Raw genomic sequence first — 113,055 nt, forward strand, 5'->3', positions numbered from 1 at the left:
CATCATCCGGGACGAAAAACCATGGCAAAACGCTTGACGAACAAGACAGTCGCTCTCCCCCACGGGGAGAAGGTGGATCGCCGCGCAAGCGGCGAGACGGATGAGGGGGCGCCGGGACGGGTGGGGGTCGAGTCCGGGGCGGGAGACAGGAACCTTTTTGGCCGCGCCCCGTTGCTACCGTGAGAGCGCGCCCCTATGTTGCGGGCGTGACGGGATGGCTATCATCCCGCAACCAATCATGAAAATGAGGAGAGACCCTATGACCCTCGAACTTCCCGCCCTTCCTTACGATTATGACGCGCTTGCGCCGTACATGTCGCGCGAGACGCTCGAATTCCACCACGACAAGCACCACCAGGCCTATGTCACCAAGGGCAACGAGCTGCTCGAGGGCAGCCCGCTCAAGGGCAAGTCGCTCGAAGAGATCTGCAAGGCGGCCTATGACGAGAAGAATGCCGGCCTGATCAACAATGTCGGCCAGCACTACAACCACCTGCATTTCTGGCAGTGGATGAAGAAGGGCGGCGGCGGCTCGAAGATGCCGGGCGCGCTCGAAAAGGCGATCAATTCCGATCTCGGCGGCTTCGACAAGTTCAAGGCCGATTTCGTGGCCGCTGGCGTCGGCCAATTCGGCTCCGGCTGGGCCTGGCTCGCCGTCAAGAACGGCAAGCTCGAAATCATGAAGACCCCGAACGGCGAAAACCCGCTGATGCACGGCGCGTCGCCGGTGCTCGGCTGCGACGTCTGGGAGCACAGCTACTACATCGATTACCGCAACGCGCGGCCGAAATATCTCGAAGCCTTCGTCGACAACCTGATCAACTGGGATCACGTCGCCGAAATGTACGAAAAGGCCGTCTGAGGACGCCTTGCGGCGACCCCGAGGGGCCGCCGACCGGTTCGAACCCGGCGCCCCGCCTGGCGCCGGGTTTTTTATGCCTGCAGCATGATCACGCCGCGATCACCAAAACTTGACTTGCGCGCGTGAGGCCCCATGTAAACCATGGCAAAAACCTGATGTGACCATACCTGCCCGCCCCAAAACACCGACGCCAAACCGACCCCGAGCAACGACCAACAGGAGAGACCACATGATCATCCGCACCCTGATTGCCGCTACCCTGATCGGTGCCGCAGGCCTTGCGCCCGCGCTCGCCGCCGATGAACCGCAGGTGGTCCGCCAGGACCTGATGAAGAAGAACGGCAAGGATCTCGGCGTCCTGGTGAAGATGGTCAAGGGCGAAGCCCCGTTCGACGCCGCCCAGGCCCAGGCCGCGCTCACCGAAATCCACGGCGTGGCAAGCGAATTCGGCGCCTATTTCCCGGAAGGCTCGGAGACCGGTTTCGACACCGAGGCGGCGCCCGCGATCTGGAGCGACCGCGCCGGCTTCGACAAGGCCGTGGCCCAGTTCGAGGCCGACGCCAAGACCGCGATGGACGCGGCCCCTGCCGATCTCGACGCGCTCAAGGCCGTGTTCGGGCCGCTGACGAAAAACTGCGGCGCCTGCCACGAAACCTACCGCCTGAAAAACAGCTGATGCCTGACGGATCGTGTCCGACATGCAAGGGCGGCCGGCCATGAGCCGGCTCGCCATCGGGCTTGGCGTGGCGGCGGTCGCCGCCGCGGCGACCGCCTTCGTGCTGACCATGCCCAAGCCGGTGCAATCGGCGCGGCTTGAGACCATCTCCGGGCTCGAGGGCGATCCGGTCGCGGGCGAAGCGGTGTTCTGGGCGGGCGGCTGCGCCTCCTGCCACGCCGCGCCGGGCGCGGAGGGCGACGCGCTCAAGGTGCTGTCGGGCGGCGTGCGGCTCAAAAGCGATTTCGGCACCTTCATCGGCCCCAACATCTCGCCCGATCCGGAGCACGGCATCGGCGGCTGGTCGGTCGCCGACTTCGCCAATGCGATGCTGGCCGGCGTGTCGCCCGATGGCGGCCATTATTACCCGGCCTTTCCCTATGGCTCCTACGCGCGCATGAGCGACAAGGACATCGCCGACCTGTTCGCCTTCCTCAAGACCCTGCCGGCAAGCGCCACCGCCTCCCTGCCCCACGAACTCGGCTTCCCGTTCAACATCCGCCGCACGCTCGGCGGCTGGAAGCTGCTGTTCTTCTCGGACCAGCCGCGGGTGGCGCTGGCCTCCGACGACCCCGCGCTCGTGCGGGGACAGTATCTGGTCGAAGGCCCCGGACACTGCGGCGAGTGCCACACGCCGCGCAATGCGCTGGGCGGCTTCAAGACCGATGCCTGGCTCGCAGGCGCCAAGAACCCCGAGGGCGAAGGCGTGATCCCCAATCTCACCCCGGGCGGCAAGTCCATCGGCAGCTGGAGCGCCGCTGACATCGCCTATTACCTCGAAAGCGGCTTCACGCCGGATTTCGACAGCGTCGGCGGCTCGATGGTGGATGTGCAGAAGAACATGGCGCATCTGCCGGGCAGCGACCGCGAAGCGATCGCGGCCTATCTCAAGGCCTTGCCCGACCGCCCCGACGGCTGGAAATAGACAGAAGCGCCGCCCCTCGAGAAGGGGCGGCGCCTGGCTCCCGCGTGGCGGGAGTTAGCTGGTCAGACGGGTCTTCTGCTTGGAAGCTTCCCTGCCGATGTCGGTGAACGCATCGAGCAGATCCTCGGCGCTCTGGGCATCGTAGAACTTGTCGCTTCCCGAGGCACAGGCCAGAAGCAGTTGCTTGCCGCGCGGCGGCGCCTGGAAGGCCACGGTATAGACTGTGACGTTGGCAGCCTTGGCCTGCGCGCAGTATTTCAGTGTCTGCTTATCGGCCTCGTCCGCCAGCCATTCATTGTAAGAGCCGCGCCCGAAATCGTTTTGCCCATCGGTCATGAAGACAATGTACTTCTTCGGTTCCTTCGAGCCATTCTTCGAGAAATGGGCATTGACCTCGGTCGAACTCGAGATCTGCTCGGTGGCCCATTTCATCGCGGGCTCCGAGTTTGTGCCGCCGTCGGCGACGAGGGCGTTGGTGAAACTGGTGACCTTCGACTTGTTCCAGTTCGCCGCCAGCTTGTCGCCGCTGCCAGTTTGGGAGTTGTAGGCGACCGCCCCCATGCGGGCATATTCGTCGGTGGGATCGGCCTCCTTGATATGATCGACCAGGTCGGTCACGGCCTGCTTGAGAACGTCCATCTTCGGAACATCAACGGTGACGTTCTGCGTGTAGCAGCGGTAGCCGCTCCAGCTCCAGTAGCAGTTGGTCTGCTGCTCGGTTCTGGTGCTGCCGGAGGCTTCCTTCATCGACCCCGAATGGTCGAGCACCAGCATCATCGACAGCGGCGAGCGGTCGGTGCCGTCGGACCCCGATTCGGAGGTCGCGGCTATGGTGACGTCGATCGATCTCCTGCCGGTGAACTGGCTCAGGCCCGAGGTCGTCTGCGACCCGGTTACATCGACTTCCACCTTCCAGAGCGTCGTGGCTCCGGTGCCGGTCTTGCTCAGCTTGACCGAGGGTGTGGCCGAGAAACCGTCATACTGCGACGCGTCACCGGAGATCTGGGCGTTGAAGAAATTGATGGCGTAGGCCTCCGCCTCGCCTTCCGTGATCTCGCCTTCGGCGAGCTGGCTTGCGGTGGCGAGCGCCGCGCTGTCGGCAGCATTCTGGAGACTGGTTTTCATCGAAAGGGCATTGGTTGTGTCGAGAACAAGGCTCCCGGCGACAAAGATGACGGGCAGCAGGAGGCTCGCCATCATGGCGAAATTCCCGTCCCGGCTGCGGATCATGTCCGCAAACTTGAACGTGGTAGGCACAGTGTGCATCTCAGGACCTCATATCCAGTGGCTTCACTCCCTCCACCGGTACATGGCCATCCTTAAGATATCGCTGAGAACGATTGGGAGATTTTTAAGAGTTTGCCGCTGCCGCCGACACCCCGCCAACAAGCCATTGAATAAAAAGAATTATCTCCAGCGCCCGCGGCAAGGCGCCGGATGCCTGAATTCCGCCGCAATGGTAAATGCCGGCTAAACCTTGCCCACCACCTTGAGCGCGAAGGCGTATTCGAAGGCGATTTCCTCGAGCCGCTGGAAGCGCCCCGAGGCACCCGCATGGCCCGCCGCCATGTTGATCTTGAACAGCACAGGGGCGTCGTTCGTCGACTTCTCGCGGAGCCGCGCGACCCATTTGGCGGGTTCCCAATAGGTCACGCGCGGATCGGTGAGCCCCGCCACGGCCAGGATCGGCGGATAGGCTTGCGCGGTCACATTGTCATAGGGCGAATAGCCCGCGATCGTCAGGTAATCCTCGTGCGAGGCGACCGGATTGCCCCATTCGGGCCATTCGGGCGGGGTCAGCGGCAGGGTGTCGTCGAGCATGGTGTTGAGCACGTCGACGAAGGGCACGGCGGCGATGATGCCGCCGAAGGCCTCGGGCGCCATGTTGGCGACCGCGCCCATCAGCATGCCGCCGGCGGAACCGCCTTGCGCGACGATGCGGTCATGCGAGGTGAAGTTCTCGCGGTCGAGATGGCGTGCGGCAGCGATGAAATCGGTGAATGTGTTGGTCTTGGCGCCGCGCTTGCCGGCCTCGTACCAGGCAAAGCCCTTTTCCTTGCCGCCGCGAATATGGGCGATGGCGTAGACGAAGCCGCGATCGACCAGCGACAGGCAATTGGTGTTGAAGCCCGCAGGAATGGCGATGCCGTAGGAGCCATAGCCGTAAAGCAGGCAGGGCGCCGAGCCGTCGAGCGGCGTGGACTTGCGGTAAAGCAGCGTCACCGGCACCTGTTCGCCGTCTTCGGCCGGCGCCATCACCCGGCGGGTCACATAGTCCTCCGGCGCATGGCCCGAGGGCACCTCGTCGCGCTTGAGCAAACGGCGTTCGCGCGTCGACATGGTGTAGTCGTAAAGCTCCGATGGCGTGGTCATCGAGGAATAGCTGAACCGCACCGTGTCGGTCGCATATTCCATCGAGCCCTGGAAGCCGAGCGAATAGGCCTCCTCGTCAAAGGCGATGGCGTGCTCCTCGCCGCTCGTGCGGTCGCGCACGACGATGCGCGGCAGGCCGTTCTCGCGCTCCATCCAGACGAGGTGGTTCTGATAGGCGCTGACCGTGAGGATCAGCCGGCCGGGCTTGTGCGGCACCACCTCGGTCCAGTTGTCCGGCTCCGGCGCGCCGACCGGCGCCTGCATGATCTTGAAGTCCTTGGCGCCGCCGGCATTGGTGAGAATGAAGAAGACGTCGCCGCCCTCGCTCAGCGAATATTCCACCCCGGTCTGGCGCGCGGCCACCAGCCGCGGCGCCGCCGTCGGGTCGTTGGCCGGCATCACCCAGCATTCGGAGGTTTCGTGATCGTTGACGCCGATCAGGATGAAATCATTGAGGCTGGTGTCGGACACGCCCATGAAGAAGCCGGAATCGGTCTCCTCGCGGATCAGCAGGTCCTCGCTCTGGGCGGTGCCGAGGCGGTGGTAGAAGATCTTGTCGGGGCGGTGGTTGTCGTTGACCGAGGTGTAGAAGAACCCCTTGCAATCGGCAGCCCAGGCGCCGCCGCCGCCGCTGTTCTCGATCACGTCGGGCAGGTCCTCGCCGGTGGCGAGATCGCGCACCCGCAGCGTGAAGAATTCCGAGCCCTTGTCGTCATAGCCCCAGAGCATCAGCGCGTGGTCGGGCGAATGGCCTGCGCCGGCGAGCCGGAAATAGGCCTTGCCTTCCGCCTCGTGATCGCCGTCGAGCAGCAACTGCTCCGGCCCGCCCGCGCGCGGCAGGCGGAAATGTTTCGGCTGCTCGCCGCCGGTCACGTAGCGCAGGCCGTAGAGCCAGGGGCCGTCGGGCGCGGGCACGGAACTGTCGTCTTCCTTGATGCGGCCGCGCATTTCCGCAAACAGCACCTTCTGCAGCGCCTCGGTGTCGGCCATCGCCGCCTGCTGATAGGCGTTCTCGGCTTCGAGATGCGCGCGGATCTCAGGCTCGAGAATCGAGGGGTCCTTGAACATCGCCTGCCAGTTGGCGTCACGCATCCAGGCATAGTCGTCGGTGCGGCTGATGCCGTGGCGGGTGTCGGTCAGCGGATGCTTCTTGGCGACCGGGGCGGCAGGCAGGTTTTGGAATGCGGACAAGGAAGGCTCCATGATGGGACGCGGGGGGATCGGGGCGCGGATACCTGACATAGGCCCCAAGGCGGAGCCGATCAAGGCGAGCGGCAGTCTCCCGCCGCAAATGACCCCGCGCCGCGCGGCCTATCGCGCCCCGGTCAGCCGAGTTCGCCCACGGGCCGGATCTGGCCGACTTCGATGCCGTTCCAGTTCTTCATGGTCTTCGTGGACCAGTCGGCAAGCCGTGACGAGAGTTCTTCGTCCGCTTCGAACAGCTTGGCGAAGACCGCGCCGATCATGGCTTCGGCGCCGCGGGTGGAGCCGTCCTCGCATTTGAGCGCGATGCCGAGGCCCTTTTCCGGAACGGTGGCGCAGAACACGCCTTCCGCACCGGTCTTGGCGAAGATCCGGCCCGGCGCCATGCTCATCAGCGCGGTGCAGGCGCGGCCGGTGCCGGCCACATAATAGGGCTCGGCCATGCAGGCGCTCATCAGCCGGGTGGCGGCCCTGGCGCGGTCCGGCCCGAGCCCGGTGCCCGTCGCCATGCGGGCAAAGCCATGGGCGATCCTGTCGAGCGGCGCGGCATAGGTCGGGATCGAGCAGCCGTCGGTGCCGCAATTGTCGTGGCCGAGGCTCGTGCCGGTGAGATCCGCCATCACGTCGCGCACGCTTTGCTGGACGAAATGATCATAGCCGACATAGCCGTGGTGATCGACGCCGGCATGGCAGGCCAGGCACAGGAAGCCCGCATGCTTGCCGGAACAGTTGTTGCCGAGCTGGTTGGGCTTGTCGCCGGCGCGGGCCTGGGCGATCAGCACATCCTGCTGCGAGCTCCAGTGGCAACCGCACTCGAAATCGGCCTCGCCGAGACCGGCGCGCGCAACGATGTCGCCGGCCAGCCGCATGTGCTCGGGCTCGCCGGAATGGGACGAACAGGCAAGCGCCAGCTCCTTCTCGCCGAAGCCGTAGCGGTCGGCGGCCCCCGTCTCGACCAGCGGCAGCGCCTGCATCGATTTCACCGCCGAGCGCGGAAACACCGGGGTTTCGACATCTCCGAGGCTCATGACCTTGCCGCCGTCGCCATCGACCACGGCAACGATGCCGCGATGGCGGCTTTCGACCATGGAACCGCGGGTGACTTCAACGAGAACGGGATTCGACATCGGGGCGCTTTCCGGCAGGGCTCGACACGAGGGAGCAAACTGAGAGGGTGGACACGGCGGTCCGGTCAGGGCCTGAGTGATTGCAGAAGCGGCCGCGAAGGGCAAGAGCCGTGGATAAAAGCGGCGAAGCTCATCCCCTGCCGCGGGCGATCGGTCTCCGCCTGCGCCAAGCCCGGCGCTTGTGACGCGGCCTCAAGTTTCAACCTTCACCGCATTGAAAGGGCAGAACAATCCGGCACCCAGCGGAAGAGCGGACGCGGGCTCCGGCGGGCCGTGTGGCGCAGGTACACGGGACTCCCAAGGCCGGACAGGCGGTCCTTTGCGTCCCCACCCGTCGGTGCGGGCCTAGACTGGTGCCGACCGCCCCTGCCCGCCTTTCCCACCCTGGAGACCGCCATGACCCGCAATTCGCTGTTTGCCTCGCTGCTGTCCCTGCTTTTCAGCCGGCCCGCGCGCCCGGCCCCCGTCATCGCGCCGCCGGAAACCGCTGCGCCGCGGACCGCGCCCGCTGCCCTTCCCGCGATCGCCTGGGGCGCGATGGTGCCGGAGCCGTTCCGGCGCAAGACCCTCGCCATCGCCCAGAGGCTGGAGATGAACCCGGACCACCTGATGGCGATCATGGCCTTCGAGACCGGCCGCAGCTTCGATCCGGCGACGACGAACCGCGCGGGCTCCGGCGCCACCGGCCTGATCCAGTTCATGCCCGCGACGGCGCGCGCGCTCGGCACCAGCACCGCGGAGCTTGCGGGCATGAGCGCGCTTGAACAGCTCGACTATGTCGAGGCCTATCTTGCGCCCTATCGCGGCCGGATCGGCGACCTGGCGAGCGCCTATATGGCGGTGCTCTACCCCCGCGCGGTCGATGCGCCGCCGGACCATGTGCTGTTCCGCAAGGGCTCGCGCGCCTACAAGCTCAATCGCGGCCTCGACCGGAGGGCCACCGGGCAGATCACCAAGGCCGATGCCACCGCGCGCGTCGCGGCGATGCTTGAGGAGGGGCTTGCGCCGGGGCGCGTGGCCTAGTCCCGTCCGCGGCGCACCCGGGTTGCGCATGCTGCGGCCGACGCGCCCTGCGGAGCACCCATAGCGCCGCGCATTTTTTACCTTGTGGACAAAACCGGGTCCCTTTGCCATTGTTCCGGTCCACCCGACGCTCGCTTTGCCCGCGCCCCTTCCCTGCAGACCACCCGGGTTTTTCCATGCTGCGCACCATCCTGATCACGCTGTTGGGGCCGATGCTCTGGGGCAGCACCTATGCGGTGTTCACCGAGATGCTGCCGGTCGAGCATCCGTTCTTCGTCGGCGCAATCCGGGCGCTGGCGGGCGGGCTGGTGCTCCTGGCGATCAATCCGCGCATTCCGCGAATGGCGACAATGGGGCGCTATGCGGTGCTCGGCACGCTCAACATGGCGCTGTTCTTCGCGCTGCTGTTCGTCGCCGCCGCGCGCATGCCCGGTGGGCTCGCGGCCACGCTCGGCGCGGTGCAGCCGCTGGTCGTCATCGCGCTCTCCTCGGTGCTGATCCGGCGCCTGCCACATCCGGTGCAGGTCGGCGCAGGGGTCGCGGGCGTAGCCGGCGTGGCGCTGCTGGTATTGTCCCCCTCAGAACACGCGCCGGACCTGATCGGCGTGCTGGCGGCAATCGGCGGCACCTGCTCGATGGCGGTCGGCACCGTGCTGATCGACCGCTGGGGGCGCGACGGCAAGCCGCTCGAAATGGCGACCTGGCAGTTGATCCTGGGCGGGCTGATCCTGCTGCCGGTGGCCTGGGCCAAGGAAGGCCTGCCGCCGCTGCCGGACGCGCAGGCGCTCGCCGGCTATGGCTGGCTGATCCTGCTCGGCACCGCTTTTGCCTATTACGTCTGGAACCGCGGCATCAGCCGGCTCGGACCGGGAGCTGCCTATCTGGCGCTTGCGAGCCCGGTGGTGGCGACGCTGATCGGCACCATCTGGATGGGCGAGATCTTCAGCTTCTGGCAGTGGATCGGCATCGCGCTGGTGCTCGGCGCCATCGCCACCGGCGTGAGCGTCAAGCGGCGCGCTCCGGTGGACCCGGTGCCGGTTGCAGCAAACTGACGGGCCGGATCAGGCGCCGAGCGCAAACCGCTTGCGATAGGCCGAGGCGGTGAGCCCGGTGATCTCCTGGAAGGTCTTGGCAAAGGCGGACAGATCGGAATAGCCGACGGCTTCCGCGATGCCCGCCACCGGCAGGCGGGAATTTTCGATCAGGCCCCGCGCCTTCTCGATGCGCAGATTGCGGACATAGGCATTGGGCGTGAGGCCGGTGGCTCCGGCGAAGCGGCGCGCCAGCGTGCGCTCCGACATGCCGGCGCGGTCGGCCATCGCCGCGACCCTCCAGTCACCTTCGGGCGCCTGTTCCATCTGCAGCTGCAACTGGCGGATCCGGTCGTCGCCGTGGCCGAGCACCGGGCGGAACGAGCGGTAGTTGCGCTGCTCGCGGCCGACCGGATCGATCAGCAGATGGCGCATCGTCAGCGAGGCAACCTCACTGCCGAGCGTCCGGGCGACGAGATGCAGGCCGAGATCGATCCAGGCCATGATGCCGCCGGCAGTGACGATGTCGTGGTCGTCGATCAGGATGCGCTCGGTGGCGAGCCGGACCTTCGGGAAAGCCTCGCGAAACTCGTCCTCGAGCAGCCACTGGGTGGTGGCCGGGCGGCCATCGAGCAGCCCCGCATGGCCGAGCCAGAAGGCGCCGGCGCAGACCGAGGCGATCACCGCACCTTCCGCATGGCGCCGGCGCAGCGCGGCGCGAAGGGCGGTGTCGGCCGCGCCGCGTGCACCCGACAGGTTGGGCGGCAGAATGAGAATGTCATGACCGGCCAGATCGAGCGTTTCCGGATCTTCCGCCGGGACAATAGCCTGGACGAGCGTGCGCCCGGCGCCGTTCTCGCTGGCATGGCGGGCCGCGACATCGAAGACATCGGCGAGGCCGTAGAGCGCGGCCTTCTGCGCACCCCGATACGCGACAAGGCCGATGCGGACGGATTTTGGCAGATCTGACATGATCAATGTCATATCCGCCAGTCGCATTCTTGCCAACACCCGGGCATTCTGCCACTCACCACACCACACTTTACCCGGAGACTTTCCATGCCCAAGACAGCGCTGATCCTGATCGACATCCAGAACGACTATTTCGAGGGCGGGCTGTGGACCCTGCCGGAAATGGACCGGGCGGCCGCGAACGCCGCGCGGCTGCTATCAGCCGCCCGGCAGGCGGGCAAACTCGTCATCCATATCCGTCACGAAATGGCGAGCGAGGCGGCGCCCTTCTTCCGGCCCGGCAGCGCCGGCGCGCAGATCCATGCCTCGGTCGCCCCCGGAAACGACGAGCGCGTGATCACCAAGGCCCGGCCCAACAGTTTCCACAACACGCCGCTTCTCGACGTGCTGCGGGAAACCGGGGTCGAGGCGGTGACGCTGTGCGGGGCGATGAGCCAGATGTGCGTCGACGCCACCGCACGGGCGGCAGCCGATTTCGGCTTTGCGGTGACCGTGGTGGGGGACGCCTGCGCCGCGCGGGCCGCGAGCTTCGGCGGCGTCGAGGTGGACGCCAGCGCCGTCCACGCCGCCTTCATGGCACCGCTCGCCATGAGCTACGGCAAGGTGGTGACGACCGCCGAACATCTGGCGGCGTAGGCCGCGCGGGCAGAGCCGGTTCAAAGCTTTCCGGCCCGTGCCCGCCTCCCTACCTCCCGGCGACGATCCCTGAGGAGGCAAACCCGCCGTCGACGGCGAGCACCTGGCCGTTGATGAAGCTGGCGGCGGGAGAAAGCAGGAACAGGATCGCGCTCGCCACTTCCCCGGTGCGGCCGAGGCGGCCGAGCGGGGTGTGCGCGGCCCACAGGCTGCGGTCGATCGCCGGCGCGAGGCCGGAGCCGTAGCGGGTGTCGATGGCGCCGGGCGCCACCACGTTGACGCGCACGCCCGAAGCGCCCCATTCGTTGGCGAGCACCTGGCTCATCATGATCACGCCCGCGCGCGAGGCGCCGCCGGCGACATGGCCGGCATTGGCGCGCTGGCCCGAGACCGAGGCGAGATTGACGATCGCCAGCGTGTCGCCCATCACGTCGAGGCAGGCGCGGCAGGTGATGAAGCTGCCGGTCAGGTTGACGTCGAGGATCTGGCGGAAGATCTCGGCGCTGGTCTTTTCCGCCGGCAGTTCGCGGTCGAGACAGGCACAGTTGACGAGCCCGGTCACCGGCCCGAAGGCATCGACCGCCTGGCTCAGGCAGTCGGCCACCTCCTCCTCGTCGGTGACGTCGCAATCGAGGGCGAGCACGTCCTCGCCCTCGAAACGCTCCCCGGCGCGGTCGACGGTTTCGCCGCCCGCATCGAGAATGGTGACGGCCGCGCCCTCGTCGAGGAGCATCAGCACGGTCGCCTCGCCGATCCCCGATGCACCGCCGGTGACCACGACGTGGCCGGCGATGCCGTGGGAGGCGAGGACCGCGCTCACCGGATCCGCTCGAGGATCGAGACGTAGTTGGCGACCGCGGCGCCGCCCATGTTGAAGATGCCGCCGAGCTTGGCGTCCTTGACCTGGATGCCGCCGGCTTCGCCCGCGAGCTGCATGGACGAGAGCACATGCATCGACACGCCGGTGGCGCCGATCGGGTGGCCCTTGGCCTTGAGCCCGCCCGAGGGATTGACCGGCAGGCGGCCGTCCATCGCGGTCTCGCCGCTCATGGCCAGCGCCCCGCCCTGCCCGGGCTTGGCAAGCCCCATCGCCTCGTATTCGATCAGTTCGGCGATGGTGAAGCAGTCATGGGTCTCGACGAAGGAGAGGTCGTCGAGCGAGGTCTTCGAATTGGCGAAGGCGCGCTTCCAGCCCTCGGCGCAGCCCTCGAAGGCGAGGATGTCGCGCTTGGACATCGGCAGGAAGTCCTGCACGTGCTCGGCGGCGCGGAACAGGATCGCGCGGGGGGCCTGCATGGCACCTTCCACGTCCGAAAGCACGATCGCCGCAGCGCCGTCGGAGACGAGCGAGCAGTCGGTGCGTTTCAGCGGGCCTGCCACGTAAGGGTTCTTGTCGCTCTCGGCGCGGCAGAAGTCGAAGCCCAGATCCTTGCGCATCTGCGCCCAGGGGTTTTCCACGCCGTTCTTGTGGTTCTTGGCGGCGATTGCGGCGAGGCCGTCGGACTGGTCGCCGTATTTCTGGAAATAGCCGTCGGCGATCTTGCCAAACACACCGGCAAAGCCCGCGGGCGTGTCGCCGTCCTCAGGCAGGTAGGAGGCCTTGAGCAGGTTGGCGCCGACCTGCGGCCCGGGCGTCGTGGTCATCTGCTCGACGCCGACCACCAGCACGCGTTTGGCGGCACCGGCGCGGATCGCCTTGATGCCCTGGTGCACGGCGGCGGAACCCGTGGCGCAGGCGTTCTCGACGCGGGTCGCGGGCTTGAAACGGAAGGCGTCATCGGCCTGCAGCACGAGGCTTGCGGTGAAATCCTGCGCCGAGAAGCCGGCGTTGAAATGACCCAGATAGATCTCGTCGATGTCGCCAGCCTCGAGCCCCGCATGGGCGACCGCCTCGCGGGCGACGCGGGTGACGAGGCTTTCGACCGTTTCCTCCGCATGTTTGCCGAAAGGCGTGTGCGCCCAGCCGATGATGCATGCCGTCATTTTCATTCCTCCTGAAATTTGTGCAGCGCATCATGCCGAAATCAGGTGCATTGTAAAGGGTTGAACCATTTTGCGCGACGGCAGGATGGCGCAAGGCGCGCCGGCCAGCAAGCCCCCGCCTCCGACGGGCGTGCCGCAACTGCACCCGGGACACGTGCAGGCGGCCTCGCGTTGGGGCTTGCTTCCGGCGCACCGCCTGCCCGGCCTCCGGCGGACGACGGTCAGGCCGTGCGCTTCCGGTCCTCGTCCAGGGTGCGCGCCACGGCGGGCGAGGCCTGGCAGCGGTCGAACCAGTCGCGGATTTCCGGGATCTCGGGCATGAAGGACGGCATCCAGGCAAAGGGCGAGGCGCAGAGGATGTCGGCGGCGGTGAAGCGCTCGCCCAGAAGCCACGGCCCCTGGCGGAGCGGTCCTGCAAGCGCCGCCATCGCCTCGTCATAGCCACGGAAGGTGGCGCTGAGAGCCGGATGCTCGAGCTTGGCGTAGGAGTGGATCAGCACCGGCTCGAGCACGTCGCCATACCAGAACAGCCAGGACAGGTAGCGGCCGCGCAAGGCATCGCCGACCGGCACGCCCAGACCCCGGTCCGGAAACAGGTCCGTGAGGTACAGCAGGATCGCGCCGGTCTCGCGGATCTCCACGCCATCATGCACCAGCAGCGGCACCTTGCCTTCGGGATGCGGATTGGCCGCGTCGCGGCCGCCCGAGCCGTCGGCGCGCTGGATGCTGACCTGACGGATCTCGACAGCGTCGAGCAGGTTCATTTCGTCAAGCAGGCGCACCACGCGCGTGGAACGGCTCATGGGGGAATGATAGAGGGTCAGCATGAAAATCTCCTTGGGGTCGGGGGCGTGCATCCACGCGGCCCGGGTTCGGACCGTGTGATGCACTCGGGGGAGACTAGACTTGCATGCTGTCAGATTATGGCAGCATAGAGCCTGCGCCTGTCGACCATTCGGAACGGAATCGCCTCGCGAAGCGGACATGCATCGCGGGATACGCCTGAAAACCGGCTCCAAAAGTTGCTTCAGATCGGCTGCTGCATTCCGGCCGGCGCGATCTTCATCTGCTCCGTGACAGAAGGTGCCCTGGTCACGACCACGCCCTCGGGGCAGGTAAAGCGGAATTCATACTGTGTATGGACAAGCTCATAGCCGTTCCCGATCGTGCAATCCTGACGACCGGTCAGGTCCAGGTAGCGACGGGCGGCCGCTTCATGCCGCTGCTCGGGCGTCTTCACGTCGGCGACACCCAGGGTTGCCCCCTGGATAAACCCCTGCCCCATTGCCGCACCGATGCTCGAGGTCGTCATGACGCGGTCGCCCGCAGGATGCTCAAACAGCCTGTAGGTATCGTCAGCCATCTTCACATGCGCCAGCGAGCGGGCGTCATATTTGAGGACCTCCTGCACTCCCCCGGGCCGGCCGCCACAGGAACTCAAGGCCAGCGCCACGGCCGGGAACATGACTGCGACAGGTTTCATGATCGCCCCCTCACCCATTGCGCGAATATTAGCAGGATACACGCAGTCGTCAAAGGACATGCGCGCGGGGATTGCGCCGGGAAGCAGCAGCTCCCGGGCAGCCGTCGAGCGGCCTGCAGGCACCCCAATCACGGAAACGTGATCGCGCCGCGGCATGATCGTGACTGGCGTCGTCGCTCAAAGCCGTTAGGTAAGAGGCATGTGTTTGCGTCGCCTGATCCCGCTTGTGCTCGTTGTCGTCGCGCTCGTGTGTGCGGGCGCGCATGGGGGAGGTGTGGTCTCCGCCCGCGCCCCGTCGGCGCCGGCCACCGTGTCGCAGTTGCTTGCCGGCAGCCAGACCGTGCGCAGTGCCCGGCATTGCCAGCGCGGACTTGCCGGCGCGCCGCTCTGCGTGGTGGACAAGACCGTTCTCTCGGCCGACGCCGCCATTTCGCTTGGGCGACAGGCCCCCGATCCGCGCGTCGAACAGGCAGCGCGGCTTGCGAGCCTGGCCCAAACGCGCATCTTCCGCCCGCCGCGCCTGTCCTGACCGGATTGAGCCCGCGCGCCTCCGGCGCAGACCGACATCTTCGACTTGACAGGACACCACCCATGATTACCCGACGCCTCTTTCTCGGCGCGGCAGCATCCGCTGCCCTTTCCGGCTGCAGCACCACCGGCTCTTCAGGCCGCGCGGACGCACCGGACACCACCCCGCCCGCAACGATGCCGGCCTTCTACGGCCCGGTTCCCGACGAGCCCTTCCGATTCCCGCCGTGCCCAAGGGCGTGGTGCCGGAACGGTTCTGGCGCCAGCGGGTCGACAACCCGTATCCGGAATACAAGCCCGGGACGATCGTCATCGACACCGGCACCTTCTACCTGCACCTGATCGAGGACGGTGGCACCGCCATGCGCTATGGCGTGGGCGTGGGCCAGCAGGGCTTTTCCTGGGCCGGCTCCGCGGTGGTTCAGTACAAGCGCAAATGGCCGACCTGGAAGGCGCCCGACGACATGGTCAAGCGCAAGCCGGAACTCGAGCCCTATTCGGTCGCCAATGGCGGCATGGCGCCGGGGCTGATGAACCCGCTCGGCGCGCGCGCGCTCTATCTTTTCGACAATGGCGAGGACACGCTCTACCGGATCCACGGCAACCCCGAGGCCCATTCGATCGGCAAGGCGGTCTCGTCGGGCTGCATCCGGCTCCTCAACCAGGACATCATCGACCTCTACGAGCGCGTGCCGAACCGCGCCCGGGTGATCGTCAAGCAGTCGACCCCGCTGGTGGCGCGACTCGGCGGCTGAGGCACTCCCCTTGCCCCTGCGCGGGAGCCGGGTTTCCGGCTCCTGCACGCGCGCCCTCGGCCGTGTGAACGAACAGGCTCATGTTGAAGTGACAATTCGGCCGATTGGCCGCCGAAGGCAGGGAACAAGCGCAGTCCCTGGCGCCATGCAATCACCGTGGCAGCGGGATTGGCGCTGCCCGCAACTCGCACCAGGTGGCGATGTCGGCCGGATCAAAACCCTCGCATGCGTTCTCGTTTCCGATATGGAAATATTCCCACGTCGTTTCGGAAAGCGAGTAGTATCGATCTGGGTCGCTGCCTCGGAGCCAGAAGCTTCCCGATCCTGCATTTTCAACGTCGACCTGAAAATTCCAAATGCTGCTTTCCTCTGGAATGAAGTAGCTGCCGCGACCTTCGAGCAAGCGCCACGCGTTTTGCGGAAGCCTGGTCGTCAGCGTCAGAACAATCATCATCCCAAGGACGACCAAAAAAACACGTTTCACGTTGGACCATTTCCGCGCCTGGACGATTTTCAGAACACCCTTAGTTTTTCCGGCCGGATTTGATCAAGATGAAGGCCGCGGCGATTGCGACACTGGAGCGGATTTTTCTGGCAAATCTCTCGCAACGCAGCGCGAAGCGTTTGAACTTCTCCATCCTGCGTTCGATGCGTGCGCGGCCCCGGCAGGGCGCTTTGAAGAAGTACCTGCGAATGCCGCGCCGGAAACGGCGGATCGGAACCGGCCTCAACCGGATCATCAGAATGCAGAGCATAAACCCCTGTTTTTGCTCCGTTTGTCCGTTTACCAAACGTTAATCCCTTCGGCAGGATGCCGCGGCGGTCACGGGCGATGGCGCGTCTGCAAGGGGGCACTCCCGCGCACCGATCAACCCCCGCGCTGCGGGCACCGGCGCGCCCAGGGCGACAGATCCCGCCACGGCGGACGGCCGCATCCGCCACGCCTGCCGCTGCCCTTCACCGACGACACGCCTCACGACACCGGTCACAGGCGCGGCTCAGATTTTCATTGATTGAGCAGTCAATCAAAAATACACTTCAAATCGTTTCGCATGCGCGAAACACCCGTTCCTTGCCAAGGGGAGTGACCGCGATGCCGAAAATCGGAATGGAGCCGATCCGCCGCAAGGCGCTGACAGACGCGGCCATCGAGGCCATCGGTGCGCGCGGGAGCATGGCCGTGACCATGTCGGACATCGCCGGGCGGGCAGGCGTTTCGCCGGCGCTGGCGCATCACTATTTCGGCTCCAAGGAACAACTGATCGCCGAATCCGTGCGGGCGCTGCTGCGCGAACTCAAGGAGGACGCCGACCGGGCGCTCAAGGCGGCGGCGAGCGACCGGGCGCGGGTGTCGGCGATCATCGCCGTCAGCTTTTCCGACAAGCAGTTTTCCGACGAGGTGGTGGCCGCCTGGCTCGCCTTCTATGTCGATGCGCAGCGCAACCCGGAGATCGGCCGGCTGCTCGCGGTCTATGCCCGGCGGCTGCATTCGAACCTGATGAGCGGGCTCAGGCCGCTCGCCGGCGACCGCGATGCCGAACGCATCGCCGAGGGCGCCGCGGCGATGATCGACGGGCTCTATATCCGCAAGGGGCTCGGCGCCGGCCCTGCCCGCCATGACGCGGTGGCGCTGGTCGAAGACCATGTCGAGACCCAGCTGTCCGAGCTTCGCAGGAGAACCATATGAGCACAGGCGCAGGCGCCCGCCCCAATATCCTGATCCTGATGGTCGACCAGCTCAACGGCACCCTGTTTCCCGACGGGCCGGCGGAGTTCCTGCATGCGCCAAACCTGAAGAAGCTCGCTGCCCGCTCGGTGCGGTTTGCGACCAATTACACTGCTTCCCCGCTCTGCGCGCCGGGCCGGGCCTCGTTCATGTCGGGGCAGTTGCCGCGGCGCACGCGGGTCTATGACAATGCCGCGGAATTCGCCTCCGACATTCCCACCTATGCGCATCACTTGCGGCGCGCGGGCTATTACACCTGCCTGTCGGGCAAGATGCATTTCGTCGGCCCCGACCAGATGCACGGTTTCGAGGAACGGCTGACCACCGACATCTACCCCGCCGATTTCGGCTGGACGCCGGATTACCGCAAGCCGGGCGAGCGGATCGACTGGTGGTACCACAATCTCGGCTCCGTCACCGGCGCGGGCGTGGCCGAGATCTCCAACCAGATGGAATATGACGACGAGGTGGCGTTTTTCGCGACCCAGAAGCTGCACCAGCTGTCGCGCACGTCCGACGATCCCGACGCGCGGCCCTGGGCGCTGACCGTGTCCTTCACCCATCCGCACGACCCCTACGTGGCGCGCAAGCAATACTGGGATCTCTACGAGGGCGTACCAGAACTCGACCCGCGGGTGGCGCCGATCCCCTATGAGGAGATGGACCGGCATTCGCAGCGGCTCTACAAGGCCAATGATTCCGAGCGCTTCGAGATCACGGCGGAAAATGTCCGGCGCTCGCGGCAGGCCTATTTCGCCAATATCTCCTATCTCGACGACAAGATCGGCGGCATCCTTGCGACGCTCGAAGCCACCCGGATGGCGGAGAACACCATCGTGGTGTTTTGTTCCGACCACGGCGACATGCTGGGCGAGCGCGGCATGTGGTTCAAGATGAGCTTCTTCGACGGCTCGTCGCGGGTGCCGCTGATGATTGCGGCGCCCGGCACCGCCCCCCGGCGCGTGACCGATCCCACCTCCAATCTCGACATCGCACCGACGCTGGCCGAGCTTGCCGGCGTGTCGCTCGCCGAGGTCGCGCCCTGGACCGACGGCGAGAGCCTGCTGCCCGCGATGCACGGCGAAAGCCGCACCACGCCGGTCCTGATGGAATATGCCGCCGAGGGCTCGCAGGCGCCGCTGGTGGCGATCCGCGACGGCCGCTACAAGTTCAGCCATTGCGAACTCGACCCGCCGCTGCTGTTCGATCTCGAAGCCGATCCGGACGAACTCGTCAATCTGGCCGAAGACCCGGCGCAATCGGAACGCGTCGCCCACTACATGGCCCGCGTGCGCGAAAAATGGGACATGGCGCGCTACGACGCCGAAGTGCGCGAGAGCCAGGCGCGGCGCTGGGTGGTCTACGAGGCGCTCCGCAACGGCAACTACTATCCGTGGGACTTCCAGCCGCTGCAGAAGGCCTCCGAGCGCTACATGCGCAACCACATGGATCTCAACGTGCTTGAGGAATCACAACGCTTCCCGCGAGGAGAATAGGATGCTGACTGTCTGGGGGCGCGCGACGTCGTCCAACGTGCAAGCCGTGATGTGGACCATCGGCGAACTGGGGCTCGCCCATGTGCGCCACGATCTCGGCCATGTCCATGGCGGGCTCGACACGCCGGAATACAAGGCCATGAACCCGAACGGGCTGGTGCCCACGGTGCGCGACGGCGACGGCGCACCGATGTGGGAGAGTGCGGCGATCGTGCGCTATCTCGCCGCCAAATACGGCGACGAGACGTTCTGGCCGCGCGATCCGGATGCGCGGGTCAGGCTCGACATGTGGGCGGAATGGATCAAGACCACCTTCGGCCCGCATTTCGGCGGCCAGGTGTTCTGGCCGCTGATCGGCCGGCCGCTGGCCGGCGGGCCTGAGGCGCTGGCCGAGGCCATCGAGGCGCTGAAGCCGCTCGCGCGGATGCTCGATGCGCGGATCGGGGCCGGCCCCTATCTCGCCGGCGAACACCTGAGCTTTGCCGACATGATCGTCGGCGTTCAGCTCTACCGCTACTACACGCTCGATTTCGACCGCGCCAGGACGCCCGCGCTCGATGCTTATTACGCGCGCCTCTGCGCGCGGCCCGCCTATCGCGAGCACGCGATGGTTTCCTATGACAGCCTGAGGATCGCCCCATGATGGCCCAGCCCACCGCCTCCCATTTCATCGCCGGCGCTTACGCCGAGGACACCGCGGGCGACGCGATCGAGAGCGTCAACCCGGCCACCGGCGAGGTGATCGCCCGGCTGCATGCGGCGACGCCCGCGATCATCGACCAGGCGGTGGCGGCGGCGAAGGCCGCGCAGCCGGCCTGGGCTGCGATGAAGGGCGTGGAGCGCGGCCGGATCCTGCTCCGGACCGCCCAGGTCCTCAGGGAGCGCAACGCGGAGTTGAGCCGGCTCGAGACGCTCGACACCGGCAAGGCGATCCAGGAAACGCTGGTGGCGGACGCGGCGTCGGCCGCCGACGCGCTCGAATATTTCGGCGGGCTCGCGGGCGCGATCACCGGCGAGCACATCGATCTCGGCGGCGATTTCGTCTACACCCGGCGCGAGCCTCTGGGCGTCTGCGCGGGCATCGGCGCCTGGAACTACCCGATCCAGATCGCCGCGTGGAAATCGGCGCCGGCGCTCGCCTGCGGCAATGCCTTCCTCTTCAAGCCGTCGGAACTGACGCCGCTCACCGCGCTCAAGCTCGCCGAGGCCTTTGCCGAAGCCGGCCTGCCCGCGGGCCTGTTCAATGTGGTGCAGGGCTACGGTGCGGTGGGGGCTGCGCTTGCGACCCATCCCGGCATCGCCAAGGTCTCGCTCACCGGCTCGGTGCCGACCGGCGCCAAGGTGCTGGCGGGTGCCGCACAGGACATCAAGGCGGTGACCATGGAGCTCGGCGGCAAGTCGCCGATCCTGGTGTTCGACGACGCCGATCTCGAAAGCGCTATCGGCGGCGCCATGCTCGGCAATTTCTATTCGACCGGCCAGATCTGCTCGAACGGCACCCGCGTGTTCGTGCAGCGCGGGCTCCATGACCGCTTCCTCGACCGCCTCAAGGCGCGCACCGAGGCGATCCGGTTGGGCGACCCGCTCGACCCCGACACGCATCTGGGGCCGATGGTATCGATGGCCCAGCGCGACAAGGTGCTCGGCTATATCGAGGCGGGCAAACGCGAGGGTGCACGGCTGGTGACCGGCGGCGGCGTGACGGAGCTGCAGGGCTTCGAAAACGGCGCCTGGATCCAGCCCACGGTGTTCGCCGACGTGACCGACGACATGACGATCGCGCGCGAGGAAATCTTCGGGCCGGTGATGAGCGTGCTCGCCTTCGACGACGAGGAGGAAGCGGTGGCGCGTGCCAACGCCACGCCGTTCGGTCTGGCGGCCGGCGTGTTCACCGCGGATCTCGCGCGCGCGCACCGGGTGATCGCGCGGCTGGAGGCTGGCACCACCTGGATCAACGCCTACAACCTCACCCCGGTCGAGGCCCCGTTCGGCGGCGTCAAGCAGTCGGGCATCGGCCGCGAGAACGGCCATGCCGCGATCGAGCACTACACCCATCTCAAGAGCGTCTACGTGGCCACCGGCCCGGTCGACAGCCCGTATTGAGGAGAGGTCAGGCGCTTGGCCCGGTCAGAGCACCAGATCGTCGAGATCGACACGGAGCGCGGCGGCGATGCGCTTGAGCACATCGACCGAGCCGGTCTTCTTGCCGTTTTCGATGTCCGACAGATGCGGCTGGGAAATGCCGGCGACCTCGGCCAGCTCGCTTCCGGTCAGGCCGCGATACTTGCGGTAGGTGCGGATGCGGCTGTCCGTTTCCATCAGTTCTTCGACGAGTTCGGAAGGCCAGGTTTCCTCTCCGGCCCTGACGCGCGCCATGATTGCCTGGGCTTCGAGAGAGTCGATCAGATCCTCGTAAACGTCTTCGGGAACGAGCACATAGGTCTCGCCGTCAATGATCATTTTCCGTGTTTCGCCCATCAAGACTTACTCCGTGTAGATCCCGCCGCGCGGTCCCGCCGCGATCACCAGAATGACCAGGCCCTGGTCATCGAGGATGACGCGGCCCTGACCGACACGGATGCGATAGAGGCCGGAGCCGGACAGCTTCCTGATATCGACCTCTTCTCCCCGCGCGAAGGCATCCAGTTTCGCGAAAATCGCCGCGCGCCGCTTCGGTTGCATCCGGGCCAGGCTCTTTTCCGCCGCCTTGGAATAGAAGATCCGCTTCATCGGCGAAATATAGCTCTTGGCTATATTTCGGTCAATCGCGCCACGACAGAGCAACCCCTCCACCAGAGACGAGCAGCATCATGACCATGCAAGCAGATTTCGTAATCGTCGGGGCCGGATCGGCCGGATCGGCCATGGCCGCGCGGCTGAGCGAGGACGGCAAGCATTCGGTGATCGTCATCGAGCATGGCGGCTCGGATTTCGGCCCCTTCATCCAGATGCCGGCGGCACTCTCCTATCCGATGAACATGGGGATCTACGACTGGGGCTACACCACCGAGCCGGAGCCGCATCTCGGCAACCGGCGGCTCGCGGCACCGCGCGGCAAGGTGATCGGCGGTTCGTCCTCGATCAACGGCATGGTGTTCGTGCGCGGCCATGCGGAGGACTTCAACCACTGGGCCGAGCAAGGGGCGACGGGCTGGTCCTTCGCCGACGTGCTGCCCTATTTCAAGCGGATGGAAACCTCGCACCAGAACGGCGGCGTGGGCGGCGAAGCGGGCTGGCGCGGCACCGACGGCCCACTGCATGTGCAGCGCGGGACGCTCAAAAATCCGCTGTTCCGCGCCTTCATCGAAGCTGGCCGTCAGGCGGGCTACGGGGTGACGGAGGATTACAACGGATCGCGCCAGGAAGGCTTCGGCCAGATGGAGCAGACCATTCACAACGGCCAGCGCTGGTCCACGGCGGAAGCCTATCTCAAGCCCGCGCTCAAGCGGCAAAACGTGAGTCTTGTCAGGGGCCTGGCACGGCGGGTTGTGATCGAGAATCACCGCGCGACCGGGGTCGAGATCGAAGCTCACGGAGCGATTCAAGTCGTTCAGGCTCGACGTGAAGTGATCGTCGCCGCCTCCGCCTTCAACTCGCCGAAACTGCTGATGCTGTCGGGCATCGGCCCGGGCGCGCATCTGGCCGAGCACGGCATCGCGGTCATCGCCGACCGGCCCGGCGTCGGCTCCAACCTGCAGGACCATCTCGAGGTCTACATCCAGCAGGAATGCATCCAGCCGATCACGCTCTACTCCAAGCTCAACCTCGTCTCCAAGGCGCTGATCGGGGCGCAGTGGCTGTTCCTGAGGCAGGGGCTCGGCACATCGAACCAGTTCGAGGCCTGCGCCTTCGTGCGCTCGGCGGCGGGCGTGCCCTACCCCGACATCCAGTTCCATTTCCTGCCGGGAGCGATCCGCTATGACGGCAAGGCGGCCGCCCCCATGCACGGCTTCCAGGCCCATGTCGGGCCGATGCGCTCGCCCTCGCGCGGCGCGGTGCGGCTGCGGTCGGGCGACGCGAAGGCTGCGCCGGTAATCCGCTTCAACTACATGAACTGCGAGGAAGACTGGCGCGATTTCCGCCGCGCGGTGCGGATCACCCGCGAGGTGTTTTCACAACCCGCCTTCGATCCCTATCGCGGCCAGGAAATCCAGCCCGGCGCGCATGTGCAGAGCGACGAGGAGATCGACGGTTTCATCCGCGAGCATGCCGAGAGCGCCTACCACCCCTGCGGCACCTGCCGCATGGGCCGCGCCGACGATCCCAACGCCGTGGTCGATCCCGAGACAAGGGTGATCGGCGTCGAAGGCTTGCGTGTTGCCGACAGCTCGATCTTCCCGCGGGTCACCAATGGCAACCTCAACGGGCCGTCGATCATGACCGGGGAGAAGGCCGCCGACCACATTCTCGGTCGCACGCCGCTGGCGCCGAGCAATCTCGAACCGTGGCTCAATCCGCACTGGCGCGAGACCGACCGGCTCGCCGCACCCGACTCGCCGCCGCAGGCTGCCGCCTCCTGACACGCGCACACCCCCGCCGTCGTCGAACCACCGCGACCGTACGTCGGTCAGGTTCCGGCCGGCGCAAACGCCCGAGCGATCCGCGCCGGATCGTCAGGTGCCCTGCATACCGCAATTCCCTCTTTGGTTGTATTTTTATTAACAACTCGTTTAGAGGGAAATTAACAAATGATTTCAATTCGCTAGTCTGAAGGCTCGCCTCCGGCAGGCGGCACAGATATCGCCGGAAACCGCTTCGCGCTGTTTTTATTAAGTTTTCCTGATTGACTTCGCGGGAATTCGAATGTTCTAATGCCCTTGTTGAAAGCAACAGAGGCAGATATCAGATCTGCACTTGCCCCTGGTGGCACCCATAAAAAGCATCGACAGGATAGACATCGTCTTTCCATCTGAAGCGCGCGATTCTGTTTTCATTTCGCGCACGCAAGACATGTTTCCGTACTGAATCGCCGCGTCTCAAGGCTGACAATACTTCCGCTTCGCGCTTTTGCGTCCACGGCCCGTTCACACAGGCCCGGGGCAAGGGAACGGCTGTGTCGTCACGCCTTCCAGTCCCGAACCTGGGGACGGCGCAGCGCGCAGGCCGGGGGCGAAGCATGGCCACAATTGCCACCTTGGGTTGCTTTTGACGGTGACTTTAACGTTCAACTGGTGAGGATACATCATGCGCAAGGTACTGATTTCAGATTCCCCGAAGCCCAAAGGCAAACTGGACGCCCACGAGCAGATCCATCCGCTCGCGCTTTCGAGCGAGCATCCGCTGGTCACGGCGAACACCGCCGATGTCAACGACAAGTCCTGGAACCATCTCTATGGCGCCATGATCGACGGGCTCAACATCTCGCCCAGCAATTTCCAGCTCATCTACCCCTTCACAACCTGGGATTGGCCGGTCGTGCCCACCGGCTACACCAGCGCCGCGCAGTGGGATTTCTGCTCGACGGTGCCGCAGTTCAGCGCAACCGGGCAGTACACCTCGGCCGGCACCGCCTTCAACGACAGCTACGGGCAGATGCTCAATGTCGTCAGCGCCGCCACCAGCGACCCCAAGCTCAAGGCCGACATCGAGCAGGCGCGCAACATGCTCCAGCTCGCCGCCAACAATTACGACACGATCTACAAGCAGTCGGTGGCGGCCTACCAGACCGAGACCGGCGGCACCAACACACCGCCCTATACGGAATGGCTCGGCACCTTCGGCGGCCGCTCCTGGGCCTCGCAGCTTGATTCCGCCTACAAGAACGTGCAGGCGCAACAGGATGTCTACAACCAGCTGCTCTCCGAGGTGACCACGCCGGGCCTCAAGGATGCGCAGGACCGCCTCAACAACAAGGACTACTACACCAAGCTGCAGGATCCCTCGTTGTCGGCGTTTCCGGCGGTGCCGGGCTATTCGATCTCGATGGACGCCACCACCTGGCTCAACAAGGTCAAGGCCGGCACCGGCGGCAGCTCGGGCTCGATCAGCTTCGCCAACTCGCAGGCCGAATACGACTACAAGAAGACCTGGGCCGGCGGCAGCGCCTCGATCGGCTACGCCTTCTGGAGCGTCAATGTCGGCGGTTCCTGGGAGCGGATCGACGAGTTTTCCTCCGACTCGGAACTGAAGGTGACGGTCAGCTTCAAGGCCTGGGACCAGATCTCCATCAACGCCTCGCGCTGGTACAACGGCGCCTTCGTGACCGGCATCAAGGACGGCCCCTTCATCCGCGGCTACTCGCCCTATGGCGACAGCTCCAGCAACGCGGTGTGGGGCGCGGACGGCATCATGTCGGTCCAGAAGGTGGGGATGCTGGTGTGCTACAAGCCCTCGTTCTCGATCACGGTCAGCCAGTCCTCGTTCAAGTCGTTCTCCGAAAAATGGAGCGTCTCGGGCGGCTTGCGGATCGGTCCGTTCAACTTCTCCGGCGGCGGCGGCTCGTCCTCGTCGGGCTGGAAGGCGGACGCCGCGTCGAAGACCTTCACCGGTGAATCGACCGCCGAAACGGCCCTGATCATGGGCACCAACATCAATCTCATCAATCCGAAGTAACGGCCGGGTCCGGCCGCAGGAGACCGGGGCCGCGCGCCCCGGTCGGTCGCGGATGCCTCCCCCGGCGGCATCCGCGCCTGCCCGGCCGATCCCGCACCGACCGGTCAATCACCGAAAGGGACCTCCCCCATGCCTCGCATCCGATGGAAAGCCCAACTGACAGCCCAGGATCTCGCACCGCTCGTCACCATCGCCAGCGCCTCGATCGTCACCATCCAGACCGCGATCCGGACGCAGCAAGCCTTCGTGCAATACGATGCCGGCGGCGCCCAGCGGGCCATCACCACCGTCAACTGGCCCCCGAACGGGCCCCAGCGCTATGCCACCACGATGCAGCGCCATTCCGAGATGGTGGCGCTGGCGGGCAGCACCGCCGCGGCGCCCCCGCCGCCGATCTGGTCCGTCAATGCCGGCGGCACCGTCGTCGCCAACAACGGCAACCAGATCACCGGCGCCAACTATGTCACCGACCTGCCGCATTGCGGCTATTGCACGGTGATGCTCTGGGCCGTGGGACTGCCGCTCGGCGCCCCCACCAAGGGCCGCTACAATTACGCCGTCAATCTCGAATATTCCCTGCCGGCGGACGTCTCCAACAATGTCCAGTTGCTGGCGCGGATGTTCAACGGCAATGCCGGCGGCAACGCGGCGCTGATCCGGCTCAAGAGCATGATCAACCCGTTCCTGCAGAACGCCTCGGGGGAATGGGTGCTACAGATCGGCCAGGTGTTCGTCAGCGACACGGCGGTCACCGGCGCAGCCCCGCCCGCCACCCTGACGCTCGACTGGACCGAGGCCAGCGGCCATCAGGTCGATGTCAATGTGCAGCATTTCGGCCGGAACACGCTGCTGGTCACGCTGTGGAAGATCATCTTCAAGGGGATTTACGACAACGTGAACTGAGGCAGGCCCCGCGAGGGAAGCCACCGCGAAGTCGCGCCGGCCAGGCCCGCTCAGCCGCGCCGGCGCGCTTTCGGAAGATCCGGATGGCGGCCCCAGCAGACGAAGCGCCCGCAGCCGAAATCGGCGTTGTCGACGCCATATTCGAGCGGCACGCCGTCGAGGTCGAGGGTCACGCCGCCCGCAGCGCGCAACACCGCGTCGCCGGCGGCGATGTCCCATTGGTGCAGGCAGACCAGGCGCGGATAGACATCGGCCTTGCCCTCGGCCACCAGGCAGAATTTCAGCGAAGAGCCGATATGGGTGGTCTTGTGCGGCGGCAGCAGGTCGAGCCAGGCCTCGGTTTCGGGTTCGCGGTGGCTGAGGCTGACCAGCGCCACCGGCGTCTTCGGCAGCGCACGGGTGCGGATTTCGCGCCGGTCGCGGATCTCGCCCAGTTCGTCGACGGCGCCCGAATGCGCCTTGAGGCCGGCGCCGCTCCAGATGCGTCCGAGCGCGGGGGCATAGACCACACCCGCGACCGGCTTGAGGTCGCGGATCAGCGCCACGTTGACGGTGAACTCGTTGCGCCCGGCAATGAAATCGCCGGTGCCGTCGAGCGCGTCGACCAGGAAATAGGAGGCCTCGGTGCAGGTCGGGCACTTGCCGTCCTCTGCCATCTCCTCGGCCACCACCGGCACCCCGGGGAACTGTTCGGTGAGGCGGGCAAGGATGATCGCTTCCGCAGCCTTGTCGGCCTGGGTCACGGGGGTCATGTCCGACTTGAAGGAAACGGAGGCACCGGCTGCGCGGGCGGCCATGATCGCCTGCCCCGCCGCGATCGCCGCGCGCTCGAAAGTGTCGATCAGATCCGGGAGGGGGCGGTGATCAGGATCGGCAGGGGCTGATAAACCCATCGGCAAGGGTCCGTTTCGTGTGTCTGTTGGCCTTGGGGTCGCATGATTGGCGCGTGCGGTCAATCTCAAGTGCAGCGCAACAATGGCAGTATTGGGACAGATTTTCCCGTTGTCCCCGGCTCTTGCGCAACAACAGACCCCATCGGCGCGCACAAAAGCACTGTGTTGCCTCGTTCCGCGCCGGTTTCGCGCAGACAATCGCGGCTTCAAAAGGAACCGATGCCATGACCCTACCCCACGCAAGCGCGCCTCGCGCGCGCCAGAGCCAGCCCAAGACCGGTCCCGAACGCGCGGCCCGGCTGTGCGAGGAGCTTGCGGAGCTGTCGCTGCCCGACCGGATCCTCCGGGCGGCCGAAGCCGGCCGGGCGGTGTTCACCACCTCGCTCGGGCTCGAGGACCAGGTGCTGACCGCGCTGGTTGCCACCACCGGCGCGAAGATCCGCATCGTCACGCTCGACACCGGCCGGCTGTTTGCCGAGACCACGGCGCTGATTTCCGAGACCGAGGCACGCTACGGGCTGTCGATCGCGATCTTCAGGCCGTGGAAGGAAGAAGTCGACGGCTTCATCGCCCGCTACGGCATGAACGGGTTCTATGACAGCGTCGAAGCGCGCCACGCCTGTTGCCATGCGCGCAAGCTCGAGCCACTCGGCCGGGCGCTCGCCGGCGCCGAAGTCTGGGTAACGGGGCTCAGGCGCGGCCAGTCGGGCAACCGCGCCAATGCGCCGCTGGCCGAATGGGACGCCGACCGCGGGCTCATCAAGATCAATCCGCTCGCCGACCAGTCGCTCGAAGCGCTCAAGGCACGCGCTGCGGCAGACGACGTGCCGCTCAATCCGCTGCATGCGCGGGGTTTTCCCTCGATCGGCTGCGAGCCCTGCACCCGCGCCATCAAGCCGGGCGAGCCAGAACGCGCCGGTCGCTGGTGGTGGGAGCAGGACGAGCGCCGCGAATGCGGCCTGCATCTTTCCGCCTCGGTTTCGGGCTCGCGCGCGCAGCCGCGCCCGCAGCTCGTGGCCAAACCCGCCTCCCCGAGCGCGGCTTCCTGATTTTGACAAGGACATGACCATGAATGTAATCGAACACGGGCGCGGCAAGCCGCCGCTCGATCCGCATCTCAAGGCACTCGAAAACGAGGCGATCCACATCTTCCGCGAGGTGGCCGCCGAATTCGAGCGGCCGGTGATGCTCTATTCGATCGGCAAGGATTCCTCGGTGCTGCTGCACCTGGCGCTGAAGGCATTCCATCCGGGCAAGCTGCCGTTCCCGCTGGTGCATATCGACACCGGCTGGAAATTTCCCGAAATGATCGCCTTTCGCGACGCGGTGGCGGCGCGGCACGGGCTCGACCTGATCACCCACACCAATCCCGACGGGCTTCGCGAGAACGTTACCCCCTTCAGCCACGGCTCGGCGCGCTACACAGACATCATGAAGACGCAAGCCTTGAAGCAGGCGCTCGACATGGGCCGCTACGACGCGGCCTTCGGCGGCGCCCGGCGCGACGAGGAAGCGAGCCGTGCCAAGGAGCGGATCTATTCCTTCCGCACGCCCGACCACGCCTGGGACCCGCGCAACCAGCGCCCCGAACTCTGGTCGATCTACAACGGCATGATCCATCCCGGCGAGAGCGTGCGCGCCTTCCCGCTGTCGAACTGGACCGAGATCGACATCTGGCGCTACATCCAGGCGGAGAAGATCGAGCTGGTGCCGCTCTATTTCGCGCAGCGCCGCAAGGTCGTCGAGCGGGACGGCATGCTGATCCTGGCCGAGGACAAGCGGCTCGAACTCTTGCCCGACGAGATCGTGCGCGAGGAGATGGTCCGGTTCCGCACCCTGGGCTGCTTCCCGCTCACGGGCGCCGTGCGCTCGCACGCCACCACGCTCGACGAGGTGATCGCCGAACTCGAAATCGCCACCGTTTCGGAACGCCAGGGACGCGCCATTGACCGCGACCAATCCGGCTCCATGGAAAAGAAAAAGCGCGAAGGGTATTTCTGATGAATTTTCAAACAGTTTCGCCGGTCCCTGCAGAAGCGGATTCCGGTGCCGCCGCGCATCTCGACACCGACAAGGCCGGCCGCCAGGCACGGCCGCTGCGGTTCATCACCTGCGGTTCGGTGGACGACGGCAAATCGACCCTGATCGGCCGGTTACTATGGGACACCAAGGCGGTGAAGGAAGACCAGGCAGCCACGCTCGAGCGCGAGTCGACCGGCCGGCAGAACGAACTCGGCCTTCCCGATTTCGCGCTGCTGCTCGACGGGCTGCAGGCCGAGCGCGAACAAGGCATCACCATCGATGTCGCCTACCGCTATTTCTCCACCGACCGACGCTCCTTCATCGTCGCCGACACGCCGGGCCACGTGCAATATACCCGCAACATGGCGACCGGCGCCTCCACCGCGGATCTGGCCGTGCTGCTGGTCGATGCGCGCGCCGGCGTGCTCGAACAGACCCGCCGGCATGCGACGATCGCGGCGATGATGGGCATCCGCCAGTTCGTGCTCGCGGTCAACAAGATCGACCTCGCCGGCTATGACGAGGCCGGGTTCCGCGCGATTTCGCGTGACTTCAAGGAAATCGCGCTGTCGCTCGGCGTGCGCCAGGTCACGGCGATTCCGGTCTCGGCGCTCAAGGGCGAGAACATCGTCCGGCGCGGCGACGCCGCCATGCCCTGGTACACCGGGCCGACGCTGGTGGAGGTTCTGGAAAAAGCCTCCCAGCGCACCGGCCAGACCACCGGCTTCCGCCTGCCGGTGCAGCGCGTGTCGCGCCCCGGAGAGGGTTTTCGCGGCTACCAGGGCACGGTGGCCGGCGGCTCGGTCAAGCCGGGCGACAGCGTGGTGGTGCTGCCCTCGGGCGTGGAAGCCAATGTCAAGGCGATCGTGACCTATGATCTCGTGCGCAATGCCGCCGTGCATGGCGACGCCATCACGCTGGTGCTCGACCGGCCGGTGGACGTGGCGCGCGGCGACATGATCGCGGCGATCGACCAACGGCCGATGACCGGCCGGGCCTTTGCCGCGCGGCTGGTGGCGCTATCGGCCGAGGGCGTGGCGCCGGGCAAGCGCTACTGGCTCAAGGCCGGATCGCGGCGACAGCGCGTGCAGGTGCGCCCGACCTCCGCGCTCGACCTTGCCACCGGCACCTGGGAAAACGCGGGCTTCCTGCCGATGAACGGCATCGGCACGGTGGAACTCGATTTCGAGGAGACCGCGATCTTCGACAGCTACGAAACCAACCGCGACACCGGCGCCTTCGTGCTGATCGATCCCGACACGCTCAACACCGTGGCCGGCGGCATGATCGACGGACGGCGCTCGACATCGGGACGCTACGACCGGCTGCCCGATGCCGACCGCGCCACCGTGACCCTGCCCGCCCGGCTGCTGGAAGCCTTCCTGAAGACCGACTTCGCGCGCGCCCATGCGGGCGAAATCCGGGTCGCCACGCCGGGTGACGGCGGAACCGACGACGGGACGAACGACGCTGCAGATTAAGCCGATTGCCGGCGCGCGCGGCCTCTCGCGCGCCGGAAACGCCCGCAAAGGGCGCTTTTGCAGGGTGGCAGCCCGCCCTGCCGGGAACCAAAGGAAAAGCCGTTCGTTGGCATGACACAGTCCACAAGGAGCTTTCATGTCCACGATCACCACCGTCAATCCCGCCACAGAGGAACCGCTTGAAACCTATCAGCTGATGCGCGAGCAGGAGGCCGTCGCGTGCGTCGAGGCCTGCCATGCTGCATTTCTCGACTGGCGCAAGCTGACGCACAAGCAGCGCGCGCCTTATCTCACCCGGATCGCCGACAAACTGCGCGAGAATGCCGACGAACTCGCCGCGCTGATGACGCAGGAAACCGGCAAGCTGCTCAGGGACGGCCGCACCGAAGTCGAGATCTGCGCCGCCATTCTCGACTATACCGCGAAGAAGGGCCCCGAGATTTTGGCTGACGAGGAGCGCACCCATGGCGGCGGGAACAAGCGCGGCCTCGTGAGCTTCCGGCCGATCGGCGTGATCTATTCGATCCAGCCCTGGAACTTTCCGCTCTATCAGCCGGTGCGCGTGCTCGCCGCCAACCTGATGGCCGGCAACGGCTGCGTGCTCAAGCATGCGAGCATCTGCACCGGCTCTGGCCTGCGCCTGCGCGAGTTGTGCATCGAGGCGGGCCTGCCCGAAGGCCTGTTCCAGGTCGTGCTGATCGACCACGAGACCAGCGACAAGCTGATTGCCCATCCCAAGGTGCGCGCCGTGACGATGACCGGCAGCGACGGCGCCGGCCGGCATATCGGCGCGGAAGCCGCCAAGGCGCTCAAGAAGACGGTGCTCGAACTCGGCTCCAACGATGCCTATCTGGTGCTCGACGACGCCGACATCGCCACGGCGGTGAAGTATTCGGTGATGGGGCGTCTCTACAACAATGGCGAGACCTGCGTGTCGGCCAAGCGTTTCATCGTCACCGACAAGGTCTATGACGCCTTCGTCGAGGCCTATGTGGCCGAGATGAAGCAGGTTGCCATGGGCGACCCGACCGACGACAGCACCCAGCTCGGCCCGCTGTCGAGCCAGGAGCAGCTCGACCGGGTCAGCGAGCAGGTCGACGACAGCGTCGCCAAAGGCGCGCGGGTGCTGTGCGGCGGCAAGGCGCCGGACCGCAAGGGCGCCTTCTATCCGGCCACCGTGCTCGCCAATCTCGCCCCCGGCATGCCGGCCTATGACGACGAGATCTTCGGCCCCGTGGCCTCGATCATCCGCGCCCGCGACGACGAGGACGCGATGCGGCTTGCCAATGAAAGCCGCTACGGCTTGGGCGGCGGCATCTTCTCCAAGGACGAGGCACGCGCGATCGAGCTTGCGCGCGACCATTTCGACACCGGCATGGTGCGCATCAACTCCTTCGGCGCGGCCGATCCGAACATGCCCTTCGGCGGCGTCAAGGATTCAGGCTACGGCCGCGAGCATGGCGGCTTCGGCATGAAGGAATTCGTCAACGCCAAGGCGATCTTCCTGCCTTGAGGGCCCGTGTCAGCAAAGCTGCCGCCGTCCGCGCCATCGCGGGCGGCGGCTTTTGTGGGTCAGGGCCTCCGCCAATGAGCGCGTCACGGCCCGCGCCCCGCGCGGCCGCAGACGTCCAGCCCCTGCGGCCCGGGGCGATCCCGGCCGATCATCCGCCCGCCACCGGCAGGGAACCCGACCATGCAGAATGAACCCTTTTTCGGTCTCAATCCCTACCACGTCGCGCTGGCGATGATCGGGGCGGTGGTGATCCTGGCGCGGTGGCTGCCGCGTCTGGTCTCGCGCCGCGAGCCCGCGGCGGCGCCGCTGATGATCCTGTTCGGCGCGGGCGCGACGCTGCTCGTTCCAGGCCTGCCGCTGATGCCCGACCCGCGCGAGACACCCCTGCCCTGGGAACTGGTGAGCGAGCTTACGGTGATCGTGGCGCTGTTCGGCGCGGGCATGCGCATCGACAGCCTTCAGACCTGGAACCGCTGGGGGCCGACCGCGCGCATGCTGGTCCTGGCCATGCCGCTCACCATTCTCGCCGTCGCCCTGCTCGGCATCGGCCTGGTGGGAATGACGGTGGCCGGCGCGATCCTGCTCGGCGCCGTTCTGGCCCCGACCGATCCGGTGCTCGCCTCCGATGTGCAGGTGGGACCGCCGCACGAGGGCGCGGAATCGCCGGTGCGCTTCACGCTGACCACCGAAGCCGGCCTCAATGACGGGTTCGCCTTCCCCTTCGTCTATCTCGGGCTGATCGTGGCCGCGGAATCGCTCAATCCCGGCGCCTGGGCGTTCGACTGGGTGCTGCGCGACATCGTCTACCGCATCACGCTCGGCGTGGCGATGGGCTGGATCGGCGGCAAGGCGCTGGGCTACATCCTGTTCAGGGTGCCGCGCGGGGCGGTGCTCGCCGAAACCGGCTCGGGCGTGATCGCGCTTGCGGGCGTTTTGTTGTGCTACGGCACCACCGAACTGATCGAGGGCTACGGCTTCATCGCGGTCGCCGTGCTGGGGCTGACCTTGCGGCGCGTCGAGGAGCATCACCGCTTCCACAGACAGCTGCATGATTTTTCCGAATCGATCGAACACGCGCTGACCGCGCTTTTGCTGATCGCGCTCGGCAGCGTCCTGCCGGTCCTGTTCACGGACCTGACCTGGACGCATTTCGCGGTGGCACTGCTGTTGATCCTGGTGATCCGGCCGCTGTCGGGCTGGGTCTCGCTGATCGGCACGGATCTCGACCGGCGCGAGCGGGCGGTGATCTCGGTCTATGGCGTGCGCGGCATCGGCTCGATCTATTATCTGTGCTATGCCGGCAGCCACATCGAATTCGTCAACGAGGAGCAGCTCTGGTCGCTGATCGCGCTGGTGATCCTGATGTCGACCATCCTGCACGGCTTTTCCGTGGGCTGGGCGATGGATCAGCTGAACGAGAGTTGAGCGACCCGGCGCCGGCGCGGACAGGACAGGGCACCAACGCAGCGCTTGCGGAACCGTTTCGGATTTCGCAAGTTGACAGGCGTGGCCTGCCGCCGGCCGCCCCTCACCGCCCGCGCGCCATCCGGCGCCGTCCGAAGCCCACACTGGATAAGATGACCCGATCATGAGCGGACTGCTTGCCCTCCTCGACGATGTCGCCGCACTGACCAAGCTCGCCGCGGCGCAGCTCGACGACATTTCCGCCCAGGCCGCCAAGGTCGGGGTCAAGACCGCGGGCGTGCTGATCGACGACACCGCGGTGACGCCCAAATATGTGCACGGCCTGCCGGCGACCCGGGAGCTGCCGATCGTCTGGAAGATCGCGCGCGGATCGCTGTTCAACAAGCTCGTCATCCTGCTGCCGATCGCGCTGTTGCTCAACGCCTTTGCGCCATGGATGCTGTCGCCGCTGCTGATGATCGGCGGCGGCTATCTCTGCTACGAAGGCGCGGAAAAGATCTGGCACCTGTTTCACCCGGTGCCGGTCCCAACGGATGCCGCAAACCCGGTCGACCATGCCCATCTCGAACAACAGCGCGTGGCCGGCGCGATCAAGACCGACTTCATCCTGTCGGCCGAAATCATGACCATCGCCCTCTCCTCGATCGAGGCATCGACGCCCTGGACCGAGGGCCTGGTGCTGGCGCTTGTGGCCGTGGGCATCACCGCGGCCGTCTACGGCAGCGTGGCGATCCTGGTCAAGGCCGACGACGCGGGGCTGAAGATGGCGCAGGACGGCCATTTCGCGCTCACCCGCCGGCTCGGCCGGGCGATCGTGCGCGGCATGCCCGCCTTCATGGAAACCATCGCCAGCATCGGCACCGCCGCCATGCTCTGGGTCGGTGGCTCTATCATCGTCCACGGGCTCGAAAGCTTTAATTGGAACACGCTCGGCCATCTGGTCGAGGGCTGGTCGCACACCGTCCGCGAGGCAGCGCCGTTCGCGCCGGGCTTTCTCGGCTGGGCGACGGAAGCGCTGGCCTATGGCGTCTTCGGGCTCGCAGTGGGTCTGGTGATCATGCCGGCGGCAGGCTTCGCCCTGCGGCTGTTCGGCGGCGACAAGGCGCACTGACGCAGCTCACGTCCCGGGACAAGACCGGCGCCGACGCTTCCCCCGAGGCGGCACGGCCAACCACGCGCGACCGCCCGGTTGCCTATTCGCCCGGCGAGAGTTCCTGCCGGTCCTCGCGCGAGGCCATGCCGAGCCGGTGCGCCTCGCGCAGTTCGGCGTCAAGGCGGTGTTCTTCCTCCGCCGAGGGCGTGGCGAAGCGCGCGAGCAGCAAATAGGCCACCGGCGTCAGGAACAGGGTGGCGATCATGGCAAGACCAAGCCCGCCGACGATCACCCAGCCGAGCGAGACGCGGGCTTCCGCGCCCGCGCCGAAGGCCATCAGCAGCGGTACCGAGCCGAGCACCGTCGAGACCATGGTCATCATCACCGGCCGGAGCCGCAGATTGGAGGCCTCCTCGATGGCGCGGCGGATATCGAGCCCCTGGTTGCGCAGCTGGTTGGCGAATTCGACGATCAGGATGCCGTTCTTGGCCATCACCCCCACCAAGAGCACCAGCCCGATCTGGCTGTAGACATTGAGCGAACCGCCGGTGAACGCCATGGCGAAGATCGCGCAGGCGATGCCGAGCGGCACGGTGGAAATGATGATGAAGGCGCTCACGAAGCTTTCGAACTGGGCCGCGAGCACCAAGAGCACGACGATGATGGCGATGCCGAAGGTGATCAACATGTCGTGCGAGGACTGGTCGAGCGTCGCCGCCTCCGACAGCGGAATGATGCGCACGCCGCCCGGCATCAGCGGCTCGGCGAGGTCCACGGCATTGGACCAGGCGGCGCCCAGCGCGAAATCCGGAGCAAGGCCGGCGGTGATCGAGACCGAGCGCATCTGGCCTTCGCGCCTCAGGTCCGGGGCGATCGCCTTTTCGGTGAGCCGGGCGATGGTCGACATCGGCACGATGCGCCCGTCGCTGGTCTTGAGGTAGATCGATTCGAGATCGGTCGGGTCGTTGATCGGGTTGGTGGTCGACATCAGCTTGACCGGATAGGAGCGGTCCTCGATGAACACCTGCGCCACCTCGCGGCCGTCGAGCAGCGCCTGCAGCGCCTCGGCGAGACCATCGATATTGACGCCGAGATCGGAGGCGCGGGCACGGTCGATCTCCACCGAGATCTGCGGCTGGGTGGTCTCGTAGGACAGCCGGATCTGCCGGTAGCGCGGGTCCTGTTCGAGCTTTGCGACCATTTCGACCGCGACGTCGGCAAGTTCGCTGTAGCTGTTGCCGACAAAGGCGAACTGCAGGCCGTTGCCGGCGCCGCGGATGCCGAGGCTGTTGGGCTGGATCGCAAAGGCGCGCACGCCCGGCACCTGCGCCACGGCGCGGTTGAGATCGGCCACGATGTCGCTCTGCGAGCGCTCCCGCTCGTCCCAGGGCGCAAGGCTCAGCACCATGAAGCCGCCATTGGCCGACCCGCCGGAGCCGGCGATGGAAAAGACGTTATCGACCTCGCCGCTCTCGCGCAGTGGCGCGATCAGGCGCTCGATGTCGATCATGCGGGCGCGGGTGTAATCGAGGCTCACGCCCTGCGGTGCGGACACCCGCATCAGCGCCACCGCCCGGTCCTCGGGCGGGGTCAGTTCCTGGGGAATGGACGGCAGCAGCGCCAGCGCCGCCCCCGCCGTCATCAGCGCGATCACCACCACCACCAGCGGCGCGTCGAGCGCGCGGTGGAGGATCTTCGAATAGATCCGCGACATCGACAGGCCGAGCCGGACGACGGCGCCGGGATGCGCGTTCGCGTTCGACATGTCGCGGCGCTTGATCAGCCGCGAGGCGAGCATCGGGCAGAGCGTGAGCGCGACCACGCTCGAGATCATCACCGTGAACGCGAGCACGAAGCCGAATTCGGTGAACAACCCGCCGGCCTGGCCGGGCAGGAACGAGATCGGGATGAACACGGCTGCGAGCGTGGCGGTGGTGGTGATGACGGCGAAGAACACCTCCCGGGTGCCGAGCACGGCGGCGGCGCGCACGCCCATGCCCTCGTTGCGGCGACGGACGATGTTTTCGAGCACCACGATGGCGTCGTCGACCACCATGCCGGTGGCGAGCACGAGTGCCAAGAGCGTGAGGATGTTGACCGAGAAGCCCGCAAGCCAGATCGCCGCAAAGGCGCCGATCAGCGAGACCGGCAGCGTGACCGCGGGGATCAGCGTCGCCCGCCAGTCGCGCAGGAAGACATAGATGATGGCGATCACGATCAGCACCGCGATGATCAGCGTCGAGCGCACTTCCTCGATGGCGCCGGCGATGAAGGTGGCGTCGTCGCTGGTCACGCGGATGGTGACGCCCTCGGGCAGCACCGACTCCTGGATGGCGGCGGTGGCCGCGCGCACGCCTTCGGAGATTTCCAGCGTGTTCGAAGCCGACTGGCGCACGATGCCGATGCCGATGCCGGTGCGGCCGTTGGAGCGCAGCACGGATTCCCCGATATCGGCACCAAGGGTGACGCTCGCGACATCGCGGAAGCGGACGCGGTCGTTGATGTAGAGGTTCTCGAAGCCCTCGGGCGTGGTCACGTCGGCGGTCGCGCGCACCACGATGTCGGAGGTGGGCGCGGTGAGCGAGCCCGCGGGCACGTCGAGCGCGACATTGGCAAGCGCCGAGCGCAGGTCGGCGAGCGTGAGCCCGAAGGCCGCGAGCCGCGACTGGTCGACATCGACGCGGAAGATCTTTTCGCGGTCGCCATAGACTGCGACATCGGCCACGCCGTTGACGGCGGCCAACCGGTCGACCACCAGATCCTCGACCAGAACCGTGAGGTCCTGCACATTGTAGCGGTCGGAGGTGACCGCAAGCCGCATCACCGGATCGGAATTGGCGTCGGCCTTGACGATGCGCGGCTCGTCGGCGCCGTCGGGCATGTTGTTGGTGACGCGGCCGAGCGCGTCGCGCACATCGGAGGCGGCGACGTTCAGATCGACATTGTCGTTGAACTCGACCGTCACCCGGCTGCGACCGACGGTCGAGGTGGACGACATCGAGGCGACCCCGGCCACGCGCGCGACCGCGCCCTCGACGACGGCTGTGAGTTCGCGGTCGACGGTTTCGGGCGCCGCGCCCGAGAAGCTGGTCGTCACCGTGATCACCGGCCGGTCGACATCGGGAAGTTCGCGGATCTCGGCGCCGTAGAGCCCGGCAAGGCCGGCCACGACGATCAGCAGGCTGATCACCACCGCCAGCACCGGCCGGCGCACCATCAGCGCGGTGCCGCCACCGGTTTCCATCGAGTCGAACGCCTCGGGCCGGTCGGGTTCAGGAGCCGGCGGGCGCGGGTCGCGGTCGTCCATGCTCATGCGCCGCTCCCCTGCGCGGGCTTCTGCGGCAACGTGGTCTGCGCGGTGGGTTCGCCGCCGGCCCGGGCCGCGGGCTCGTCGCCGCCGAGGATGGTCACGGCGGCGCCGGGGCGCACGCTCTGCACGCCTTCGGTGACGACGAGATCGCCCGCCTCAAGCCCCGCCTTGACCAACACGGCCTCGGAATTGCGCTGGATGATGGCGACATCGATGCGTTCGGCCTTGCCGTCGACCACGCGCCAGACATAGGCGCCGGTGGAATCCCACTGGATCGCCAGCGGGTCGATGGCCGGCCAGCTTTCGCCCTTGAAGGCGACGGTGACTTCGAACGACATGCCCGCGCGCAGCACATCCTCGGGATTGGGGATCTGCGCGCGGACGCGGAGCATGCGGCTCGCCTCGTCGACCCGGTTGTCGACGGCGGAAATCGAGCCCTCGAAGGTCTCGCCGGGACGGGAGATGGCGGTTGCGGAGATCGTCTTGCCCATTTGCATGCCGGCGGTGAAGCGCTCGGGCACGAAGAATTCGACCAGGATCTCGCTGCGGTCATCGATGCTGGCGATTTCGGTCTGGTTGGTGACATAGTCGCCGATATCGACGGCGAGGATGCCGAGCGAGCCGGAAATCGGCGCACTCACGGTGCGGCGCGAGAGCGCGAGCTCGGCCTCGCGCAGCGCGACCTTGGCGCTGTCGAAAGCGTTCTGGGCCTGGTCGGCCTCGACATTGGAGACCGCCCGGCTCGCCACCAGGCTCTGCAGCCGCTCGGCCTTGGCCTGGGCATCGGTGAGGTTGAGCCGGGCGCGCTCGACGGCGAGTTCCTCCTCGGCCGCATCGAGCCTTATCAGCACGTCGCCGCGCTCGACCTTGCCGCCCGGCCGCACCGGAATATCGACGATCTGGCCCGAGACCAGCGGCCGCACCGATACCGAACGCACGGCCTGACCGCTGCCGATGGCGGTGAGCTTGTCATTGACCACGCCTTCGGCAACGGGGGCCACCACGACAAGCGCACCCTGCGCGCCGCGCGCGCCGCCCTGCCCGCCCGCCTGCTTCGCCGCTCCCGCTGCAGGCGTGGCGCCATCGGCGGGCGCGAACAGCGCAAGGCTATCAAGCCCGTTGCGCGCGAGAATCTGCTGCGCGCCGGGATAGGCGACCTGCCAGGCCACGAACGCGCCTCCGGCGAGGATCACGGAAACCATCGCTTGCTTCCAGAGTTTCACTGTCAGGCCTTTCTCTTGTCGCGGCTGCCGTCATAGCTCCGCCGGTTTCGCCGCCGAGTTCGGAGCCCGGCCACGGTTGGGCGATCTGTGCGCCGCGTGTCACTGTGGCACAAGATAGCGCGCCGAATATGAACGGCACCTGTATTTAGACAAAATCGGGATCAGGGAAACAGGAATATTTGCCGCGCCCGCGGCAGCGCGGCCCGGGCGGGCGCCCGGGTGCGACGAATCGCTCCATGCCGGACCGGCGAAACCAGGCGGCGCAAGGCCGGCACGAAGCCCTAGTCGCGCCAGCGCAGTTCGAACCGGTCGAGCCGCTCGCGCACGCCCAAGATCCGGTGCGTGACATGGACCGGCCGGCACAGCAGCGTCGAGAACAGGGTTTCGAACACGGCGCTGTGCCAGGGGCAGCCGGGCATCGGCAGGGGATTGCCGACGATCTCGATCAGGGCGGGATGGCCGGGCGTGACGGCGACTTCGGCCTGGCCGGCGAAGGTCCACGAATTGGAGCGGATCGCCTTGAGCAGCATGCGCGCGGCGAGCGGCGCCGGCAGAAGCTTGAGCACCGCCTTGGCCGGGCCCGGGATGCGGTTGTCGAGGATGTAGTGGCCGGTACGGTGCCCGGCATCGCGCATCACCGCGTCGAAGGTGCTGCCGTCGAGGCTCGCAAGCAGCCGCGAATTCAGGCGATGCACCGCCTCGGCGGGAACCATGCTGTGCGGGGGCTCGTCATACCAGTCGGCGATGCCGGCCTCGACGAACAGCCGGCGGGTGCGCACCACGCCTTCGGTCTCGATCAGCGCCGCGCGGGTCTGGATGATCGCGTTGGGGCCGACCGTATCCGCCGCCCCCAGATCGGGCGTGCCGTCGCTGTGGCGATGGGAAACTCGATCCGGGGCGGCGGAACGCGCCGCATTCAACAGCGATTGGCCGATGCCGCCGCCTGCGCTCATTCAGCGGCCTCGGTCTTCTCGTCCATCTGCTCGGTGCCGCCGCCGCAGGCCATGACCTTGCCGGTGTCGTCGTCCTTGAGCTTGGCGCGGGCCTCGGCCAGCGCGACCTTGCGGTCGTGGATGGCGGTCCAGTCCTCCATCTGCGCCGGCGCGATCTTGCGGGTGCGGTCGAAGTTGAAGTTGACCTTGCCCTTGGACTGCGGCCCCCAGTAGTTGGCCTTGCCCAGATCGTAGAACTTGCGTTGGAAGCCGGCCTTGAGGAAGGCCTTGAGGCAGCCGAGCAGATAGCGCCGCCGGAAGCCGGTGCCGCGCCACGGATAATGGAACAGCGCCTTCTGCATGTAGAAGCGGCGGTAGTTGTTCATCACCCGGTCGAGCAGCTCGTCGCGTTCCATGGCTTCGGGCTTCATGATCGGGGTGACGAAGTTGTATTTCTCGAAGTCGAAGATCTCGACCTTTTCGCCCAGTTCCTGGAACAGCGGGGTGAACGGCCAGGGCGTGTACATGGCCCAGTTGGCCAGATCCGGCTGCCAGTCCCAGGCCATCCGGTAGGTTTCCTCAAGCGTCTCGGCGGTCTCGTTGTCGAGGCCGACGATGAACTGGGCCTCGACGAAGATGTCGGCCTCGCGCAGGAGGCGGATCGCCTCCTTGTTCTCGTTGACCTTGGTTTCCTTGTTGAAGCGGTCAAGCTTCAGCTGGGCCGCGGCCTCGGTGCCGAGCGAGATGTGGACCAGGCCCGCCTTGCGGTAGAAGCTCAACAGTTCCTTGTCGCGCATGATGTCGGTCACGCGGGTGTTGATGCCCCACTTGACCTTGTCCGGCAGACCGCGCGCGATCAGCTCTTCGCAGAACTGGATGAACTTCTTGCGGTTGATGGTGGGCTCCTCGTCGGCGAGGATGAAGAAGCCGACCTGGTGGTTGTTGACGAGGTTTTCGATCTCGTCGACCACCTTCTTGGGATCGCGCACGCGGTAGTCGCGCCAGAATTTCCACTGGCTGCAGAACGAGCAGGTGAACGGGCAGCCGCGCGCCATGTTGGGGATGGCCACGCGCACGCCGAGCGGAACATAGATGTATTTGTTCCATTCGAGCAGCGTCCAGTCGGGATCGATCGCATCGAGATCCTTGACCGTGGGGGCCGCGGGGGTGGCGACGATCTTGCCGTCGTCGGCGATGTAGGCCAGTCCCTTGATCGAGGCGCGCTTTTCGGGCCAGTTGCCTTCGGCCACGGTGCGCACCAGCTCGCGGAAGATTTCCTCGCCCTCGCCGCGCACGATCACGTCGACCCAGGGCGCTTCGGAGAGAACCTGCTTGTACATGAAGGTGGCGTGGATGCCGCCGAGCACGCGCACGGCATCGGGCACCACGTCCTTGGCGATCTTGAGCACGTTCTCGGCCTTGTAGATCGAGGGCGTGATCGCGGTCGTGCCGACGACATCGGGCTTGAGGTCGGCCAGTTGCTTGGCCAGTTCCTCGTCCGGGATGTCGTTGGTCATCGCATCAATGAAATGAATATCGGTAAAACCGGCATTCTTGAGGTGGCCGGCCAGATAGGCGACCCAGGCGGGGGGCCAGTTGCCGGCAATTTCGGCGCCGCCGGAGTGATAATTGGGGTGAACAAGAACGATGCGCATGCTGATCTTCCCTCACTGTGTGTCAGCGCAACTTGACACAGAAAGCGTCCAAAAATTTTGACATAAATCAACTCTCCCGGGTTGCAACGGCCGCAGACCCCGCTCTGCAGGCGGGCATTGTGCCGCAACTGCCGGAAAAGGTGCATTTCGGGTGTGGAAAATTCCGCTCAGCTGCGACCAAATATCCGCGTGAGCATGTCGGCGGCATGGGCGAAGAGCGCCACGACCAGCCAGACTGCAACCATGCCGGCGGAGGCGCCCGACAGCGAGGCATAGAGCGCGCACAAGAGTGCTGCTCCCGACGCCATGGTCAGGAGCAGGCGTCCGAGCGCGACGCGGCGGCGCAGGAACAGGCCGATCAGCACGGCCTCGAGCGCGATCACCGCCAGCGACAACAGCGCGATGCGGCCGTCAACGACGAAGGCGAGCAACCAGTCGGGCCACATCAATGGGCGGCCGGGCGCAGCAGCTGGCGCATGTCCTTCAAGAACACGCGCACATGCGCCATCGGATCGCGCTTGACCAGCTTCTTGTTGAGATAGCTTTCCCAGGTCAGTCGCTGCACGTCGGCGTCCTTGCACATGGTCACGAACTTCTCGCGCCGCTTGTCGTTGCGGTACCAGAACCACTGCATCATGCCGAGGATCCAGAACACGCGGCCATGGGCCTTCTGGAAGCGCTTGCGGGCGTCGGCGAGGTGCTTGGCCTGCCCGGTTTCGAGAACCTTCATCGCCGCTTCCGCGCCGAGATCGCCGGTGTGCATCGCGTACCAGATGCCCTCGCCCGAGGACGGGGCCACCACGCCCGCGGCATCGCCGAGCAGGAGCACATTGCGACCGTCGTCCCAGCGCTTCATCGGCTTGAGTGGCAGCGGCGCGCCCTCCTCGCGGATGGTCTCGGCTTCGGCGAGACCGAAGCGCTCGCGCAATTCGCGGGTCGCGGCCTTGAGGTCGAAGCCCTTGACCGCCGAGCCGCAGCCGACGCTGGTATAGGGGCCGTGCGGGAACACCCAGCCGTAGAAGTCCGGCGAGATCTCGCCGTCATAGATCACCTCGCAGCGAGCCGGATCGAAGCTGCTACCGGCTTCGGGCGCAGGCGAGCGAACGATCTCGTGATACGCGAAAACATAAGGCGGCCGCGTCTTGGGGCCGAAGATCGCGCGGCGCACGGCCGAATTGGCACCGTCGGCGCCGAGCACGATGCGCGCGGTCAGGGTTTCGGCGTCCCGGTCCCTGCTCTTGGCGAGCTCGACATCGACCAGGCCGTCCGCGCGGTGCTTGAGCCCGGAAAAACTGGCCGCACGGTAATCGGCGCCGGCCTCGCGGGCGCGGGCCCTGAGATAGGGATCGAACTGGTCGCGATCGACCATGCCGACATGGCCGATCTCGCCGATCTGCATTTCCACCTGCTGGCCGCTCGGGCCGGTCATGCGCGCGCCGCGGACCCGGGCCTTGATCTGCTCGGGCGCGATGGCGAACTGGGCCATGGCGTTGGACGGGATCGCCCCGCCGCAGGGCTTGGTGCGACCTTCCTTGTCGACCAGCAAGGTGCGGCGGCCTGCCGCCGCAAGCCGCTCGGCGGCACGCGCGCCCGCAGGTCCGCCGCCGATCACGATGACATCATAGGGCTCAGTCTGCATGATGCTCACTCCCTTATTCCGCTGCAACAGCATAGGCGGGCGCGATCTCGCCCGGGGCCTGCACACGCGCAGGCGTCTTGATCAGAAGCGCGATGGCGGCCGCCATCACGAACAGGCCGGCCTCGAGGCCGAACACCACCGCAAACGACAAGGGCGTATCGCCGGTGAGCGCGCGGGTGACGTCGATCGCGACCGTGCCCAGAAATCCGCCTAAGCCGAAGGAGACGGCCTGGGCCGCGCCCCACACCCCCATGCGGATGCCCTCGGAGGCGCCGTCACCGCCCGAGGCAAGCATCATCATGGCGCCGATGGCGGCCACCGCGAAGGCGCCGTTGCCGACGCCGAGCAGGAAGATATTGGCTTTCAGCGGCCACAGTGGCGCGAGCAGCGCCGACAGCGACAGGCCGCCCAGCGCGATCGCCGAGCCGATGCAGCCGAAGAAGATGAAGCTCTTCAGGATCAACGGCTTCTTCTTGGCAAACAGCGAGCCGAGCACGCCGACCAACGCCATGCCGAGGAGCACGCCGCCGTGCTGGACGCCGGAAATGCGGGTGGTCTCGCCCGGCGTCAGCCCGAACAGCAGGCCGCCGAAGGGTTCGAGGATCAGGTCCTGGGTGGCATAGGCCAGCATCGAGACGAACACGAAGACGGTGAACAGCCGCGCGTCGCGGTCGGCCCAGGTGGCGGCGAGACTCGCGCGGAAATCCAGGCGCTGGGCCGCGGGCGGCCCCTCGACCGGCTCGGTGTTGCGTTCGACGTTCCAGATCGCCGCGCAGGTCAGCAGGAAGGCGATCGCGGCAGCGCCGGCGGTCACCCCAATCAGCCGGCTGAAGCTGAACGGGTCGAGAAGGGCGCCGGAGACGATGGCGGTGACGACGATGCCGGCGATCATCATCATCCAGACGATGGTGGCGGCGGCTGGCTTGCGGTGCAGCGCGGTGCGGCTTGCGAGCAGCGCCAGCAGCGAAGTGCCGGCCGCGCCGATGCCGATGCCGACGCCGGTGAAGCTCAGCACCGCCAGCGCAATGGCGAGCCAGAAATTGTCGGCGAACAGCAGCGTGGTGGCCGCCGCCGCGGTGCCCGACAGGCCGAGAAGCCCGACGCCGCCGATGATCCAGCGGGTGCGGCTGCCGCCGCGGTCGGAGCCGTGCCCCCAGAGCGGGCGCGAGATCTGCACCGCATAGTGCAACCCGACCAAGAGGCCCGGAATGGTGGCGGCGAGCGCCAGCTCGACCACCATCACCCGGTTGAGCGTGGAGGTGGTCAAGACCACGATCGAGCCGAGCGAGGCCTGCACCAGGCCCAGACGGACAATGGATGCCCAGCCGAGGCCCGAGTGGGGCCCGGCGGCAGCGTCCGGTTCGGATAGCGCGTGTGTCATGCGATTTTCCCTCTCATCGCACAGCTCATGGACGGATCGCGAAGGCGGTGATCATCATCCCGCTCACGTAAAGCCCGACGCCGAGCGCCGAGTACCAGACGGCCTTGCCCTTGGGATCGGCCACCAGCCGCGGCAGCGCCACGGCCTGCGCGAGCGTCAGCGCGCCGACCGCCGCGGCCGACCACAGATGGCTCCAGGCCAGAAGCAGCCCGATCACGACCAGCTGCGGCACGATCATCGCAAGACCCGCGAACAGGGCGGCGTTGCGGGCACCCATCTGCACCGGCAGCGAGGCGATTCCCATCTGGGTGTCGCCTTCCATCGACTTGAAATCGTTGAGCGTCATGATGCCGATCGCGCCGGCGCCATAAAGCAGGGCGATGGCGAAGATGTCGGCTCCGGGCACGGTTCCGAGCGCGGCTGCTGCGGCGGTGATCCAGGGCAGGCTCTCATAGGAGAAGCCGCAGGCGGCATTGCCCCACCAGCCGTTGCGCTTGAGCCGGAACGGCGGCGCGGAATAGGCCCAGGCGAGCGCCAGGCCGACGGCCGCGGCGATGAACACGGTGGTGCCGAGAAGGCTCGCCACCAGCATCGACAGGACGGAATTGGCAATCGCGACCCAGAGGCCCCAGCGGCCGGGCATGCGGCCCGAGGGGATCACCCGGTCAGGCTCGTTGATGGCATCGACATGGCGGTCGAACCAGTCGTTGACGGCCTGGCTGGTGCCGCACAGCAGCGGGCCGGCAAGCAGCACGCCGAGGGCGACGGCAAGCCAGCGGTCGGAGGTGATCTGCCCTGCCGAGATCGCGCCGCAGGCAAAGGCCCACATCGGCGGAAACCAGGTCACGGGCTTGAGCAATGCCAACACCGCACCGGGTGTGGGCACCTTGGGACGGGAAGAAGCTGTCTGCGCCACGGTCATGGAAAAAGTTTATGACCGCCGCCCCCGACAGTCAATCCAAATTGACAGTGTAAAAGCCGTTTTACAGACTTGCGACGATACGCAGCAGGCGCCGGGTCATGACCCGGGTCTGGGGCCGCCCCTCAGGAGCGGCCGTTATAGTCCTCGAGCCCGTAGCGCTTGAGCTTGAGATAGAGGCTTTGCCGCGACAGGCCGAGCAGGTCTGCGGCGGCGGCGCGGTTGTTCTCGGTCTGGGTCAGCGCGGCCTCGATGCACAGTTTCTCGATCACGTCGGCCGATTCGCGGATCAGTTCCTTGAGCGGCACGCGCCCGATCAGCTCGGAGAAGTCCGAGGTGGCACCGTGCACGCCGTTGGCCTGGGCGGAGGCGGGCATCTCCCGCGCCCCCTGCTCCGTGACGATCACCGAGTAGAGCGGATCGCCGCCGGTGTCGATGCGCGTTGCCGACAGCCGCACCGGACGCGAGGAACCCAGATCGTCGCGCACGACGGTGAGGAACTGGCGCACCTCGCCCTCGTCGCGCAGCCGGCTCGACAGCACCTGCATGTCGACGCTGGAGGCGCCGAGCCAGTTGTTGACGTTGCGGCCGACGGCGAGATTGCGGCTGAGCAGGTGGATCATGTCGAGAAAGCGGCTGTTGACCGAGAAGATCGTGCCCTTGGCGTCGATCACGATCTGGGCCTCGGGCACCGCCTCGGTCCAGCCCCATTTGTCGGCGGTCAGGCCGCGCATGGGGTGGTCTTCCTCGATCTGGGCGGTGATCGAGACGAGATGGTTGATCTTGCCGTTCTCGCGGTAGGGACTGATCCTGAGTTCCAGCGAGGCGCCGTTGGAGGTGGCCGAGACGATCAGCGTCCGGGTCTGGCCGAGCGAGCGGGATTCGGCGAGCGATTCCATCAGCCGCTCGCGGCTCTCGCGCTCGACCTGCGAAACCAGCGTGTCGCCGACGAGCTTGGACAGCGCCACGCCCATGATCTGGCCAGCGGCGGCATTGCCGTCGATGATCCGGCGGGTTTCGCCATCGACCACCAGCAGCGCCGCGTCCATCTTCTGGTAGATGACGCGGTAGCGGGCCTCGGATTCGCGCACCCGGCGGTATTCGCGCTCGAGTTCGAACTGGACCTGGATCAGTTGCTGCTGGACTTCGGCGAATTTGCGCAGGTCGGTGCCGTAGGCGACCAGATAGGGGAAGCCCTCGATCCGGCGCAGGATGTATTCGACCGGCAGATCGGCGCCGCGCGGCCCGGGGTGATTGACCTGGTGCGGGCGGCTGACACCCGACTTGGCGCATTCATCGATCAGCGAGCGGATCTTGTCGGCACTTTCGCCGGTGACTGTCTCGGTCCACTGCCGGCCGGGCCAGTCCTCGATACCGAACCGCTCGGTCGTCGGATCGAAATAGGCAACGTCGATGATCGACGCCGACGAGTCGACCAGCAGCGTGATATCCGCTCCCAGGGACCCCAGTGTCAGCGCCACAGCGGGCGGAATGTGTTCGAACGCTTGGAGAGTCTTTTCAAACGTCCGGTGGGCAGCCCTAGTCGTTTGCTTTTCCATTTTCCTGTCAGGCACTTTGCGACGGCTCCAACAGGGAGCCGTTTGTTCCTACCGCCGAATGCGCCGAGTAGCGATTTGCACCAACCCTTTCCGCGGTCTCTAGCGCGTTAGCGGCATCGCTGCAAACGTTTTCAACGCCCCGTTCCGCCAGCCATTGAGAGAATTCTTCAGCGGCCGGACCACCAGCGATCACACAGGTCCGTTCCCGATTTACGGACGTGGCGATTGCGTGCAGCACGGGTTCAACTTGATTTTTCAGTGCACTGTCAAGCCATGTAAGGCAAACCAGCTGAAAATCACTGGTTTTGAGCAGATTTGTCAGGTCCAGGGTACGATCTGCCACAACAAATCGTGTTTCCCAGCCCCGAAGACGGAACCGTTCTTCCATCAGGCTGACGGCGAATAGGTGAGTCTCCCCCCTCGGCACGATCAGCAACATGGAGCGATCGCACAGGAAGGGCTCGAAGCACCGGTTTTCCTGACTGAGTGTCGTCAGGATTCGCTGCAGCCGTGACGAGGCGATCACCACCCGCACGAAGCCCAGGTTGTCGCAGCCCCATTCTTCCCCCAAACGGGCCGCGCATGCCTCGAGCAGGTCGAGCATCTCGGACGGGCCGAGAGACCGCGCCCGCATGAAGCCGACGAAGTCGAAATCCCCGTCGGTCAGGACCTTGGAATAGACCTTGTCGAGGACGGAGATGAAGCGCTGCATGCGCTCCAGCGTGGAGGCGCCCGGCGACCCCGGCGGTCCGGTCCGGGATCGGCTTCGGCCCTGGCGCCGCACCTCGACGGCACCGGTCGCGCCTGAGCGCCGGGCACGGCCCGCGCCCGCCTCCGCACCCGGCGGCGGGCGGCCGCCGTCGCCGGCAGCAGGCTCCGACTCGGCCTCCGGCGCAGCCGCCTTGAAGTAGGTGTGGACGATCGCCCGCTCGATGACGTGGTGAAGTGTCGCATCATCCGAGGCGGACTGGGCACCCCCAGGAGATGCCCTGGAGCCGCCGGCGGTACCGCGCATTTCCGGATCTGTTTTCATGACCCCGACGCCTTTCTAACCGCGCAAATCCGCGGATTTCCACGCAAGAGCCGTCCGTGAATTTGCCCGAGGGTCGCGCCACTGTGGCGCGGCTTTTCCCGATTCAAACCACCCACCTCTCCGTCCCGGAGATACTCCCGCCATGGCAAACATAAGAATGGAACGATTTAATCCGTTTGTAAACCTGATATGACGTCAATTGAAATTGACACTTTGAAATTCTGTGACTAACCTTCCCCCCATGAGGCTTTCTAGCGGAGAGGGATTGAGCCGTATGAATGCGCATGTATCGCCCAGCGATGCCCCTGCCGGTCTTTACACACCCGAAGAACGGCTCCGCCGGGACAATTCGGTTTGGACGCTGGTGCAGGGAATCCTGGCCCCGATTCAGTTTCTGGTGTTCGCGATCTCGGTCGGACTGATCATTCACTGGTGGATGACCGGCAGCTGGCTGATGGCCACGCATGTCTCGGTGGTGGTCAAGACGATGACGCTCTACGCGATCATGATCACCGGTGCGATCTGGGAAAAGGACGTGTTCGGCGCCTATCTGTTCGCCCCCCAGTTCTTCTGGGAGGACGTGGTGTCGATGTTGGTCCTGACGCTGCACACCGCCTATCTCGTCGCGCTGTGGGGCGGCCTGCTCTCCGACGCCCAGCTGCTGGCGCTGGCGACCGCCGCCTATGTCTCCTACGTCATCAATGCCGGCCAGTTCCTCTACAAATTCCGGCAGGCCCGCATCGGCGCCGCCTCCGGACAGTCCTCCCGGGAGGTCGCCGCATGACCGTCGTCTACAAAGCCCCCGCCCCTGCGCAGAGCTGCGGCCCCGAAACCGCCGAGCGCCGCGAGGTGCTCAAGGAGCGCGGCCAGCACGAGGTGTTTTGCGGCCTGACCTCGATCATGTGGCTGCACCGGAAGATGCAGGACGCCTTTTTCCTGATCGTCGGCTCGCGCACCTGCGCCCACCTGATGCAGTCCGCCGCCGGCGTGATGATCTTCGCCGAACCGCGATTCGCCACCGCCATCATCGACGAGCGCGACCTGGCCGGCATGGCCGACATGAACGAGGAGCTCGACAAGGTGGTGGAGCGGCTGCTTGACCGCCGGCCCGACATCAAGCTCCTGGTGCTGGTGGGCTCCTGCCCGTCCGAAGTGATCAAGCTCGACCTGCCGCGCGCGGCCAACCGCTTGAACGGCGCGCATTCGCCGGCCTGCCGGGTGATGGCCTATTCCGGCAGCGGCATCGAAACCACCTTCACGCAAGGGGAAGACAATTTCCTCGCGGCGCTCGTGCCCGACATGCCGGCGGAATGCGCCGATGCGGTCCCCTCGCTGATCGTCGTCGGCGCGCTCGGCGACGTGGTCGAGGACCAGATGATGCGCGTCTTCAACGGCCTCGGCGTCGGCCCGGTCCGGTTCCTGCCCTCGCGCTCCTCGACGACGCTGCCGCCGGTCGGCCCCAACACCCGTTTCATCCTGGCCCAGCCCTGGGTCGGCACCTGCGCGCAGGCGCTCGAACGCCGCGGCGCAAAGCGCATCTCCGCCCCCTTCCCGCTCGGCGAGGAAGGCTCGACCGGATGGTACCGCGCCATTGCCGACAGCTTCGGCGTCGAGCCCGCGCGCTTCGACGCGATCACCGCCCCGGGCCGCGAGCGCGCCCGCCGCGCGGTCGAACGCTACCGCCCGGTGCTCGAAGGCAAGTCCGTGTTCCTGTTCCCCGACTCGCAGCTCGAGCCGTCGCTTGCGCGCTTCCTGTCGCGGGAGATGGCCACCTCGATCATCGAGGTCGGCACGCCCTATCTCAACCGCGAGGTGGTCGGCGCCGAACTCGACATGATGCCCGAGAGCGTGCGCGTCAGCGAAGGCCAGGACGTCGACCGGCAGATCGACCGCGTCCACGAGGACAATCCCGACCTGATCGTCTGCGGCATGGGACTCGGCAATCCGTTCGAGGCCGAGGGCCGCTCGACCAAATGGTCGATCGAATTCGTGTTCACGCCGATCCAGGGCTACGAACAGGCCGGCGATCTCGCCGAACTGGTGGCGCGGCCGCTGATGCGGCGCTCGCTTCTGAAAGTGGGGTCCTGAACCATGGAACTGACTGTCTGGACCTATGAAGGCCCGCCCCATGTGGGCGCCATCCGCATCGCCAATTCGATGGAAGGCGTGCATTTCGTGCTGCATGCGCCGCAGGGCGACACCTATGCCGACCTGCTGTTCACCATGATCGAGCGCAACAAGAAGCGCCCGCCGGTGACCTACACCACCTTCCAGGCGCGCGATCTGTCGGGCGACACCGCCGAGATCTTCAAGGCCGCCGCCCGCGACGCCGTGGCGCGCTACCGGCCGCAGGCGCTGCTGGTGGGCGCCTCCTGCACCGCCGAACTGATCCAGGACGACCCCGGCGGGCTCGCCAAGGCGCTGGCGCTCGACGTGCCGGTGGTGCCGCTCGAAATGCCCTCCTACCAGAAGAAGGAAAACTGGGGCGCGGCCGAAACCTTCTACCGGCTGGTGCGCGGCTTCGCCGGCGGCGCGGGCAAGCCTGCGGTGGCCCCGGAACAGGCAAGCTGCAACATTCTGGGGCCGACCTCGCTCGGATTCCGCAACCGCGACGACATCGTCGAGGTGGTCCGGATCGTCGAGGCGCTCGGCGTCCGCATCAACACGGTGGCGCCGATGGGCGCCTCGCCCGCCGACATCGCCCGGATCCCAGAGGCCCATTTCAACATCGTGCTCTATCCCGAGATCGCCGACACGGCGGCGCGCTGGCTCAAGCGCCAGTTCGGGCAGGAGATGGTCACCACCACCCCGATCGGCGTGGGCGCCACCCGCGATTTCATCGCCGAGGTGGCCAGGGTCGCCGGCGTCGAAGTTCCGGCCGACCTCGCCAGCGAAGGCGCCGAGCGGCTGTCCTGGTATTCGCGCTCGATCGATTCGAACTACCTGACCGGCAAGCGCGTGTTCATCTTCGGCGACGCCACCCATGCAGTGGCCGCCGCCCGGATCGCTTCCGAAGAGCTCGGCTTCAAGGTCTGCGGGCTCGGCACCTACAGCCGCGAATTCGCCCGCGACGTGCGCGAGGCCGCGCAGAAATACGGTGTCGAGCCGCTGATCACCGACAACCACCTCGATGTCGAGGACGCCATCATCGCCGCCCAGCCGGAACTGGTGCTCGGCACGCAGATGGAGCGCCACGCGGCCAAGCGGCTCCGGGTCCCCTGCGCGGTGATCTCGAGCCCGGTGCATGTGCAGGATTTCCCGGCCCGCTACTCGCCGCAGATGGGCTTCGAAGGCGCCAACGTGATCTTCGACAGCTGGGTGCATCCGCTGATGATGGGGCTCGAAGAGCACCTGTTGCAGATGTTCCGCGGCGATTTCGAATTCCACGACGACGCCGGCTCCTCGCATCTCGGCCACGGTCATGGCGGCGCGGCCGCGAAGGCCGGCGAGACCGAGACGCCCGCCGACGAAGCCCGCGAAGCGATTTCCACCGAGGCCGCGGCCCCTGCCGCGGCGAACGCCCCCTCATGGACGCAGGACGCCGAACGCGAACTGCGCAAGATCCCCTTTTTCGTCCGCGGGAAGGCGCGGCGCAACACCGAGTCCTATGCCGCTGAGAACGGCCTGAACCCGATCACGATCGAGACTTTGTACGATGCAAAAGCACACTTCGGGCGCTAACCCCGCCCCGGTCAATGTTGTTCTGATCACGCTCGACAACCACATGACGGCGGCGGTGGACGACGCGCGCAAGATGCTGGCGGCCGACATTCCGGGACTCAATCTCAGCGTCCACGCGGCGACCGACTGGAACGACAGCCCGGAGCGGCTTCAGGCCTGCAAGGACGACATCGCCAAGGGCAACATCATCGTCGCCTCGATGTTGTTCATCGAGGAACACGTCAAGGCGATCGGCCCGGATCTGGCCGCCCGCCGCGACAGCTGCGATGCGATGATGTGCTGCATGTCCGCCGGCGAGATCATGAAGAACACCTCGATGGGCCGTTTCAAGATGGACGGCGAGCAGAAGGGTCCGCTCGCCATCCTCAAGAAACTCCGCGGCGACCGCTCCAAGAGCCAGAAGGACAGCGGCCAGACCGCGGGCGAGCGCCAGCTCGCCATGCTCCGCCGGCTGCCGAAGCTGTTGCGTTTCATCCCCGGCACCGCCCAGGACGTGCGCAACTACTTCATCGCCATGCAGTACCGGATCGCCGCGTCCGACACCAATATCGCCAATCTGGTGCGGTTGCTGATCGACAAATATGCCGATGGCGAACGCCGCGTCTATCGCGGCAAGCTGCCCGCCGCGGCCCCGGTCGAATATCCCGACCAGGGCGTCTACCACCCCGATATCAAGGGCCGGGTCAGCGCCACTATCGCTGCGCTGCCGAGCCGGCGCGACGCCAAGGGCACCATCGGCCTCTTGCTCCTGCGCTCCTACATCCTTTCGGGCGACACCGGCCATTACGACGGCGTGATCCGCGCGCTCGAACGCCGCGGCTTCAACGTCGTTCCCGTGTTCTGCTCTGGCCTCGACATGCGCGGCCCGGTCCGGCAGTTCCTGTCGGGCGGCAAAACCGGCGTGACGATCGACGCGATGCTCTCGCTCACGGGCTTCTCGCTGGTGGGCGGGCCTGCCTACAGCGATGCCGCGGCCGCCGCCGGCGTGCTCGCAGATCTCGACGTGCCCTACGTGGCCGCCCATGTGACCGAATTCCAGACCATCGAGCGCTGGGAAGCCTCCGACCAGGGGCTGATGCCGATCGAAACCACCATCATGGTGGCGATCCCGGAACTCGACGGCGCCACCGGCACCATGGTGTTCGGCGGCCGCACCGAGAACGACCATGGCGACCAGGCCTGCTCCTGCGCCCGCAAGCTCGGCACCTGCCCCAAGGGCCGCTCCTGCATGAGCGCGCATCCGGAACGCGTGGAAGTGCTGGCCGGCCGGATGGAGAAGCTGGTGTCGCTGCGCAAGACCCCGCGCGCCGAGCGCAAGGTGGCGCTGACGATCTTCAACTTCCCGCCGAATGCCGGCAACATGGGCACCGCGGCGTTCCTGTCGGTGTTCGAATCGCTGCACGCCACGATGCTCCGGATGCGCGACGAGGGCTACACGATCGAGGTGCCCGCCGATCCCGAAACCCTGCGCGACATGGTGCTCAACGGCAATGCCGCCTCCTATGGCGCGCTCGCCAATGTGCATGCGCTGATCAGCGCCGACGACCATGTGCGCAACGAGAAATATCTCGACGAGATCGAGGCCGCCTGGGGTCCGGCTCCGGGCCGGATCTTCTCGAACGGCCAGTCGATCTTCGTGCTCGGCCGCCAGTTCGGCAACATCCTCGTCGCGGTGCAGCCCGGCTTCGGCTACGAGGGCGACCCGATGCGGCTTCTGTTCGAGAAAGGCTTCGCGCCGACGCATGCCTTCGCCGCGTTCTACACCTATCTCAAGCGCACCTACCGGGCCGATGCGGTCCTGCATTTCGGCACCCATGGCGCGCTCGAATTCATGCCCGGCAAGCAGTCCGGCATGTCGTCGAAATGCTGGCCCGACCGGCTGATCGGCGATCTGCCGAACTTCTATCTCTATGCCGCCAACAACCCCTCGGAAGGCACCATCGCCAAGCGCCGGTCGGCCGCGACGCTGGTCTCCTACCTGACGCCGCCGGTCACCAATGCCGGCCTCTACAAGGGCCTGAGCGAACTCAAGTCCTCGCTCGACCGGCTGCGCAATCTCGACGCCGGCCAGGAGGCCGAATACGCCGACACGTTCGAACTGGTGCTGGCCCAGGCCGAAGCGCTCGACCTGTTGCGCGACGCCTCGACCGAGGACCGCGCCGCTTACGTGAACGCGCTCAACGCGGCGATGATCGAACTCGAATACGCGCTGATCCCGCACGGGCTGCATGTCGCCGGCCAGGCCATGAGCGCCGCCGAGCGCAAGGAAATGCTGCAGCTGATCGCCGAGGCCGACGATGCCCAGACGCCGGACAAGGCCGTGATCGAGGCCATCGCCGCCTTCGACGAGACCGCGGTCAAGGCCGCACGCACCGGCAGCGAGGAGAAGATCGCGCTGATCGACCGGCTGGTGCGCGCCAATGCCAACCTCGCCGACAACCGCGAGCTCGACGGCATCATCACCGCGCTCGACGGCCGCTTCGTGGCGCCCTCGCCGTCCGGCGACCTGTTGCGCCGGCCCGACATGCTCCCCACCGGCCGCAACATCCACGGCTTCGACCCGTTCGGCATCCCGAGCGCCTATGCCGTTCGCGACGGCGCCCGCCAGGCCGCCAAGGTGCTCGAGCGCTACATCGAGGCCGACGGCAAGCTGCCCGAGACCATCGCCATCGTGCTGTGGGGCACCGACAACCTCAAATCCGAAGGCGGGCCGATGGCCCAGGCCATGGCGCTGATGGGCGCGCGGCCGCGGCTCGACGCCTATAACCGGGTCTGCGGCGCGGAACTGATCCCGCTCGAAGAGCTCAAGCGCCCGCGCATCGACGCGGTGATGACGCTGTCGGGCATTTTCCGCGACCTGCTGCCGCTGCAGGCTTCGATGCTTGCCGAAGCCTCCTATCTGGCGGCCACCGCCGACGAGCCGGAGAACATGAACTTCGTGCGCAAGCATGCGCTCGCCTATGCCGCCGACCACGACTGCGACATCGAGCAGGCGGCCTACCGCGTGTTCTCGAATGCCGAAGGTGCTTATGGCGCGAATGTCAACTTCCTGGTCGGCTCCAGCGCCTGGACCGACGACCAGGAGATCGCCGACATGTACACCTCGCGCAAGGGCTTTGCGATCGACCGCAAGGGCAAGTCCTCGGCGCAGGTGGAACTGCTCAACGACGTGTTCGCCAAGGTCGACATGGCCTACCAGAACCTCGATTCGGTCGAACTCGGCGTGACCACCATCGACCATTATTTCGATACGCTCGGCGGCATCTCCAAGGCGGTGTCGCTTGCCAAGGGCGGCCAGCAGCTGCCCGTCTTCATCTCCGACCAGACCCAGGGCGAAGGCCGGGTCCGGACGCTGGGCGAACAGGTGGCGCTCGAAACGCGCACGAGGTCGCTCAATCCGAAATGGTTCGAAGGCATGCTGGCGCACGGTTATGAAGGCGTGCGTCAGATCGAGGCCCAGATTTCCAACACCATGGGCTGGTCGGCAACCACCGGCGACGTGCAGCCCTGGGTGTACCAGAAGCTGAGCGAGACCTTCATACTCGACGAGACCATGCGCCGCAGGCTGTCGGAGCTCAATCCCGCTTCGTCGCTGCGCATGGTCAACCGCCTGATCGAGGCAAAAGACCGAAACTATTGGACGCCGGACGACGAGACCTGGGCCGCGCTTTGCGCTGCCGGGGAGGAAATGGAAGATCGTGCCGAAGGCTTGTCCGTGGAGGCTGCAGAATGAACCTTTTCACCCATCCCCGTACCGTCATGGACGATGCAAGAACCGCCAAGCTGCGTGACGCAGCCGGGCTCAACGGCGAAGGTGACGGTGACGGCAGCGTCCAGGTTCACCTCGACACAGAAATGGACGCCGGCAAGGCCAAGGTCTTCGCCATCTACGGCAAGGGCGGCATCGGCAAGTCCACCACCTCGTCGAACCTGTCGGTGGCGTTCTCGCTGCTCGGCAAGCGCGTGCTGCAGATCGGCTGCGATCCGAAGCACGATTCCACCTTCACGCTGACCAAGAGCCTGATCCCGACGGTGATCGACGTGCTCGAGGGTGTGGACTTCCACCCGGAGGAACTCCGCACCGAGGACTTCGTGTTCGAAGGCTACAACGGCGTGCAGTGCGTCGAGGCCGGCGGCCCGCCCGCGGGCACCGGCTGCGGCGGCTATGTGGTCGGCCAGACGGTGAAGCTGCTCAAGGAGCACCACCTGCTCGAAGACACCGACGTGGTGATCTTCGACGTGCTCGGCGACGTGGTCTGCGGCGGCTTCGCCTCGCCGCTCCAGCATGCCGAACGTGCGGTGGTGGTGGCCGCCAACGACTTCGATTCGATCTTCGCGATGAACCGCATCGTCGCCGCCATCAAGGCCAAGTCGAAGAACTACGACGTGCGGCTCGGCGGCGTGATCTGCAACCGCTCGCGCAACACCGACCAGATCGACCGCTACAACGAGGCGATCGGTCTCAAGCGGCTCGCCCATATCGTCGATTCCGACGAGGTGCGCCGCAGCCGGCTCAAGAAGTGCACCCTGTTCGAAATGGGCGACCACCCCGAGATCAAGGCGATCCAGCAGGAATACATGCAGCTCGCCGAGCAATTGTGGGCCGGCACCGAAGAGCTGAACGCGAGCCCCATGAAGGACCGGGAAATCTTCGATTTCCTCGGATATGAGTGAGACAGACGATGCAGGACGCCGCCTACATCAAGCGCCGTGACGAGATCCAGCACTATTTCGACCGCACCGCGCTCGAAGCCTGGAAGCGCCTGACCTCGACCGAAAAGGTCTCGGGCGTGCGCGCCACCGTGCGCGCCGGGCGGGCTGAGATGCGGGCCGAAATCCTCAGCCGGTTCCCGCAGGACCTCAAGGGCTGGCGCATTCTCGACGCCGGCTGCGGCGGCGGACCGCTGGCGATCGAGCTCGGCCACCGCGGCGCCGAGGTGCTGGGCGTCGACCTGTCGCCGCAGATGGTCAGCCATGCCAACGAGGCGCTGCCCGAAATCCAGAACGGCGGCTCGGTGCACCTGATCGCCGGCGACATGCTGGCCCCCGACCACGGCGAATTCGATGCCGTGGTGTCGATGGACGCCCTCATTCACTACGACGCCGAGGCCGCCAAGGCCGCGATCGCCGGGCTTGCCGCGCGCACCCGGCGCAAGATGGTGTTCACGCTCGCGCCGCGCACCCGCCCGCTGGTGGCGATGAAGGCCGTGGGCAAGATCTTTCCGCGCTCGGACCGCTCGCCCGCGATCCAGCCGGTGGCGATCGGCAAGCTGATCGCCGAAACGCTGGCACGCCCCGACATGGCCGGCTGGCGCTCAGAAGCCCCCTCGCGCGTGTCGCGCGGGTTCTACATTTCCGAAGCCCAGGAGCTCGTCCGGTCATGAGCCTCGTCGCCAAAGCCAACCGCAAGATGCTCGACAAGTGGAAATCGCTTGGGCCGCGCTATCTGCCGTTCGCGGATGCGGCGACCGAAGACCTGCCGCTGTCGCGGCTGCTCCGGCTGTCGATGTTCCAGTGGTCGGTCGGCATGGCCGCCGTGCTGCTCACGGGCACGCTCAACCGGGTGATGATCGTCGAACTCGGCGTGCCGGCCTCGCTGGTGGCGCTGATGGTGGCGGTTCCGGTTCTGGCCGCCCCGTTCCGGGCGCTGATGGGCCATCGCTCCGACACCTACAAGTCGGCGCTCGGCGTGCGCCGCGTGCCCTATATCTGGCTCGGCACCATCCTGCAGTTCGGCGGCTTGTCGATCATGCCTTTCGCGCTGCTTTTGCTGCAGTCGCAGACCACCGGCCCCTCCTGGGGCGGGCCTGCGGGCGCACTGCTCGCCTTCCTCCTGACCGGCATCGGCATGCACATGGCGCAGACCGCGGGCCTGGCGCTCGCCACCGACCTGTCGGCGGAAAAGACCCGACCGCGGGTGGTGGCGCTGATGTATGTGATGTTGCTGGTGGGCATGCTGCTGGCCTCGCTGGTCTTTGCCGTGGTGCTGCGCGACTATGCCCCGCTGCTCCTGATCAAGGTGGTGCAGGGTGCGGCCGTGGCCACCGTGGTGCTCAACGTGATCTGCCTGTGGAAGCAGGAGCCGCGCAATCCGGTCGCCACCCGGCACGACCGCGAAACCATCCGTTTCTCGGAAGCCTTCGCCGCCTACCGCAAGGAAAAGGGCACGATGCGCCTGCTCGCCGCGGTGGCCTTCGGCTCGGCCGCCTTCTCGATGCAGGACGTGCTGCTCGAGCCCTATGGCGGCGAGGTGCTGCGCCTCAGCGTCAGCCAGACCACGCTGCTCACCGCGATCTGGGCGATCGGCACGCTGGTGGGCTTCAGCCATGCCGGCCGTGCGCTGCACAAGGGCGCCAACATGTACCGCCTCGCCGCGCTCGGCCTGGTGGCGGGCATCCTGGGCTTCTCGGCGATCATCTTCTCGGCGCCGCTCGACTCGGCCAACCTGTTCCGTTCCGGCGCCTGCGTGATCGGCTTCGGCGGCGGGCTGTTCGCCGTCTGCACCATGCTCGCGGCCATGGACATCGCCGAGAAATCGGACAACGGCCTCGCCATCGGCGCCTGGGGCGCGGTGCAGGCCACCGCCATCGGGCTCGGCCTGGCTGCCGGCGGGCTGATCCGCGACGGCGTCAACGGGCTGTTGGCGGGGGCGGAACCGGGTGCGGCGCTGATCGCGCCGGCCGCCGGCTACAGCGTCGTCTACCACATCGAAATCGGGCTGCTTTTCACGGCGCTTGCGGTTCTCGGACCGCTCGCCGCGCGGCGGCAAGTGCCAAACCAGGCCCGGAGCATGCGCTTCGGACTTGCTGAAATGCCCGGCTGACCAGCCGGACTCTTGAAGGAGAAATGTCATGCAAACCGGAGCTATCACATCCTATATCGATGTCGCCCAGGTGACGCTGTACGCGTTCTGGGTGTTTTTCGCCTATCTCATCTTCTACATCCGGCAGGAAGACCGTCGCGAGGGCTATCCGCTCGAAGCCGACCAGTCGGGTTATTTCAACCGGGACGACTGGTTCTACGTGCCGCCGCCGAAGACCTTCCTGCTGCCGCATGGCCATGGCGAAGTGAAGGTCCCCAACGACCGTCGCGACAGCACCGACCGTCCGATCCCGGGCGTCAAGATCGCCAATTTCTCCGGCGCGCCCTATGTGCCGACCGGCGAAAACCCGATGCTCGATTCCATCGGCCCGGGCTCCTGGGCGGAACGTGCCGACCGGCCCGACCTGCGCCATGAGGGCGATCCGAAGATCGTGCCGCTGCGGGTGGCGCCGGGCTTCTCCATCGCCAAGGGCGAGATCAACCCGATCGGCCTGCGCGTGGTCGGCTTCGACCTGGTCGTCGCCGGCACCATCACCGACATCTGGGTGGACCGGTCCGAACAGATGCTGCGCTACCTCGAAGTGCTGACGGAAGTCGGCGAAGCGCCGCGCACCGTGCTGGTCCCGATCAACTTCGGCACCTTCCGCAAGATCCGCGACGGAAGCCGCGTGTTCTTCGTCAATGCCCTGCTCGGCGAGCAGTTCGCGCATGTGCCGGGCACCAAGGAGCCCGAAAGCATCACCCTGCTCGAGGAAGACAAGATCATGGCCTACTACGGTTCCGGCCTGCTCTATGCCGTTCCCAGCCGCCAGGAGCCGCTGGCATGAGCGAGACCGGCGGACCAGAACACGACTACGAGCCGGTGCCGGGTCTCCCGGCACGGCTTCCGGAAGGCGAATACATCCTGTGGCAGGGCGCTCCCACGTCTGCGGCCGTTGCCCGCCGCGTGATGAAGACGCGCTGGATCGCGGTGTATTTCGGGGTGCTCGTGCTCTGGAATATTTCCGCCGGGGTCTATGACAACCGCACGCCGGGCGAAATCCTGTTTTCGTCCGGCGCGCTCGCCATCCTTTCGATGATCGGCATGGGCCTGCTCGAGGCCTTTGCCTGGGGCGTGCAGAAGACCACGCTCTACACGATCACCAACAAGCGCATCGTCATGCGCATCGGCGTGGCGCTTTCGGCCACCTTCAACCTGCCCTTCGCCCGCATCACGGCGGCCGACATGCGCGAGGGCAAGAACGGGATCGGCGACATCGCGCTCACGCTCGCGCCCGGCGACCGGCTGTCCTGGCTGATCTTCTGGCCGCATGTGCGCGGCTTCAAGAACGGCGCGCTGATGCCGCAACTGATCTGCCTCAAGGACGTGGCCGAGGTTGCCAAGGTATTGGCAAAGGCACTGGCCGACGCACGCCCGGCCGCGACCGAAGCCGCGGTTTCGGCCCCGGCCGACGCGCAGCCGCACAAAGACATCATCCAGGCCGCGGAGTAAGACCAATGAACGCCCTCACCCCAGGTTACCCGAACACCGGCTCCACCCCGAAAACGCCCGGCCGCAAGCCGGACCGGTTTCCGCGGATGCCGCTGATTCTGGGCCTGGGGCTGATCGGCTTCGCCTTCACCGCCATCGTCTTCGGCATGAAGACCGGTGTCGGCACCATGATCAATATCTACGACAAGCCGGTGGCGATGCGCGACATCATCATCGACGGCACCCACGACAGCGAAATCACCATCATCGACGCCCGCTCGGGCGAGGTGATCAAGGTCCTGCCGACCTCGGAAGGCGGTTTCATCCGCGGCTCGCTGCGCGCGCTTTCGCGCATCCGCCACGTGTCGGAAACCCCCACCACGCTGCCCTACCGGCTTATCCAATGGGAGAACGGCAGCGTGTCGCTCTCCGATACCGCCACCGGCGAACGGCTTTATCTGAATGCCTTCGGGCCTGACAATGTCGCCGCCTATTCTGAACTGCTAGCTTCAAGAGGGAAGAAGCCATGAGCAAAACGTCGCTGATCAGCCGGCGCAAGGAGGAGGTTCCTTGCACGGTGGAAATCAACAACACGTTCGAGGAACTAGGGGCGCATCTGCGCTTCGACAACGGGGTGGTTGTTTACCCCGGCGACGAAGTGATGGTACACGGCTCCCCGGTCGAGGTGCCTTACGGCCACTGCGAGACCTTCCGGCGCACCGCCACGATCACCCGCGCCAGCCTCCTCGAACGCACATGGACGCGCGCCACCGGCGATTTCGAGTTCATGGAGCTTTGCGAATTCAGCTTTTCAGAGAGGGCCAGGGCATGAACCAGCACGTCGAACCCGCACGCGCCAGGGCGAACACCGACACCGACCGTCCTGACATCAACGACACCACCAAGACCGCCGTTGAATCGACCATGCTCAACCCGCGGTTCTACACGACCGATTTCGACGAGATGGACCGTCTCGACGTCTCCGGCGTGCGCGAGGAATGGGATGCGCTGATCGCGGAAATGCGGTCGGACCCCAACAAGGGCCATTTCAAGCGCAATGCCGACTGGGATTCGATCGACATCGATGCGCTTCCCGCGGAGCTGCGCCGCGAATTCATCGACTTCCTCGTCTCCTCGCTGACGGCCGAATTCTCCGGCTGCGTGCTCTACAAGGAGATGAAGCGGCGCGGGAAGAACAAGGAGATCTGCGAGCTGTTCGGGCTGATGAGCCGCGATGAAAGCCGCCATGCGGGCTTCATCAACGACGCGCTCAAGGAATTCAACATCGGCGTCAACATGGGTTTCCTTGCCAAGGCGAAGAAATACACCTATTTCCGGCCGAAATTCATCTATTACGCGACCTATCTGTCGGAAAAGATCGGCTATGCCCGCTACATCACGATTTTCCGGCATTTGCAGCAGCACCCGGAAAAGCGCTTCCATCCGATCTTCAAGTGGTTCCAGGAATGGTGCAATGACGAGTTCCGGCACGGCGAGGCGTTTTCGCTGATCATGCGCTCGGATCCGAAACTGACGGCGGGCATCAACAAGTACTGGATCAAGTTCTTCCTGCTCGCCGTGTTTGCGACCATGTATGTGCGCGACCATGCGCGGCCCGCCTTCCACACCGCGCTCGGCGTCGACATCGAGGACTACGACATGCGCGTGTTCCGGCTGACGAGCGAGATCTCGAAGCAGGTGTTCCCGCTGACGCTCGATCTCGACCATCCGGGCTTCATCGCCGCCTTGCGCAAGCTCAATGGCATCAATGCCGACATCACCGCCGCCGACGAGCGCGGCGGGATCGGCGGCAAGATCGCCAAGGGCTGGCATACCGCCCGCGCGGGCCTTGCCTTCGCGCGGCTCTACATGATCCCCACCAAGTCCAACAAGGTTCCGGCCAAGAGCCGGTTGCAACCGGTCTGGTAGGAGAAACGAAAATGGTGTTCCTGTCCGCTCTTCTGGTCGCAAGCGTTGCATGGTGGGTCGCCACCGGCCTCGTGCTGGCTCTGGCGCGGGCGGGAACACGCTATTTCAAGACCGTGATGGCGCTCGCCACCGGCGTGGCGGTGATCGGCGTCTTCGGGCTGATCGCGACCGAGGACCGGACCACCGAAACCTCGGCCTATATCGCCTTCTTCTCGGCCATGGCGCTGTGGGCCTGGCACGAGACCACGTTCCTGATCGGGCTCGTGACCGGGCCGCGGCGCATCGCCTATATGGAAGCCCCGCACGAGAAGAGCCGGTTCCGCGCCGCCTTCCTGACCGTGCGCGACCATGAAATCGCCCTGTTCGTCACGCTTCTGGCGCTGGTGTGGTTCATGCACGAGGCCGACAACACCACCGGGCTCCTGGCCTTCTGCCTGCTCTGGGTGATGCGGGTGTCGACCAAGCTCAACATCTATCTCGGCGCACGCCACGCCATCAGCGACATGCTGCCCGACCGGCTGTCCTATCTCAAAAGCTACTTCCGCACCGACCGGACCAGCGGCTGGTTTTATGTGTCGCTGAGCGGAAGCGCCATCCTTCTTGCCTGGCTCGTCCTGTCCGCGGCCCAGGCGGACACCGCCCATGGCGCGGTCAAGTGGACATTGCTGGCCTCGTTCGCGGGACTGGCGCTGATCGAACACCTGTTTCTCGTTTTGCCGGTTCGCGATTCCGCCCTTTGGGGCTGGGCGATGGACAAGACAAAGAAAAGACAATCCAACAAGAACCGGGCCAACCGGACAGCGCTTCACACCAAACCGGAATCGGAAACTTCCCGCGCGACTGCACGGGCCTGAGCTAAGGGGGATAACCCACATGGACTTCAACCGCTACTTCACCTTGCAGCTCGACAAGCTGCATACGGCCGGCAACTACCGGGTGTTTGCGGAACTCGAGCGGCATTCCGGCGGGTTTCCCCGGGCCACGCGGCACCGCGGCGACGGTACCACCCATGATGTGACTGTGTGGTGCTCGAACGACTATCTCGGCATGGGCCAGAACCCCAAGGTGATTGCGGCCATGCATGCGGCGATCGACCAGTACGGCGCAGGCGCCGGCGGCACCCGCAACATCTCGGGCACCAACCATGCGCATGTGCTGCTCGAGAGGGAGCTCGCCGACCTGCATGGCAAGGAAGCCGCGCTGATCTTCTCCTCGGGCTATGTGTCGAACTGGGCCGCGCTCGGAACGCTCGGCGCCAAGATCCCCGGGCTGATCATCTATTCGGATGCGCTCAACCACGCCTCGATGATCGAAGGCATCCGCCACAGCCGCGCCGAAAAGCGCGTGTGGCGCCACAACGATCCGAAGCACCTGGCCGAGCTGATGGCCGCCGACGATCCGGCCGCGCCGAAGCTGGTGGCGTTCGAAAGCGTCTATTCGATGGACGGCGACATCGCCCCGATCGCCGAGATCCTCGACGTGGCCGAGCGCTTCGGCGCGATGACCTATCTCGACGAGGTGCACGCGGTCGGCATGTACGGCCCGCGCGGCGGCGGGGTGGCCGAACGCGAAGGCCTGATGGACCGCGTGACGATCATCGAAGGCACGCTCGGCAAGGCCTTCGGCGTGATGGGCGGCTATATCACCGGCACGCGCGCCGTCTGCGATTTCATCCGCAGCTTCGCCTCCGGCTTCATCTTCACCACCGCCATTCCGCCGGCGCTGGCAGCCGGCGCCACCGCCTCGATCAAGCATCTCAAGCAGAGCCAGGCCGAACGCACCGCGCATCGCAACAACGTGGCCAAGTTCCGCGCGATGCTCGATGCCAAGGGCATTCCGCACATGCACAACCCGAGCCACATCGTGCCGGTGATGGTGGGCGACGCCAAGAAGTGCAAATGGATCTCCGACATCCTGCTCGACACCTATGGGGTCTATGTGCAGCCGATCAACTACCCGACCGTGCCGGTCGGTACCGAACGGCTCAGGTTCACCCCGACGCCGATGCACAGCGACGACGACCTCAGGCATCTGGTGGATTCGCTGTGCGATCTGTGGTCGCAGTGCGCCCTGTCGCGCGCAGTGGCCTGATCCGGCAAACGGGACCACTCGTGCGCGGATCGCGGCTCCCGGGGACAGCGGAGGAAGGCCAATGACAGTGGTGACGTTTTCGCTGTTCGGCTTTTCCTCGCTGCGCCGGCGCCTGTGGGCGCTTTCGCAGATGGGCTTCGCCAAGCCGGCGCTGCGCCGGATGCCGGATCTGCGGTTCTTCAAGCTGATGGGCACCGGTTCGGGCGCGGGGTTCTCCACGCGGCCGAATTTCGGCGTCTACACGCTGCTTGCGGAATGGCCCTCGCTCGAGATCGCGCGCGAGCGGATCGCTTCGGCGCGCGCGCTTGACGGCTACCGCAACACCGCCGACCGCATGGCCACGCTCTATCTCGAGCCGGTGACCACGCGCGGCCAGTGGGACGGTCATGTGTTCGAGGTGGCCGATCCCGCGCCCGCGCAACGGATGCCGGTGGTGGCCATGACCCGCGCCTCGATCCGCCCCTCAAAGCTCACCCGGTTCTGGCCGCGGGTGCCGGCGATCTCCGACACGGCGGAAGCCGAGCCGATGCGGCACTTCATGATCGGCACCGGGGAAATCCCCTGGCTGCACCAGGTGACGATGTCGGCATGGACCTCGGTCGAAGCCATGGAGGCGTTTTCCCGCCGCAGCGCCACCCATGGCGAGGCGGTGCGCACCGCCTACAGGGACGACTGGTTTTCGGAATACTGCTTCACCCGGTTCAACCTGCTGGCGCTCGAAGGCCGCTGGCAGGGATTGACCGATGTGGAAGCCCTCTCCCTCCCCACCCCCACGGCGCCGGCAACCGGACGCGCCGACGATGCCGGACGGGCCGCCTGCGCGCCCGCCCCGGCCTGACAGACAGGACAGAACGATGAACATACGCCCAACCATCATCCCCGCGATTGCAGAGGATGGCTCGCTCTATCCGGTCGAGAAGCTGAAATGCCATGTCGACGGGCTGTTCCACCTCGCTGTGTCGATCTTCGTGTTCGACGGCGACCATCTGCTGATCCAGAAGCGGGCGAAGGAGAAGTACCACTGCGGCGGGCTGTGGGCCAATACCTGCTGCTCGCACCCGCACTGGGACGAGCCGATCGACAGCTGCGCCCGGCGCCGGCTGCACGAGGAGCTCGGCTTCAACGTGGCGCTGTCGCGCCGGCGCGTGGTCGAATATTCCGCCGATGTCGGCAACGGCCTGCACGAGCACGAGAAGGTGACGATGTATATCGGCAAGGCCGACCGCACGGCGGTACAACTGGCGCCCGACCCGCGCGAGGTCGAGGACACACGCTGGATGACCCGCGACGAGCTGCGAGGTCGAGGACCCACGCTGGATCACCCGCGACGAGCTGCATGCGGAGATCGCCCGGCACCCGGACCAGTTCACGCCCTGGTTCCGGATCTATGCGGAGCGCTATCCCGACCTGGTGTTCTGACCGTTTCAAGGTCTCACGCAGCTGCCATGTCCAATGCTCAGGCCCCGCTCCGCGCGGGGCCTGAGAGTGCTGCCCCCCCTGCCTTCGACCCCTTGTTGTTATTGACGGCTATCGCGCGCCACCCGTCCTGCCGGACTTGATCCGGCATCAAGCGCGATCAAATCCTTGATCGCAAAAGACTCTTTAACGACGCCGACGCGCGCAGCCGGGTTCCGGCTCAAGGCCGGAATGACGAAGAATGAAACCATGCCTTCATGGTCCGACCCGAGATCCATGGCCAAGCTGCTGCGCGAGCTCCTCAAGCACCACGGGAACGCCGTGTGCCGCTGGCACCTTGAGCAGCCTGCTCAGACCTGGACGTGATCATTTGCCAGTCGCTGGTGCTGGTGATAAAAACGCCCCATGGACTGTGTTCGCGCTTTCACTTTGATTATTGGCCCCATTCATCGGGTGGTGGGGTAAGCGCGTCATATTTCAAGACAAGGCAACCCGCCGCGTGGCGGGTTTTGTTTTTCCGCTCGCGGCCATTTTGGAGTCCGGAATGTCCGACCATCCCCTGAAAATCCTTATCGAATCTGCAGACCATTCCATATCGGCCAAAGACTTCGACGGCTTGATGCGATTTTACACCGATGATGCCACCCTGGTGGTCAAGGCAGGCATGTATGCCAAAGGCAAAGACCAGATCCGGAAAGCGTTCGAAGCAATCTCTGCTCACTTCCATGACACATTGAAAGTCCGCCAGGGGAGGATGGAGGTGATCGAGGGCGGAGACACGGCGCTGGTGATCATGGAAACCTGGTTGGATGCCGTCGATGAAAACGGCATTGCGACGTCGACGGTACGACGTGCCACCTATGTGTTTCGTCAGGACTCGTCTGGCACCTGGTTATGCGCTGTCGACAATTCCTACGGCACGGCTCTGCTCGACAGCTGAGAAGGCTCCCGGCCCGGTGCCCACATTGGGTCGGGGGACAGCGTTCCGGTTGGCGCAGATACATAGCCGGATACTTCCACGGCAGAAGCTGAGCGATCCGGCTCTGTTTATGGGCTTTGACAAGGACGGCCAGGGCGGCGGGTGGACAGGCCAGCGGGTCTAAGGCCTTGAGTTTGCAGGTCCCGCTGAGCGAGGCGATGGTGGCCAAGTTCTCCGCCCTTGCATCGTGTCCGGCAAAGAACGCGTTCTTGCGACTGAGGGCAACCGGCAGGAAGGTCCGCTCGACGCTGTTGGTGCCGAGCACGATGCGAACGTCGGACAGGAAGAGCAGCAGACCATCCCGGTATTTGACGATGCAAGCCAAGGCCTTGCCGGCTGGGACTGCGTTGCCCCGCGGGTGCGGTGAGGAACGAGCCGCGCCTGCAGGCCGTCGACGCGTGGCGCCGATCGCTGCTGCCGACCTGCAAGGCAAGCCTACCGCGGTTGATCGCACGTGGCTTGGTAATCCTGTTTCCGGAAAGAGCGTCCGCCTCATCCTCGGCATGGATCACGGCCATATCTGGGCTTTGACGGAGAAACGCGCCACGCGCCTGTCGCGCGCCTTTCGGCAGCGGCGCGGAGGCCGCCTGGCGCCACCGGACGGTCTCGCCTCCCACCCCCATTGCCCGGAGGCCGTCAGGCGCGACCACTGGCGCCTGCGACAGGCCTTGAGGCCCGGGAGCAGCAAGACCGGGCAGCCGGAACTCGCTGCGGACGGAGGCTCGCTGAATTCCGCCTCCGTTGCGGGGCCAGGCGCGGTGACGTGGGGTTTGGCGGGGCTGCTGCACCGATGCCCGAGCTTTCCGCGCCTGCGGGCGCTGCTGGCGGCAAGCGCGGCCAATGCGCGATGCGCGCGCGTGCAGCAGCACCGGCCGTGAGCCGCGAAGCGGATGGATGCGGAACCCCTCTTCCAAAAAAGAAAGACCGGAGATCTCGCGATCTCCGGTCCTCTTTTGCGCAAACGGACGCCGAGGGAAAGCGCCGCTTGCCGCAGGCTCAGTCGGCAGACGCCAGAGCCTTTTCCTCAGCGCCGGAGGCCGGCGCAAGAGATGATGTGTTGGTCGGAGCCAGAACCTTGGTCTCTCCTTCCTTCCACAGATTGAAGTCGGGCACGCCGCGCTCCGTCTGGGTGCCGAGAGACTTGACGTAGTTCTCGAGCATCGAGGCACCGTACATCGGCTTCTGAACGCCGTTGTGGCAGGTGTTGCACGAGACCTTGAACACGTCGCCTTCAGGCCCCTTGCGGTTGGCCGGGAACACCGGCTCCATCGGCGTCATGAAGGCATTGTTGAGGTCCCGGGTCAGCCGGATCCCGTGCCATGCGGTCACGCGCTGGGTCGGGCTCTGATCCCAGTCGTTGAAGGCGCGGGTGTTGTGGCAGGTGATGCAGCCAACCCCCAGGCTTTCGGACATGTGCATCATCAGCGCCCAGCTTTCCTCGGTTTCCTTGACGGTGTTCTTGTTGGTTCCGTCAGGAAGCGCGGTCAGCGAGTGGACGCGGATGTTCTTCTCGCCCAGCAGGTAGCTTTCCAGCGCATCGGTCGGCAGCGAGGTGTTGGCGGCCAACTTGTTGACGATGTTCTGGCCTCCGCGCCAGCCCACGGCCCTGCCCTTTTCGCCGGGGCCGCTGTCCTTGGCCCAAACATTGGCGGGCAGCGTCTGGCCACGGTGGCAGGTGTAGCAGGTCACGCCGGTCTGGGCGACGTGGGGCTGCCAGTCCTCGTTGATGTGCTGCGTCATCTGCAGCATGCGGCGGGAAACCACCTTGGTATAGACTTCATCGGAGGCGAGATCGTCGGGGTTGTGGCAGTAGTTACAGCCTTCCACCGGCGACACCCACTGGGTGATGTCGAACATCAGTTCGTTGAACTCGTCTTCCGAAAGATGTCCCAGAACCTGGACGTTCTGGTAGACCTCGTTGGCCCGGGGACCTGCCGGATCCGGCTGATAGGCCGGCTCCAGCACGGCATTGGCAACCTTGAGGGCCGCCTGGTCCTCGCGGTCGAGCACTTGAACCATGCCCGATCCGCGATAACCGATCTGCACGCTGTCGACGGGCGGCGTGTCCCAGTCGGCGCCGAAGATGATGGCAGCGCCCACGAACACGGCGCCGGCCGCAGCGAATGGTATCCAAAGTTGATTCATTGTCTTAACCCCCAATGGCCGGATCGACGACCGTCGGCCACAAGTCGGGCAGCGGCGCGACAAGGCCGTGCTTCATGCCCCACAGGTACCAGTTGTCGACCACGGTCCCGGTCAGCAAGATGCCGATGCCGCCGGTAATCGGTGTGAGCACGGCAAACCACCAGGCCCAACGGTGAATAGATTCCATGGTGGCGTTGAAGCCCATGGTCCACCTCCAGAACAGCGCTGCGCGTTCCGAAGCGGTACCGCGGTCGGTGATCTGTTCCACTTCGCGCTCGCCGCCGTACCGGGTCACCGCGAGAATGGTCGCAGCGTGCATGGCGAACAGCAGAACCGAGCCGTACAGGAATGCAATCGAGAGGCAGTGGAACGGGTTGTAGTAGAGATTGCCGTAGCGGATCGAGAACGCCGCGGTCCAGTCGAGGTGCGGGAAGATGCCGTAGGGAACGGCTTCAGCCCAGGATCCCATCATCAGCGGCCGGAACAGGCCGAGGCAGAGGAACAGGAAGATGGCCGAGCCGAAGGCCCAGAAGACGTGGGTGCCGAGACCGAGCGCGCGCGCCCGGATATAGACCCTCGCCCACCACATCAGCACCGCGGCCAGAAGGAAGACGCTGGAGATGATGTACCAGCCGCCTTCGTTGAGCGGCGGGATTCCGAGGCCGTATTTGGCCGGCGGCGGTTCAAGCGCGAGCCAGAACAGCTGGCGGATGAACTGGATCGGGTCCCAGCCGACCGACGCCAGCATGTTCATGCCGACGATGACGAACCAGATGGTGCCCGCGATCAGCGACGCGGTGCCCAGGAAGCCCAGGTAGATCGGACCGATCTGGGCGTAGCCCATCCAGCCGGCGAGCTTGTTGTAGATCGGCTTGCCGATGCGCTCGTCGTCGCCGCGGGGCAACGGGATCCCGGCCTCCACAGGTCCGCGGACCTGTATTTGCGTGAATATGTTTTGGTATTCCATGATCAGATCCCTTTCAGCTCCAGATCGGCAGATCGAGCCACCAGTTCCACCACTCGGGCCAACCCTTGTTCCAGAGCGGACCGCTGATGACGATGCACACAGCGCTCCAGAAACCGGCGTTCAGGGCCAGCACCAGACCGAGGCGGTGAATGCCCAGCGTGCCGACGGAATAGCCAATGATGTCGCGGAAGAACGTGTCTTCGTGTTCCGGTGACTTGACCTCATTGGGATTGTTGTAGAGCGTGCCGTCGCGGCCCGGATTGCTGGCCGAGAGGATCAGGCCGCCGTGCATCGCCAGCGCCATGGTCGTGGTGAAGAACAAGGTCACCGCGAGCATGTGCGCGGGATTGTAGTGGAAGTGCAGATACTGGTATCCGACGTTCGACACCCAATCGAGATGGCTGAAGATGCCGTAGGGGAACCCGTGTCCCCATGCGCCCATCAGGATCGGCCGGATCACGACCAGCGTCACATAGGCGAAGATCGCGACGGCAAAGGCGGCCGGGACGTGAAAGCCCATGCCGAGTTTGCGGCAGATCTCGACCTCGCGCAGCGCCCAGGACACGAAGGCCCCGATCGCGCAGATGGTGATGATCTGCCAAAGTCCGCCTTCGGCCAGTGGCGCCAGGCCGAGCCCGTAGCTCAGATCAGGCGGAGCAATCGAGATCCGCCAGATGTTCCAGGTTGGCCCAAGCGCCGCGCCATAGGCCATCAACGCGGTGCCAAGACCCGCGAAAAAAACCGTGGTGAGGCCGAAAAAGCCTACGTAAAATGGTCCGACCCAAAAATCGAACAGGTCACCGCCTATCAGGGTGCCACCGCGTACGCGGTATTTTCTTTCAAAACTCAGCAGCGCCATGGCTTGTCTCCAACCCCGTCTGACCGCTGTCTTGCGACGCGGCCCTGTTCCGGGTTTTGCCCATTCCAGTTTTCGACCGCGGGCGGAGGGGCCTGGGCCTTGCCCCGCCCGCGGTCATTGTTTTCAGCGATCAGCCGATCATCGAGGGGATAAGCCCCAGAATGCCCGTCGACGGATCGAGAGCGCCGGTCACGACCGGTGCGCCTTCGAGCCAGTTGAAGCGGGTCGTGCTGAGCAGGACGAGGTGAATCATCACAGCCAGCGCGAACAGGAAGACGCCTTGGACGACCAGCGTTTTACGCGGGTCGAAAATCATCCAGATTCTCCACATGTCGCTTCTCCTTTAGCTGAGCATTGGCAGGAATGCCGAAACCGTCTGGCTGACACCTTCAAGCGAGGCGTAGCCCTCCGGACCGGGGATCCACGGACGCCAGAACCAGGCGAGCAGATGTGCAACCACGGCAATCGCCACGAATGCAATCATTCCCTGGAGGTAGTACGAGTGGAACTCCTGTGCTTCCCCTTCGGTCAGACCCGAAAGCGAAACGGTATTTGGACTGGACATTGAAAGTACCTCCTAGTCACAAGCGCTGCGGTTCCCCGCAGCCGGGTGCCTCGGACCGCCTGCGAACAGGCGGCTTCGGCGGTTCTTGCCGGATTTGGACACCGGCAAAGGCGAAATGCTACGCGATGAACACGTAGCCTGCGGTGGCGTGCGCCGATGCGCGCGCCTCCGCGAAAACGGATTGGCCGTGGCTGTCGACCGGTTTTCCGCGCAGGGCCTTGAAGCCGCGCGAGGTCCCCGCCATGGCCAGACAAACGACAAAGGCAATTCCGACCAGGACCCAGTATTCGACCCGGTCCGACCTCGACTGCCCGCGGGCGGCCTGCCTTTCCTTGTGCTGTGCTGTCATGCTCATCGCACTCTCCTTCTCTGCCGGGTTGGTCCCGGCGTCGTTATGCGGCCCGCCCGCGCCTCAGCGCCTGGCTGGCCAAATCCACGTCTTCCCGGTTCACGATCGCGCTGCCGCGGGCCCGCGCCTGCTCCTCGGCAGCATCGCGCAGCCGCTTGGCGGCGGAGATCCTGACCAGCACCGGCTCGAGTTCGATCGCCCGGTCGAGCACCGTCTTGGCTTCCGGCGCCCAGGGAATTTCGCCCCGCGTCTTCACCGGCGTCGCCTCCACGGCATCCATGTCGGTCGCCAGCGGCAGGATCGAGAACAGCGCGTCGAACAGAGCGTTGCAGACTTCCTGAATGAGCCAGGAGGCGCCCGAATAGCCCATCACCGGCGTTCCGGTGTGGCGGCGGATGATCGCGCCCGGGAACGACACGGGCACGTAGATCGCCCGCGCGCCGGCCTCGGCCAGGTACATCCGCTCGTTGTAGGAGCCGAACATCACCAAGGGCGGCTTGTCCTTGATCAGCTGACGGACCGCCTGGTTGTCGGTCTTGCGGCCGGCGACGCGCTGCACCGAGAAGCTGCAGGGCATGCCCATTTCCTCGGTGAGGAAATTGCGGATGCCGCGCTCATAGGTTTCGCTCGCCACGATCGCGTAGCTGGCGGTGGCGAAGAAATCCTGGGTGACCGAGCGCCACAGGTCCCACATCGGCTTGAGCGTGGTGTGCTTCTCGCGCCCGATGAAGGGCTCCGGATCGAGGCCCAGCATCTCGCCCAGCGACCTGAGGAACGCCGTGGTCGAATGAATGCCGATCGGCGCCTGCAGATAGGGCCGGTCGAGCGCCTCGCAGAGCAGCCGGCCGAATTCGCGGTAGAGGCAGACATTGGCGTCCGCATCGGCGAGCCTGGAGACATCGGCCAGATGGCTGCCCATCGGGAAGGTCATGTTGACCTCGGCGCCGATGCCTTCGATCAGGCGCCGGATCTCGGCGAGATCGGAAGCCATGTTGAAGGTGCCGTAGATCGCGCCGATGATGTTGACCTTCGGCTTCTCGCCGTCCTTGCGCGCCTTGGGCGGGCGCACCTTGCCCTTTTTCGGGCCATATTCGGTCCACAGCCACTTGAGCGCGCGGTCGGCGGACTGCCACTGGTCCTCGTCGATGGTGCGCGGCAGGAAGCGCTGGATATTGGCGCCTTCGGGCGTCACGCCCCCGCCGATCATCTCGGCGATCGAGCCGGTGACGACGACTGCGGGGAGATCGGGATCGAGCACCGCCCGGGCGCGCTTCATCGCGGCCTCGGTGCCGTGCTGGCCGAGTTCTTCCTCGCCCAGGCCGGTGACGACGACCGGCAGCTCATGCGGCGGCAGCGCGTCGGTGTAGTGCAGTACGGACGTGACCGGCAGGTTTTCGCAGCCGACCGGGCCGTCGATGATGACCTGCAGCCCCTTGATGGCCGCAAACACATAGACCGAGCCCCAGTAGCCCCCTGCCCTGTCGTGGTCGATGATCAGCGTCATGAGCCAACCGCCTCCCCGGAATCCACCGCGTTCTTCGACGCGGCCGCCTTGGCGGCGAATTTCTTGCGGAATGTGGTGTTGGGCACCGGCTTGTCTTCCCAGACGCCGGCATTGTCGCCCTTGCCGACATCGCCGAAGAAGGCGTGCATGCGATCGAAGCGCGACTTGTTGGCAATGGCGGCGTTGACGACGGCCGCGAGCGAGCCGGCGCCGGCGGGGCCCATCAGCGGGCGCGCCGAGATCAGGTTGGTGAAGTAGAGCGCCGGTGTGGCGTTCTCCTTGGCCTTTTGCACCACCGGCGTGGTGCCGATGGCGAGATCGGGCTTGAACTCGGCCATCGCCGCCAGGTCCTGTTCGAGCGAGGCGCGATACTGGACCTGGACGCCATGGGCTTCGAGCCATTCGGCGTCGAACGCGGAGAACTCGGTCTTCGGGCAGGCGGTGCCGACATATTTGAGGTCCGCGCCGCTTTCGACCAGAAGCCGCGCGACGATCAGTTCGGAACCCTCATAGCCCGACAGCGTGATGCGGCCATTGATGCGGTTTTCGGCAAGCGCGCCACGGATCGCACCGCCAAAGGCGTTGCGCGCGGCGTCAATCTGGGCCTGCGGCACATTGCAGCCCTCGCCGATCGCCTGCAGCCAGGCATCGGTGCCCTCGAAGCCCACCGGCGCGGAGCCGATGACCTTGCGTCCGGCGGCGCGGAAGGCACGCACCGAAGCCGTGTAGAAGGGATGGATCGCGGCGACGGCGGCGCAGTCGAGCGCGGCATAGAGCTCGCGCCATTCGCGCACCGGCACCACCGGCCCTGCAGCCAGGCCCATGGGTTCGAGCATGGCGGCGATCATCATCGGATCGGCCGGGAACATCTCGCCGAGCAGGGTGATCGAGGGACGCCCCTCAATGCCGCCGCGCGGCGCCTGCACCGGCCCGCTTTCGGCCTCGCCATGGGCATAGGTCAGCATCGCCGAGGAGAGCACGTCCTTGGCCTCGGCATGGGTCGGCACGCCGAAACCCGGCACGTCGATGCCGACGATGCGCACGCCGTTGATTTCCTTGGGCAGCATCTGCAGCGGCACGCCCGAGGCGGTCGGCACGCACAGGCTGGTGACCACGATCGCGTCATAGGCGGCCGGATCGGCCATTTCATGAACCGCGTCGCGGATGTCCTCGTAGAGCTTGCCGGTGACGAGCGATTCCGAATTGAACGGCACGTAGCCGACGGAGCGCTTGGCGCCGTAGAAATGCGAGGTGAAAGTGAGGCCATAGACGCAGCAGGCCGAGCCCGACAGGATGGTGCCGACCCGGCGCATGCGCAGGCCGACGCGGAGCGAGCCGAAGGCCGGGCACATCGATTGCGGCTGGTCGTGCGGCCCTTTCGGATAATCCGCCTCCAGCTGCTGCATCAGCCCGGACTTGCCCGAGGCCATGGCCTGCGCCTTCATTTTCTCCGCGCCAGAAGCGCAAGCCATGCCTTCGGCAGCGGCGCTGTCGGCCGGCATCATGGCAAGTTCGTCGCGTTTGGGGGAAAAGTCGTCCATGATCACACCGTGTCGTAGATGACTTCGAGGGACGGACGCGCCAGCGCGGAGGCCGGGCACATGTCTTCCGGCCGGGCGGGCACGAGTTCGAAATCGCCACCGGTGTCGGAGGAGTCGAACAGGCCGATCAGGCCGTCCTGGTCGAGCGGTTCGGGCAGAACCGGCGGGGCCAGGCCGAGATTGGTGGCGAGCGTCTGGAACAGCGGACCCCAGCGGTTTTCCGGGTGGCCGATGATCTGGTAGTTGGCGCTCTTCTTGCGGATGTCGTCATCCTGCGGGATCGCGGCGAGCACCGGAATGCCCACGGCTTCGGCGAAAGCGGCCGCCTCGCCGGTGCCGTCATCCTTGTTGATGACCATGCCGGCGACGCCGACATTGCCGCCGAGCTTGCGGAAATACTGGACCGCGGAGCAGACATTGTTGGCCACATAGAGCGACTGCAGGTCGTTCGATCCGACGACCACCACCTTCTGGCACATGTCGCGGGCGATCGGCAGGCCGAAGCCGCCGCAGACCACGTCGCCCAGGAAGTCGAGCAGCACGTAGTCGAAGTCCCAGTCGTGGAAGCCGAGCTTTTCGAGCGTTTCGAAGCCGTGGATGATGCCGCGACCGCCGCAGCCGCGGCCCACTTCCGGACCGCCCAATTCCATGGCGAAGACGCCGTCTCGCTTGAAGCAGACGTCGGAGACGCTGATTTCGGCGCCGGCGGCCTTCATCTTCGACGAGGTCTCGATGATGGTCGGGCAGGCGCGTCCGCCGAACAGAAGCGAGGTGGTGTCGCTCTTGGGGTCGCAGCCGATCAGCAGCACCTTCTTGCCCATATGGGCGAGCATGCAGGACAGGTTGGCGAGCGTGAAGGACTTGCCGATGCCACCCTTGCCATAGATGGCGATGATCTGCGTGTCCTTCTTCACCGGACCCGTATGGGGCTGGTCCGGCTCGATCGCAGCTTCTTCGCGCAGGCGTTCGTGGATCCGGTCCGCGGCGTTTCCGCCAAAGCCTTCGGTCATTGCAGTTCCCTCCAGTCAAGAATCATTTTCAGGCAATCCGGATCGCCGAACGCGGTCCGGTAGGCTGCTTCCGCGTCACCGGGGCTTGCCGAGTGGGTGATCAGGCCGCGAAGCGACAGGCGGCCGCTGGCCAGAAGGTCCAGCACCGCGTGAATGTCGCCAGGCCTGAACTCGGCGGCGATGCGGATATGTGCCTCACGCATGAAGGCAGGAGTGAAACGGAAGCTCATGGTCTCGGTGTAGAACCCGGCAAGGACGACCTCACCGCCGCGCGCCAGCACGGCAATGGCCTTGTCGAGGATTTCGGGGTCGCCACTGGCATCGAGCACGCAGGCGAACTTGCGCGGCTCGGCGGCTTCGGGCGCGATCACCTGATAGCCCTCGGCACCCTGGCGGCGGGCGGGATTGATCTCCCACACCTCGGGCGCGGGATGGCCCATTGCGACGATCAGTCGCGCGGCCAGGCGGCCGACGATGCCGTGGCCGACGACCAGTTCCGGCACTGCCATGCCCGGCAGGGTGAGCGCGTGATAGGCGGTGGCGGCGAGCGACAGCAGCGTGCCTTCGCGGGCGAGATCGTCGGCGATCGGAATCACCCGCTCGGCAGCGGTCACGAGACGGGCCGCCGAGGCGCCGAACAGCGCTGCCGCATCGGTGTAGCCGCGGGCGCCGGGCACGAAGACCAGCCGGCCTTCGATATCGGGCGCGCAGGCCTTTCCGGCCGACACTACCCGTCCGACCGACTCGTAGCCGGGCACAAGCGGGTATCCCATGCCCGGAAATGCGGGCATGCGGCCTTCGAACAGCAATTTCTCGGTTCCGGCGCTGATGCCGCTCCAGATCGTTTCGACAACGACGTCACCATCGCCGGGAGCTGTGACATCAAGCTCCCGGAGACCGATCCGGTTTGGTTGTTCGAACACGACTGCGTTTGTTTGCATAATCATTGATCCAGTCTGACTCAGACGAGATGCTGCCTCCGTCATGTAATATTGATTTTACGGCCTTACATGTCAACTTGTATTTACACTCGTCCTTGGGAATCTCAGGGGCGAGCAATCACCAGCGTGGCCATCAGCGCCGACCGGCAGGGGCGAATTTCGAAGCTTGAAAAACCCGCCGCCCGGGCGAGCGAGACGATCTCGGACGGGGTGCGGCAGCGGCCCGATCCCATGGCCAGGACGTAGACGCCGAAATAGGCCGTCGATAGCCGCTGACCGCGCGAATCCGCGCCTGCCATGGGTTCCGCGACCACCAGAACCTGTCCCGGCTCCATGGCTGCGCGCACATTCCTGAGCAGCCTGAGCACCACGGAATCCTCGTGGTCGAACAGCACCCGCACCAAAGTGACGCAGTCATTGCCGCGCGGCAGCGGGTCGTCAAGGAAGCTGCCGCCATGGCAGCGCGGGCAGCGCGTGAGCGGCCCCTCTGCGAATCTTTGTCGCGCCCGCTCGGCCACCGGCGGCAGGTCGAACAGCGAGACCGCCAGCGACGGATGACGCGCGGCCACGGCCGAGATGAAGGCCCCCTCGCCGCCGCCCACATCGAGCAGATGGCGGTGGCGGCCGAAATCATAGGCGTCGAGGATTTCGTCCGACAGCATCGACTGGCTGTGCGACATCAGCGTCGAATAGGTCGCCGCGGCGCCGGGATCGACCGAAGTTTCGCGCCCGGAGCCGGCATAGGCCCACAAGCGGTGCAGTTCGGTCTCCGGATTGGCGCCCTTGAACAGCGTCACGGGGTCGCTCAGATCGCGATACATCAGCGCGTGGTGGCGAATCATGGCGCGGATGCCGCGATCGCTCTGCACCACCGCGCCCTGGTCGGCGAGGGTGACGAAATCGTCGCGGCCGACGATCACCAGCCGGATCGCCTGGGCCGCCTGCAACAGCCGCCTCAGCCGGTCTTCGGAGAGCCCCGTCGGGCGCACGAGATCGGCGACCGCGACCGGCCCGGGTTCCAGCGCCTGGAGCAGGCCGGTCTCGACGGTGGCGAACAGGATCTGGCTCTGGACGAAGCCGGTGACGAGGGAGAACAGGTCGGCTTCCTGCGCCTTCGAATAGCTGCGTGAAAACGGGAGCCGCTGCACGAATCGGCGAAACTCCGGACGCGCGACCTGGCGGGCGCGCCAGGCCTGCAATCGTGAGCGCCAGTCGGGACCCGGTTTCACCGGCATGCGCGAACCGGACGCTGACACTTCCGCGACCATGGGATCAGGCCGCCACCGTGGCCAGGTTCTTCGGCACCAGGCGCTTGGCTTCGCCGAGGATCAGCTGCTTGAGCATGTCCGAGCCGTGGCAATCGGGAATCGAGGCGGCGGCTTCGCCGACCAGATCCTGCAGCCGCTGGATCGCGCCGCCGAGACCCAGTTCCCGCACCGCATTGGGGCGGTCGTGGGCCGCGTCCTGGCCGCAGGGCTTGCCGATCTCGTCGGGGTCTGCGGCACAATCACGCAGGTCGTCGGCGACCTGGAACGCGTCGCCCAGCGCCTCGCCGAGCCGGTACCAGTTCTGCGGATCGACGCCGGCGGCAATCGCGCCGGCGGTGGTGGCGCCGATGAACAGCGACGAGGTCTTGGCGCGGTGATAGACCTTGAGGTCGATCTTGTCCTCGGCCTCCCAGGCCTGCCCGGCGATGATGCCGTGCGGCATGCCGACGGCGCGCGAGATCACCCCGATCAGCGGCCCGATGCGATCGGGCGTGGCGAGGCATTCGCGGGCGATGGTCTCGAAGGCGAGCACGATCAGCGCGTCACCCGCCAGAACGGCGGTGGTTTCGCCGAAAGCGGTGTGCAAACTGGGCTTTCCGCGGCGGATATCGGCATTGTCGAAGCAGGGCAGATCGTCATGCACCAGCGAGGCGCAATGCAGCAGTTCGATTGCGGTGGCGGCGGCGTCCGAGGCGCTCGGGGCATTGTCGCCGGCCGCAAGCGCCACCGCCAGGCACAGCCGCGGACGGATGCGCGCGCCACCGGGGAAGACCGCATATTTGAGCGCCTCGCACATGATCGACGGATTGCCGCCGGCGGTCGCATATGTCACGGCACGCTCCAGATTCCGTTCAATGCGTTTTTGCAGATCCATCTGTCATGTCCCTCCGACATCTTCACTGTCTGTCACTTTAAAATGACAGCCATATGTGTCAAGTTATCCTGACATAGTTGGATGGTTTGTCAACGCCGTTACCGGCTGTTGCAGAGCAAGGAAATGAGTCGATGAAGCTGGCCAGGAATGTGGTCGTGGTGGGCGCCGGTGCCGGCGGTCTGGCCGCGGCAATTGCAGCCGCAGCCTCGGGTTTCGACGTCACCGTGATCGAACGCGGCGACACCCCGGGCGGCAAGATGCGTCAATTGGATGTGGGTGGGCGGCTGATCGACGCAGGCCCCACCGTACTGACGATGCGCTGGGTGTTCGAGCGGCTGTTCAGGATGGCGGGCGCCGATCTCGCGGCGAGCGTGCCGCTCAGGCGCGCCGGAGTGATTGCCCGGCACGGCTGGCGCGACGGCTCGCGCCTCGACCTGTTTCCGGACATCGAGGAGAGCGTCCGCGCCATCGCCGATTTCTCCGATCGGGCGAATGCGGACGGCTACCGCCGCTTTGCCGCCGACAGCGCGGCGATCTTCTCCACGCTTCGGCCGACCTATATCGACGCCCAGCGGCCCAATCCGTTGACGCTGATGCGGCGGATCGGGTTCACCCGGGTCTCCGAGCAGATGGCGCTGAGGCCGCTGTCGCTCCTGTGGCCGGTGCTGGGCGAATATTTCACCGACCCGCGCCTGCGGCAATTGTTCGCGCGCTATGCGACCTACAGCGGTTCCTCGCCGTTCCTGGCGCCGGCCACGCTGATGCTGATCGCCCATGTCGAGCAGGAAGGGGTCTGGGTGCCCGAGGGCGGCATGCACGGCGTGGCGCGGGCGATGGAAGCCCTCGCCGTCGAGCTTGGCGTGACGTTCCGCTACAACACCCAGGTCGCCTCGATCGACTCGCTGACCTCCGGGGTCACCGGCCTCACGCTCGCCACCGGCGAACGCGTGCCTGCCGACCGGATCGTCTACAATGGCGACATTTCCGCGCTTGCCGCCCTTACCGGCGGCGTCGACCGCTCGGGCGTGAGGCCGGTGGCACGGCGCAAGCGCTCGCTCTCCGCCCTCACCTTCGCGGTCAACGCGCGCACATCGGGCTTTCCGCTCAGCTACCACAGCGTGTTCTTTGCCAACGACTACTCGGCAGAGTTCGACATGCTGATGCAATCGCGCGAAATGCCTGCCGTTCCCACAACCTACATCTGCGCCCAGGACCGCGACGCCGAGGGCAACCTGCCCGCAGGGGTTGACCGGGAGCGGATGCTGTTCATCCTGAACGCGCCGGCCGACGGCGACATCAAGTCCTTTTCGAGCAAGGAGACTGGCCAATGCCTCACTCAAGCGCTGACCCATCTTTCGGCCTGCGGCCTGACGGTCGACGAGTCGGAGATGGACGTCACACCGACGTCGCCGGACCGGTTTCACCGGCTGTTCCCGGCGACCGGCGGAGCGCTGTACGGTCCGCTGTCGCACGGGTTCCGGGGCGCGTTCCGGCGTCCGGGGTCGCGGACACGGATTCCGGGGCTCTACCTGGCGGGGGGCAGCGCGCATCCGGGTCCGGGAGTGCCGATGTCGACGCTTTCCGGGATGCTGGCGGCGGAGAGCCTGGCCGAGGACCACGCTTCGACGCACCAGTCCCGCCCGGCGGCTATCTCTGGTGGTATGTCGATGGCCTGAGCGACTGCGACCGCTTCGGCCTGTCGGTGATCTCCTTCGTCGGCTCGGTGTTCTCGCCCTATTACCACTGGGCCGGACGGCGCGAGCCGGACGACCATGTGTGCATCAATGTCGCACTTTATGCACCGGGCGGCCATCGCTGGACCATGACCGAGCGCGGCCGCAAGGACCTCAAGCGCGACGCGCTCAGCTTCACCGTCGGGCCGAGCCAGCTGCGCCGCGAGGGCGACGACATCGTCATCGATTTCGACGAGATCTCGGTGCCACGCCCGCCGTCGCAATGGCTGCCGAAGCGGATCAAGGGCTCGATCCGCTTCACCGCCGATTCGGTGACCTCGCAGGTGTTCGACATCGACGGCAACGGCCGCCACCGCTGGTGGCCGATTTCGCCGACGGGACGGATCCGCGTCGATTTCGAGAGCGGCGGCGAGGACTGGGCCGGCCACGGCTACATGGATTCCAACTGGGGCACGGAGCCACTGGAAAAGGGCTTCGCGCAGTGGGACTGGGCGCGCGGACGCCTGCCCGGCGGCGATGCGGTGATCGTCTACGACACGGTGCGCACCGATGGCAGCCTCGGCGCCTTCGCCCTGCGCATTCGTCCGGACGGGGAGATCGAGCAGATCTCGATGCCGGCCAGGACACGGCTCGCCAACGGCTTCTGGGGCGTGCCGCGCGCCGGCCATCACGACCACGGCGCCCGGCCGGTGCTCAGGCAGACGCTCGAGGACGGGCCGTTCTACACCCGCTCGGTGGTCCGCACCCGGCTTCTGAGCGAGAACATCGACATGATGTATGAAAGCCTGTCGGGCACCCGCTTCGCCTCGCCGATCGTCAAGGCGATGCTGCCGTTCCGGATGCCGCGACGGGCCGGCTGATCACTCGGTGGCATCGCCGGGTCCGGTGCGGGCCTCGGCGCGCGCGGCGCGCTCTGCCGCTTCCTGGGCTTCACGGGCCTCCCGGGCGTGGACATCGCGCCGGAGCGTGCGCATCTGCCAGATGATGAAGATCACGAAGCCGCCGAAGCTGAGCCCGATCTCGATCAGGCCGGCATAGTTGGAAAGGTCAGGCATTGGCCTGAGCCGCCTCGGCCGCAAGCTCGGCGATCTCGGCCTCGCGCCGGCGGATTTCCGACAGGGCCATGATCTCGATCATCCGCCCGGCCTTGGCGTCGAAGCCCTGCGGCACGCTGGTGCGCCCGGCGGCCGCCGCCTCGACCAGGAAGCGGACCTGCGGATGCGCGGGCTCGGTGGAGACCGGCTGGAACAGGAACGGCGTGGCGGCGGCGCGGGCGATCAGCTCGAGCTTGCGCCGGGTCGAGGTATGGGCGCGGCGGGTGACGCTGTCATGGCCGGCGAGTTCGATCTCGCGGCCGATCTCGCGATAGATCAGCGCGGCGCTGCGGATCGCGGTGCGGCAACTGAGAGGCAGACCGGCGATGCCGGTCATGGCGCGGGCATAGAGCACATGCGCCGAATCCAGCAGCCGCTCGGTGGTCGCGCGCATCGCCGGACAGGGGCGCGGATCGGCCAGGAACGCCTGCGGGTCGATGCCGGCCTCATCGAGCCAGTCGAGCGGCAGATAGATGCGGCCACGCTGCGCGTCCTCGCCGACATCGCGGGCGATGTTGGTGAGCTGCATGGCGAGCCCGAGATCGGCGGCGCGCGCCAGCACCGCGCGGTCGCACACGCCCATGATCAGCGTCATCATCACGCCCACGGTGGAGGCGACCCGCGCCGCATAGGCGCAGAGCTCGTCGCAGTCGCGATAGGTGCGGTTCTCCACGTCCCACTCGAAGCCCTCGATCAGGGCCGCGGGCAAGGCGCGCGGGATCGCGTAATGCTCGACCACGGCCCCGAAGGCACGGTCGGCGGGATGATCCTGCGGCGCTTTCCTGTAGATGGCGTCGAGCCGGGCGTGGATCTCGGCCAGCCCCTCGGCCGCATCGGCGCTTTCATCGACCAGATCGTCGGCAACCCGGCAGAAGGCGTAAAGCGCCCGCGCCGCCGCCCGCGACGAGCCCGGCAGCAGCATCGAGGCGGCGAGGAAGGATTTCGATCCGGCGCGGATCGCCTCCTCGCACTCCCGGCGCAGGCCCGGGTCGAGAACGAAATTATCGGGCGAAGGTACTTGCATGGGGCACGACCTTGTCGAGGATCTTGGCGGAGGAGACGACGCCGGGGAGTCCCGCGCCAGGATGGGTGCCCGCCCCGACAATGTAAAGATTGTCGAGTTCCTCGCTCTTGTTGTGCGGCCGGAACCAGGCCAGCTGCAAAATCGTCGGCTCCATGCCGAAGGCCGCGCCCTTGACCGACAGAAGCTTCGAGTGGAAATGCTCCGGCGTGATCACGCGCGAGGTGACGAGGTGATCGCCGAGGCCCGGCAACAGCGAGGATTCGAGATAGGCCTGGATCTTCTGGCGGTAGGGTTCGGCACCCGTCTCCCAGTCGATCTTGCCGTCGAGATTGGGCACCGGCGAGAGCACATAGAAGGTGTCGCAGCCCTTGGGCGCGACCGAGGTGTCGGTCGCCGTCGGCCGGTAGAGATAGAGGCTGAAATCGTCGGCCAGGATCTTGGCGTCGAAGATGTCGTGCAGCAGCCCGCCGTAGCGTTTGCCCAGAAGCACGGTGTGGTGCTCGACATCCTCGTAGCGGCAGTCGGTGCCAAAATACCACACGAACAGGCTCATCGAATATTTGGCATTGTTGACCTTCGCGTCGGTCCAGCGCTTGCGCGGCAGGTTGCGCAACAGCTTGGTGTAGGTCCAGCCGGTGTCGGCATTGGAGACGACGATATCGGCGCTGAGAACCTCACCACTGACCAGCCGCACCCCGGTGGCGCGGCGGCCCTCGACGGTGATCTCGTCGACTTCGGCGCCGGTGCGGATGGTGCCGCCCTGCCCGGCGATCAGCCCCGTCATGCCCCTGACCAGCGCATGGGTGCCGCCCATGGCGTAATGCACCCCGTATTCGCGTTCGAGATAGGAAATCAGGCTCAGCACGCCCGACGAGCGCATCGGGTTGCCGCCGATGAACAGCGGATGGAAGCTCAGGGCCTGGCGGAGCTTTTCGTTGCGGATATATTTGGACACGAGCTTGTAGATCGAGCGTTCCGCGCGCCGCATCACCAGCGCCGGCATCGCGCCGGCCATCGCCCCGAGCGAGAGATAGACCCGGTCGATCATGCCCAGGAAGCCGGTCTTGAAGCAGCGCTTGCTTTCGTCGAGATAGCGCCGGTAGCCGCCGATATCACCGGGCGACAGCTTTGCGACTTCGGCCTCCATGAAGGCCTCGTCGCCATTGACGCGGAACTCGGTGCCGTCGTCGAAGCGCACCGTGTAGAACGGATCGAGCGGCACCAGCGTGACGTCGTCGGAGACCTTGCGGCCGCACAGCGCCCAGAGTTCCTCGAAGATGAAGGGTGCCGTGACGATGGTCGGGCCGGCGTCGAACACATAGCCGTCCTGGCGGAACTGCGCGGCGCGGCCGCCGGGCGCATCGAATTTCTCGACGATGGTGACGCGGTAGCCGCGCGCGCCCAGGCGGATGGCGGCGGCAAGACCGCCGAAGCCCGCGCCGATGACGATGGCGTGAGGCCGGGCATCAAGCGCATTCCCCCCGGCAAGCAGCGGATCGTGGGCGGTCATCATGAGTGTACTCCGGTTGTGGTCTTCAATTCTGGCCGTGGCCCGCCGCGTCCCATCTCAGGCCACCGACCTGCTGGCGGCGCAGTCCTTGCCCGCGGCGCGGGCGATCAGTCCGACAGCGCGTTGCGGGTCGGCCTCGTGCATCAGGTGACCCCCGCGGGGGAGGATTTCGACGGTGCAGTCGGCGATCAGCTCCGCGGCCTGGCGCGACACGCGCGCCGGCACCATCGGGTCATCGGCGGCGGCGATCAGGGTAACGGGAACCGTGAGCGCGCCGAGATGGGCCAGCAGCGGCTCCAGCCGCCAATTGGCCATCATCCCCAGCGCGCCGTGGATATGCGCGGGCTCGCGCAGCAGCATGGCGTAGCACGCGCGTCCCTTTTCATCGATCCGCGAGCCGGTCGCCTTGAGCAGGTGATCGGCCATGTTGCCGAGCCGCGCCTGGAACGAGACCATGCGCGCGGTCAGCGGATTGGAAAACATCAGCCGCGCCAGAGGCGACAAGAGCGCATTGCCGCGAATGGGTTCGAGTGCGGCATTGAAGCCAACGATCCGCTCGGGGCGGATTCCGCCGTCGAGCGTTGCCTGCAGCAGCACCGCCACCCCGGCGGAATGGCCGACCGCGAGCGCTGGTGCGACACCGAGCGTTTCGACCAGCTGCCACAGCGCCCGCGCCATGCCCGGCAGCGCCAGATCTTCCTCGCGCGCGCCGCGGGTGAAGCCGTGTCCGGGCAGGTCCATGGCGATGACGCGGCAGTGCCTGGCCATCAGCGGCATCAGCCCGCGAAAGGAATGGGTTGCGGCGCCGGTGCCGTGCACCAGCAGCGCGGTGGCCAATTCGGGATCGCCGAGCTCCTGGACATGCCATTCGATATGGCCCGCCCGCACCATCCGGCTCGCCTCCCGCAGAGGCCAGTCCCGGCCTGCGGTTTCGAGCCTCGGGGTGCGCGCGGAAAGGCTCATTGCCGCGCACCCTGACTTGCGCCCTTTTGCAGCTCCGCGCTGACGATGGCGTTGACCGCACTGGCGGAGACGACCGGCAGCGCGCAGTACTGGGCCTGCATGAAGCGGGCAAGCTCGCGCGTGGTTTCGCGCGGCCTCCTCGATATGTCGATGACGATCGAGCGATAACCGAGCGCAGCCCCCTGGCGGGCGAGCATCTGCGCGTCCTCGCGGGCGCGGACGCGGTCGGGCTTGCCGTCGAGCGCGATGTTGCCGCTGCCGTCGGTCAAATAGACGATCAGCGGCGACTGGCCGCGGCGCTGCACCATGCCGGCGACTTCGAGCGAGCGGCGGATGGCGCCGGCCAGCGGCGTCGGACCACCGCCAGGAAGCCCGGTGAGCGAGCGCTTGGCGCGCACCAGCGAGCGGGTCGGCTCCAGCAGGGTTTCCGCCGTCAGCCCGCGGAAGGTGATGAGCGCGACATGGTCGCGCCGCACGTAGCAGTCGCCGAGCAGAAGCTCGATCGCGCCCTTGGCCTCGGCGAGCCGTTCCATGGCGGTCGAGCCGGAGGCATCGACGGCGAAGATCGCGGTCGATTCGGTGCGGTGGCGGAAGCGGATATAGCGGAAATCGGACGGCAGGATCCGGAGCCGCGGCACCGATCCGTCGGCTGCGAGTGCGAAATCCGGATTGCGCAGCCGCTGCCAGGGAATCGCCGCGCGCAGCGTCGAGACCACGTCGGGCCGGGCCTCGCTGTAGGGCGGACGCGAGACGATGCCCGCGGGCCGGCCACGGCGGCTGCCGGCCTTGAAGCCGCCCGACTTGCCGGTGCGCGCCATCTTCGAGGCATGCGAGCGGTCGGGCCGGTCGAGTTCGGCGAGCACCGCGCGCGAGGCGGCGGCGGCGGCAACCAGCATGTCGACTTCCGACAGGTCCGTTTCCGTGACCTCGTCGGCATTCTGCTGCTCGTCGCCGGGCGGCTGCGGCGGTTGCGGCGGCTGGTCTTCCATCGATTCCGACGCTTCCGGCTCGGGCGGGCGCTCGTCGGTTTCGGGCTGCTCGGAGGCGTTGAGCGTCATGCCGAGACAAAGCCGCACGGCGGTGGCGAGATGATCGCCCTCGACTTCGCCCTTGCCGTCGAGCAGGGCCAGGATGCGACCGACGCGAATGAGATCGAGCGAGCGGCGCAAGGGCGCTGCCGGCAACGCCAGCGAGATCGCGCCGGCGGCTTCGAGCAGCCCGTCGGGCACGGTGATACGGGCGAGCGCCTCGCCGCGGATCTCGCGATCCGGAAGATCGCAGGCGAGGCCGCGGGCAAAATCGGCATCGAAGACGGCGTCGTGGATCGACAGCCCGTCGAGCCTGAGATCCAGCGTCAGCCGCTCGGCGAGCGCGGAGGGCAGATCCTCGTCCTCGCCGGAGGATTCGTCGAGCGCGATCAGCGAGAAGCGCGCTTCCTGGCGGTTGCCGGAGGAGCCGATCACCTCGCGGTCGTCGAGCGCACGGCCGATGATGGCAGCGCTGGCGCCCGGCAGGCGTTCGGCCATGCCGAGGATGATGAAGCCGCCGTCGGCCCGGGCGAGAAGCCCTTTCTCGTGGATCGGGCGGCCCGCCGTCAGCGTGGCGGTGATGTCGATGCCGCCGGTCAGGCGGCCGGTGGCCGAGGACGAGGGAATGCGGATCCAGGGCGCCTTCGGGCCATTGCCGGCTTCGAGCATGAGGCCGACCATGTCGAGCCAGCGGTCGCGCACGGGGCCTGCGCCCGCGCGCAGGCGCACGCCGCCGATCAGGCCGGCGCCCGCCACCAGAACCCTGGCAGCGAGAATCGCGTCGCCCCAGCGCGGATCAGCCGCGTCGGCTGCCCGCTCCGGGGCGGCGCCGGGTTCGGGCACGGCGGGCTCAGGCATGGCCGGCGACTTCGCTGATGGCGCGATCGACGCGGGTCTTGGAGCCGGCCTCGTCGAGCGGATCGCGGCGCAACCGGTGCCTGAGCGCCATCGGCGCCACGGCGAGCACGTCCTCGAGCGTGACTTCCGTGCGCCGTGCGAGCGCGGCCTTGGCACGGGCGGCGCGCATCAGCGTGAGTTCGCCGCGCAGGCCATCGACGCCAAGCTGCATGCACAGATGCGCCATCATGGTCATCAGCCGCTCGGACACCTCGACCGCGTGGACCGCCTTGCGGCCGGCGACGATGCGGCTGGCGAGGCGCTTTTCGTCCTTGGCCCATGTCTCATGGAAGGCTTCGGGATCGTGCTCATAGGCATCGCGGCGCTTCAGCACCTCGATGCGCGAGGCGATGTCGCGCGGCGAGGACACGTCGACGGACAGGCCGAAGCGGTCGAGCAGCTGCGGGCGCAGTTCGCCCTCTTCCGGGTTGCCGGAGCCGACCAGGACGAAGCGCGCCGGGTGGCGCACGCTCAGACCCTCGCGCTCGACGACATTGACCCCCGACGCCGCCACGTCGAGCAGCAGGTCGACCAGGTGGTCTTCGAGCAGGTTGACTTCATCCACATAGAGAAAGCCGCGATGGGCCTTGGCGAGCAGGCCCGGCTCGAAGGCGCGCTCGCCCGAGACCAGCGCCTTTTCGATGTCGAGCGCGCCGCAGACGCGGTCTTCCGTGGCGCCGAGCGGCAGGTCGACCATCGGCGCGCGGCGCTTGATCCGCTCCGACCTGGCCGCGGTCGCGCAGACCGGGCAAGGTTCCGCCGGATGATCCGGATCGCAATTGTAACGGCACCCGCGGGTGCTTGTGAGTTCGGGCACCAGTTCGGCCAGGGCGCGCACGGCGGTGGACTTGCCGGTGCCGCGATCTCCGAAGACCAGAACGCCGCCCAGGGCGGGTTCCACCGCCGCCATCAGCAGCGCGTCCTTCATTTCATCCTGACCAACGATTGCGCTGAAAGGATAGGGCTTAGCCATAGGCGATGACCTTTCATTGTATGCGTGTGAGTCCGGCCTTGTCGATCGCCGGGCGCCAAGCGCTGCGGACACCGGCCTTCGCCGAAGTGTCCACATTTTTGTACATGTTCACGTAAAACAAAATATACACTCTGGCTTCATTTGCAATCGCCATAATCGCCGCATCCGCAGAAGCGCCGCCATCCGGCTACGCGGCGCAAAGCCCCGCAAAACCGGGATTCCACCCCCGCATTCCGCGACCATTTGCCCATCTGTCCAGATTGCTTGACAAATTTGGTGTAAATTTATGTTTACATTTGGCTCCGTTGATCCGAATATACGAACCGGTCCGGCCCGTGGGCACATCCGGACCTGCCGGCTCGGCCGGACCAACATGGAGACAGGCAATGGGGATTGTTTCTAAACCGGAGAACGCGACACCGCTGCTCGACAGGATTGCCTCGCCGGCAGACATGCGCCGCCTGCGCGATGCCGAACTGGTCGATCTCGCCGACGAACTCCGGCGCGACACCATCGCCAAGGTCGCCGCCACCGGCGGCCATCTGGGCTCCACCCTCGGGGTGATCGAGCTGACGGTTGCCATCCATGCCGTCTTCACCACGCCCCGCGACAAGCTGATCTGGGACGTGGGCCATCAGGCCTATGCCCACAAGATCCTGACCGGCCGGCGCGAAGCCATGGCCGGCCTGCGCCAGGACGGCGGCCTGTCCGGTTTCACCAAGCGCTCGGAAAGCGTCTACGATCCCTTCGGCGCCGCGCATTCCTCGACCTCGATTTCCGCCGGCCTCGGCTTTGCCGCCGCCCGCGAGCTCGGATATGGCGAGGGCGACGTGGTGGCAGTGATCGGCGACGGCGCGATGTCGGCCGGCATGGCCTACGAGGCCATGAACAATGCCGGCGCCCTCGGCAAACGCATGTTCGTGATTCTCAACGACAACGAAATGTCGATCTCGCCGTCGGTCGGCGCCTTCTCGCGACATCTTGCCACACTGTGCGCGCGGGCGCCGGTGGTCGGCATCGACGTGGTCATGAAAAAGGCTGCCGCACGGCTGCCCGAACCGTTCAAGACCGGCGCTGCCCGGGCCCGCCAGGCGATGGGCGCGCTGACCGGCAATTCGAGCCTGTTCGAACATATGGGCTTTTCCTATGTCGGGCCGGTCGACGGCCACAACCTGCCGCAATTGCTGGCGATTTTGCGCACGCTCAAGACCCGCGCCGACGGACCGGTGCTGATTCACGCCATCACCCGCAAGGGCGCGGGCTACGCGCCGGCGGAAAACAGCGCCGACAAATATCACGGCGTCGGCAGTTTCGACGCCAAGACCGGGGCGCTGTCGAAGTCCAAGGCGCGCGCGCCCGCCTACACCAAGGTTTTTGCACAGGCGCTGACCGAAGAAGCCGGTCGCGATGACCGAATTGTCGCAGTTACGGCCGCAATGGCTTCCGGCACCGGATTGGACGCTTTTGCAAAAGCGCATCCCGAACGCATGTTTGACGTCGGCATCGCCGAACAGCATGCCGTCACCTTTGCCGCCGGACTGGCGGCCGCGGGCATGAAGCCGTTCTGCGCGATCTACTCGACCTTCCTGCAGCGCGCCTACGACCAGATCGTCCACGACGTGGCGCTGCAAGGCCTGCCGGTCAGGTTTGCGATCGACCGGGCAGGCCTGGTCGGTGCCGACGGGCCGACCCATGCCGGCGCCTTCGACATCGCCTTTCTCACCAACCTGCCGGGCTTCACCGTGATGGCCGCGGCCGACGAAGCCGAACTCGTGCACATGGTGGCCTCCGCCGCCGTCCACGATGCCGGGCCGATCGCCTTCCGCTACCCGCGTGGCGAGGGAACCGGCGTGGCCCTGCCCGAGCGCGGCGTACCGCTGGAGATCGGCAAGGGCCGTGTGGTGCGCCAGGGGCGCGACATCGCCTTCCTGTCGTTCGGCACGCGGCTTGGCGAGTGCCTGGCGGCCGCGGACCTGCTCGCCGCGCGCGGCCTGTCGGCCACCGTGGCCGACGCCCGCTTCGCGAAGCCGCTCGATACCGCCCTGATCGAAGATCTCGCCCGCAACCATGACGTGCTGCTGACCGTCGAGGAAGGCGCCAGCGGCGGCTTCGGCGCGGCGGTGCTGACCCATCTCGCCGATGGCGGCCTTCTCGACGGCTCGGTGGCGGTGCGCACGCTCACCCTGCCCGACCGCTACGAGCCGCACGCCAGTCCGGACGTGATGTATGAACGATCCGGCCTGACGGCGCCGCATCTGGCCGACTCGGCACTCAAATGCCTTGAAAGGACAAGCAGACACCAGAAAGATCACGCATTGAGACTTGCGGCCTCGACTTGAGGCCTTTGCAGGAATCCATTAGATTTCACTGCAAAAAAGAAGCATTGACGATGCTCCTTTTCCGTTTTGGAACAAACCGCGCCGCAGTATGGCCGCAGAGCCTCTCGTTTCCCCGCAAAAAGCGGCTTAACCTTCTTCCCGTGGATCTGATCCACTGAGTTGGGGGTAAGCTATGTCTGGTAACGAAAATACGCACTGCAACCATCGCGTTGCAGCGAACCGGCAATTCATGAGTCGCGGCCCTCTCGCTGTTGTTTCGGAATCGCCGTGGTTTTCGGGCCATCTGGCCTCTTATCCGCACCTGGAGACCACCGATCGGAGCAAGCTCGAGCAGGCGATCCGGCACCACTTCCACTTCGACGGCTCCGCCACGCAGCCTCAGGACTGCACCTGCCACCCCTGCGACGGCACCGTGCATTTCCGCCAGATGCTCAGTGCGCTTCTCGAAAAGGACCCGAAATATTTCCGCGCCCTGCTCGACCGGTTGCGCGCAGAGCGCGTGCCGCTGCTCGTCATCTGCGAGACGCTGATCGTGCCCGTGGCCGAGGAACTGGGCCGGATGTGGTGCGAGGACGAGGAAAGCTTCTCGAGCGTCACCGCCGCCTCCTCGCGGCTGCAGCTGCTGCTGACCAGCCTGTCGGAATCGGACGGGCCGTCCTTCTGCGACAGCGAGCGCCCGCGCATCCTGTTGATGCGGATGCCGAGCAACGATCATACGCTTGGCCTGAGCGTGATCGCGTCGGTGTTTCACGAGGAGGGCTGGAGCGTCGACGGCGGGCCGAGCCTGACGGCCGGCAATCGCGCCTATGCGATGGCGCGCGACGGCGGCTACAAGGTGATCGGCGTCTCCGTGACCGTCGGATCCTCGACCGCGTCGATTGCCGCCATCATCCGCAAGATCCGTGCGGCCTGCCCGGACCCGGAAACCGCGATCCTGATCGGCGGCCCGTCGCTTGCCAGCCGGCAGGAGGAACTCCGGGCCGCGGGGGCCGACATCCTGGCAACCGACGTGCGCCAGGCCATCCAGGCGGCCAACGCGCTGGTCAAGCAAGACGACTAGAAGCTTCGCGCGGGCCCACCCGGGCCAAGCCGAACGCAGGCTCTGGCGGACGGGGGCACAGCCACCGGACACGCCTATCCGCGATCGGGACCGGGCTGCGCCAGGCCCGCGCCAGGCATGACGGCCGCGGGCGGCCGCGCCTACGGGGCCGCCCGCGGCCGCCCTTCAGTCGGCCGCGTCGGGTTTTCTGAGCGACAGCGAGATGCGAACCATCACCAGCGCCGCCACCGACAGCGTGACGCAGATCCAGAAGGCATTGACGCCGAAGAAGCCGAAGGCCACGCCGAAGCCTGACACGATCAGGATCGAGAATCCCTGCATCATCACGCCATAGAGGCTTTGCGCCTCGGCGGAGATGTCCTCGCTGGTGCGCTTGGCGATGAAATAGAGACAGCCGAGATAGGAAAAGGTGAAGGTGACCGCCTGGCCGAGCTGCATGACGACGAGCACCGCGAGCGGCGGCGACATGGTCATGCCGATCCAGCGCAGGATCGAGGCCACCGCGGCCATGAGAATGAGAACGCGCGCCGGAAACCGGGTGTTGATCTTCTTCCAGGCGAACATGGTGGCAGCTTCCGCCGCGGCGCCGAGCGCGATCAGGCCGCCGATCACCGGTTCGGACAGGCCCTGCTGCTTCCACACCAGCGACGAAAACGCGTTCATGACCATGTGGTTGGCGAACAGGATCGCGCCGGCGATCACCGGCAGCAGCACCCAGGGCTGGAACGCGGCCACCACCTCGCGCGACAGCAGCCGCCCTTCGGAGACCGCCCGGGGTCGCGCGGCATCGCGCAGCCGCGGCAGGCCAGCGGCCATCGCGAAGCGCAGGGCGCAGGCAATCGCCATCAGCCAGACGAAGGAGGAAGCGCCGAACCATGCGACCAGCCAGCCGGTCAGAAAGCAGGTGCTGAGGAAGCCGACGGTCCCCCAGGCACGGGTCGAGCCGAAGGAAAAGCCCAGCCGCATCGACAGCCGCAAGGTCGCCGCATCGGCAACCGGACTGACGAGGCCCGCCGGCAGGTTGGTCATGGTCCAGACCGCCAGGATCATCAGGAAACCCTCGGCAAAGCCAAGCGCGAGCGAACAGACCGCACTCAGCCCGGTGCCGATCATGATCGCCTGTTTCCAGTCCGGCGCACGATCGGCCAGCCGGCCGACCAGGATGCTGAACATCAGGATCCCCGCCATCGGCAGGGTGTTGATCAGGCCGATGCCGGCATCGCTGATGCCCTGTTCGTTGAGCCAGATCGGCAGATAGGTGACCGTGACCGCGGCGGGCCAGAAGGTGATGAAATAGTACCGCGTCGCCGCAAATTCCGGCTGTGCCATGTCAGGAGCGCCTTGAGACAGAATGCGGGACGGGTCAGCCCGGGCGGGACCGCCCCGGCCGGTCCGTGCAGCGACCGCATCCATCCGCTTTAATCGATCGCCGGCGCCAATGCCATCGGCTCACAAGGGTATATTTTGCAACTCAGCCATGCGCCGCACGGCTGTCGCACGGGGCGTGCGTGCGGTCATCCATGCCGTAGTCGCGCAGCACATGGGCGACGCGCAGCCGGTAGCCTGAAAACACACCCGCCCTGCCCCGCGCCTGGGCGTCGCGGTGGGCCTCGAGCGTGCGCCAGCGCCGCACCGCCTCCTCGTCGCGGAAGAACGACAACGACAGGAGCTTGCCCGGCGTGGTCAGGCTTTCGAAGCGCTCGACCGAGATGAAGCCATCGACCGCCTGGAGCGTGGCGCGCATCGAGGCCGCGATGGCGAGATACGCGTCGCGACGGCCTTCGGCGGGTTCAACCTCGAAGATCACCGCGATCACGGCCGCCCCCGCTCAGCCTGGCGACCGCTTAAGAGCCCGGACCGTCCCTGTCGCGCGCTGAAGCACCGGCCCGGCCCTGCGCCGGAGCGCGGATGCGAATGCCCCGCGTTGCAAAGCGGATGCCCGAACCGGGCCAAGCCGGCGGGGCGGTTCGGGTGGCGGATGAGAAGGCTGTCCATGGCGGGCTCCTGCGGGGTGACGGAGCCCTTGTTTCACATCGACGCCAGCTGTTGCTTCGATCGCGATCGAATTGTCCGGGAGGCGCCGCAGATCACGCCAAGGCGCGCGGGCGAGCCGTGGCCAGCCTGCGGGCGGCTTTCGCCGGCCCCGCAGACTGGCGAGGCTTCGTCAGGAAGCGCGCAAGCTCGCAGCGCCGCGTCCGCGCAACAATGGCGCGATGACCGCAAGGGCTGCGAGCAGGAACAGGATCTCGAGCACATAGACCGAGAGATAGGGTGTGGCCGCACCGAACCAGGAGCCGATCGGCAGCGCCAGGATGATGTCGCGCAGCATCGAGCCGAAGGCGATGCCGACACCGGCGGTGGTGGCCTGGACGGCGCCCCAGGTGCCGAGCGCGAGCCCGATCTGCTCGCGCGGCGCCATCTGCATGGTGGCAGTCAACGTGCCGTGGCCGAACAGGCCCGCGCCGAAGCCGATCATCGCGGTTCCGGCCACGAACAGGACGGGCCAGCCGAGCGGCGCGGCAAGACAGATGGCGGTGAAGCCCGGCACGCCGATCAATGCGCCGTAGCCCGCCATCAGCAGCGGATCGAAGCCGCGACCGAGCACCCGCGACGCCCAGGCAAAGCCCAGAAGGCTGCCGAGCGCCAGAACGGCGGTGAGCTTGGTCGTGTCGGCGACGGTGAGGTCGAGCACCTGCCCGCCATAGGGTTCGAGCAGCACATCGGCCATGCCGAAGCCGAGCGTGCCGAGCGCCACCACGACCAGCCGCCGCTTGGCCTGGCCGCCGCGAATGAGCTTTTCCCAGGAGGCCGCGAATTCGGGCGTTTCGGCGGCGCGTTCGCCGGGCATCGCGCCTGGGCGGCTGTGACGGGCTTCCATCTTCCACAGCGCCAGCACGTTGAGCACGACGGTGATGACGGCGCAGGCCTGGATCACCTGCACCAGCCGGCCGGGGCTGAACTCCTCGAGCGCCACGCCGAACAGAAGCGCGCTGGCGATCATGCCCGCAAGCAGCATCACATACATGAGGCCCACCACCTTGGGCTGGTCCTCGACAGGCGCCAGGTCGGTGGCGAGCGCAAGCCCCACCGTCTGCACCATGTGCAGGCCGGCGCCGACGAGAAGGAAGGCCGCGGCGGCGCCGACATAGCCGATCCAGGCAGGCGCCGTGGCGGCGTGGCCCTGGCCGGCGAGCACCAGAAGCGCGAACGGCATGATGGCAAGCCCGCCGAACTGCAGCATGGTGCCACGCCAGATGAAGGGCACGCGACGCCAGCCGAGCGCGGAGGTGTGGACATCGGACTTGAAGCCGATGATGGCGCGGAACGGCGCAAACACGATCGGCAGCGCGATCATGATGCCCACCAGCGAAGCCGGCACCGACAGCTCGACGATCATGACGCGGTTGAGGGTGCCCACCAGCAGCACCAGCGCCATGCCCACCGACACCTGGAACAGCGACAGCCTGAGCAGGCGGCTCAAGGGCAGGTCTTCCGTGGCCACGTCGGCGAACGGCAGGAAGCGCGGCCCGAGGCTGGCCCAGGTCTGCATGGCTTTCCGGCTGAAACGATTCATCTCGCGTCCCCTCATTCTTCCAACCCTTGGGCTTCCAACCCCCGGGCTTTCACCCCTTGGGCTTCCAACCCGTGCGGATTGCCCGCTGCGCCGCTCCCGCGACCGGAACGGATGACGGTCCTCATCCGGCCAGGCCGCAACCTGACCCGTGACAGGGCGCGGATGGCGGCAAGTGCCGGCCGCGCGGATTGCAGCCCGGTGCCCGAAAGCGCATCCGCGCAAAGGCGCGAGGAACCGCAGACATCAGTCAAAGGCCGGGGTCCCGCGGGACCCCGACCTCTGTTGGCGGTGAATGCGATTGCACCAACCGCGGGCAACGCCTTACTTCAGCGAAGCCGTCTTGGTGCCGTCGATCATGTTCTGATCTTCGAAAACCACGCGTGCGGTGCGGCCGTCCGGCAGAACCACGACGCCCTGCTGTGCGCCGTTGGAAGCCAGGCTCAGACCGTTGTCGAAAACGACGACGGCGTTCGAGCCTGTGCTGTTCAGGGCGACATCAGCCTGCTTTTCGATCACGGCGCCGGCATAGAATTCCGGCAGCCACTTGGAGTATTTCATCACCGCGACGTGGGTGGCGAAGGAGCTCACAGCAACGGCTGTCAGAAACAGCGGCACACCGACGGTCGGCTTGACCACGAGCCAGAGTTTTGCGTTATTCATGACGCTCTCCCCTCACCCGAACCAAGGCGTGTACACGTAGGCGAGGATATGCGCCACGATGGCGATAAACCCGAACACGCGCGTGCCGTCGATGATGTGCCGGTGAAGCTCTTCCGCCTCCCCGATGGTCAGGCCTGATGGCCATACTTTGTCAGGATCATAATTCATTGCGCCATCTCCTTAAGGCGGTAGCATTTAAGCCCGGGCGGAAATCCGCGTCGGGTCCAGACTGGACATTCCAACCGACGTCCTCGTTCGCACGCCTTCGCCGGGTGAACTGCCACTCCGTAAATTGTCACAAAGTTTTTACGCCTTCAAGTGTCAACGTATATTGACGATGGCGCAATCCGCCGCACCCTTGCGCCGCGTGGGCCGTCCGCGTGGAATTTCAACGATTTGGCCCTGTATGCGTCAAAATGTACCATCCGGACTGCCTGCGTCAATTCAGCCTGACACTCAATTATGTTAGGTTTGCTTGACAGTGACCGCTTGAATCACCCGCGGCTTCGTCTTATGATTTTGCCATATATAAACGGCTCTAACGCATGGAGACATCATGACAACGCTGATTACGCGACTTTATGAAACGCCCGAGCGCGCAAGCGCCGTGGCCGCTGCGCTGGCGGCGCACGAGTTCCGCGACAAGCACTATGATGTGATTGCCGCACCCCAGTCCGAGGAAGGACCGACCGTGGGCGCACTCGATGCGATCCACCAGGCGCTCAGCAAGGCGGGTGTGATCCCGCGCTCGGCGGCCGTGTATGCGCCGCTGATCCTGGAAGGCAATGCGCTGGTCGTGGTTCGCGCGCCGATGGGCACCGCCTTCGACGTCGAGGCCATCGTCGACAGCTTCGAGTCGCTCGACGCGGGCGTGCGCGACGAAGTGCACCTTCCGGCCGAAGCCGGGCTGCCGCCGAAGGTCTACCGCCAGCGCGCAACCTCGCTGTTGCCGCGCGACGCCATGATCCTGTCGGGCCGGAAGTTCCTGCCCGCGATCACCAGCCGCGACACGAGCCCCTGGTCGGGTCTGGTCACCTCGGGCCCCTGGGCGGGCCTCGTGACCGGCAACACCACGCCGTTTTCGTCGACGCTCGGCCTGCCGACGCTGACCAAGACCAACGCCTGATCCTTTGTCAGACGATCATCGCGTCAGCCCCGACCGGGACACCGGCCGGGGCTGACGTGTTTTGGGGCGATGGCATGGGAGATGGGATGGGTCTCCGTGGTCCGCGGTGGATCACCTCAGGACCCTTTGCCCCCCCGGCCGCAGATGCGGCGGCAACCGGTGCTGCGGGCCTGCGGTGCCGAGCCTCGCCCGGCCAACGAGGCGGTCGCGCGGCCCGCGGCGACAGCCCCGCGCATCCGCTCGGATGCGCAAAGGACGCTGTAAAACCTTGAATGAATGCATGTCGTTGGCGTTCAAATGAATCCGTTTGAACGCGACAGGCATTAGCGCTCGAAGTCGCGGATCACTTTCAGGAAGGCGTCGCCGTAGCGGTCGAGCTTGGACTGGCCGACGCCCGGCATGGCGAGCAACTGGTCGTGGTCGATCGGCCGCTCGGTGGCGAAGGCCACCAGCGTGGTGTCGGGGAACACCACATAGGGCGGCACCGACAGATCCCGGGCGATCGCCATGCGCGCCGCGCGCAGGGCTTCGAACAGCTCTCCGTCGCGCTCTTCCAGCGCCGACTTCGCCTGCGCCGCACCGGACGATTGCCGCCGCGCGCCCTTGACCGGCGCGCGGTCCTTGCGGAAGCGGATCTCGCGTTCCCGCTTGAACACCGCGCGCGCCTCCTCCGGATTGAGCTTGAGCGCACCGAAAGCGTCGTGGTCGACGCTGACGAGGCCGGCTGCCAGCAGCTGACGGTAGACCGACTGCCAGGCCTTGGCCGGGATATCCCGGCCCACCCCGAACACCGGCATGTCGACATGGCCGAATCGCGTGGTCTTCTCGGTCTCGTTGCCCATCAGCACGTCGATCAGATGCGCCGCGCCGAAGCGCTCGCCGGTGCGGTAGACCGCGGCCAGCGCCTTGATCGCGGCTTCGGTTCCGTCCCAGGTCTCGACCGGCTTCAGGCAGGTGTCGCAATTGCCGCATTTGCCCGCATGCGGCTCGCCGAAATGGGCGAGAATCGCCTGCCGGCGGCAGCCGGCGCTCTCGCAGATCGCCAGAAGCGCATTGAGCTTGGCGCGCTCGACGCGCTTGACCTCCTCGCCCTGCTGGCCGCCGTCGATCATGCGGCCGCGCTGGATCACGTCGGCCATGCCATAGGTCATCCAGGCCTCCGACGGCAGCCCGTCGCGGCCGGTCTCCTGGTAATAGGCCTCGACAGAGCCCGGCAGGTCGAGATGGGCGACATAGCGCACATTGGGCTTGTCGATGCCCATGCCGAAGGCGACGGTGGCGACCAGGCAGAGGTCCTCCTCCTTGAGGAAGGCGTCCTGGTTGGCCTCGCGCACGGCGCGGTCCATGCCGGCGTGATAGGCCAGCGCGCGGATGCCCTTGGCATTGAGCCATTCCGCGGTGTCCTCGACCTTAGCGCGTGACAGGCAGTAGACGATGCCGCTCGATCCCTTGTGGCGGGAGAGAAACCTCAAGAGCTGCTGGCGCGGCTGGTCACGCTCGACGATCTCGTAGGAGATGTTGGGCCGGTCGAAGGAGGTGGTGAACACCTCCGCGCCGCCAAGCCCGAGCCTGTCGATGATGTCGGCGCGGGTGTGCGGATCGGCGGTTGCCGTCAGCGCGATGCGCGGCACGCCCGGCCAGATCTCGCCGAGACGGCCGAGCTCGCGGTATTCGGGCCGGAAATCATGCCCCCATTGCGACACGCAATGGGCCTCGTCGATGGCAAACAGCGCGATCCGCGCATCGCCGATCATGTCGCGGAAACCGGGCGTGACGATTCGCTCCGGCGTGACATAGAGCAGGTCGAGTTCGCCGCGGGCGACGGCGCCGCGGACATCGAGGAATTCCTCCCGCCCCAGCGAAGAATTCAAGGTCGCGGCGCGCACCCCGAGCTGTTTGAGCGCCTCGACCTGGTCGCGCATCAGCGCGATCAGCGGCGAAACGACGATGCCGACGCCGTCGCGGCAGAGCGCCGGGATCTGGAAGCAGAGCGACTTGCCCGCGCCGGTCGGAAACAGCACCACCGCATCTCCGCCGGCAACCAGGCGCTCGACCACCGCCGCCTGCTTGCCGCGAAAGGCACCGTAGCCATAGATCCGCTTGAGCACGTCAAGCGGATCGCGGCTCCGGCGGCTTTCGCTGGGTTCGAACAGGGCATCGGCATGGGAACGGGTCTGCGGCATGGAATCGCTTTCGTGGGAAGAGACCCGACTATGGCACAGATCGAGGGACCGCCGCGAGGGCGACGGGGTTATCTCGCATTGCGCAGGCTCCGATTGAGCCCCCAAGACCTAACAACCGGCTTGAACCGGACCGTTTGCGGTCGATTTCCTGCATCACCGCCGGCGCCAACTATAGCATGATACCCAGGCGTAGGTTATAGAAGAGCCATCCCGCCCCGCCACCCTGCAGGCCCTCAAAGAGGAAAATACACCCATGAAAGTATCCGTCAGATCCAAATCCGACGGCCGCAAGGAAATCCTTGATGCGGCAGCGGTCGCATTCATGGAATACGGTTTCGCCGGCACGTCGATCGACATGGTCGCCGAAGTCCTAGGCTCAACGAAGGGCAAGATTTATTACCACTTCAAGAGCAAGACGAGCCTGTTTCTGGATGTGCACCGCGAAACCATGACGACATATATCGAAGCGGTGGAAGAGGTGGCCAAGGGGCCCGGCACACCGCTGGACAAGCTGAGCGGGATTCTCACGACGCTGGCCACCCAGGTCATGGAACGGCTTCCCTACGCCAAGGTCGCGGTGGAGGGCGTCGACATGCACATGTCGCGCAGCACCACGCCGGAGCAGCGCGCCGTGCTGCGTGAAATCATCGACCTGCGCGATCGCGGCGAAGCGATCCTGGTCAGGATCATCGAGGACGGCATCGAGCAGGGCCTGTTGCGCCCGTGCAACCCGCGCCTGATCGTCAAGCCGATGCTCGGCGCGCTGAACTGGATGACGGTGTGGTACCGCCCACGCCCGCAGGACACGCCCGAGAGCCGGAAGGCCCTGGCCGACACGCTGGTCAACTACCTGCTGAACGGCATCGTCGCGCCGGCGGATGGGCGCGCCAGCGCCTGACCCGCGTCCTGCCTGTTCTGCGCGCAGGCAAACTCTCGCCAGCCGTCCGTCAGACGGATGTCAGCCCGGCGACCGAAGCCCCGCCATCCACGAACAGGATCTGGCCGGTCACGAACCCCACTTCGGCGGAGGCGAGATAGGCGACCGCGGAGGCGACATCCTCCGGCCTGCCGATGCGGCCCGCAGGCAGCCCGGCGGCAACGCGCGTCCGGGCCTCGGCGTCGAGAAAGGCTGTCATCGCGGTGTCGATCACGCCCGGAGCGACCGCGTTGACCGACAGTCCCCTTGGGGCGAGTTCGAGCGCCAACGCCTTGGTCAGGCCGCCGACCGCGGACTTGGAAGCGACGTAATGAGCATATCCGCGCGCGCCCAGCATGGCGCGGGAGCCGATATTGACGATCCGCCCGCCGCTCGGCATCCGGGTGGCGAATGCCTGGCAGAGGCGGAACAGCGCAATCACGTTGACCTTGAGAACCCGGTCGAAATCGGCGTCGGTCAAGTCCTCGAATGCGCGGGGATAGAACACGCCTGCATTATTGACCAGCACCTCGGCGCCGGCGCCGAGGTCGGCCAGGGCCGCACAGTCGCGCTCCCGGGCAAGGTCGCCGATCAAGACCTCCCCTTCCCCGCCTGCCCTTTCGATCAGGTTGCGCGTTTCGCACGCGGAAGCCTCGTCAAGGTCGGAGACAAGAACCCGATAACCGTCCCTGGACAGCCTCATTGCGATGGCGCGACCGATGCCGCCACCGGCACCGGTGACGACAGAAAGCGGCTTCAGGGCCGTACTCATTGCGCCACCTTGTCCAGCGTGAAATCGGTCGGGTCGGGCCTGTGGGTCATTTCCCAGTAATCGACGAGCCGCCAGGGCTGGTTGATGGTGATGCGGCCGGTGGCGTTGCGGTACCAGGACTTGACGCTCGGATGGCTCCAGACGAAATGCTTCAACTCGTCGTCCATGCGGGCATTGTAGCCGGCCTGCACGCCCTCGCGCAGCTCGATCCGGGTTGCGCCTTCGGCATGCATCAGGTCGAGGCAGCCGACGACGTAGTTCATCTGGCACTCGGCCAGGAACGTGACGCTGCCACCATGCCCCAGGCCGGTGTTGGGGCCGTACATGACAAACAGGTTCGGGAACCCTTCGACCGCGGTTCCGAGATAGGCGCGCGGATCGTCATCGCCCCAGATGTCGCGGATGGTCTTTCCCGACGAACCGGTGATGTCCATCGGCCAGAGCATCCTGGAGGCCTGGAAGCCGGTGGCGAGCACCAGCATGTCGAGTTCGATCACCGTGCCGTCGGCGAGGCGGATCCCGTTGGGCAGCACTTCCGCCACCGGGTCGGTGACCAGCTCGACGTGATCGCGCAACAGCATGTCGAACCAGCCGGCATCGGCGAGCACGCGCTTGCCGAAGGGCGGGTAGTCCGGCACCACTTTCGCCAGCAGATCGGGGCGGCCTTCGAGGCGGCGTTCGAAATAGCGCAGCATCGCCGCGCGCAGGCGGGCATTCAGGTCATTGATCGACTCGCTGCCGCCGGTCCAGTCGGGATCGATGCGCAACGCCTCGTAGAGACCGTCGCCAAAGCCCCAGAACAGCTGGAAGCGGTACCATCCGGCATAGAAGGGAACCGAGTTCAGCGCCCAGTGCTTGCCTTCGGCGACCTTGCGCAGGGCATTGGGGCTGCGCACGACCCAGCCGCCCGAGCGCTGGAAGACATGCAGCGACTGCACCTCGTCGACGATGCCGGGGCCGACCTGCACCGCGCTCGCGCCGGTGCCGATCAGTCCCACCCGCTTGCCGCGCGGATCGGTGGTGTCGGTCCAGTCGGCGGTGTGCACCACCGGGCCGGCAAAGGACTCGATGCCGGGAATGCGCGGGATCGCCGGGCGGTTCAACTGGCCGACGGCGGTGATCAGGATCCGCGCCTCATGGACGGATTCGCCGTCGGGTCCGTTGACGGTGACCACCCAGAGGTCGCGTTGCTCGTCGAAGCGCGCCGACGCGACCTCCGAGCGGAACCGGATCATCGCGCGGATGCCGAACCAGTCGGCCACCCTGGCGATGTATTTGCGGATCTCGTCCCTGCGCGAGAAATATTGCGGCCAGTCGTTGTTGGGCGCGAACGAGAACTGGTAGAAATGGTTCGGCGTGTCCACCGCGCAGCCGGGATAGCGGTTTTCGTACCAGGTGCCACCGACGTCATCGTTCTTCTCGAACACGGTGCAGGACACGCCCGCCTCGCGCAGGCGCACGGCGGCACAAACCCCGGAAACGCCGGCGCCGATGACGATCGCGGTCATTCCCTCCTTCAGCGCCGGGCTCGCCGGCCTGGCCCAGGATTCGCTGTCGGTGAAGCCCACCTGCTCGACCAGCAGGGGCACATATTCGGCGCTGACCTCGCCACCGACTGCAACGCTGAGCATTCTTCGCAGCAGGTCGGGCTCGAGATCCGCGAGCGCCGCCTGCGGACGGTCGGGACTGGCGAGAGCGTCCGCCAGCCGGTCGCGGATCCGCGACGCCACCTCGCTGGGGATCGACTGGGAATAGTCCCAGGGACCCGAGATATGCGGCGCTATGTCATCGAGGATCGCAAGATCCCCGGTGATCTGCACCAGCGCCATGGCGAGCGGAACGATGTCCGCCTCGTCAAGATGACGGCGGATCGAGGAGCGGTCTTCAGTCATCGGATGCACTTTCAATGGATCGGTCATCGGCCGGTGAACTCCGGTGCGCGGCGGGCGGCAAAGGCTGCCACGGCTTCGGCATGGTCCTGCGTCGTGTGCGCGATCGCCTGCAGGGCGGACGAATATTCGAGAACGCTTGCGAGGCCGCTGCGGTGGGCCTCGCGGAGCAGGCGCTTGGTCATGCGCACGGCAACCGGCGGATTGGCGGCGATGCTGTCGGCGATCCGTCGGGCCGTGGCCAGCAGGTCGCCATCGGGGACAACCCGGGAGACGAGACCGAAAGCCAGTGCCTCGGATGCGGTGAGCGGATCACCCGTCAGCGCCATCTCGGCGGCGCGGGCATATCCGACCACGCGCTGCAACAGGAAGGCACCGCCATCGCCCGGGACGATGCCGACCTTCACGAAGCTTTCGGCAAAGCGGGCGCTCTCAGCGGCGATGCGGATGTCGCACATGCAGGCGAGATCGCATCCGGCGCCGATCGCGGGGCCGTTGACCGCGGCGATCAGCGGGATCTCGACCGCTTCGAAGGCGAGCGGGATGCGCTGAATGCCACGCCTGTAGGACTGCCGGGTTTGAGGCGGCGGCATGTCCGACATGCCGTCCTCGAGCATCTTCTTGAGATTGCCACCCGACGAGAAGCTCGAGCCGGCCCCGGTGACGATCGCCACGCGCAGGTCCGGATCGGAATCGGCTTCCTGGACCGCTGCCACCAATGCATCGATGACATCGTCATCGGAGATCGCGTTGCGCGTTTCCGGGCGATTGAGGGTGATGGTTGCGACGAAGCCGTCGCGTTCGAGCAGAACCGGTTGGGTCATGATGTCCTCCGCTGGTGGCGCCATGCCACCCCTTGTCAACGCAGCCCGAGGCCGCGGGCGATAATGCCTCTGAGAATTTCGCGCGTTCCTCCACGCAGCGAGAAGGATGGCGCCGCCAGGATCGTGGTCGCAAGGCAGCCGGCCAGCGCCGGATCGTCCTGTCGCGCCTCGACGCCGAGAATCAGGCGAACGATATCGGGGATCTCCTGTTCGAGCACAGCGCCCAGATCCTTGACCAGCGCCGCCTGGATGGCGGGATCCTCGCCCTGGTCGATCAGGCGCGAGACGCCCATGGACATGGCCCGCAACGTGACCAGATGCGCCGCGATCCGACCGAGGGCCGCGGTGCCCGCGGCGTCGGGCGCGCCGCGCAGGCCGCGCGCCAGTTCGACCACGGTCTGGAACGAGGACAGGAAGCGCTCCGGGCCGCTGCGCTCGAGCGTCAGTTCGCTCGTGACCTGGGCCCAGCCGTCCCCCTCCCTGCCGAGCAGCGCCTCGTCGGAGACCGTCACGTCGGTAAAGGTCACCTCGTTGAAATGATGCTCTCCGGCGAGCGAGACCACCGGACGAATGCTCAGGCCCGGCGTGGTCATGTCGATCAGGAACTGGCTCATGCCACCGTGCCGGTTGTCCGAGTCGGCGCTGTCGGTGCGGCAGAACAGGATCATGTAGTGCGAGCGGTGGGCGTTCGAGGTCCACAGCTTGGTGCCGTTGATGAGATAGCCGCCTTCCACCTTGCGGGCCCGGCAGCGCACCGCCGCGAGGTCGGAGCCGGCATCGGGCTCGCTCATGCCGATGCAGAAATAGCATTCCCCCGAAGCGATCTTCGGCAGGATGGTGCGGCGCTGCTCTTCGTTGCCGTAGCGCAGGAGCAGCGCACCGCTCTGCCTGTCGGCGATCCAGTGCGCCATCACCGGCGCACCGGCGGCCAGCAGTTCCTCGAGCACCACATAACGCTCGGCCATGGTGCGTTCACCGCCGCCGTAGCGGGCGGGCAAGGCCATGCCGATCCAGCCGCGCGCGCCAAGCCTGCGGCTGAAGCCGGTGTCGAAGCCGTTCCACGATTCCGCGCGCTGAGCCGGGGTCCGGCTGCCCAGTTCTTCCTTGAGAAAGGCGCGAACCTCTGCGCGCAGCGCCTCTGCGCGCAGCGCCTCGGTGCTGCTCGGTCCGGAGGGTGGGGTCTGGGTCTGGAAGGTCATGCTGAGATCCTTGATGATACTCGGTAGTATTTCTTGCGAACAGGCTTCCGTCAATAGGCCGGCACCGGTCAGGCCAGCCTGGGAGCCAGGCTCGACGGATCGCCGGCGTTGAGCCAGGCCGCGACCACGTCCCTGGTCTGGCGGTGGAAATCAGCCATGGTCTCGCGCGTGACATAGCCCATGTGCGGAGACAGGATCAGGTTCGATCCCACCTCCCGTAGCGGATCGCCCGGCGGCAGCGGCTCCTGGTCGAAGACATCGAGCGCCGCGCCACCGATCTCGCCCGACTGCAAGGCCGCGATCAGCGCCGCCTGGTCGATCAGCGGCCCGCGTGCGGTGTTGACCAGCAGCGCGTCGCGCTTCATGCGCCTGAGCTGGCGCGGGCCGATCAGGCCGCGGGTCTCCGCCGTCAGGCGAACATGCAGCGACAGCACATCGGCGGCCTCGAAAAGCCTGTCCGGCTCCATCAGCTTGACATGCGATGGCAATTCGCGCGCCATCCTGCTCCGGCTTGTGGCGCACACCTTCATCCCGAAGGCGTGGGCGTAGCCCGCCACCATCGCCGCGACGGTCCCGAAGCCGACCAGCCCCAGCACCGCGCCCTCCAGCATCCGGCCCGGCGCCCCGGCCCAGGCGCCCGCGCGCATGCCGACATCCTGCGCAGGGATCTTGCGCGCAAGAGCCAGGATCAGTCCCCAGGTCAGTTCCGCCGTGGCCCGCTGCCCGCGCCCGTTCGATGTGCCGAAGACGTCGATCCCGCGTTGGCTGGCGGCCTCGAGGTCGATCGCGGCATTCCAGACACCGGTGGTGACGATGCATTTCAACCGTGGCAGCCGCTCGATCAGCGCGCGCGACACGGCCTGGCGCTCCCGCATCAGGCAGACCATGTCGAACCCGGCCAGCGCTTCGACGGCAGCGTCGAGCGGGCCGAGATTGTCGCGGAACACCACGATCTCCGCACGGCCATCGAGGCCGCTCCAGTCGGCCAGGGTCAGTGCGAGGCCCTGATAATCGTCGAGAATGGCGACACGCGGCAGGCTCATCTCGACGCCCGGAGCTTCGAGACCCAACGCGACAGATCCGACATCAGGCCCATGATGCCGGCGCGCAGCACCATCACAAGCGTCATGAAGATCAGCCCCTGCACCACCAGCACCCATTCGCCCAGACCCGCGAGCTGGTTCTGCATGCCGACGATGAAGGCGGCTCCCAGCAGCGGACCGAAAATCGAGCCGATGCCCCCGACCAGGGTCATCAGGATGACTTCGCCCGACATGCCCCAGTGCACGTCCGTGAGGCTCGCGAGCTGGAAGATCACCGCCTTGGTTGCCCCGGCGATGCCGGAGAGACCGGCCGAGAGCACGAATGCGATCAGCTTGAACCTGTCGACGTCATAGCCGAGGCTGATGGCGCGGGGCTCGTTGTCGCGGATCGCCTTCAGCACCTGGCCGAAGGGCGAATGGATGACGCGATAGATCAGCCCGAAGCCCGCCAGGAAGATGGCCAGCACGACGTAATACAGCACCCGGTCGTTGGAGATGTCGATCATGCCGAGGATCGCGCGGCGCGGGACCGGCTGCAGCCCGTTTTCCCCGCCGGTGAAGGGCGCGCTCATGAAGACGAAGAACAGCATCTGCGCGAAGGCGAGCGTGATCATCGTCATGTAGATGCCCTTGCGGCGGATGCAGAGCGCGCCGACCACCAGGCCCAGAACCGCCGCGATCGCCCCGCCGGCCAGGATGCCGAGTTCCGTCGGCCACCCCAGCACCTTGATCGTCTGCGCCGAGACATAGGCCGCCGAGCCGAAGAACATGGCATGGCCGAAGGAGAGGATGCCCGCAAAGCCCAGGAGCAGGTTGAAGGCGCTCGCAAACAGCGCGAAACACAGCACCTTCATCAAAAGCACAGGATAGACGAAGGCCGGCGCCGCGAGGGCGATGGCGAGGAGAGCGAGTCCGATCAGGATTTTACGCGGATTTGCAAACATGGCCTATTGCTCCTGCCCGAACAGCCCGGCCGGCCGAAGCAGCAAGACGATCGCCATGATGACGAACACGACGGTGTTGGACATTTCCGGAATGAACACTTTCGCGAGCCCCTCGATCACGCCGAGCGCAAAGCCGGTGACGATCGCGCCCATGATCGAATTCAGCCCGCCGATCACCACCACCGCAAAGACGGTGATAATGACATGCGACCCCATCAGCGGGCTCACGTTCTGGACCGGAGCCGCGATGACACCCGCGAGCGCAGCAAGCGCCACGCCGAAGCCGTAGGTCAGCGTGATCAGCAGCGGCACGTTGATGCCGAAGGCGCGGACGAGAACCGGATCCTCGGTGGCGGCGCGCAGATAGGCGCCGAGCTTCGTGCGCTCGATCACGAACCAGGTGCCGAAACAGATCACGAGCGCCATCACGACGATGAAGATGCGATAGTGGGGCAGGAACATGAAGCCCAGGCGCACGCCGCCGGGAATCGGATTGGTGTAGATCTGCCCGGTCGAGCCGAAATAGTAGCGAAACACGCCCTCGGCCACGAGGGCGAAGCCGAAGGTGAACAACAGCCCGAACAGATGGTCCTTGTCGTAGAGGTGGCGCAGGAAAACCCGCTCCAGCACGATCCCCCCTGCCCCGACCACCAGCGGCGCGAGCACGAGCGCGTACCAGAAACCGAGACCCAGCCAGCTCGCCATCATCCAGGCCACGAAGGCGCCGAGCATGTATTGCGCGCCATGGGCGAAATTGATGACCTTGAGCATGCCGAAGATGACGGCCAGGCCGAGGCTCAGGATCGCGTAGGTCGCTCCATTGATCAGGCCGAGCACGAGCTGGCCCAACAGAAGCGGCAACGGAACTCCGAAGATCACATCCATCTTTTCCCCCTTTTGCGCTTCAGACGGCGAGATACTCGTGCAACCGGTCGATCGCACCGGCGATATCGGCGGCCAGGATATGTTCGGCGATCAGCCCGTCCTCCATCACGTAGTGGCGGTCGGCGACGCTCGAGGCGAAATGAAAGTTCTGCTCGACGAGAAGGATCGTGTAGCCGCGCTCCTTCAGGATCCGGATCGCATCGCCGATGTTCTGGATGATCACCGGCGCCAGTCCTTCGGTGGGCTCGTCGAGCAGCAGGAAGCGCGACCCGGTGCGCAGGATGCGCCCGATCGCCAACATCTGCTGCTCGCCGCCCGACAGCCGGGTCCCCTGGCTGCGGCGGCGCTCGGCAAGGTTCGGGAACAGGGTGTAGATCTCCTCGACCGACATCCCGCCCGGCGCGATGACCGGTGGCAACACCAGGTTCTCCTCCACCGAAAGCGAGGAGAAGATGCCTCGGTGCTCCGGACACCAGGCCGCCCCGAGGCGGGCGATCCGGTTCGACGGCGCCGCAATCACCTCGGTGCCCTGCAGCAGGACCGAGCCGTAACGCTTCGGGATCGCACCCATGATGCATTTGAGCGTGGTCGACTTGCCCGCGCCGTTGCGGCCAAGCAAGGTCACGAGTTCACCCTGGCGGATCTCGAGGGCGACACCGTGGAGCGCTTTGCTCTCGCCATAATAGGCCTGCAGATCCCTGACCTGCAGTACGAGTTCGGCATCAGGCTGCATCGGACCGCCCCACATAGGATTCAATCACGCGCGGATCGCTGGAGACTTCGGCATAGGTTCCCTCGGCGAGAACCTCACCGCGGGCAAGCACGGTGATGCGGTCGCACAGACGGGCGACCACATGCATGTTGTGCTCCACCATCAGGATGGTGCGACCATGCGAGGCCTTTTCCAGAAGATCGGCAATACGGCCGATGTCCTCCGTCCCGAGCCCCGCCATCGGCTCGTCGAGCAGCATCAGTTCCGGCTCGAAGGCAAGCGTCGTGGCGAGCTCCAGCGCCCGCTTGCTGCCATAGGGCAAGGTACCCGCCGGCTCCGCGCCGCGGCCGCCCAGCCCCACATCGGCAAGCAGGCTTTCGGCCCGATCGTTCAGCTCGTTCAGGCTGGTCTCGTTCTGCCAGAACCGGTAGGACACGCCCTTGCCGTGCTGGAGCGCCAGGCGGACGTTTTCGAGCAGCGTCAGCCGCGGAAAGACCGCCGAGATCTGGAAGGAGCGAAGGATGCCGAGATCCGGCAGGCGCGCCGCCTTGACGCGGGAGATGTCCTGGCCCTTGTAGAGGATGGTTCCTTCGGTCGGCGTCAGGAACCGCGTGATCAGGTTGAAGAAGGTCGACTTGCCGGCGCCGTTCGGCCCGATCAGGGCGTGAAAGCCGTGGCGCCTGACCTTCAGGTCGACGTCCTTGATGGCCGTGAAGCCGCCGAATGCCTTGGTCAAGCCCCGGGTCTCGAGAATGCTCTCGTCGCTCACTTGGCAGCCTCCGCGTTCACGGCCGGGCGACATCCGCCGAACATTTCCCAGGGCGCGGCGGTCAGCCAGCCGCAGTCGACGGGCAGGTCGATGCCGGTGATGGCGGAGGCGCGGTCCGAGGCCAGGAACTCGACCGCCTCGGCCACTTCCACGGGCTCTACCGAGCGACCCATGGCGGCATGGGTATCGAAATCCCCGCCGTAATAGCGCGTCCCCTGCCGGCGGTGCTTGAGGATGCGCTCGACCAGCGTCACGCCAGGCGAGACCGAATTCACGCGCACGCCCGAGCGCCCCCACTCACCGGACAGATTGCGGGTCAGGCCGATGACGGCCGCCTTCGAGGTTCCGTAGGCGACCAGCGGCGACGAGAACAGGCCGGTCACCGAGGCAATGTTGACGATGCTGCCCGCGCCGCGTTCGGCCATGCGCGTGCCGAAGATGCGGTTCGCCTGCCAGGTCCCGTCGAGATTGACCTGCATGACCCGCGACCAGGCATCGTCGGTCATGCGGTGCGGCGGGAGGCTTTCCTGGAACGCGCCGGAGGAGACGACCAGCGCGCTGACCGGCCCGAGCTCGGCCTCGATCCGGGACGCGGCCTCCGTCATGGCCTCGGCATCGGTCACATCAAGCGCGATGCCCATGCAATCGGCCTGCTCGCTGGCAACGGCGCGGGCGGCGTCGGCATCGATGTCGGCTGCCACGACGCGCCAGCCCCTGCCGGCCATCACCTTGACGGTCGCCGCGCCGATCCCGTTGCCGCCGCCGATCACGACGGCGATTTTCTTTTGTTGCATCATGGCCTCCTCCATCCGTTTCATTGTCAGCCTCCCGGCATTGCTCCGAGCACGACCTGCCCCTTGTCCAGGACCAGCGTGTCGCGTTCGTCGGCATAGGCACGAAACCGGAGCGTCTCTCCCTCGTCCCAGATTTCGGTGCGGATCGTTTCGCCCGGATAGACCGGGGCCACGAAGCGCACGTCGAACCCGCGCACCCGGTCGGTCTCATAGGCCCGGGCCTTGCCCAGCGCGGACCGCAGCGCCACGCCCAGCGTGCAAAGCCCCTGCAGGATCGGCCGGTCGAACCCGGCGCGCCGGGCCACCTCAGGATCCGAATGCAGCGGATTGTAGTCGCCCGACAACCGATAGATCAGGGCCGACTGCGGCAGCGTCGGCAGCCGGTGGGTGATGTCGGGGGCGCGGCCCGGCACGCTTTCGAGCTCGCGCGCGCGCTCCGTCGGCCCGCCGCAGCCGCCGTCGCCACGACAGAAGGCGAGCATGTCCACCACCGCGAGCAGCTCGCCCGTGTCCTCGAGCCGGACCTCGCGCTCCTGGCGGAGCAGCGCGCCGCGGCCCGCGCCCTTGTCGACGATCTCGACCACACGCGAGGTCGAAACCACGTGCGCCGCAGGGGGCAGCGGGCGCAGGAGCCGCACCGACTGCTCGGCATGCAGCACCCTGGTCCAGTCGATCCCGGCCTTTTCGTCCCGCATCCAGAAGCCCGGATGCGCGAGCACGACGGCCATGGAGGGGAAGGCCCTGAGCCCGCGCTCCTGCACGAAACAGAGTTCGGCTTCGTCGCACGGGTCGGCGCCCATGCCGATCCCGAGCGCGTAGAGCATCGTGTCGCGCGGCGTGTAGAGCTGCTGCGCCTCGGGGATCGGCCAATTGAGGACGGTGTCGCGGTCGAACGCCATCAGATGGGAGCCCATGCGAAATAGGTGACCGCCGTGTCGAGCGGCGTGAACGCCCTGCGGAACGAAGGTTCGGCGGTTTCGGCTATGCTGGCAGGCGTCCAGCCGTCGGACATGTGGACCGACCGCACCGGGCGCATCTGGCCGTAGAGCAGGATCTCGTTGCGGCGGACGCCGAAGATCTGGCCGTTCACGCCGGAGGCCGCGTCGCTCAGCAGATACACCGCCAGCGGCGCGATCTTCTCGGGCGTCATCTTCTTGAGCTTTTCCGCCCATTCCGCCTGTTCGGGCGTGTCCGTGGGCACCGAGCTGATCATCCGGCTCCAGGCCGTCGGCGCGATGCAATTCGACCGGACGCCGCACCGCTCCATCTCCAGCGCGATCGATTGCGACAGGCCGACGATCGCCATCTTCGCGGCGGAATAGTTGGCCTGTCCGATGGAGCCGACAAGACCGGCATTGGAGGTGGTGTGGACGAAGGCGCCGGAGCCCTGCGCGCGCATGTGCGGCGCGGCGGCGCGGCTGACGAAGAAGGTGCCGTTGAGGTGGACATCGATCACCTGCCGCCATTCCTCCTCGGACATCTTGTGGATCATGCGGTCGCGCAGGATTCCGGCATTGTTCATGACGCCATCGATGCGCCCGAAACTGTCGAGCGCGCATTGCACGATCTTTTCGGCGCTCGACCAAGCCGAAACGCTGTCGGTGGAGGCCACAGCTTCGCCGCCGAAGCCCCGGATTTCGGCCACGACATCGTCGGCGGCGCTGGCGTTCTCGATCTTGCCCTGCAGGCTTGCGCCGAGATCGTTGACGACGACGCGGGCACCCTGGCGGGCGAGCGACAGCGCGATGGCGCGGCCGATGCCGCCGCCCGCGCCGGTGACGACGATGGATTTGCCTTCGACCATCCGGTCCGGGTTGAGGGGTGTCGCGTCAGACATGAGATTTCCTTCCATTGGATCGCATCAGGCGGTCAGGGCGGCTTCGGTGCCGAAAATGCAGGTGGCCTGGCACGAGAGCGTGCCGCCATTGCCGTGAACGAGCGCGGTCTGCGGATCGGCGACCTGTCGCTCCCCCGCCTCCCGCCGCAATTGCTCGACGGCCTCGATGATGAGGAAGATCCCGTACATTCCCGGATGCACGCAGGAGAGGCCGCCGCCATTGGTGTTGACCGGAAGCCTCCCGCCGGGCGCGATCGCGCCCCCTGAAACGAAGGCCCCGCCCTCGCCCTTCGCGCAGAAGCCCAAGTCCTCGAGAAACAGGATCGTGTTGATGGTGAAGGCGTCGTAGAGCTCGACCATGTGCATCTGTTCGGGCCCGAGCCCGGCCATGGCATAGGCGGCGGCGCCCGACTGGGTGGCGGCCGTGACGGTGAGATCCGGCATCATCGCGATCTGGCGGTGCCAGTGGGCTCCGCCCGCGCCCAGGAGGTAGACCGGGTTCTTGGGACGGTCGCGCGCGGCATCGGCACGCATCATCACCACCGCGCCGCCGCCATCGGTTACAAGGCAGCAATCGAGGCGCGACAGCGGATCGGACATCATCGGCGCGGCAAGCACCTCTTCCACGGTCAGCGGATCGCGCTTGAACGCGCGGGGATTGAGCCCGGCCCAGGCCCGGGCCGCCACGGCCACTTCGGCAAGATGGGTGCGCGTCGTGCCGTAGTCGTGCATGTGCCTGGCGGTCGCCAGCGCATAGGCCGTGATCGGCTGGCGTGGCGCATAGACGGTTTCGTTCACCTGCGGCTCGATGGTCGCGACCAGTTTGCCTGCGGCCGATCTCTGGTTGCTGCCGTAAGCGATCAGCGCGACATTGCAGAGGCCTGCCTCAAGGGCCATTGCCGCGGTCAGGACATGGGCCTCGAACGACGCCCCGCCCACCATCGTGCCGCCGAAATAGTTTGGCCGGATCCCGAGATATTCCGCCGCCGTGATGGTCGGCATCGCCTGGGTCGAGGAGGAGACGAACAGGCCGTCCACATCCGCAAGCCCCAGGCCCGCGTCGTCGAGCGCCCGGCGCACGCTTTCGGCCATGATCTCGATCGGCGACCAGCCAGGCGCCGCGCCCAGGCCGGCAAGCCCCACGCCAACGATTGCGGTCTTGCCGCGCAACCCGGTCATGACGTTTCTCCGTTGCGTGCGGGCTCGAAGAAGACGATCGGCTCGCCCTCCTGGCTGTCGATCCGGGCGCGGACCTCCATGCCGATCACCACCTCCTCCGGCCGGCAGCCGACGATGCGCGTCATGGTGCGCGGACCCTCGGCGAGTTCGACGATGGCGATGCTGTCATCGCCGCCCTCCGCGTCCGGGCGCCGGACGATCGAGCACGAATAGACCGTGGCCCGACCGGAAGCCTCGACCCATTCGAGATCCGTCCCGCCGGAGCCGGGCATCATCGTGCGCGAGTAGAACACGTGGTCTCCGGTCGTCACGGATCGCTGGATCATGAACCGGCCTTCGGCAAGAAAGCTGCGGTAGCGCGCTTCAGGCCCTGGGCCTTGCGTG

Annotated in this window: 105 protein-coding genes and 2 pseudogenes (1 of these 107 only partly in view); 45 read left to right on the forward strand and 62 right to left on the reverse strand. The window is 66.3% G+C overall.

Features of this window, described 5'->3' with window-relative positions:
- Window positions 1-259: 259 nt before the first annotated feature.
- The 3 genes from AWJ14_RS05930 to AWJ14_RS05940 all read left to right on the forward strand — a co-directional run bounded on the left by AWJ14_RS05930 (window position 260) and on the right by AWJ14_RS05940 (window position 2,502).
- Window positions 260-862, forward strand: a complete 603-nt coding sequence (locus AWJ14_RS05930) for a superoxide dismutase (protein WP_066176314.1) — start codon at window positions 260-262, stop codon at window positions 860-862.
- 229 nt (window positions 863-1,091) lie between these two features.
- Window positions 1,092-1,538 (forward strand): c-type cytochrome, encoded by a 447-nt coding sequence (locus tag AWJ14_RS05935; protein WP_066176319.1) that lies wholly within the window; start codon window positions 1,092-1,094, stop codon window positions 1,536-1,538.
- A gap of 40 nt (window positions 1,539-1,578) precedes the next feature.
- The gene (locus tag AWJ14_RS05940; RefSeq protein ID WP_139112546.1) at window positions 1,579-2,502 is read left to right on the forward strand and encodes a cytochrome c; all 924 of its coding nucleotides are present in this window, start codon (window positions 1,579-1,581) and stop codon (window positions 2,500-2,502) included.
- Window positions 2,503-2,556: 54 nt separating this feature from the next.
- On the opposite strand, the gene AWJ14_RS05945 is transcribed toward AWJ14_RS05940, so the two are convergent.
- From AWJ14_RS05945 to AWJ14_RS05955, 3 genes are all read right to left on the reverse strand, one after another.
- A complete protein-coding gene (locus tag AWJ14_RS05945; protein WP_066176325.1) occupies window positions 2,557-3,768 on the reverse strand; it encodes a TadE/TadG family type IV pilus assembly protein in 1,212 nt (403 codons plus the stop codon).
- Window positions 3,769-3,972: 204 nt separating this feature from the next.
- Entirely contained in the window at window positions 3,973-6,078 is a 2,106-nt protein-coding gene (locus AWJ14_RS05950) for a S9 family peptidase (protein WP_066176329.1), read from the reverse strand.
- A 122-nt stretch (window positions 6,079-6,200) separates the two neighbouring features.
- Window positions 6,201-7,205 carry an asparaginase gene (locus AWJ14_RS05955; RefSeq protein ID WP_066176332.1) on the reverse strand — a complete coding sequence of 335 codons (1,005 nt, stop codon included), beginning with the start codon at window positions 7,203-7,205 and terminating at the stop codon, window positions 6,201-6,203.
- A gap of 396 nt (window positions 7,206-7,601) precedes the next feature.
- Here AWJ14_RS05955 and AWJ14_RS05960 point away from each other — a divergent pair, with 396 nt between their 5' ends.
- Both AWJ14_RS05960 and AWJ14_RS05965 read left to right on the forward strand, forming a co-directional pair.
- Window positions 7,602-8,228: a transglycosylase SLT domain-containing protein gene (locus AWJ14_RS05960; RefSeq protein ID WP_066176334.1), complete on the forward strand. Its 627-nt coding sequence runs from the start codon at window positions 7,602-7,604 to the stop codon at window positions 8,226-8,228.
- Between the two features lie 176 nt (window positions 8,229-8,404).
- Window positions 8,405-9,280: a DMT family transporter gene (locus AWJ14_RS05965; protein ID WP_066176337.1), complete on the forward strand. Its 876-nt coding sequence runs from the start codon at window positions 8,405-8,407 to the stop codon at window positions 9,278-9,280.
- Between the two features lie 9 nt (window positions 9,281-9,289).
- On the opposite strand, the gene AWJ14_RS05970 is transcribed toward AWJ14_RS05965, so the two are convergent.
- Window positions 9,290-10,231: a GlxA family transcriptional regulator gene (locus tag AWJ14_RS05970; RefSeq protein ID WP_066176553.1), complete on the reverse strand. Its 942-nt coding sequence runs from the start codon at window positions 10,229-10,231 to the stop codon at window positions 9,290-9,292.
- An 87-nt stretch (window positions 10,232-10,318) separates the two neighbouring features.
- Between AWJ14_RS05970 and AWJ14_RS05975 the strand changes: the two genes are divergently transcribed.
- Window positions 10,319-10,867 (forward strand): cysteine hydrolase family protein, encoded by a 549-nt coding sequence (locus tag AWJ14_RS05975; protein WP_066176340.1) that lies wholly within the window; start codon window positions 10,319-10,321, stop codon window positions 10,865-10,867.
- Between the two features lie 49 nt (window positions 10,868-10,916).
- On the opposite strand, the gene AWJ14_RS05980 is transcribed toward AWJ14_RS05975, so the two are convergent.
- From AWJ14_RS05980 to AWJ14_RS05995, 4 genes are all read right to left on the reverse strand, one after another.
- A complete protein-coding gene (locus tag AWJ14_RS05980; RefSeq protein ID WP_245304147.1) occupies window positions 10,917-11,687 on the reverse strand; it encodes an SDR family NAD(P)-dependent oxidoreductase in 771 nt (256 codons plus the stop codon).
- Window positions 11,684-12,850 carry an acetyl-CoA acetyltransferase gene (locus tag AWJ14_RS05985; protein WP_066176345.1) on the reverse strand — a complete coding sequence of 389 codons (1,167 nt, stop codon included), beginning with the start codon at window positions 12,848-12,850 and terminating at the stop codon, window positions 11,684-11,686. The genes AWJ14_RS05980 and AWJ14_RS05985 overlap by 4 nt, the downstream gene beginning before the upstream one ends.
- Window positions 12,851-13,071: 221 nt before the next feature.
- Window positions 13,072-13,677, reverse strand: a complete 606-nt coding sequence (locus AWJ14_RS05990) for a glutathione S-transferase family protein (protein ID WP_066176348.1) — start codon at window positions 13,675-13,677, stop codon at window positions 13,072-13,074.
- Window positions 13,678-13,877: 200 nt separating this feature from the next.
- On the reverse strand, window positions 13,878-14,333 hold the full coding sequence (locus AWJ14_RS05995) for a hypothetical protein (protein ID WP_139112547.1): 456 nt from the start codon (window positions 14,331-14,333) through the stop codon (window positions 13,878-13,880).
- A 199-nt stretch (window positions 14,334-14,532) separates the two neighbouring features.
- On the opposite strand from AWJ14_RS05995, the gene AWJ14_RS06000 reads away from it, so the two are divergent.
- On the forward strand, window positions 14,533-14,862 hold the full coding sequence (locus tag AWJ14_RS06000; RefSeq protein ID WP_139112548.1) for a hypothetical protein: 330 nt from the start codon (window positions 14,533-14,535) through the stop codon (window positions 14,860-14,862).
- Between the two features lie 62 nt (window positions 14,863-14,924).
- Window positions 14,925-15,616, forward strand: a pseudogene (locus AWJ14_RS06005) (L,D-transpeptidase).
- A gap of 151 nt (window positions 15,617-15,767) precedes the next feature.
- Here AWJ14_RS06005 and AWJ14_RS06010 read toward each other — a convergent pair.
- Together AWJ14_RS06010 and AWJ14_RS06015 are read right to left on the reverse strand one after the other, a co-directional pair.
- Window positions 15,768-16,100: a hypothetical protein gene (locus tag AWJ14_RS06010; RefSeq protein ID WP_139112549.1), complete on the reverse strand. Its 333-nt coding sequence runs from the start codon at window positions 16,098-16,100 to the stop codon at window positions 15,768-15,770.
- A 40-nt stretch (window positions 16,101-16,140) separates the two neighbouring features.
- Window positions 16,141-16,407, reverse strand: a complete 267-nt coding sequence (locus AWJ14_RS06015; protein ID WP_139112550.1) for a hypothetical protein — start codon at window positions 16,405-16,407, stop codon at window positions 16,141-16,143.
- A 302-nt stretch (window positions 16,408-16,709) separates the two neighbouring features.
- Between AWJ14_RS06015 and betI the strand changes: the two genes are divergently transcribed.
- Genes betI through betB form a run of 4 tightly spaced genes read left to right on the forward strand, consistent with a single transcriptional unit; the run spans window position 16,710 to window position 20,941 of the window.
- The gene (betI, locus tag AWJ14_RS06020; RefSeq protein WP_066176364.1) at window positions 16,710-17,303 is read left to right on the forward strand and encodes a transcriptional regulator BetI; all 594 of its coding nucleotides are present in this window, start codon (window positions 16,710-16,712) and stop codon (window positions 17,301-17,303) included.
- Window positions 17,300-18,838 (forward strand): choline-sulfatase, encoded by a 1,539-nt coding sequence (betC, locus tag AWJ14_RS06025; RefSeq protein WP_066176367.1) that lies wholly within the window; start codon window positions 17,300-17,302, stop codon window positions 18,836-18,838. The genes betI and betC overlap by 4 nt, the downstream gene beginning before the upstream one ends.
- Window position 18,839: 1 nt before the next feature.
- Window positions 18,840-19,481: a glutathione S-transferase family protein gene (locus tag AWJ14_RS06030; protein ID WP_066176370.1), complete on the forward strand. Its 642-nt coding sequence runs from the start codon at window positions 18,840-18,842 to the stop codon at window positions 19,479-19,481.
- Window positions 19,478-20,941: a betaine-aldehyde dehydrogenase gene (betB, locus tag AWJ14_RS06035; protein WP_066176373.1), complete on the forward strand. Its 1,464-nt coding sequence runs from the start codon at window positions 19,478-19,480 to the stop codon at window positions 20,939-20,941. The genes AWJ14_RS06030 and betB overlap by 4 nt, the downstream gene beginning before the upstream one ends.
- A 24-nt stretch (window positions 20,942-20,965) precedes the next feature.
- On the opposite strand, the gene AWJ14_RS06040 is transcribed toward betB, so the two are convergent.
- Window positions 20,966-21,298 carry a helix-turn-helix domain-containing protein gene (locus tag AWJ14_RS06040; protein ID WP_245304148.1) on the reverse strand — a complete coding sequence of 111 codons (333 nt, stop codon included), beginning with the start codon at window positions 21,296-21,298 and terminating at the stop codon, window positions 20,966-20,968.
- A gap of 24 nt (window positions 21,299-21,322) precedes the next feature.
- Complete coding sequence (locus AWJ14_RS06045; RefSeq protein ID WP_066176380.1) at window positions 21,323-21,568, reverse strand: type II toxin-antitoxin system RelE family toxin; 246 nt, start codon at window positions 21,566-21,568, stop codon at window positions 21,323-21,325.
- An 86-nt stretch (window positions 21,569-21,654) separates the two neighbouring features.
- On the opposite strand from AWJ14_RS06045, the gene betA reads away from it, so the two are divergent.
- The 3 genes from betA (at window position 21,655) to AWJ14_RS06060 (ending at window position 26,293) form a co-directional block, all read left to right on the forward strand.
- Complete coding sequence (gene betA, locus AWJ14_RS06050; RefSeq protein ID WP_066176557.1) at window positions 21,655-23,358, forward strand: choline dehydrogenase; 1,704 nt, start codon at window positions 21,655-21,657, stop codon at window positions 23,356-23,358.
- Window positions 23,359-24,022: 664 nt separating this feature from the next.
- On the forward strand, window positions 24,023-25,390 hold the full coding sequence (locus tag AWJ14_RS06055; RefSeq protein WP_066176382.1) for a hypothetical protein: 1,368 nt from the start codon (window positions 24,023-24,025) through the stop codon (window positions 25,388-25,390).
- Window positions 25,391-25,519: 129 nt separating this feature from the next.
- A complete protein-coding gene (locus tag AWJ14_RS06060) occupies window positions 25,520-26,293 on the forward strand; it encodes a hypothetical protein (RefSeq protein ID WP_066176385.1) in 774 nt (257 codons plus the stop codon).
- Window positions 26,294-26,343: 50 nt separating this feature from the next.
- On the opposite strand, the gene cysQ is transcribed toward AWJ14_RS06060, so the two are convergent.
- Entirely contained in the window at window positions 26,344-27,138 is a 795-nt protein-coding gene (gene cysQ / locus AWJ14_RS06065) for a 3'(2'),5'-bisphosphate nucleotidase CysQ (RefSeq protein ID WP_066176559.1), read from the reverse strand.
- Window positions 27,139-27,410: 272 nt separating this feature from the next.
- Here cysQ and AWJ14_RS06070 point away from each other — a divergent pair, with 272 nt between their 5' ends.
- From AWJ14_RS06070 to AWJ14_RS06095, 6 genes are all read left to right on the forward strand, one after another.
- The gene (locus tag AWJ14_RS06070; protein WP_066176388.1) at window positions 27,411-28,235 is read left to right on the forward strand and encodes a phosphoadenylyl-sulfate reductase; all 825 of its coding nucleotides are present in this window, start codon (window positions 27,411-27,413) and stop codon (window positions 28,233-28,235) included.
- A 13-nt stretch (window positions 28,236-28,248) separates the two neighbouring features.
- Window positions 28,249-29,187 carry a sulfate adenylyltransferase subunit CysD gene (gene cysD, locus AWJ14_RS06075; RefSeq protein ID WP_066176391.1) on the forward strand — a complete coding sequence of 313 codons (939 nt, stop codon included), beginning with the start codon at window positions 28,249-28,251 and terminating at the stop codon, window positions 29,185-29,187.
- Window positions 29,187-30,689, forward strand: coding sequence for a sulfate adenylyltransferase subunit CysN (gene cysN, locus AWJ14_RS06080; protein WP_066176393.1), 1,503 nt, complete (start codon window positions 29,187-29,189; stop codon window positions 30,687-30,689). Before cysD ends, cysN begins: the two co-directional genes overlap by 1 nt.
- A gap of 136 nt (window positions 30,690-30,825) precedes the next feature.
- Window positions 30,826-32,202 (forward strand): NAD-dependent succinate-semialdehyde dehydrogenase, encoded by a 1,377-nt coding sequence (locus AWJ14_RS06085; RefSeq protein WP_066176395.1) that lies wholly within the window; start codon window positions 30,826-30,828, stop codon window positions 32,200-32,202.
- A 180-nt stretch (window positions 32,203-32,382) separates the two neighbouring features.
- Window positions 32,383-33,627, forward strand: coding sequence for a cation:proton antiporter (locus AWJ14_RS06090; RefSeq protein ID WP_066176398.1), 1,245 nt, complete (start codon window positions 32,383-32,385; stop codon window positions 33,625-33,627).
- A gap of 163 nt (window positions 33,628-33,790) precedes the next feature.
- Window positions 33,791-34,738, forward strand: coding sequence for a DUF808 domain-containing protein (locus AWJ14_RS06095; protein ID WP_066176401.1), 948 nt, complete (start codon window positions 33,791-33,793; stop codon window positions 34,736-34,738).
- 82 nt (window positions 34,739-34,820) lie between these two features.
- Here the strand turns inward: AWJ14_RS06095 and AWJ14_RS06100 are convergent, their stop codons facing one another.
- The 10 genes from AWJ14_RS06100 to AWJ14_RS06145 all read right to left on the reverse strand — a co-directional run bounded on the left by AWJ14_RS06100 (window position 34,821) and on the right by AWJ14_RS06145 (window position 48,371).
- On the reverse strand, window positions 34,821-37,964 hold the full coding sequence (locus AWJ14_RS06100) for an efflux RND transporter permease subunit (protein WP_066176562.1): 3,144 nt from the start codon (window positions 37,962-37,964) through the stop codon (window positions 34,821-34,823).
- A gap of 65 nt (window positions 37,965-38,029) precedes the next feature.
- Window positions 38,030-39,232, reverse strand: coding sequence for an efflux RND transporter periplasmic adaptor subunit (locus tag AWJ14_RS06105; protein WP_066176403.1), 1,203 nt, complete (start codon window positions 39,230-39,232; stop codon window positions 38,030-38,032).
- Between the two features lie 302 nt (window positions 39,233-39,534).
- Window positions 39,535-40,206 (reverse strand): bacteriochlorophyll 4-vinyl reductase, encoded by a 672-nt coding sequence (gene bchJ, locus AWJ14_RS06110; protein ID WP_066176406.1) that lies wholly within the window; start codon window positions 40,204-40,206, stop codon window positions 39,535-39,537.
- Complete coding sequence (gene bchE / locus AWJ14_RS06115; protein ID WP_066176409.1) at window positions 40,203-41,840, reverse strand: magnesium-protoporphyrin IX monomethyl ester anaerobic oxidative cyclase; 1,638 nt, start codon at window positions 41,838-41,840, stop codon at window positions 40,203-40,205. The genes bchJ and bchE overlap by 4 nt, the downstream gene beginning before the upstream one ends.
- Before the next feature lie 167 nt (window positions 41,841-42,007).
- Window positions 42,008-42,286 carry a hypothetical protein gene (locus AWJ14_RS06120; RefSeq protein WP_066176412.1) on the reverse strand — a complete coding sequence of 93 codons (279 nt, stop codon included), beginning with the start codon at window positions 42,284-42,286 and terminating at the stop codon, window positions 42,008-42,010.
- Window positions 42,286-43,479, reverse strand: a complete 1,194-nt coding sequence (locus tag AWJ14_RS06125; RefSeq protein ID WP_066176564.1) for a geranylgeranyl diphosphate reductase — start codon at window positions 43,477-43,479, stop codon at window positions 42,286-42,288. Before AWJ14_RS06125 ends, AWJ14_RS06120 begins: the two co-directional genes overlap by 1 nt.
- Window positions 43,480-43,492: 13 nt before the next feature.
- Complete coding sequence (locus tag AWJ14_RS06130) at window positions 43,493-44,860, reverse strand: BCD family MFS transporter (RefSeq protein WP_066176416.1); 1,368 nt, start codon at window positions 44,858-44,860, stop codon at window positions 43,493-43,495.
- A gap of 25 nt (window positions 44,861-44,885) precedes the next feature.
- The gene (gene chlG / locus AWJ14_RS06135) at window positions 44,886-45,782 is read right to left on the reverse strand and encodes a chlorophyll synthase ChlG (protein WP_066176419.1); all 897 of its coding nucleotides are present in this window, start codon (window positions 45,780-45,782) and stop codon (window positions 44,886-44,888) included.
- Window positions 45,783-45,904: 122 nt separating this feature from the next.
- On the reverse strand, window positions 45,905-47,260 hold the full coding sequence (gene ppsR / locus AWJ14_RS06140) for a transcriptional regulator PpsR (protein ID WP_066176422.1): 1,356 nt from the start codon (window positions 47,258-47,260) through the stop codon (window positions 45,905-45,907).
- Window positions 47,261-47,345: 85 nt separating this feature from the next.
- Window positions 47,346-48,371, reverse strand: coding sequence for a hypothetical protein (locus AWJ14_RS06145; protein WP_139112551.1), 1,026 nt, complete (start codon window positions 48,369-48,371; stop codon window positions 47,346-47,348).
- A gap of 274 nt (window positions 48,372-48,645) precedes the next feature.
- Here AWJ14_RS06145 and bchF point away from each other — a divergent pair, with 274 nt between their 5' ends.
- The 17 genes from bchF (at window position 48,646) to AWJ14_RS22715 (ending at window position 66,721) form a co-directional block, all read left to right on the forward strand.
- Window positions 48,646-49,155 (forward strand): 2-vinyl bacteriochlorophyllide hydratase, encoded by a 510-nt coding sequence (gene bchF, locus AWJ14_RS06150; protein ID WP_066176427.1) that lies wholly within the window; start codon window positions 48,646-48,648, stop codon window positions 49,153-49,155.
- Complete coding sequence (locus AWJ14_RS06155; RefSeq protein ID WP_083220082.1) at window positions 49,152-50,459, forward strand: ferredoxin:protochlorophyllide reductase (ATP-dependent) subunit N; 1,308 nt, start codon at window positions 49,152-49,154, stop codon at window positions 50,457-50,459. The genes bchF and AWJ14_RS06155 overlap by 4 nt, the downstream gene beginning before the upstream one ends.
- A gap of 3 nt (window positions 50,460-50,462) precedes the next feature.
- Window positions 50,463-52,052, forward strand: coding sequence for a ferredoxin:protochlorophyllide reductase (ATP-dependent) subunit B (gene bchB / locus AWJ14_RS06160; protein ID WP_066176430.1), 1,590 nt, complete (start codon window positions 50,463-50,465; stop codon window positions 52,050-52,052).
- Window positions 52,027-55,785: a magnesium chelatase subunit H gene (locus tag AWJ14_RS06165; protein ID WP_066176433.1), complete on the forward strand. Its 3,759-nt coding sequence runs from the start codon at window positions 52,027-52,029 to the stop codon at window positions 55,783-55,785. Before bchB ends, AWJ14_RS06165 begins: the two co-directional genes overlap by 26 nt.
- The gene (gene bchL / locus AWJ14_RS06170; RefSeq protein ID WP_083220084.1) at window positions 55,782-56,726 is read left to right on the forward strand and encodes a ferredoxin:protochlorophyllide reductase (ATP-dependent) iron-sulfur ATP-binding protein; all 945 of its coding nucleotides are present in this window, start codon (window positions 55,782-55,784) and stop codon (window positions 56,724-56,726) included. The genes AWJ14_RS06165 and bchL overlap by 4 nt, the downstream gene beginning before the upstream one ends.
- An 8-nt stretch (window positions 56,727-56,734) precedes the next feature.
- A complete protein-coding gene (gene bchM, locus AWJ14_RS06175; protein WP_066176437.1) occupies window positions 56,735-57,436 on the forward strand; it encodes a magnesium protoporphyrin IX methyltransferase in 702 nt (233 codons plus the stop codon).
- Window positions 57,433-58,875 carry a BCD family MFS transporter gene (locus AWJ14_RS06180; protein ID WP_066176441.1) on the forward strand — a complete coding sequence of 481 codons (1,443 nt, stop codon included), beginning with the start codon at window positions 57,433-57,435 and terminating at the stop codon, window positions 58,873-58,875. The genes bchM and AWJ14_RS06180 overlap by 4 nt, the downstream gene beginning before the upstream one ends.
- Before the next feature lie 28 nt (window positions 58,876-58,903).
- Complete coding sequence (gene puhA, locus AWJ14_RS06185; protein ID WP_066176443.1) at window positions 58,904-59,701, forward strand: photosynthetic reaction center subunit H; 798 nt, start codon at window positions 58,904-58,906, stop codon at window positions 59,699-59,701.
- Window positions 59,698-60,366, forward strand: coding sequence for a photosynthetic complex putative assembly protein PuhB (gene puhB, locus AWJ14_RS06190; protein ID WP_066176446.1), 669 nt, complete (start codon window positions 59,698-59,700; stop codon window positions 60,364-60,366). Before puhA ends, puhB begins: the two co-directional genes overlap by 4 nt.
- A 5-nt stretch (window positions 60,367-60,371) precedes the next feature.
- Complete coding sequence (gene puhC, locus AWJ14_RS06195; protein WP_066176449.1) at window positions 60,372-60,875, forward strand: photosynthetic complex assembly protein PuhC; 504 nt, start codon at window positions 60,372-60,374, stop codon at window positions 60,873-60,875.
- On the forward strand, window positions 60,872-61,177 hold the full coding sequence (locus AWJ14_RS06200; RefSeq protein WP_066176452.1) for a hypothetical protein: 306 nt from the start codon (window positions 60,872-60,874) through the stop codon (window positions 61,175-61,177). Before puhC ends, AWJ14_RS06200 begins: the two co-directional genes overlap by 4 nt.
- Window positions 61,174-62,274, forward strand: a complete 1,101-nt coding sequence (acsF, locus tag AWJ14_RS06205; protein WP_066176454.1) for a magnesium-protoporphyrin IX monomethyl ester (oxidative) cyclase — start codon at window positions 61,174-61,176, stop codon at window positions 62,272-62,274. The genes AWJ14_RS06200 and acsF overlap by 4 nt, the downstream gene beginning before the upstream one ends.
- An 11-nt stretch (window positions 62,275-62,285) precedes the next feature.
- Complete coding sequence (gene puhE, locus AWJ14_RS06210; RefSeq protein WP_083220086.1) at window positions 62,286-63,128, forward strand: putative photosynthetic complex assembly protein PuhE; 843 nt, start codon at window positions 62,286-62,288, stop codon at window positions 63,126-63,128.
- Between the two features lie 19 nt (window positions 63,129-63,147).
- Window positions 63,148-64,365 carry a 5-aminolevulinate synthase gene (gene hemA / locus AWJ14_RS06215; RefSeq protein ID WP_066176458.1) on the forward strand — a complete coding sequence of 406 codons (1,218 nt, stop codon included), beginning with the start codon at window positions 63,148-63,150 and terminating at the stop codon, window positions 64,363-64,365.
- A 61-nt stretch (window positions 64,366-64,426) separates the two neighbouring features.
- Window positions 64,427-65,203, forward strand: a complete 777-nt coding sequence (locus AWJ14_RS06220) for a hypothetical protein (RefSeq protein ID WP_066176461.1) — start codon at window positions 64,427-64,429, stop codon at window positions 65,201-65,203.
- A 16-nt stretch (window positions 65,204-65,219) separates the two neighbouring features.
- A complete protein-coding gene (locus AWJ14_RS06225) occupies window positions 65,220-65,924 on the forward strand; it encodes an isopentenyl-diphosphate Delta-isomerase (protein ID WP_210183503.1) in 705 nt (234 codons plus the stop codon).
- A 401-nt stretch (window positions 65,925-66,325) separates the two neighbouring features.
- The gene (locus AWJ14_RS22715; protein WP_066176574.1) at window positions 66,326-66,721 is read left to right on the forward strand and encodes a YybH family protein; all 396 of its coding nucleotides are present in this window, start codon (window positions 66,326-66,328) and stop codon (window positions 66,719-66,721) included.
- A 271-nt stretch (window positions 66,722-66,992) separates the two neighbouring features.
- Here the strand turns inward: AWJ14_RS22715 and AWJ14_RS22720 are convergent.
- Window positions 66,993-67,265, reverse strand: a pseudogene (locus AWJ14_RS22720) (hypothetical protein); the annotation flags it as partial.
- Here AWJ14_RS22720 and AWJ14_RS22350 point away from each other — a divergent pair.
- Window positions 67,159-67,638, forward strand: a complete 480-nt coding sequence (locus tag AWJ14_RS22350; RefSeq protein WP_171904828.1) for a hypothetical protein — start codon at window positions 67,159-67,161, stop codon at window positions 67,636-67,638. The pseudogene AWJ14_RS22720 and the gene AWJ14_RS22350 overlap by 107 nt on opposite strands.
- A gap of 118 nt (window positions 67,639-67,756) precedes the next feature.
- Here the strand turns inward: AWJ14_RS22350 and pufC are convergent, their stop codons facing one another.
- From pufC to AWJ14_RS06295, 12 genes are all read right to left on the reverse strand, one after another.
- Entirely contained in the window at window positions 67,757-68,905 is a 1,149-nt protein-coding gene (pufC, locus tag AWJ14_RS06240; RefSeq protein WP_066176466.1) for a photosynthetic reaction center cytochrome PufC, read from the reverse strand.
- A gap of 4 nt (window positions 68,906-68,909) precedes the next feature.
- Window positions 68,910-69,875: a photosynthetic reaction center subunit M gene (gene pufM / locus AWJ14_RS06245; RefSeq protein ID WP_210183509.1), complete on the reverse strand. Its 966-nt coding sequence runs from the start codon at window positions 69,873-69,875 to the stop codon at window positions 68,910-68,912.
- A 10-nt stretch (window positions 69,876-69,885) separates the two neighbouring features.
- A complete protein-coding gene (pufL, locus tag AWJ14_RS06250) occupies window positions 69,886-70,731 on the reverse strand; it encodes a photosynthetic reaction center subunit L (protein WP_066176471.1) in 846 nt (281 codons plus the stop codon).
- Between the two features lie 130 nt (window positions 70,732-70,861).
- Window positions 70,862-71,062, reverse strand: a complete 201-nt coding sequence (gene pufA, locus AWJ14_RS06255) for a light-harvesting antenna LH1, alpha subunit (RefSeq protein ID WP_066176473.1) — start codon at window positions 71,060-71,062, stop codon at window positions 70,862-70,864.
- Window positions 71,063-71,074: 12 nt separating this feature from the next.
- The gene (gene pufB, locus AWJ14_RS06260; RefSeq protein ID WP_066176475.1) at window positions 71,075-71,296 is read right to left on the reverse strand and encodes a light-harvesting antenna LH1, beta subunit; all 222 of its coding nucleotides are present in this window, start codon (window positions 71,294-71,296) and stop codon (window positions 71,075-71,077) included.
- Window positions 71,297-71,414: 118 nt separating this feature from the next.
- Window positions 71,415-71,651, reverse strand: coding sequence for a hypothetical protein (locus AWJ14_RS06265; RefSeq protein ID WP_066176478.1), 237 nt, complete (start codon window positions 71,649-71,651; stop codon window positions 71,415-71,417).
- A 37-nt stretch (window positions 71,652-71,688) separates the two neighbouring features.
- Complete coding sequence (gene bchZ, locus AWJ14_RS06270; protein WP_066176480.1) at window positions 71,689-73,149, reverse strand: chlorophyllide a reductase subunit Z; 1,461 nt, start codon at window positions 73,147-73,149, stop codon at window positions 71,689-71,691.
- Window positions 73,146-74,690, reverse strand: coding sequence for a chlorophyllide a reductase subunit Y (bchY, locus tag AWJ14_RS06275; protein ID WP_066176481.1), 1,545 nt, complete (start codon window positions 74,688-74,690; stop codon window positions 73,146-73,148). The genes bchZ and bchY overlap by 4 nt, the downstream gene beginning before the upstream one ends.
- 2 nt (window positions 74,691-74,692) lie before the next feature.
- Window positions 74,693-75,700 carry a chlorophyllide a reductase iron protein subunit X gene (locus tag AWJ14_RS06280; RefSeq protein ID WP_066176483.1) on the reverse strand — a complete coding sequence of 336 codons (1,008 nt, stop codon included), beginning with the start codon at window positions 75,698-75,700 and terminating at the stop codon, window positions 74,693-74,695.
- Window positions 75,697-76,641, reverse strand: a complete 945-nt coding sequence (gene bchC, locus AWJ14_RS06285; RefSeq protein ID WP_066176485.1) for a chlorophyll synthesis pathway protein BchC — start codon at window positions 76,639-76,641, stop codon at window positions 75,697-75,699. Before bchC ends, AWJ14_RS06280 begins: the two co-directional genes overlap by 4 nt.
- A 104-nt stretch (window positions 76,642-76,745) precedes the next feature.
- Window positions 76,746-77,876: a methyltransferase gene (locus AWJ14_RS06290; protein ID WP_171904829.1), complete on the reverse strand. Its 1,131-nt coding sequence runs from the start codon at window positions 77,874-77,876 to the stop codon at window positions 76,746-76,748.
- A 37-nt stretch (window positions 77,877-77,913) separates the two neighbouring features.
- Complete coding sequence (locus tag AWJ14_RS06295; RefSeq protein ID WP_066176489.1) at window positions 77,914-78,783, reverse strand: polyprenyl synthetase family protein; 870 nt, start codon at window positions 78,781-78,783, stop codon at window positions 77,914-77,916.
- 131 nt (window positions 78,784-78,914) lie between these two features.
- Here AWJ14_RS06295 and crtD point away from each other — a divergent pair, with 131 nt between their 5' ends.
- Both crtD and AWJ14_RS06305 read left to right on the forward strand, forming a co-directional pair.
- Window positions 78,915-80,459 (forward strand): 1-hydroxycarotenoid 3,4-desaturase CrtD, encoded by a 1,545-nt coding sequence (gene crtD, locus AWJ14_RS06300; protein ID WP_066176492.1) that lies wholly within the window; start codon window positions 78,915-78,917, stop codon window positions 80,457-80,459.
- 26 nt (window positions 80,460-80,485) lie between these two features.
- Window positions 80,486-81,337, forward strand: a complete 852-nt coding sequence (locus AWJ14_RS06305; RefSeq protein WP_083220088.1) for a carotenoid 1,2-hydratase — start codon at window positions 80,486-80,488, stop codon at window positions 81,335-81,337.
- On the opposite strand, the gene AWJ14_RS06310 is transcribed toward AWJ14_RS06305, so the two are convergent.
- The 6 genes from AWJ14_RS06310 to bchI are packed head-to-tail and all read right to left on the reverse strand — an operon-like array spanning window position 81,338 to window position 87,966.
- Window positions 81,338-81,532 (reverse strand): hypothetical protein, encoded by a 195-nt coding sequence (locus tag AWJ14_RS06310; RefSeq protein WP_066176494.1) that lies wholly within the window; start codon window positions 81,530-81,532, stop codon window positions 81,338-81,340.
- Window positions 81,525-82,595: a phytoene/squalene synthase family protein gene (locus tag AWJ14_RS06315; protein ID WP_066176496.1), complete on the reverse strand. Its 1,071-nt coding sequence runs from the start codon at window positions 82,593-82,595 to the stop codon at window positions 81,525-81,527. Before AWJ14_RS06315 ends, AWJ14_RS06310 begins: the two co-directional genes overlap by 8 nt.
- Entirely contained in the window at window positions 82,573-84,108 is a 1,536-nt protein-coding gene (gene crtI / locus AWJ14_RS06320) for a phytoene desaturase family protein (RefSeq protein WP_066176497.1), read from the reverse strand. Before crtI ends, AWJ14_RS06315 begins: the two co-directional genes overlap by 23 nt.
- Window positions 84,109-84,162: 54 nt before the next feature.
- The gene (gene bchO, locus AWJ14_RS06325; protein ID WP_066176500.1) at window positions 84,163-85,068 is read right to left on the reverse strand and encodes an alpha/beta fold hydrolase BchO; all 906 of its coding nucleotides are present in this window, start codon (window positions 85,066-85,068) and stop codon (window positions 84,163-84,165) included.
- Window positions 85,065-86,954: a VWA domain-containing protein gene (locus AWJ14_RS06330; RefSeq protein WP_066176501.1), complete on the reverse strand. Its 1,890-nt coding sequence runs from the start codon at window positions 86,952-86,954 to the stop codon at window positions 85,065-85,067. Before AWJ14_RS06330 ends, bchO begins: the two co-directional genes overlap by 4 nt.
- Window positions 86,947-87,966, reverse strand: a complete 1,020-nt coding sequence (gene bchI / locus AWJ14_RS06335) for a magnesium chelatase ATPase subunit I (RefSeq protein ID WP_066176502.1) — start codon at window positions 87,964-87,966, stop codon at window positions 86,947-86,949. The genes AWJ14_RS06330 and bchI overlap by 8 nt, the downstream gene beginning before the upstream one ends.
- A 386-nt stretch (window positions 87,967-88,352) precedes the next feature.
- On the opposite strand from bchI, the gene dxs reads away from it, so the two are divergent.
- Window positions 88,353-90,305, forward strand: coding sequence for a 1-deoxy-D-xylulose-5-phosphate synthase (gene dxs, locus AWJ14_RS06340; RefSeq protein ID WP_066176503.1), 1,953 nt, complete (start codon window positions 88,353-88,355; stop codon window positions 90,303-90,305).
- Between the two features lie 229 nt (window positions 90,306-90,534).
- A complete protein-coding gene (locus AWJ14_RS06345) occupies window positions 90,535-91,365 on the forward strand; it encodes a cobalamin B12-binding domain-containing protein (protein WP_066176505.1) in 831 nt (276 codons plus the stop codon).
- Between the two features lie 165 nt (window positions 91,366-91,530).
- Here AWJ14_RS06345 and AWJ14_RS06350 read toward each other — a convergent pair whose 3' ends face one another.
- From AWJ14_RS06350 to pufB (AWJ14_RS06370), 5 genes are all read right to left on the reverse strand, one after another.
- Entirely contained in the window at window positions 91,531-92,694 is a 1,164-nt protein-coding gene (locus AWJ14_RS06350; protein WP_066176507.1) for an MFS transporter, read from the reverse strand.
- Window positions 92,695-92,836: 142 nt separating this feature from the next.
- The gene (locus AWJ14_RS06355; RefSeq protein ID WP_066176509.1) at window positions 92,837-93,181 is read right to left on the reverse strand and encodes an antibiotic biosynthesis monooxygenase family protein; all 345 of its coding nucleotides are present in this window, start codon (window positions 93,179-93,181) and stop codon (window positions 92,837-92,839) included.
- 348 nt (window positions 93,182-93,529) lie between these two features.
- The gene (locus AWJ14_RS06360) at window positions 93,530-94,939 is read right to left on the reverse strand and encodes a PucC family protein (protein ID WP_066176511.1); all 1,410 of its coding nucleotides are present in this window, start codon (window positions 94,937-94,939) and stop codon (window positions 93,530-93,532) included.
- 321 nt (window positions 94,940-95,260) lie between these two features.
- Entirely contained in the window at window positions 95,261-95,599 is a 339-nt protein-coding gene (locus AWJ14_RS06365) for a light-harvesting protein (RefSeq protein ID WP_066176514.1), read from the reverse strand.
- A 12-nt stretch (window positions 95,600-95,611) separates the two neighbouring features.
- Entirely contained in the window at window positions 95,612-95,767 is a 156-nt protein-coding gene (gene pufB / locus AWJ14_RS06370; RefSeq protein ID WP_035523071.1) for a light-harvesting antenna LH1, beta subunit, read from the reverse strand.
- A gap of 388 nt (window positions 95,768-96,155) precedes the next feature.
- Here pufB (AWJ14_RS06370) and AWJ14_RS06375 point away from each other — a divergent pair, with 388 nt between their 5' ends.
- The gene (locus AWJ14_RS06375) at window positions 96,156-96,725 is read left to right on the forward strand and encodes a hypothetical protein (RefSeq protein WP_066176516.1); all 570 of its coding nucleotides are present in this window, start codon (window positions 96,156-96,158) and stop codon (window positions 96,723-96,725) included.
- 323 nt (window positions 96,726-97,048) lie between these two features.
- On the opposite strand, the gene recQ is transcribed toward AWJ14_RS06375, so the two are convergent.
- Complete coding sequence (recQ, locus tag AWJ14_RS06380) at window positions 97,049-98,908, reverse strand: DNA helicase RecQ (RefSeq protein ID WP_066176518.1); 1,860 nt, start codon at window positions 98,906-98,908, stop codon at window positions 97,049-97,051.
- 253 nt (window positions 98,909-99,161) lie between these two features.
- Between recQ and AWJ14_RS06385 the strand changes: the two genes are divergently transcribed.
- Window positions 99,162-99,806, forward strand: a complete 645-nt coding sequence (locus tag AWJ14_RS06385) for a TetR-type transcription factor C-terminal domain-containing protein (RefSeq protein ID WP_066176520.1) — start codon at window positions 99,162-99,164, stop codon at window positions 99,804-99,806.
- 49 nt (window positions 99,807-99,855) lie between these two features.
- On the opposite strand, the gene AWJ14_RS06390 is transcribed toward AWJ14_RS06385, so the two are convergent.
- The 14 genes from AWJ14_RS06390 to AWJ14_RS06455 form a co-directional block, all read right to left on the reverse strand.
- Window positions 99,856-100,596 carry an SDR family NAD(P)-dependent oxidoreductase gene (locus tag AWJ14_RS06390; protein ID WP_066176522.1) on the reverse strand — a complete coding sequence of 247 codons (741 nt, stop codon included), beginning with the start codon at window positions 100,594-100,596 and terminating at the stop codon, window positions 99,856-99,858.
- On the reverse strand, window positions 100,593-102,515 hold the full coding sequence (locus AWJ14_RS06395) for a flavin-containing monooxygenase (protein ID WP_066176524.1): 1,923 nt from the start codon (window positions 102,513-102,515) through the stop codon (window positions 100,593-100,595). Before AWJ14_RS06395 ends, AWJ14_RS06390 begins: the two co-directional genes overlap by 4 nt.
- The gene (locus AWJ14_RS06400; RefSeq protein ID WP_066176527.1) at window positions 102,512-103,309 is read right to left on the reverse strand and encodes a crotonase/enoyl-CoA hydratase family protein; all 798 of its coding nucleotides are present in this window, start codon (window positions 103,307-103,309) and stop codon (window positions 102,512-102,514) included. Before AWJ14_RS06400 ends, AWJ14_RS06395 begins: the two co-directional genes overlap by 4 nt.
- A gap of 35 nt (window positions 103,310-103,344) precedes the next feature.
- Window positions 103,345-104,508: an acyl-CoA dehydrogenase family protein gene (locus AWJ14_RS06405; RefSeq protein ID WP_066176529.1), complete on the reverse strand. Its 1,164-nt coding sequence runs from the start codon at window positions 104,506-104,508 to the stop codon at window positions 103,345-103,347.
- Window positions 104,509-104,576: 68 nt separating this feature from the next.
- Window positions 104,577-105,578, reverse strand: a complete 1,002-nt coding sequence (locus AWJ14_RS06410; RefSeq protein WP_245304151.1) for a D-2-hydroxyacid dehydrogenase family protein — start codon at window positions 105,576-105,578, stop codon at window positions 104,577-104,579.
- On the reverse strand, window positions 105,548-106,495 hold the full coding sequence (locus AWJ14_RS06415) for a branched-chain amino acid ABC transporter permease (protein ID WP_066176531.1): 948 nt from the start codon (window positions 106,493-106,495) through the stop codon (window positions 105,548-105,550). Before AWJ14_RS06415 ends, AWJ14_RS06410 begins: the two co-directional genes overlap by 31 nt.
- A 3-nt stretch (window positions 106,496-106,498) precedes the next feature.
- Window positions 106,499-107,380, reverse strand: a complete 882-nt coding sequence (locus tag AWJ14_RS06420; RefSeq protein WP_066176534.1) for a branched-chain amino acid ABC transporter permease — start codon at window positions 107,378-107,380, stop codon at window positions 106,499-106,501.
- A gap of 19 nt (window positions 107,381-107,399) precedes the next feature.
- Window positions 107,400-108,113 carry an ABC transporter ATP-binding protein gene (locus AWJ14_RS06425; protein WP_066176578.1) on the reverse strand — a complete coding sequence of 238 codons (714 nt, stop codon included), beginning with the start codon at window positions 108,111-108,113 and terminating at the stop codon, window positions 107,400-107,402.
- A complete protein-coding gene (locus tag AWJ14_RS06430; protein ID WP_139112554.1) occupies window positions 108,103-108,861 on the reverse strand; it encodes an ABC transporter ATP-binding protein in 759 nt (252 codons plus the stop codon). Before AWJ14_RS06430 ends, AWJ14_RS06425 begins: the two co-directional genes overlap by 11 nt.
- Window positions 108,858-109,655: an SDR family NAD(P)-dependent oxidoreductase gene (locus tag AWJ14_RS06435; protein WP_210183506.1), complete on the reverse strand. Its 798-nt coding sequence runs from the start codon at window positions 109,653-109,655 to the stop codon at window positions 108,858-108,860. Before AWJ14_RS06435 ends, AWJ14_RS06430 begins: the two co-directional genes overlap by 4 nt.
- A gap of 26 nt (window positions 109,656-109,681) precedes the next feature.
- Complete coding sequence (locus AWJ14_RS06440; protein ID WP_245304152.1) at window positions 109,682-110,569, reverse strand: MaoC/PaaZ C-terminal domain-containing protein; 888 nt, start codon at window positions 110,567-110,569, stop codon at window positions 109,682-109,684.
- Entirely contained in the window at window positions 110,554-111,492 is a 939-nt protein-coding gene (locus AWJ14_RS06445) for an SDR family NAD(P)-dependent oxidoreductase (RefSeq protein ID WP_210183507.1), read from the reverse strand. The genes AWJ14_RS06440 and AWJ14_RS06445 overlap by 16 nt, the downstream gene beginning before the upstream one ends.
- A gap of 24 nt (window positions 111,493-111,516) precedes the next feature.
- Window positions 111,517-112,671, reverse strand: a complete 1,155-nt coding sequence (locus AWJ14_RS06450; RefSeq protein WP_066176541.1) for a thiolase — start codon at window positions 112,669-112,671, stop codon at window positions 111,517-111,519.
- A protein-coding gene (locus tag AWJ14_RS06455) for a Zn-ribbon domain-containing OB-fold protein (RefSeq protein ID WP_066176583.1) crosses the window boundary here: on the reverse strand, window positions 112,668-113,055 show its 3' portion. Its footprint extends 14 nt past the window's final position; only the last 388 of its 402 coding nucleotides appear in the window; the start codon falls outside the window, past its right edge; its stop codon occupies window positions 112,668-112,670. The genes AWJ14_RS06450 and AWJ14_RS06455 overlap by 4 nt, the downstream gene beginning before the upstream one ends.

Origin of the sequence: Parahoeflea olei, from assembly GCF_001703635.1 — a bacterium.
Taxonomy (GTDB): Bacteria; Pseudomonadota; Alphaproteobacteria; order Rhizobiales; family Rhizobiaceae; genus Hoeflea; species Hoeflea olei.

Bases quoted from the DNA above. Each gene is read 5' to 3' on its own strand.
- AWJ14_RS06315 (WP_066176496.1), bottom strand. From the start codon at position 82,595: ATGCAAGTACCTTCGCCCGATAATTTCGTTCTCGACCCGGGCCTGCGC.
- crtI (WP_066176497.1), bottom strand. From the start codon at position 84,108: ATGATGACCGCCCACGATCCGCTGCTTGCCGGGGGGAATGCGCTTGAT.
- AWJ14_RS06105 (WP_066176403.1), bottom strand. From the start codon at position 39,232: ATGGTTTCCGTGATCCTCGCCGGAGGCGCGTTCGTGGCCTGGCAGGTC.
- bchO (WP_066176500.1), bottom strand. From the start codon at position 85,068: ATGAGCCTTTCCGCGCGCACCCCGAGGCTCGAAACCGCAGGCCGGGAC.
- AWJ14_RS06395 (WP_066176524.1), bottom strand. From the start codon at position 102,515: ATGACCGATCCATTGAAAGTGCATCCGATGACTGAAGACCGCTCCTCG.
- AWJ14_RS06390 (WP_066176522.1), bottom strand. From the start codon at position 100,596: ATGAGTACGGCCCTGAAGCCGCTTTCTGTCGTCACCGGTGCCGGTGGC.
- AWJ14_RS06440 (WP_245304152.1), bottom strand. From the start codon at position 110,569: ATGGGCTCCCATCTGATGGCGTTCGACCGCGACACCGTCCTCAATTGG.
- bchF (WP_066176427.1), top strand. From the start codon at position 48,646: ATGAATGCGCATGTATCGCCCAGCGATGCCCCTGCCGGTCTTTACACA.
- recQ (WP_066176518.1), bottom strand. From the start codon at position 98,908: ATGCCGCAGACCCGTTCCCATGCCGATGCCCTGTTCGAACCCAGCGAA.
- AWJ14_RS05945 (WP_066176325.1), bottom strand. From the start codon at position 3,768: ATGCACACTGTGCCTACCACGTTCAAGTTTGCGGACATGATCCGCAGC.
- puhC (WP_066176449.1), top strand. From the start codon at position 60,372: ATGAACGCCCTCACCCCAGGTTACCCGAACACCGGCTCCACCCCGAAA.
- AWJ14_RS05950 (WP_066176329.1), bottom strand. From the start codon at position 6,078: ATGGAGCCTTCCTTGTCCGCATTCCAAAACCTGCCTGCCGCCCCGGTC.
- betA (WP_066176557.1), top strand. From the start codon at position 21,655: ATGCAAGCAGATTTCGTAATCGTCGGGGCCGGATCGGCCGGATCGGCC.
- AWJ14_RS05930 (WP_066176314.1), top strand. From the start codon at position 260: ATGACCCTCGAACTTCCCGCCCTTCCTTACGATTATGACGCGCTTGCG.
- chlG (WP_066176419.1), bottom strand. From the start codon at position 45,782: ATGACCGTGGCGCAGACAGCTTCTTCCCGTCCCAAGGTGCCCACACCC.
- bchB (WP_066176430.1), top strand. From the start codon at position 50,463: ATGGAACTGACTGTCTGGACCTATGAAGGCCCGCCCCATGTGGGCGCC.
- hemA (WP_066176458.1), top strand. From the start codon at position 63,148: ATGGACTTCAACCGCTACTTCACCTTGCAGCTCGACAAGCTGCATACG.
- AWJ14_RS06090 (WP_066176398.1), top strand. From the start codon at position 32,383: ATGCAGAATGAACCCTTTTTCGGTCTCAATCCCTACCACGTCGCGCTG.
- bchZ (WP_066176480.1), bottom strand. From the start codon at position 73,149: ATGACGCTGATCATCGACCACGACAGGGCAGGGGGCTACTGGGGCTCG.
- AWJ14_RS06225 (WP_210183503.1), top strand. From the start codon at position 65,220: ATGAACATACGCCCAACCATCATCCCCGCGATTGCAGAGGATGGCTCG.
- AWJ14_RS05990 (WP_066176348.1), bottom strand. From the start codon at position 13,677: ATGCTGACCCTCTATCATTCCCCCATGAGCCGTTCCACGCGCGTGGTG.
- puhA (WP_066176443.1), top strand. From the start codon at position 58,904: ATGCAAACCGGAGCTATCACATCCTATATCGATGTCGCCCAGGTGACG.
- AWJ14_RS06120 (WP_066176412.1), bottom strand. From the start codon at position 42,286: ATGTGGCCCGACTGGTTGCTCGCCTTCGTCGTTGACGGCCGCATCGCG.
- AWJ14_RS06040 (WP_245304148.1), bottom strand. From the start codon at position 21,298: ATGATCATTGACGGCGAGACCTATGTGCTCGTTCCCGAAGACGTTTAC.
- AWJ14_RS06125 (WP_066176564.1), bottom strand. From the start codon at position 43,479: ATGCAGACTGAGCCCTATGATGTCATCGTGATCGGCGGCGGACCTGCG.
- bchJ (WP_066176406.1), bottom strand. From the start codon at position 40,206: ATGAGCGCAGGCGGCGGCATCGGCCAATCGCTGTTGAATGCGGCGCGT.
- AWJ14_RS06450 (WP_066176541.1), bottom strand. From the start codon at position 112,671: ATGACCGGGTTGCGCGGCAAGACCGCAATCGTTGGCGTGGGGCTTGCC.
- AWJ14_RS06045 (WP_066176380.1), bottom strand. From the start codon at position 21,568: ATGAAGCGGATCTTCTATTCCAAGGCGGCGGAAAAGAGCCTGGCCCGG.
- AWJ14_RS06310 (WP_066176494.1), bottom strand. From the start codon at position 81,532: ATGCCTGACCTTTCCAACTATGCCGGCCTGATCGAGATCGGGCTCAGC.
- AWJ14_RS06055 (WP_066176382.1), top strand. From the start codon at position 24,023: ATGCGCAAGGTACTGATTTCAGATTCCCCGAAGCCCAAAGGCAAACTG.
- AWJ14_RS06365 (WP_066176514.1), bottom strand. From the start codon at position 95,599: ATGAATAACGCAAAACTCTGGCTCGTGGTCAAGCCGACCGTCGGTGTG.
- cysD (WP_066176391.1), top strand. From the start codon at position 28,249: ATGACCATGAATGTAATCGAACACGGGCGCGGCAAGCCGCCGCTCGAT.
- dxs (WP_066176503.1), top strand. From the start codon at position 88,353: ATGGGGATTGTTTCTAAACCGGAGAACGCGACACCGCTGCTCGACAGG.
- bchI (WP_066176502.1), bottom strand. From the start codon at position 87,966: ATGGCTAAGCCCTATCCTTTCAGCGCAATCGTTGGTCAGGATGAAATG.
- AWJ14_RS06095 (WP_066176401.1), top strand. From the start codon at position 33,791: ATGAGCGGACTGCTTGCCCTCCTCGACGATGTCGCCGCACTGACCAAG.
- AWJ14_RS06425 (WP_066176578.1), bottom strand. From the start codon at position 108,113: ATGCAGCCTGATGCCGAACTCGTACTGCAGGTCAGGGATCTGCAGGCC.
- AWJ14_RS05940 (WP_139112546.1), top strand. From the start codon at position 1,579: ATGAGCCGGCTCGCCATCGGGCTTGGCGTGGCGGCGGTCGCCGCCGCG.
- AWJ14_RS05965 (WP_066176337.1), top strand. From the start codon at position 8,405: ATGCTGCGCACCATCCTGATCACGCTGTTGGGGCCGATGCTCTGGGGC.
- AWJ14_RS05995 (WP_139112547.1), bottom strand. From the start codon at position 14,333: ATGAAACCTGTCGCAGTCATGTTCCCGGCCGTGGCGCTGGCCTTGAGT.
- bchL (WP_083220084.1), top strand. From the start codon at position 55,782: ATGAACCTTTTCACCCATCCCCGTACCGTCATGGACGATGCAAGAACC.
- acsF (WP_066176454.1), top strand. From the start codon at position 61,174: ATGAACCAGCACGTCGAACCCGCACGCGCCAGGGCGAACACCGACACC.
- AWJ14_RS22715 (WP_066176574.1), top strand. From the start codon at position 66,326: ATGTCCGACCATCCCCTGAAAATCCTTATCGAATCTGCAGACCATTCC.
- betB (WP_066176373.1), top strand. From the start codon at position 19,478: ATGATGGCCCAGCCCACCGCCTCCCATTTCATCGCCGGCGCTTACGCC.
- puhE (WP_083220086.1), top strand. From the start codon at position 62,286: ATGGTGTTCCTGTCCGCTCTTCTGGTCGCAAGCGTTGCATGGTGGGTC.
- AWJ14_RS06330 (WP_066176501.1), bottom strand. From the start codon at position 86,954: ATGCCTGAGCCCGCCGTGCCCGAACCCGGCGCCGCCCCGGAGCGGGCA.
- bchE (WP_066176409.1), bottom strand. From the start codon at position 41,840: ATGCGCATCGTTCTTGTTCACCCCAATTATCACTCCGGCGGCGCCGAA.
- AWJ14_RS06445 (WP_210183507.1), bottom strand. From the start codon at position 111,492: ATGTCTGACGCGACACCCCTCAACCCGGACCGGATGGTCGAAGGCAAA.
- bchM (WP_066176437.1), top strand. From the start codon at position 56,735: ATGCAGGACGCCGCCTACATCAAGCGCCGTGACGAGATCCAGCACTAT.
- AWJ14_RS06060 (WP_066176385.1), top strand. From the start codon at position 25,520: ATGCCTCGCATCCGATGGAAAGCCCAACTGACAGCCCAGGATCTCGCA.
- AWJ14_RS06000 (WP_139112548.1), top strand. From the start codon at position 14,533: ATGTGTTTGCGTCGCCTGATCCCGCTTGTGCTCGTTGTCGTCGCGCTC.
- AWJ14_RS05985 (WP_066176345.1), bottom strand. From the start codon at position 12,850: ATGACGGCATGCATCATCGGCTGGGCGCACACGCCTTTCGGCAAACAT.
- AWJ14_RS06070 (WP_066176388.1), top strand. From the start codon at position 27,411: ATGACCCTACCCCACGCAAGCGCGCCTCGCGCGCGCCAGAGCCAGCCC.
- AWJ14_RS06165 (WP_066176433.1), top strand. From the start codon at position 52,027: ATGCAAAAGCACACTTCGGGCGCTAACCCCGCCCCGGTCAATGTTGTT.
- AWJ14_RS06220 (WP_066176461.1), top strand. From the start codon at position 64,427: ATGACAGTGGTGACGTTTTCGCTGTTCGGCTTTTCCTCGCTGCGCCGG.
- AWJ14_RS05960 (WP_066176334.1), top strand. From the start codon at position 7,602: ATGACCCGCAATTCGCTGTTTGCCTCGCTGCTGTCCCTGCTTTTCAGC.
- crtD (WP_066176492.1), top strand. From the start codon at position 78,915: ATGAAGCTGGCCAGGAATGTGGTCGTGGTGGGCGCCGGTGCCGGCGGT.
- pufB (WP_035523071.1), bottom strand. From the start codon at position 95,767: ATGAATTATGATCCTGACAAAGTATGGCCATCAGGCCTGACCATCGGG.
- AWJ14_RS06265 (WP_066176478.1), bottom strand. From the start codon at position 71,651: ATGAGCATGACAGCACAGCACAAGGAAAGGCAGGCCGCCCGCGGGCAG.
- betC (WP_066176367.1), top strand. From the start codon at position 17,300: ATGAGCACAGGCGCAGGCGCCCGCCCCAATATCCTGATCCTGATGGTC.
- AWJ14_RS06400 (WP_066176527.1), bottom strand. From the start codon at position 103,309: ATGACCCAACCGGTTCTGCTCGAACGCGACGGCTTCGTCGCAACCATC.
- AWJ14_RS06375 (WP_066176516.1), top strand. From the start codon at position 96,156: ATGACAACGCTGATTACGCGACTTTATGAAACGCCCGAGCGCGCAAGC.
- bchY (WP_066176481.1), bottom strand. From the start codon at position 74,690: ATGGACGACTTTTCCCCCAAACGCGACGAACTTGCCATGATGCCGGCC.
- AWJ14_RS06100 (WP_066176562.1), bottom strand. From the start codon at position 37,964: ATGGAAACCGGTGGCGGCACCGCGCTGATGGTGCGCCGGCCGGTGCTG.
- AWJ14_RS06290 (WP_171904829.1), bottom strand. From the start codon at position 77,876: ATGCCGGTGAAACCGGGTCCCGACTGGCGCTCACGATTGCAGGCCTGG.
- AWJ14_RS06350 (WP_066176507.1), bottom strand. From the start codon at position 92,694: ATGGCACAGCCGGAATTTGCGGCGACGCGGTACTATTTCATCACCTTC.
- AWJ14_RS06180 (WP_066176441.1), top strand. From the start codon at position 57,433: ATGAGCCTCGTCGCCAAAGCCAACCGCAAGATGCTCGACAAGTGGAAA.
- AWJ14_RS06030 (WP_066176370.1), top strand. From the start codon at position 18,840: ATGCTGACTGTCTGGGGGCGCGCGACGTCGTCCAACGTGCAAGCCGTG.
- AWJ14_RS06155 (WP_083220082.1), top strand. From the start codon at position 49,152: ATGACCGTCGTCTACAAAGCCCCCGCCCCTGCGCAGAGCTGCGGCCCC.
- AWJ14_RS06385 (WP_066176520.1), top strand. From the start codon at position 99,162: ATGAAAGTATCCGTCAGATCCAAATCCGACGGCCGCAAGGAAATCCTT.
- AWJ14_RS06145 (WP_139112551.1), bottom strand. From the start codon at position 48,371: ATGAAAACAGATCCGGAAATGCGCGGTACCGCCGGCGGCTCCAGGGCA.
- AWJ14_RS06420 (WP_066176534.1), bottom strand. From the start codon at position 107,380: ATGGATGTGATCTTCGGAGTTCCGTTGCCGCTTCTGTTGGGCCAGCTC.
- AWJ14_RS06415 (WP_066176531.1), bottom strand. From the start codon at position 106,495: ATGTTTGCAAATCCGCGTAAAATCCTGATCGGACTCGCTCTCCTCGCC.
- AWJ14_RS06295 (WP_066176489.1), bottom strand. From the start codon at position 78,783: ATGGATCTGCAAAAACGCATTGAACGGAATCTGGAGCGTGCCGTGACA.
- AWJ14_RS05975 (WP_066176340.1), top strand. From the start codon at position 10,319: ATGCCCAAGACAGCGCTGATCCTGATCGACATCCAGAACGACTATTTC.
- AWJ14_RS06280 (WP_066176483.1), bottom strand. From the start codon at position 75,700: ATGACCGAAGGCTTTGGCGGAAACGCCGCGGACCGGATCCACGAACGC.
- AWJ14_RS06130 (WP_066176416.1), bottom strand. From the start codon at position 44,860: ATGACACACGCGCTATCCGAACCGGACGCTGCCGCCGGGCCCCACTCG.
- pufB (WP_066176475.1), bottom strand. From the start codon at position 71,296: ATGTCCAGTCCAAATACCGTTTCGCTTTCGGGTCTGACCGAAGGGGAA.
- AWJ14_RS05955 (WP_066176332.1), bottom strand. From the start codon at position 7,205: ATGTCGAATCCCGTTCTCGTTGAAGTCACCCGCGGTTCCATGGTCGAA.
- pufL (WP_066176471.1), bottom strand. From the start codon at position 70,731: ATGGCGCTGCTGAGTTTTGAAAGAAAATACCGCGTACGCGGTGGCACC.
- AWJ14_RS05935 (WP_066176319.1), top strand. From the start codon at position 1,092: ATGATCATCCGCACCCTGATTGCCGCTACCCTGATCGGTGCCGCAGGC.
- puhB (WP_066176446.1), top strand. From the start codon at position 59,698: ATGAGCGAGACCGGCGGACCAGAACACGACTACGAGCCGGTGCCGGGT.
- betI (WP_066176364.1), top strand. From the start codon at position 16,710: ATGCCGAAAATCGGAATGGAGCCGATCCGCCGCAAGGCGCTGACAGAC.
- AWJ14_RS06405 (WP_066176529.1), bottom strand. From the start codon at position 104,508: ATGACCTTCCAGACCCAGACCCCACCCTCCGGACCGAGCAGCACCGAG.
- AWJ14_RS06345 (WP_066176505.1), top strand. From the start codon at position 90,535: ATGAGTCGCGGCCCTCTCGCTGTTGTTTCGGAATCGCCGTGGTTTTCG.
- pufA (WP_066176473.1), bottom strand. From the start codon at position 71,062: ATGTGGAGAATCTGGATGATTTTCGACCCGCGTAAAACGCTGGTCGTC.
- bchC (WP_066176485.1), bottom strand. From the start codon at position 76,641: ATGCAAACAAACGCAGTCGTGTTCGAACAACCAAACCGGATCGGTCTC.
- AWJ14_RS06435 (WP_210183506.1), bottom strand. From the start codon at position 109,655: ATGCAACAAAAGAAAATCGCCGTCGTGATCGGCGGCGGCAACGGGATC.
- AWJ14_RS06200 (WP_066176452.1), top strand. From the start codon at position 60,872: ATGAGCAAAACGTCGCTGATCAGCCGGCGCAAGGAGGAGGTTCCTTGC.
- cysN (WP_066176393.1), top strand. From the start codon at position 29,187: ATGAATTTTCAAACAGTTTCGCCGGTCCCTGCAGAAGCGGATTCCGGT.
- AWJ14_RS06085 (WP_066176395.1), top strand. From the start codon at position 30,826: ATGTCCACGATCACCACCGTCAATCCCGCCACAGAGGAACCGCTTGAA.
- pufC (WP_066176466.1), bottom strand. From the start codon at position 68,905: ATGAATCAACTTTGGATACCATTCGCTGCGGCCGGCGCCGTGTTCGTG.
- AWJ14_RS05970 (WP_066176553.1), bottom strand. From the start codon at position 10,231: ATGTCAGATCTGCCAAAATCCGTCCGCATCGGCCTTGTCGCGTATCGG.
- AWJ14_RS06360 (WP_066176511.1), bottom strand. From the start codon at position 94,939: ATGAATCGTTTCAGCCGGAAAGCCATGCAGACCTGGGCCAGCCTCGGG.